Genomic DNA, 109,820 nt, shown 5'->3' with positions numbered 1-109,820 from the left:
ATGAATGCTCTTGGTGGGAATCACTTATCCCTAGTTTTTTCAGAGTGTGCGCAAAAATTTCTTCAAAAGTTTTTTGATTATTCTCCAGAATGACGTTCATGATTTGTGTAATTAAGAAAAATAAAACACCTCTATTGTTATTGCCTAACGCCTTATTAAACCTTTTTAAAGAGGCTAGGTCATAACCTAATAGATGATTAAAAGATCTTGATCTTCTGATATCTTCAAATGTTGCACTTGAAGCATTTAGGCAGAATCTTGCAATGTTGCTTGCAACTTCTAAAGCAAAAAAAATGTCTTTTTTTGCTAATTTTTCTAATACCAAATGTGTACAGACAGAATATTCAGTAAGATTTTTATTATAGAAAGATTTTTCTAATTCTCTTTTTATTCTTGTCTTTTCAACAGTATAGAAATCGCTGTCTTGACCTTCAAGAAAATGCAATTTTATTTTTGTTTCTTGATATGTCGCTGAGCATTCTAGTAGGGATAAATCCGAGAATGGTGACCTGGCAATTAGATTATTTTCTGCATCATGAAAATTTGTAAAAATTACTGGGCTATCTGAAAGGTGTCCATTGATGGCAAATATTAATCCGATTGAATGTTGCTTCCGCCACTCATTTTCTTCTACATCTATTTCACCAACCTGATTATAATAATCTGGCAGTTTGATTCTCTTGAGATAGTCGAAAAATAATTTTGCATGGTAGAAATTCTTTTCTTGTCCATGTGTAGCGTAATTTACGCTATATGCGTTTTGCATTAGATTAATATGATTTAGTCCCCAAAGGGTTGAGGTGCAATCTATAAAATGTGTATATTCATGAGTTACAAGAGATAGAAGTTCTGATTTTTGATGAAAATCATTGTTCCTTAAAATTTCTTCTATTTCTTGAGATGAGTAATAATCTAAAGTAAGAATCAAATTTTGAAAATCAAAATGCCCAAGTAAATCAATATTTCTTAAAATATTTACTTTGCTTTTACGCGAAGTTATATCTTCTATCCTATTCTTTCCTGCAGTAAATATAATTTTCATTTATAAAAATCTTTTTAAAAAAGCAATTATTAATTTGAGTTTAAAGATTTTGTCAACTATTTTTTGAAATGACTTGTTTGATATTAAAAATCTATTCGAATATTGTGAAGATAGACCCTGTTCGGTCACCCTTCCTAGCCGTGCCGAGGCGCCGCAGGACGCATCGGCTTCGTGACCTGACTGGCCGCAGCTGTTTGAACGGAGCGGCACAGCCGCGCAGTGAGTTCTGCGGCCCCACCCTGGGTTCGAGTACCGCAGGTTGCCCGGAGCGCAGCGCTGGGACGCGGGTAGCGGGGCTCCCTTCTTTTGCTTCCTTTTCTTGGGAACGCAAGAAAAGGAAGTCGCCTGCCGCGCGACAAGCGGCCAGCAAAACCTCAAACAACAAACCAGCACCAAATCAGCCTCCAGCGATGATCCAGAAAGCGTCACCTGCTCACATTCCTGAAAAGAACTTTCCACTCCCACACACTGCGCATGCAGGCACGGGGTTCCAGCCTTCCACCCCTTCTGCCCGTGTCAAGGCGCGCAGAGCGCAGGGTGGGCAGATGCGCCGCAGGACGCATCGGCTTCGTCATCTGACTGGCCGCAGCTGTTTGAACGGAGCGGCATAGCCGCGCAGTGAGTTCTGCGGCCCCGACCTGGGATCGAGCACCGCAGGTTGCCCGGAGCGCAGCGCAGGGACGCGGGCAGCAGGGCGTGCTTCTTTGCTTACTTTCTTGCACAAGCAAGAAAGTAAGGCCCTGCCGGGGGCTGCCCGGCCAGCCAAAGCTAAAACAACAATAAACATCAAATGAGCACCTAGCGCTTTGTAGCAAGCGCTACATGCTCCTCTTTTCAAGCCACCCTCAAAACCCCGCCCGCCAACAGGGCACCCACCTCACAACTGGCCGAATGCTGGGCATGCATCGGTATGATATTGATAAATCCTTATCAATAAACCGTGAAAAACTTCTCTGCTTCTGCGCCCAGTGCGCTGGCTGGCGCTGGCCGGCTGCAATCCATTGATGCGCTGCGTGGCCTGGTCATGCTGTTCATGCTGCTGGACCATGTCCGCGAAACCTTCTACCTGCACCTGCAGGTGCCCGACCCGATGGTGGTGGCCGACACGCCGCCGGGCCTGTTTGTCCCGCGCATGCTGGCGCACCTGTGCGCGCCGGTGTTTGTGTTCCTGACGGGGCTGAGTGCCTACCTGTACGCCAGCCGCCATGCCGATGCCGGGCAGGCGCGGGCGGCGGCCTCGGGCTTTCTGTGGCGGCGCGGCCTGTTCCTGGTGCTGCTGGAGGTGACGGTGATCAACTTCGCCTGGACCTTCCAGTTCCCGCCGGCCAAGGTGTTCCTGCAGGTGATCTGGGCGATCGGTCTGTCCATGCTGGCGCTGTCGCTGCTGGTGTGGCTGCCGCGCCGGGCCTTGCTGGGGCTGGGCGTGGTGCTGGTGGCGGGGCACAACCTGCTGGACGGCCTGCATTTCCCCGCCGGCCACCTGCTGCATGCGCCCTGGGCCATCCTGCATGACCGGGGTTGGCTGGAGCTGGCCGGGGTGCAGCTGCGCACCTCCTACCCCGTGCTGCCCTGGGTGGGCGTGATCGCCCTGGGCTATGGCATCGGCCCCTGGTTTGGCCAGGCCTGCGATGCGGCGCGGCGCCGCCAGCTGCTGCTGGTGGCGGGGGTGGGCAGCCTGCTGGGCTTTGCGCTGCTGCGCACGCTGAATGTGTATGGCGATGCGCCCTGGCAGGCGGGGGCGACCACGCTGCACACGGTGATGGCCTGGTTCAACGTGACCAAGTACCCGCCGTCGCTGCTGTTCCTGCTGCTGACGCTGGGCGTGGGCCTGCTGCTGCTGCGCGGGTTCGAGGCGCGGGCCGGTGCCCGCTGGCTGGCACCGCTGGCCACGCTGGGGGCGGCGCCGATGTTCTTCTATGTGCTGCACCTGTATGTGCTGAAGTGCATGTACCTGGCGGCGGTGGCGGCCTGGGGCACCAACCAGGGCCAGTTGTTCGGGCTGGACCGCCTGCTGTGGCTGTGGGTGATCTCGGCCCTGCTGGCCGTGGCCCTGTACCCGGCCGTGCGCTGGTTTGCCGCGCTGAAGCAGCGCCGGCGCGACCTGACCTGGCTCAAGTACCTGTAGGCCACCGTCGGAGGGGCCAGGGCGGCACAATACCGCTTCCTTGAGAAGCCGCCCCCGCCGTCATGAACTCCTCCATGCAACGATCCACCAAGCAGCGCACCGCCATCCAGCAGGCCATGACGCAGGCCGACCGGCCGCTGGCGCCGCAGGAGGTGCTGGAGCTGGCGCAGGCCACGCTGCCGGGCCTGGGGATTGCCACGGTGTACCGCGCGCTCAAGGCCATGGCCGAGGAGGGCCTGCTGCGCGAGGTGCACCTGCCCGGGCGCAGCCCCATGTACGAGGTGGCCCACCACGGCCACCACCACCACTTCCAGTGCCGGGTCTGCGCGCGCGTGTTCGACGTGCATGCCTGCCCCGGCGATCTGGCCAGCCTGGCGCCCCCGGGCTTCGAGGTGGACAGCCACGAAATCACGCTCTACGGCCGCTGCAGCGACTGCGCAGCGCAGCCGGCCTGAGGGGGCACACCGCGTGACGATGTCCCCTGCCAGCGCGGCCTTTGTCGTCGGGATCGACCTGGGCACCAGCCACACCGTGGTCGCCAGCGTGCCCGTGCGCGGCACGGCGGCCGACATCGCCCTGTTGAACCTTCCGCAGCGCAGCGCGGCGGGTGAGGTCGTGGCCCAGCCCCTGCTGCCCTCGGTGCGCTACCAGGCCACCCCGGGTGAGCTGGGCGATGCCTGGCAGCAGCCCTGGCCGCCGCAGGGCGCCTCGGCCGCCGCACCGGCCGTCATCGGCCGCTGGGCGCGCGAGCTGGGTGCGGCCGTGCCCGGGCGGCTGGTGGCCAGCGCCAAAAGCTGGCTGTCGCACACCGGGGTGGACCGCACCGCGCCCATCCTGCCCTGGGGCGCGGGGGACGAGGTGGCCAAGGTCTCGCCACTGGCGGCCTCGGCCTCGTACCTGGCCCATGTGCGCGCTGCCTGGGACCAGGCCCACCCGCAGGCCCCGCTGGCGCAGCAAAGCGTGGTGCTGACGGTGCCCGCCTCGTTCGACGAGGGCGCGCGTGCGCTGACGCTGGAGGCCGCGCAGCTGGCCGGCCTGCCGCAGGTGCAACTGCTCGAAGAACCCAAGGCCGCCTTCCACGACTGGCTGCTGCTGCAGGGCCCGCAACTGGCCGCACAGCTGGCGGACAGCCGCCTGGTGCTGGTGGTGGACGTGGGCGGCGGCACCACCGACCTGACCCTGATCCGGGTCGAGCCTGCGCCCGAAGGCGGTTTGCCCCTGCTCACGCGCACGGCCGTGGGCGAGCACCTGATGCTGGGCGGCGACAACATGGACCTGGCCCTGGCCCACCAGCTGGAGGCCGCGTTTGCCGGCGCCGGCCAGCGCCTGCCCGCACAGCGATTTGCGCAGCTGGTGCAGCGCTGCCGCGTGGCCAAGGAACAGCTGCTGGCCGCCGGGGCGCCCGAGCAGGTGCGCATCACCCTGCTGGGCGGCGGCAGCCAGCTGCTGGCCCAGGCGCAGTCCGCCACGCTCACGCGCGCCCAGGTGCAGCAGTGGGTGGTGGAAGGCTTTCTGCCACCCGCGCCGATCGATGCGGTGCCCGCCCGGCGCCAGGGCGCGCTGCGCGGCTTTGGCCTGCCGTACCCGGCCGATGCCGCCATCAGCCGCCACCTGGCGCAGTTCCTGCGCCAGCACGCCGACGGGGCGCTGCCCGACACCGTGCTGCTCAACGGCGGCGTGTTCCACGCCCATGCCCTGGTGCAGCGGCTGACGCAGTTGCTGGACGGCTGGCGCGGCCAACCCGTGCGTGTGCTGCACAACCCGCACCCCGACTGGGCCGTGGCGCGCGGCGCAGCGGCCTATGGGCTGGGCCTGCAAGCGCCACCGCCAGCGCAGGAATCTGCATCAAATCAGCCTCTGGCGCATAGCCAGAGCGCGCCTACAGCTATCAAAACCATGCCACGCATCGGCGGTGGCTCGGCGCGCAGCTACTGGCTGCTGCTGCCGGGGGCGCCCGGCGCGGCCCCGCAGGCCCTGTGCCTGCTGCCCAAGGGCACGGAAGAGGGCGTGCGCCTGGTGCTGTCGGGCCGGCGCTTTGCGCTCAAGCTGGGCCAGGCCGTGCGCTTCAACCTGCTGGCGCACAGCCACAGCCAGCCCGTGGCGCAGGCCGGGCAGATCACCGCAGTGACCGGCGACGGCTGGGTGGAGCTGCCGCCCATCGCCACCGTGCTGCCCGCCCCCGAAGGCCGGGCCCAGGCCCAGGTGGAAGTGCAGTTGCAAGCCCGCATGACCGAGGTCGGCACGCTGGAGGTGCGCTGCCTGCGTGTGCAGGACGGCGTGGCCGACGCGGCCCAGTCCTGGCTGCTGCCCTTCAACACCCGCGGGGCGGTGGCACCATCGGAAACCATAGCGGACAGCGCAGATACAGCCAGCGCGGAAGGCCCCAAAGGCTTGCAACCCCTGGCCACGCAGCTGCCGGCCGCCGTGGCGCTGATCGACCGCATCTTTGGCACCCAGGCCCAGGACGTGAGCGCCAAGGACGTGCGCCAGCTGCGCCCGGCCTTGGAAAAGCTGCTGGGCCCGCGCGACAGCTGGGAGTTGGGCCTGCTGCGCGCCCTGTTCGACGCCCTGCTGGCGCGCGCCAAGCGCCGCCGCCGCACGGCCGACCATGAGCGCGTGTGGCTGAACCTGGCCGGCTGGTGCCTGCGCCCCGGCGTCGGCGCCGAGCTGGACGCCTGGCGCATCACCCAGGTCTGGGCCTTGTACGCCGCCGGCCTGGGCCACGCCAGGGACCCGGCCAACTGGACGGAGTGGTGGGTGTTCTGGCGCCGCGTGGCCGCGGGCCTGGACGAAGCCCAGCAGATGCAGGTGCTGGAGGCCGTGGCCGCCGCCATGCAAAAGACGGTGCAGCAGGCGACGCAGCGCAACGGTGGCAAGAGCAGCCACGGCAGCTACGACGACATGCTGCGCCTGCTGGCCGCCATGGAGGCCGTGCCCTGGCAGTACCGCCAGGAGATGGGCCAGTGGATGCTGCAGCGCCTGCAGCGTCCCGATGCCTCGCCCCAGACCTGGTGGGCCATCGGCCGCCTGGCGGCGCGGCAATCCCTGGCGGCGAATGCCCATTTGGTGATGCCGCCCGAGGCCGCGCAGGAGTTCCTGGACGCCACGCTGGCCCAGGACTGGCGCAAGCACGAAACGGCGATGTTTGCCGCGGTGCAAATGGCCCGCATGACCGGCGACCGTGCGCGCGACCTGCCCGATGCCGTGCGTGCCCAGGTGCTGGACAAGATGCGCGCCGCCGGTGCGCCCGCGCGCTGGCTGGCGCTGGTGGACAGCGTGGTGACCATGGATGCCGAGGACCAGCGGCGCAGCCTGGGCGACAGCCTGCCGCCGGGGCTGGTGCTGCTGTGAGGGCCGGCGCGGCCGGCCGGCCGCGGTGCCTAGAATCCGCAGACCACCACTGACACAACACGGGAGACACCATGGGATTGCTGGACGGCATGCTGGGCAACGCATCGAAGATCGATGCGCACAAGATCCAGGCGGAATTCGCGCAGATCCTGGCACCGGGCGAACGGGTCGAGCACGCCTACCAGCTGATCCGCGACTACTTCGTCTTCACCGACAAGCGTCTGGTGCTGGTCGACAAACAGGGCATCACCGGCAGCAAGGTCGAATACCACTCGCTGCCATACAAAAGCATCACCCATTTCAGCATTGAAACCGCCGGCACCTTCGACCTGGATGCCGAGTTGAAGATCTGGGTGTCCGGCACGGCGGCGCCGTTCCAGAAGCAGTTCAACAAGAAGCTGAGCATCTACGAAGTCCAGGCCGTGCTGGCCAGCTACGTGCTGAAGTGAGGCGGCCCGGCCCGGCCGGGCCGTGGGCTGACGGTGGCCTGTCCACCGGGGCTTGCCAGGGGGGGCCACCGGCGCTGCCGTCTCTATGATGCGGGGCAGGGCGCGGCCTCCCCGGCACAGGGGGCGCCGCGCCCACCGGTCGCGCGTGGCTGCACCCCCGCAGCGCGCGGCCGGCTTGCCCGCCACAAGCCGCAAGTCCCCCTGCTGTTTGCATTCATGGACGAACTTGGTACTGCGATGTCTTTGCACACTTTTCTTTCCCGCCGCCAGGCCGTGATGGCCACCACTGCCCTGCTGTCGCTGTCCGGCACCGCCGCCCTGGCCCAGGCCAGCTGGCCCACCAAACCCATCACCTTCGTGGTGCCCCAGGCCCCCGGCGGGGCCAACGACGTGATTGCCCGGGCCGTGGCGCACGGCCTGGGCACCAGCCTGGGCGAGCCCGTGGTGGTGGAAAACCGCCCCGGTGCCAACGGCAACCTGGGCACCGGCCAGGTGGCGCGCAGCGCGGCCGACGGCTACACCTTTCTGGTGACGGCGCAGAGCGCCTACACCATCAATCCGGCGCTCTACAGCAAGCTGCCGTTCGATCCGATCAAGGACTTCACGCCGGTGATGCAGCTGGCTGTGGCGCCGTACCTGCTGGTGGTCAACCCGAACTTTCCGGCCAAGAGCCTGGACGAGCTGGTGGCCTATGCCAAGGCCCACCCGGGCAAGGTGGAATACGCCTCGGCCGGCAACGGCACGCTGAACCACCTGCTGGGCGAGATGCTGAAGAAGCAAAAAGGCCTGAACCTGCTGCATGTGCCCTACAAGGGCGCCTCGGCCGCCGCCACCGATGTGGTGGCCGGCCAGCTGCCCATGACCTTTGGCAGCTTTCCGGGCGTGATGCCCTTCGTCACCAGCGGCAAGCTGCGCGTGCTGGGCGTGGCGGCGGACAAGCCCACCTCGCTGGCGCCCGACATTCCCGTGCTGGGCAAGGGCCTGGCGGTGACCAGCTGGTACGGGCTGTTTGCCCCGGCCGGCACGCCGCAGCCGATCGTGGACAAGCTGTACCAGGCCGTCCAGGCGGTGCTGGCCAAGCCCGAGATGGCGGAGCGCTTCAAGACCCTGGGCGCCGAGCGCGTGGACTCCAACCCGCAGAGCTTCAAGGCCATGCTGCCGGGCGAGCTGGCGCACTGGAAGCAGGTGGTCCAGGACTCGGGCGCGCACATTGATTGAAGCGCCGCCGCCAGCGGCACGCTGAGCGGCTACCATCGCGGTTTTTCCTCGCCGGCCGCTGTTCGGTCGGCCGACTGCGCCTTGCCGTGATGCCGTCCTCTGCTGCCCCTGTCTGCCCCCGCTCCCGCCTGCTCCTCACCCTCCTGGCCCTGGCCGTCATCGCCGTGGGCCTGGCCTCGCGCCGGGGCTATCTGCCCTTGCCCGTCGTGTGGGGCAACTACCCCGGCGATGCGCTCTGGGCCTGGGTGGTGCTGCTGTGCGTGGCCTGGGTGCGGCCCGCCATCGCGCCCGGGCGGCTGGTGGCGGTGTCGCTGGCCATCGCCTTCGCGGTCGAGTTGCTGCAGCTCTACCAGGCCCCCTGGATGCAGGCGTTGCGTGCCCACCCGCTGGCCTATCTGGTGCTGGGCAATGGCTTTGATCCGCTGGACCTGCTGGCCTATGTCATCGGCATTGCCGGTGCTGCGGTGGTGGATGGGGTGTGGTGGCGAACGCTCCATCGCCCACCAGGAGGGAACAATGGGCGACACCGGTGAGGGGCGCCACCGGCGCGCGTGGGTGCTGTGCGCGCTGCTGGGGATCACGGGGCTGTCCGGCGCGCAGGCGGCCGCATCGGCCTCGCAACTGCGTTGTGGCTGGTGGCAGAACCCGACCCCGGGGAATGCCTGGCTGCACGACCGCCATGGCCGCTGGACCGTGGGCAGCCAGGGGGGGGCCTAGGCCGAGGGCGACTGGCCCAGCTTCACCGAGGCGCAATGGGTGCGCACCCATGGTTTCTACGGCCATGGCTGCGCCTGTGTGCGCGTGGTGGCCGATGCGCACACCCAGCGGGTGACGCACATCCTCTCGGCCACAGCGAAACCGCTGGCTGCCTGCCGCCAGGATCGCCACCTGCGGGAGCCATCGCGGCCGGAGTGACGCGGCAGTGCCGCCGTGCGCAGGGGGCGCGGCCGGGCCGCACTGCCCGGCAACCACAGGCAGGCAGCAATGCCTAAAGGATTGCGTGCGCGGGCGGTGGTGCCCGTCGGCGGTGGCCTGGGGTCGTGGCGGTGCCCAGGTGGCCGTCGCAGTCCCGGGCCAGTTCGGTGACGGCCAGGTGGACACGGGATGTCAGTGGTGAAAAATGCCTTAAGCGCCGGTAGGTTCTGCGCTGATTGCTATGTTTTGCGGAGTTCTGGTCCGCCGGTGCAGATTGCTGAACAGCGTGCGGTAGGACAGGCGTGGCCGACCGCCACCGCGCGGGCGCAGCGCACCGGCACGGCTCCCACTCCCCGCAGGGGGCATGCGCACCACGGTGGCAGGGCAGTGTGGCAGCGGACACACAGGGCTTCCCTGGGGCGCCCCGCGGATGGCCCTGGTGCCCGCCCGGTGCGTGACAGGCTCTGCGGGCCGCAGCGGTTATCGTAGAGCCCTATCACGGTGCGCAGTCTGCGCCAGGGAGACGGGGAGGCCCAGCCAAGGACCATCGCGCGGGCGATGGCCGGCGGCGCTTTGCCGGGCCTGGGCGCGCAGGCGTGCGCACGGGGCCTGCGGGCCGTTTGCATCCACCGCCTTCGAAGGAGTTTCATGCCCACCCCCAACCTATTCAAGCGCGCCTTGCAGGCGGGCCAGCCGCAGATTGGCCTGTGGTCCACCTTGCCGTCGCCCTATGTCAGCGAGCTGCTGGCGGGCAGCGGTTTCGACTGGCTGCTGCTGGACACCGAGCACACGCCCACCGATGTGCCGCAGATGGTGCAGCAGCTGCAGGCCGTGGGCGCGGCGCAGACGCGCACCGGCTGCACGCCCACGCAGGCCGTGGTGCGCCCGGCCTGGAACGACAAGGTGATGATCAAGCGCTACCTGGACATCGGCGCGCAGACGCTGCTGCTGCCCTTTGTGCAGAACGCCGACGAGGCCCGGGCCGCGGTGCAGGCCGTGCGCTACGCCCCCGATGGCGTGCGTGGCATGGGCGGCAGCATGCGCGCCTCCAACTTCGGGCGCGATGCCGAGTACGTGCGCCGCGCGCACGAGGAAATCTGCCTGCTGGTGCAGGTGGAAACGCGCGAGGCCCTGGTCAACCTGGAGGAGATCGCCCAGGTCGACGGCGTGGACGGCGTCTTCATCGGCCCGGCGGACCTGTCGGCCAGCCTGGGCTATGCCGGGCATTCCACGCACCCGGACATGACCTTCATCATCGATGACGCACTGCAGCGCGTGCGCGGCTGCGGCAAGGCGCCAGGCATTCTGGTGACCCAGCCCGAGCGCGTGCAGACCTGCCTGCACCAGGGCGCGCTGTTCGTGGCCGTGGGCATGGACATGCTGCTGTTGCGCCAGGGCGCGGATGCGCTGGCCCAGCGCTTCAAGCCCGGCCACATCCACACGGGCGCCAGTGTTTCCATGTATTGAGGCGCGGGGCCGGCTTCCTACAATGGGCCGCGCGGTTTTGCCCCGTGGCGCAACATGGAAAACAGAAGCAGGCCGCGCTCGGATTGTTTGGCTTTGCGGTATGTTTGTGCTTCTGATCCTTGATTGGCCAGCGCAAGCAGCTATCAAAACCTTGGCGGCCTGCGCACGGTGCGGGGGCCGACTTTTCTTCTCCCAGGCTGAGTACCCACCATGTCCCCTGCTTACCCCGACACCCAGTTGCTGATTGATGGCCAGTGGCAAGACGCTGCTGGCGGCAAGAAGATTCCCGTGCACAACCCGGCCACGGGCGCCGTCATCGGCCATGTGGCCCATGCCAGCAAGGCCGATCTGGACCGCGCGCTGGCCGCCGCGGCCAAAGGCTTTGCGATCTGGAAGCACACCAGCGCCCACGACCGCCAGGCCGCGATGCGCCGCGCGGCAGCGCTGCTCAAGGAGCGCGCCGACACCATCGCCGCGCTGCTGACGCAGGAGCAGGGCAAGCCCCTGGCCGAAGCCAAGGGCGAGGTGCTGGCCGGTGTGGGCATCATCGAATGGTTTGCCGACGAGGCCCTGCGCCTGTACGGCCGCATCGTGCCCGCGCGCCGGGGCGATGTGCAGCAGCTGGTGATCAAGGAGCCCGTGGGCCCCGTGGCGGCCTTCACGCCCTGGAACTTCCCGGTCAACCAGATCGTGCGCAAGATCAGCGCCGCGCTGGCCACGGGCTGCTCCTTCCTGTGCAAGGCGCCCGAGGAAACCCCGGCCTCGCCGTCCGCGCTGTTCCAGTGCTTTGTGGACGCGGGCGTGCCCGCCGGTGTGATCGGCCTGGTGTATGGCGATCCGCACGAAATCTCCAGCTACCTGATTCCCCACCCCGTGATCCGCAAGATCACCTTCACCGGCTCCACCCCCGTGGGCAAGCAGCTGGCGGCCCTGGCCGGCGCGCACATGAAGCGCTGCACCATGGAGCTGGGCGGCCATGCCCCCGTGATCGTGGCCGAGGACGCGGACGTGGAACTGGCCGTGAAGTCCGCCGGTGCCGCCAAGCTGCGCAACGCCGGCCAGGTCTGCATCTCGCCCACGCGCTTTTTGGTGCACCAGAGCCTGCAACAGCAGTTCACCGAGCAGGTCGTGGCGTACTTTGCATCCATCAAGGTGGGCAACGGCCTGGAGGCCGACAGCAAGATGGGCCCCCTGGCCAACCCGCGCCGCGTGACCGCCATGCAGTCACTGGTGGCGAACGCCCAGGACAAGGGCGCCAAGCTGCTGATGGGCGGCCAGACGCTGGGCGATGCCGGCAACTTCTATGCCCCCACCATCCTGGCCGATGTGCCGCTGGATGCCGAGGTGTTCAACAACGAACCCTTCGGCCCCATGATCGCCATGCGCAGCTTCGATAAGCTGGAAGAGGCGATTGCCGAGGCCAACCGCCTGCCCTATGGCCTGGCGGCCTATGCCTTCACCGCCTCGCTGAAAAACGCGCACCTGTTGAGCCAGCACGTCGAGTCCGGCATGCTGTGGATCAACCAGCCGGCCGTGGCCTCGGCCGAAATGCCGTTTGGTGGTGTGAAGGACTCGGGTTATGGCTCCGAAGGTGGCACCGAGGCGCTGGAGGCCTACCTGATCCCCAAGGCCGTCTCGATCGCCATGGTCTGAGCCACGCTGCGCACCAGCCCCAAGGCCGCCCCCGGGCGGCCTTTTTTGCGCCTGCGCCGCGTGCGCGGTCACCGTGCGGTCCAGGCTGCGGCGCTGCGCGTTGAAAAGAACTTTTCAGTGCGCGCCAACCGACCAGCGCGACCGCGTGGGCACACAGCCCGGTGCTGGGCAGTCCTACACGCCGGGCGCAGCAACTGGTGCAAGATGGGGGCATGGCCGGGCACTGCCCGGCTGCAAAGGCTTTTTCCCATCACAACATGGAGGATGCGATGACCACGTTGACCCCTGGTGAATCCCAACCCGGCTTTACCGAACTGTTTGCCCAGCTGGGCCTGCCCAACGACGAGGCCAGCATCCAGCAGTTCATCCGCCAGCACCACCCCCTGGCCGATGACCTGCAGCTGCACGATGCGCCGTTCTGGAGCCCCCAGCAGGCGCAGATGCTCAAGGAGAAGATCCGCTGCGATGACGACTGGGCCATCGTGGTGGACCAGCTGAGCCTGGCCCTGCGCAAGGCGCCGGAGCTGCACAAGTAGGCGGCCCCGCGCCCGCAGCACCTCCAGGGCCGCGTTGCGGCCCTGGGGTTTTTGGCGCTGTCATCCGGGTGTCGGATGGACGGGGCAGCGCAATCCATGGGTTGGGGTGCCATCAACAAAGATGGTGGCCCCGTTCGGCGGTGTGACAACGTGCGTGCCGCGGAGCCAGGTCAAGGACCGATCAGGCCAGCCACTGCGTGAACAGCAGGCCCGCGCCCAGCAGCCAGGCAAACAGCAGGGCCGCCAGCAGCAGCGGTTTGACCCCGGCGGCCCGCACGGCCTGCACGTGGGTGGTCAGGCCCAGGGCGGCCATGGCCACGGCCAGCAGCAGGTTGTCCAGCTGCATCCCCCATTCCACCAGTGGCCGGGGCAGCACGCCCAGCGAGTGGATGCCGGCCACCACCACAAAGCCCAGCGCAAACCAGGGCAGGCGGATGCCGCCCAGGCCACCGGCCTGCGCCGCGCCGTCCCGGCGGTCCTCGCGGGCCTGCCACAGCGCCAGCAGCAGCAGGAAGGGCGCCAGCATCATCACCCGCACCATCTTGGCGATCACAGCGGTGCTGGTGGCCTCGGGGCTGATGGCCGCGCCCGCCGCCACCACCTGGGCCACCTCGTGCACGGTGGCGCCCACGTACAGGCCGTAGCGCTGCGTGTCCATGGCGATCCAGCCGTGGTCGGCGTTCCACTGGTACAGCGCCGGGTACAGGAACATGCCCACGGTGCCGAACACCACCACGGTGGCGATGGCCACGGCCACATCCTGGGCGCGGCCCTTGGCCACCGGGGCCGTGGCCAGCACGGCCGCTGCGCCGCAGATGGAGCTGCCCGCACCGATCAGCAGGCTGGTGCGCCGGTCCAGGCCCAGCAGGCGCTGGCCCAGCAGGCAGGCCAGGCCGAAGGTGCTGGCCAGCACCAGGGCATCCAGCGCAATGCCGCTCCAGCCGACCTGGGCGATGTCCTGGAAGGTCAGGCGCAGGCCGTACAGCACGATGCCGGCGCGCAGCAACTGCTGTTTGGCCAGGCCCACGCCGGGGCCGCTGGCGGCGGCCAGGCGCGGGTAGACGGTATTGCCTAGCAGCAGGCCCAGCACGATGGCCAGGGTGAGGGCGCTGAGCCCGTGCGCGGCCGCCCAGGGCTGGGCTGCCAGCCCCAGGGCCAGCAGGGCGATGGCGGTGCTCAGCAGCAGGCCGGGGGCGGTGCCGCGCAGCCACTGCAGGGGGGTATCGAGGGAGAAGGAGGAAGGTAGCGTGTTCATGACCGGGCTGGCGCAGGGGACAGTGGCGCCGAGCTGGGGATCACTTTAGATAGTTTGGTTATATTTGTATAACGAATAGTTTTTCTTGAATCTATCTGCCAAACAGGTTGAAGAAGGGATGCCCCAGCATGTTGCACCTGACCTTGCGCCAACTCGACATCTTCAGCGCCGTGGCCCGCCACGGCTCGACAGTGGCGGCTGCGGAGGCCGTGGGCCTGTCGCAGTCGGCGACCAGTGCCGCGCTGCAGCAGCTGGAAACCGGGTTGGGCGTGCAGCTGTTCGAGCGCGTGGGGCGGCACCTGGTGCTCAACGATGCCGGGCGTGCCCTGCTGCCGCAGGCGCAGTCGCTGCTGGAGCAGGCGCGCGGCATTGAGCAGGCGTTTGGCCCGCACGGCCCGGGCCTGCCGGTGCGCCTGCGCGTGGCGGCCAGCACCACGGTGGGCAGTTATGTGCTGCCCAGCGTGCTGGCGGCGCTGGCGCGCAGCCACCCGCACATCAGCGTGGATGTGCGCATCGGCAACACGCGCGAGGTGGCGCAGGCCGTGGAGGCGCTGGAGGTGGACGTGGGCCTGATCGAGGGCAGCAGCCACTGGGCGGGCCTGGCGGTGCAGCGCTGGATGCAGGACGAACTGGTGATCGTTGCGGCGCCGCAGGACCCGCTGTGCCAGGCCGCGCGCGACAAGCCCCTGGGCGTGGCCGTGCTGCGCCAGGCGCGCTGGCTGCTGCGCGAAGAGGGCTCGGGCACGCGCGAAATGGTCGAGCACGCGCTGCTGCCGCGCCTGCAGCAGCTGCCGGCGGCGGCGGTGCTGGGCAGCTCGGAGGCGATTGCCCGCTGCGTGGCCCAGGGCCTGGGCATCAGCTGCCTGCCGCGGGTGCTGGTGCAGGCCATGCTGGACGATGGCAGCCTGGTGGTGCTGCCCACGGCCTTGCCGCGCATGGAGCGGCATTTCTCCATCGTGCAGCGCGCGGGCAAGCATGCCTCGCCCGCGCTGCAGGCCTTCACCCAGGCCTGCGCCGCGCATGCGCGGGCGCTGCAGCCCTGACGGCCCATCTTTCAAAAGCGCAGCGGCTGGCGCTTGAGTGCATTGGCTTTCAAGGTGATTTCAATCTGAAAACACCGCCCAATCTGCGCCACCAGCTCTCTTTTTTTACTTCAATGGAATCGGCGTGCTACGCGGCACGGGCACGGCGGTGATGCTGTTCTGCGGCGAGCCTTCGATCACGCGGTCCGAGTAGGTCATGTAGACCAGGGTGTTGCGCGTGCTGTCCACCATGCGCACCACGCGCAGGCGCTTGAACAGCAGCGAGGTGCGCTCGGTGAACACCTCTTCCTGCTGGCGCAGCGGCGCCGGGATGCTGATGGTGCCTGTGGCATGGCAGCTGATGGAGGCTTCCGAGCGGTCCTCGGCCAGGCCCAGGCCGCCCTTGATGCCGCCGGTCTTGGCCCGCGACACGTAGCAGGTCACGCCCGGTACCTTGGGGTCGTCGTAGGCGTCGACCACGATCTTGTGGTCCGGGCCCAGCAGCTTGAACACCGTGTCCACGGAGCCGATGGTTTGCGCCTCGGCCAGCGCCTGCCCGCAGCCCAGCAGCAGGGCGCAGGCCATCCAGAGTCGTTGAGTTTTCGGTTGCATGGCTGCAAGCATACGGGCTGCGGGCCTGCAGGGGGCGCCGGCATGCACGACCTGCCAGGGGTGTCTTGTATACAAGCGGCCGCATGCGCTGCGCCGGCGCGCGACAATGCCGTCCCTTTGGCATGCGCGTGCCCCCGTTCCTGGTGCCGGCAGCGCTCGGCCTGCCGTCTGCAGGCCGCTTTGGACCCGTGATCTTCCATGTCTTCTTCCTCGATGGCGCCGCCCTCCGTGCTGGCTGCGCCCGCTTTGCTATTGATGGCCGTGGCCTGCGGCCTGTGTGCCGGTGGCAACTACTACAACCAGGCCTTGCTGCATTCGATTGCGCTGCACTTCGGCGTGGACCAGGCCGCCGCCGGCCTGTCGGTGACCGTGGCGCAGGTGGCCTATGCCGTGGGCCTGCTGTGCATCACCCCGCTGGGTGACAAGCTGGAGCGCCGCCGCATGGCCGTGGTGCTGATGCTGCTGGCCGCCGTGGGCCATGCCCTGGTGGGCTGGTCCGGCAGCTTTGCCATGTTCATGCTGGGCACGCTGGTGGCCGGCCTGTTCTCGGTCGCGGCCCAGGTGCTGGTGCCCATGGCGGCGGCGCTGGCCGCGCCCGGGCATGCGGGGCGCAATGTGGGCCTGGTGCTCAGCGGCCTGCTGGTGGGCATCTTGCTGTCGCGCAGCGTGGCCGGTGGCCTGTCCACCCTGGGCGGCTGGAGCCTGGTGTACCAGGTCACGGCCGTGGTCATGGCCGTGATGGCGCTGTGCATGCGCCGCGTGCTGCCCACCTCGCGCCACCCCCAGCCCCTGCCGTATGCGCAGGTGCTGGCCTCGATGGGGCACCTGCTGCGCACCCAGCCGGCGCTGCGCCAGCGCACCCTCGCCAGTGCGCTGGCCTTTGCCGCGGTCAGCGTGATGTTTGCCACCATGGCCCTGGTGCTGTCCAGCGCGCCCCTGCAGCTCAGCGATGCGCAGATCGGCCTGGTCGGCCTGGCGGGCGTGACCGGTGCCTTGATTGCCAACCTGGCGGGCAGCTGGGCCGACCAGGGCAAAAGCCATGTGCTGCTGCGCCTGGGCGCGGCGCTGCTGCTGCTGTCCTGGCTGCCGCTGTGGTGGGGGCAGGCCAGCGTGGCCTGGTTTGTGGTGGGTGTGCTGCTGATGGACCTGGGCCTGCAGGCCATCAACGTGACCAACCAGTCCAGCGTGGCCAGCCTGCTGCCCGAGGCCCGCAGCCGCATGAATGCGGTCTACATGACCGGCTATTTCGCCGGCGCCTCGGCCGGCTCGGCCCTGGGCGTGTGGGCCTGGAACCTGGCCGGCTGGCAGGGCGCTTGCAGCGTGGGCGCCGGGCTGGCCGCCCTGGCGGGCCTCAGCGTCTGGCGTGGTGTGCGTTGGAGCCAGCGCCAGGCACTGGGTCAGACCCAGGCCGCCTGAGGGCTGCAGCGGCCCGCACGACTGGCCCCAGGGCCGCTGCGGTCAAGCGTGAGCGTGTCGGGTGGTCATGGGGCCTGGACCAGGTTGGGCACTGCCACGGCCACGTGCTCGATCCGGTTGCGCCCATGGTGCTTGGCGGCGTACAGCTGCTGGTCGACCGCATGCAGGAAGTCGGTGTGCAGGGCCGCTTCGTCGGGCACCACCGTGCCCGCACCGATGCTGACGGTCACGCGCCGGCTGAACGGTGACAGCGCGTGCACGATGGCCTTTTTCTCGATCAGGCGCTGGCAGCGCTCGGCCACCTTGTGCGCGGCGTCGGCGTCGGCGCCGGGCAGCAGCACGACAAACTCCTCACCGCCGTAGCGCGCCACCAGGTCCCGTGGGCCGTCCAGGGCCAGGCTCAGCGTCTGGGCGATATCGATCAGGCAGGCATCGCCCTGGATGTGGCCATACAGGTCGTTGTACTGCTTGAAGAAGTCCACGTCGAAGAGCAGCACGGACAAGGGCTGCTGCTCGCGCTGCGCCTGCTCCCAGGCCGCTTCGAAGTGGGCGTCGAAGCTGCGGCGGTTGGCGATGTTGGTCAAGCCGTCCTTGAAGGACAGAACCTCCAGCTCCTTTTGCAGGCTCAGCAGCTTTTCCTCGGTCTTCTTGCGTTCGCTGATGTCGAACATGAAGCCGATCAGGGCCTCCACCTCGCCCTGGGGGTTGCGCACCACATGCACCACGTCGCGGATCCAGACATAGCCGTTGTCCTTCGTCAGCGCCCGGTAGTCTGCCTCGTGGTCCACCCCGCACTGGGACTGGGAGACGCAGAAATTCACCACGCGTTCACGGTCTTCTGGGTGCATGCGCATAGCCCAGTCCTCCACGCTCACCCAGCTGTCGACGCTCCAGCCCAGCAGGGCCTCGATCTGCGGGCCGATGTAGCTGAACTTCATCGAGGCCCAGTCGATCTTCCAGGGAATCGCCTGGGTCGACTCCAGCAGGGTCTTGTAGACGCCGTCATCGTTCTCGAAATTACCCACCTTGGACATATTCATTTCCTCTCCGGATCACCGCGGCGCCGTGTTTGTACCGTGAAGCAAGTTGTGTGTGAATGTAGAGCATCTCGGCCGGTACGCAACGGTTTGTAAGCGCTTGTCCGCTGAACGGTTGCTGTTGATGGGTATGGTTGGAGGCCAAAAAAATGGCTCCTCAAAGAGGAGCCATGCGCAGGCGATGCCGCGTGCAGATCAGGCTTTAGTCGCTTCTTGCACATGCTTGCGCAGGTGTTCGAGCGACTCCTCCACTTGGTCCACCAGCACCAGACACAGATCGCCCGGTTGCAGGCGGCTCAGTGCATGGTCGATGGCGATGAACTCACCGTGGATATCGGTGCTGTAGCTGGTGCGCGTGGCGCCTTCCAAGCCCTTTTTCAGCAAGGCAATCACTTCACCGTCTTCGCGGCCACGCTGGCAGGCGTCTTGGTAGAGGATGACATCGTCAAACGCAGCGCCCAGAATGCGGGTTTGCTCAATGATGTCCTGGTCACGGCGGTCACCGGCACCGCTGATGACCACGCTGCGGCGCTTGGCGGGGATGGCAGATACGGCCTGTGTCAGCGCGCGGATGGCATCGGGGTTGTGACCGTAGTCGGCCACGATGGTCGCGCCCTTGTAATCCATCACATTGAAACGGCCGGGGGCGTTGGCACTGTCGTTGTGGAAGCTGGCGAGGCCGCGGCGGATGGTGTCCCAGGGCAGGTCGGCGGCCCAGGCGGCACCGATGGAGGCCATGGCGTTGTCGACCTGGAAGCCAATCGTGCCGTTGCGCGTCAGCGGAATCTCAGCCAGCGCAATGCTTTCTTTGAATGCCCCTTCGGCGCAGACGATGTGCTCGCCTTCCACGTACACCACACGGTTGCCCTGGGCACGGTGTGTGGCCATGATGGGGTGGTGGCGGTCGGCGCCAAAGTAGATCACCTTGCCCAGGCAGACGTTGGCCATGGGCGCCACGTGCGGGTCGATGGCGTTCAGTACGGCATAGCCGTTGGGGGCCACGTTCTGCACGATGACGCGCTTGAGCAGCATCACGTCGTCCACGGTGGTGATGAAGTTCATGCCCAGGTGGTCGCCTTCGCCCACGTTGGTGACCACGGCCACCTGGCAGCGGTCAAAGCCCAGGCCTTCGCGCAGGATGCCGCCGCGCGCGCATTCCAGGATGGCGGCGTCGACTTCGGGGTGGGCCAGCACGTTGCGCGCGCTCTTGGGGCCGGAGCAGTCGCCGCTGTCGATCTGGCGGCCGTTGACGTACACCCCGTCGGTGTTGGTCATGCCCACGCGCAGGCCTTGCGTGGCGAAGATGTGCGAGATCAGGCGCGTGGTCGTGGTCTTGCCGTTGGTGCCGGTGACGGCGACCACGGGGATGCGGCCATCCTCGCCGGGGCCGAACAGCAGGTCGACCATGGGGACGCCGACATTGCGCGGCTTGCCGAACGAGGGCGCCAGGTGCATGCGCAGGCCGGGGGCGGCGTTGACCTCGACGATGCCGCCGTTCTGCTCTTCCAGCGGCTTGAGCATGGTTTCGCAGACCACGTCCACGCCGCAGATGTGCAGGCCCACGCAGGCCGCGGCCTCGATGGCGCGGGCGGCGATCTCGGGGTGCACGTCATCGGTCACGTCGGTGGCGCTGCCACCGGTGGACAGGTTGGCGTTGTTGCGCAGCACCACACGCTGGCCCTGGGCGGGGATGGAGTCGGGGCTCAGTCCTTCGGCGGCGATGCGGCCCAGGGCGATGTCGTCCAGGCGGATCTTGGTCAGCGCCGTGCCGTGGCCGGAGCCGCGGCGGGGGTCCAGGTTGACGAGGTCCACCAGCTCGCGGATGGTGTGCTCACCATCGCCCAGCACCTGGGGCGGGTCGCGGCGGGCGGCCGCCACCAGTTGGTTGCCGACCACCAGCAGGCGGAAGTCGTGACCGGGCAGAAAGCGTTCGACCATGACCACGGTGCCGAACTCCATGGACGTGGCATACGCCCTTTCCAGCTGCTCGCGGGTGGTGATGTTGACCGTCACGCCCTTGCCCTGGTTGCCGTCCTGGGGCTTGACCACCACGGGCAGGCCCACTTCCAGCGCCACGGCCCAGGCGTCGTCCACGTCCTTGACGGGGCGGCCCATGGGCACGGGCACGCCGGCGGCGTGCAGCAGGCGCTTGGTCAGGTCCTTGTCCTGGGCGATGGTCTCGGCCACGGAGCTGGTCTGGTCGACTTCGGCGGCCTGGAACTTGCGGGCCTTGGAGCCCCAGCCCAGCTGCACCAGGCTGCCGGCCGTGAGGCGGCGGAAGGGAATGCCACGCGCCAGGGCCGCATTGACCAGCGAGCCGGTCGAGGGGCCGACGCGTTCGTCCTCGTCCAGCTCCTGCAGTGCATGGATGGCGGCCTTGGCGTCGAAGGCGGTATCGTTCAGCGCGGCCTGGATCAGTTCCTCGGCCAGCGCCATGGCGCGCTTGCCCACGGCTTCCTCGGTGTACTCGACCACCACCTGGAAGGTGCCGGTCTCCACCGTGGCGTGGGTGCGGCTGAAGGTGACCTGGCAGCCGGCCTGGGCCTGCAGGGCCAGGCCGGCGGCTTCCAGCACGTGGGCCAGGGACAGGGTGTTGTCGATGCCCTGGGCTTGCAGGCTGCCGATGGCCGGGAAGCGGGCGCGCAGCTTGTCTTCGAAGCCGGCGATGCGGGTGAAGTCGGCTTCGTCGGGCGTGCAGTGCACGACGCATTCGATAGCGGTGTTGCGGCTCCAGAGGTTGGGGCCACGCAGGGCGCGGGTGCGGGAAATTTCCATGGTCTGTCTTTCCGCTAAATTTGGGTTAAATTGGCATTCAACGTAGATCTAGCAAGCGCTGTTAGCTATCTTTTTAATTACAGAGACTGGTAGTCGAAGGTCTTGATGCCGGCGGCGATCAGATCGGGCGTGATGTCCAGCGCCCAGGCCGTGGCGATCGCGGCCAGCAGGGCCGGGGTGTCGGGCTCGAAGCCGTTGACGGGGCGCAGCACCTCCAGGGTGCCCAGCACGCGTTCGGAGGTGCCGTGCACCAGCACGACATCGTGGCCGTTGAGCACCACGGCGCGGCCACCGCCTTCGCGGTGGGTGACGATCAGGGGGTGCTTGGGGTCCTGGGTGTAGAACAGCACCTGGCCGTCGCACAGGCGGGCCAAGTCGGCGGCTGGGGCGTCGTCGGCATTCAGCACGCCGGCGCCATGGCTCAGCACCACGTCGATCTGGGTGCGCAGCACGCGGGTCATCTGGTCGGCTTCGAGCACGTCGTGGTCGGCCAGGCCTTCAAAACCGTCCAGGTCCGTGACTACGCCGACCTGGCAGCGGTCATAGGCCAGGCCTTCTTCGAGGATGGAGCGTGCCGTGGTCTGGATGACCGCGGCTTCGGCCAGGCGGTTGACCAGCAGGCGGTGCGCGGCATGCCAATTGGTGTTGTCGCCCTTTTGCGTCAGGCGACCTTCCAGGAAGGTGCCTTCGCTGCTGGCCACGCCGGTGCGCTTGCCCGACAGCTGCAGCAGCCAGCCCACCAGGCGGGCGATGAAGGCGTTGTGGCGCGTACCGGCAATCCCGACCACGGGAATGCGGGCGGCCTGGCCTTCGGTGTCACCGTCGGTGGCGGGGAACAGGTGCTCCACGATGGCCTGGCCCACCGGGCGGGACACGCCCACGCTGGGCTTGAGGTGCATCAGCAGGCCGGGGCCGCCGTTGACCTCCAGGATGGCACCACCCTGGGTGTGCAGCGGCTGGCGGATGTCCTGGCAGACCAGGTCCACGCCGGCAATGTCCAGGCCCACGACCTTGGCGGACAGGGCCGCCATGTAGGCGACGTCGGGATGCACCTCATCGGTGCAGTCCACGGTGACCACCTTGGCGCGCGGGTTGTTGCGGCCTTCAGGGTACTCGCCGCGCGAGGCAGCCACGACCTTGTCACCCACCACCAGCAGGCGGTGCACATGGCCGGGGATGTGGCGCTCGACCATCACGTAGCGGGTCAGCTTGCGTGCCTCGTCGTAGGCGGCGCGCACTTCGGCTTCGGTCGTGAGGTTCACGCCCACGCCCTGGCCCTTGTTGGAGTTGTAGGGCTTGACCGTCACGGGCAGGCCCATGTAGTCGGCCTCTTCCCAGGCGTGGTCGGCGGACTTCACCAGCTCCCAGTCGGGCACGGGCACGCCGCAGGCCTTGAGCAGTTGCTTGCTCAGGTCCTTGTCTTCGGCGATGCCGAAGCCGATGGCGCTGGTCTTGTCGGTCTCGGTGCTCCAGATGCGGCGCTGTGCGGCGCCATAGCCCAGTTGCACGAGGTTGCCGTCGTTCAGGCGGATGAAGGGGATGCGGCGCGTTGCGGCCGCATTCACGATGCTGGCGGTGCTGGGGCCGAGGTAGCGGTTCTCGATCTCGGCCTTGATGGCCTGCACGGCGGCGGGCACGTCGAAGGGCTGGTTGTTGATCGCGGCCATGATCAGGCCGTGGCCCTGGCGCAGGGCCACGTGGGCCACCGATTCCTCGGGGCAGCGGAACACCATGCGGTAGACGCCGTGCTGCGAGACGCTGCGCGTCTGGCCGAACTCGGCCGGCATGCCGGCCATGTTCAGCAGCTCGATGATGGTGTGCTCCAGCACATGGCCGCACCAGGTGCCTTCGGTCAGGCGCTCCAGGAAGCCGCCCCGGTGGCCGACGCCGCAGTGGTGCTCGATCAGGCCGGGCAGCCAGGTCGTCAGGCGTTCGGTGAAGCCTTCGATCTTGTTGGAGGGGTAATCTTCAAGTTCACCAAGGTCCAGCCACACTTCAAGCACTGGACGGTATGTCCAGACGCTGGGGCCACGCAGGTAGGTGGTACGAAGCAGTTGGATGTCTTTGAATGTCGCCATGGATGTCAGCGTTGGTGTGGAGGCTGGGGTCAAAGGCCACAGTCTGAAAAAGAGAGGACCATCGTGTGCGGGAGGCAAAACCGGGGCTGCGTGTCAGCCAAACTCGCTCTTGCTGCGTTGAAAGGTGCAGCTCCTACTCGGAGACCACGTGTTCTTGCAGAGAATACGCTATGTCCCACCCCTTTGGCAGCTTGGCCAACGCAGGGTTCTAACGATTCAACATGCAACATCACCATCCTGTAGACGCTTCCAGTGTCTTCAATGACCCTTTGGGGGCTGAATTGCGGGCGCAGCTCGCACCCCATGAGAACGTCCAAGCCGCACTGTCGGTTGACTTGACGGTGTCGCTGCGCTTTGCGCAGGGGCTGCTGGTGCTGACGGATCAGCAGATTGTCGGCAAGAGCGCGGACGGCGACTGGCAGCGCTGGCCGCTGACGGCCGACCTGACGCTGCGCTTCATCGACCACGCCGGTGTGGGCACACTGGAGCTGCACAACCCCCAGCAACGCCTGGCCCTGTGGCGCTTCACCCTGGGCCAGCAGGCCCAGGCGCTGCGCTTTCTGCAGCGCTTCGAGCAATTCCGCGAAGCCCTGGCGGCTGGTGACATCCGCCAGGCCCTGGTGCCGGTCGAGGAAAACCGCTGCCCCGTGTGCAGCGAAATCCTGCCCCCGGACAGCGACGAGTGCCCGGCCTGTGCCCGCCAGGCGGGTCCCAAGGCCTCGACCTGGGTGTTGCTGCGCATCGGCCGTTTCGCCAAGCCCTACCAGGGGCTGCTGATCTGGGGCTTCGTGCTGACCCTGCTGTCGACAGCGGCCACGCTGGTGCCGCCGTACCTGACCATCCCCATCATGGATGACATCCTCATCCCCTACCAGAAAAGCGGTCAGCCGATTGATCCCTACCTGGTGGCGCTGTACCTGGGCGGCCTGCTGCTGTCGGCCCTGCTGGCCTGGGGCCTGGGCTGGGCGCGCACCTGGGTGATGGCCAAGGTGTCGGAACGGATTGGTGCCGACATGCGCACCACCACCTATGCCCACATGATGAAGCAATCGCTGGAGTATTTCGGCGGCAAGCGCACCGGGGACCTGATGAGCCGCATCAGCGCCGACACGGACCGCATCAACATGTTCCTGTCGCTGTACGCGCTGGATTTCGTGACCGATGTGATCATGATCCTGATGACGGCCGTCATCCTGGCGTCCATCAACCCCTGGCTGGCCCTGGTGACACTGGTGCCGCTGCCCTTCATCGCCTGGTTGATCCAGAAGGTGCGCGGACGCCTGAGCGTGGGCTTTGACCGCATCAGCCGGGTCTGGGCCGATGTGACCAACGTGCTGTCGGACACCATTCCCGGCGTGCGCGTGGTCAAGGCCTTTGCCCAGGAAGAGCGCGAGATCGAGCGTTTCCGCCTGGCGAACGTGCACAACCTGGAAGCCAACGACCGCGTGAACAAGGTCTGGTCACTGTTCTCCCCGACCGTGGGGCTGATGACGGAAATCGGCCTGCTGGTGGTCTGGGGCTTTGGCATATGGCTGGTGGCCCAGGACCAGATCACCGTGGGTGTGCTGTCGGCCTTCATCGCCTACATCGGGCGCTTCTACGTGCGCCTGGACTCGATGAGCCGGATTGTGAACATCACGCAAAAGGCCGCCGCGGGTGCCAAGCGCATCTTCGACGTGCTGGACCAGGTCAGCAGCGTGCCCGAACCGGTCAACCCCGTGCCCCTGCCGCAGCCTGTGCAGGGCCGCATCAGCATGCATGACATCGGTTTCCGCTATGGCAGCCGTCAGGTCATCCGCAGCCTGAACCTGGACATCCAGCCGGGCGAGATGATCGGTCTGGTGGGCCACAGTGGCTCGGGTAAGAGCACCCTGGTCAACCTGATCAACCGTTTCTACGACGTGACCGAGGGCAGCATCCAGCTTGACGGCATCGACATCCGCCGCTTAGCGGTGTCCGACTACCGCAGCCAGATCGGCCTGGTGCTGCAGGAGCCCTTCCTGTTTTTCGGCACGGTGGCGGAGAACATCGCCTACGGCAAACCCCATGCCACGCGCGCCGAGATCGTGGCCGCGGCCCGCGCCGCCCATGCGCACGAGTTCATCCTGCGCCTGCCGCACGGCTATGACTCGGTCGTGGGCGAGCGTGGCCAGGGCCTGTCGGGTGGCGAACGTCAGCGCATCAGCATTGCGCGCGCCCTGCTGATCAACCCGCGCCTGCTGATCCTGGACGAGGCCACCTCGGCCGTGGACACCGAAACCGAAAAGGAAATCCAGAAAGCCCTGGACAACCTGGTGCAGGGCCGCACCACGATCGCGATCGCCCACCGTCTGTCGACGCTGCGCAAGGCCAGCCGCCTGGTGGTCATGGACCGCGGCGAGATCGTCGAAGTCGGCCCGCACGAGGAGCTGATGGCGGCCAAGGGGGCCTACTGGCGTCTGTATGAGGCCCAGGCGCGCCGCGCCGAGGAAGATGCCCAGGCCGCAGGCCTGGTGGTGACACAACAGGAGAGTGCCCGATGAGCCCCGAAATCCGTCTGGAGCGCAACCGCCATGGGCGGCTGTGCGTGCAACTGGCCGACGGCACCCGGCACGACACGGTGACCCCGGTGCGGGCCTTCCCCCTGGAGGCTCCGCTGGAAGCGATTTCCCTGGTGGGCCCGGATGGCAAAGAGGTCTGCTGGATCGAGCACCTGGACCACCTGCCGGCCGAACAGCGCGCACTGCTGGAGGAAGACTTTGCCGTGCGCGAGTTCGTGCCCGTGGTGCAGCGCATCGAGGCCATCGATGCCATCTCCGTGCCCAGCGTCTGGACGGTGATGACCGACAAGGGGCGCACCACACTGACGTTGCGGGCCGAAGAAGACATCCGCAAGCTCAAGGACCAGCACCAGTTGCTGATCGCCAGCCGGGACGGCGTGCAGTACCTGATTCCTGACGCCCGCCAGCTGGACCGGCAGTCGCACAAATTCCTGGAGCTGTTCCTGTAACGGCGGTGGCGACCAACGGTTCCGACGAGCGGCAGTCAAAAAGTTGAAAAATTTCCTAAATTTTCACCACAAGCTGCCGATAGAACAGTCGGAACCTGTTTTTGTCGCCGCTTTTATTCCGTGAATCGAGGGCCTCGCCATGTCAATACCACCTGTAGAACGTACTCCCATCCAGTGGACCAACACCCAGGGTGCCAATCTGTACTCCACAGGTGCGTCGGGACCGGCGGCGGTGCGCCCCGTGCACGCGGTGAATGCCGTGGAGTCCGCGGACAAGCTGGGTGAGGGCGTGACCGTCACCATCAAGAGTCCGGAAAAGCCCTCGGACAAGAGCCTGGAAGACCGCGACTGGACCGAGGTGCAGGAGAAGAAGGTGAAGGAAGAAGAGCAGGAGCCGCCCAAGGAGCCCATCTACAAGCAGCTGATCGAGCACATCCAGTCGATGTGGCGCGCCAGCGCGATGGCGGTGGAAGCGGCCCAGGAAGCGCAGAAGACCGACCAGCAGGAACGCAACATGCTGCAGGTGCGCACCGAGCCACTGACCTACGCCGAGCCCAAGGTCAAGCGCACCGGCGGTCTGTAAGCACCCCGGTGCCCATCCCATCAGAGCCACCGTCAGGTGGCTTTTTCATGGGCGCGCTGCTCAGGGTGTGGCGTTGGCGATGCCGCTGCGCACATGGCCCGCCGGCACATGGGCGCTGGCCGACTGGACATGGCCGGTCTGGTCGTCGAAGAAGAAGTCCGGTGCGAATTCGCGCAGGAACTCCCCCTTGGGCAGGCCGCCGAGGAACATGGCCTCATCCACTTCGATCTGCCAGTCCATCAGCGTACGGATGGCGCGCTCGTGCGCGGGCGCGCTGCGGGCCGTGACCAGGGCCGTGCGCAGGCGCATGCCGCCGGTCTCGCCACCCTGGGCGGCCTGCTGCAGGCGGTGCAAGGCCGCCAGCAGGGGCTTGAAGGGGCCGTCGGGCAGGGGTTGCGCCACGTGCTCGACCTCGTGGCGCAGGAAGGCATCCAGCCCCTCGGCCTGGTAGACGCGCTCGGCCTCGTCCGAGAACAGCACCGCATCGCCGTCGAAGGCGATGCGCACTTCCTGCGGGTGGGCGCTGCTGGCGCCGGCCGATTCCGTCAGCACGCGGGCGGCGGGGTAGCCCAGGTTCAGCGCCTGGGTCACATCGGCCGCGTTGGCCGACAGAAACAGGTGGGCGCCCAGCGGGCGCAGGTAGCCGAACGGGTCGCGCCCCTGCGTGAACACACCGCGCTGGATGCTGTCCAGCCCATGGGCCTTGGCGCTGCGGAACACGCGCATGCCGCTGACCGGGTCGTTGCGCGACAGCACCACCACCTCGACACGTTGCCGGTCGCCCTGGTTGAAGGCCAGCAGCTTGCGCACCAGGGGCAGGGCCACGCCCGGCGGCGCGGGCAGGTCCAGCCGCTCGCGCTGCAACTGCTGGTAGGCGCCCGGGTCCTGGTTGAAGACCTGGTTCTCCTCTTCAAAGTTGAACAGGGCGCGCGAGGAGATGGCAACAACCAGTTGGTCGTGGAGGCTGACGGCCATGTGGGATCAGTCGGTGGAGGCAGGCATGGCCACCATGGTAGCGGGGAATGCCCGGCGCAGGCCGGCGCGCCGCCCCAGGGCCGGGCCTCAGGCCGTGGGCAGCTCGGCCTCGTTGAGCGCGAGGGCGCGCAAGGATGCCGGGCGGTCCAGCAGCGGCAGGCTGTAGGCGCTGAACTCGGGCAGCGGCGGCAGCAGCTTCATCGTGTGCCCCCAGCGCAGGTAGCTGACCATCAGCAGGTCGGCCGCCGTGAACTGGTCGCCGCACAGGTAGCGCCGGCCGGCCACGGCCTGGCGCAGTGTTTCCACCACGTCCTCCAGGCGCCCGTAGCCGGCCATGGAGGCGTGCTCGGGCGTCTGGTCGGTCAGGTAGCCCAGGTGCTGTGCGGTCAGCGCGGCATCGGCAGGCCCGGCCAGGTAGAACATCCAGCGGTAATAGCTGCCGCGCAGCGCGCTGCCCGGGGCGGGTGCCAGTTGCTGCTCGGGAAACAGCTCGGCCAGGTAGGCCACGATGGCGGCCGTTTCGGTGATGACGGTGTTGCCGTGCAGCAGCGTGGGCACCTTGCCCATGGGGTTGAGGGCCAGATAGCCGGGTGACTTCATGTCGGCACCAAATTCCAGCCGCGTCAGGGCATAGCGGGCGCCGCATTCCTCCAGCATCCAGCGCACCATGGCGGCGCGCGAGTGGGGGTGGAAGAACAGGTGCAGGGCAGGGGCGTGAGGGGTCATGACAGAGGGGGCAACACATGGCAACAGCGCCATGGCCGCGACTGTAGGCAGGCCTGCTGACAGTTTCTGTCAGCAGTGCATCGCGGCCGTGGGGGCATGGATGGCACTGCCATGGGCACCGGGTGGCCGCTGCGTCGAACAGCGCCGGGGGCATCTGCCTGGGCCGTGTCAGCTGCGGTCGGTGCGGCTGCACAGCTGGCGCGACCAGCGCTCGATCAGGTGGGCACGGGGTTCCGGGTAGCGCTCGGACAGGGCCGTGACCGAGCGCACACGGTCGGCGCGGAAGTGCCGGAAATCCTGGCGCAGCTCGCACCAGGCGGCCAGCACGCGGTGGCGGTCAAAGAAGGCCATGGCAAACGGCCAGATGCAGCGTTCGCTGGGCTGGCCCTTTTCATCGCGGTAGTGCAGCACGATCTTGCGCTGGTGACGGATGGCGTGGCGCAGCGGCGTCTGCCAGGGCTCGGTCGGGGCGTCGGCCCGGTCCATGGCGGGCACCAGCAGCCCGCTGGTGTCCACCTCGATGCGCAGCTCCAGCGGCAAGGCGCTGCGCACGCGGTCCAGCGCGGTCTGGGCGGCCTGGGCCAGTGCGGGGTCGGCCTGCTGGCTGGCCCAGCGTGCGCCCAGCAGCAGGGCCTCCAGCTCATCCGGGGTGAACATCAGCGGCGGCAGCACAAAGCCCGGGCGCATCTCGTAGCCCATGCCGGGTTCGCCGGTAATCGCCGCGCCCTGTTCGCGCAGCGTGGCAATGTCGCGGTACAGGGTGCGCAGGCTGATGCCCAGCGCCTGGGCCAGGGCTGGCCCGGTCCGGTCTGTGGCTGGCGCTGGCTGCGCGCGGCGCAGCTGCTCCAGCAGCTGCAGCAGGCGGGCGGAGCGGCTCATGGCGGGGCGCTGAGGGGGCGTCAGCCCGCCAGGGCCTGGGCGCTGATTTCCAGGCTGCGCAGGCGCAGCGCGGGGTCGTGGATGTCGGTGACCAGGATCAGCTCGTCCGCCTCGGTGCTCTGCTGGATCTGTGCAAAGCCCTGGCGCACGGTCTCGGGGCCGCCGACCACGGCCAGCGCCAGAAAGTCCTGGATGGCTGCCTGCTCGCGCGGGCCCAGCTGCTGCAGGAAGCCTTCGACTGGCAGGGGCAGCTTGCCGCGCTGGCCGGTCAGGATGCCCAGCACGCGCTGCTGCGTGCTGGTGGCCAGGAACTGCGCCTCGGCATCGGTGGGGGCGGCCACCACGGGCACGCCGACCATGACATAGGGCTTGTCCAGCACGGCGGAGGGGCGGAACAGCTGGCGGTACAGCCCGATCGCCTGGTGCAGGAAGCGCGGTGCAAAGTGCGAGGCGAAGGCGTAGGGCAGGCCCTTCATGGCGGCCAGCTGGGCGGAATACAGGCTGGAGCCCAGCAGCCAGATGGGAATGTGGGTGTCGCTGCCGGGGGTGGCGCTGATGCGCGCGTTCGGGTCGGCGGGGCCCAGCAGGCGCTGCAGCTCGGCCACGTCGCGCGGGAAGTCCTCCTCGGTCTCGACACGGTCCCGGCGCAGGGCGCGCATGGTGGCGCCGTCCGTGCCGGGGGCGCGGCCCAGTCCCAGGTCGATGCGGCCGGGGTACAGCTCGGCCAGGGTGCCAAAGGCTTCGGCCACGACCAGCGGCGGGTGGTTGGGCAGCATGATGCCGCCCGAGCCAACGCGGATGCGTGTGGTCTGGCCGGCAATGTGGCCGATCAGTACCGCCGTGGCCGAGCTGGCAATGCCCGGCATGTTGTGGTGCTCGGCCAGCCAGTAACGGGCAAAGCCCAGGGCCTCGGCCTTTTGTGCGGTCTGCACGGCAATGTCCAGCGCCTGGCGCACCGTGCCGCCTTCGCGCACGGGCACCAGGTCCAGCATGGACAGGCGTGGTGTCTTGAAATGCATGGGGAACTCCACTCTTCAAACCGAAGCGTTCAGCGCAGGCTGCAGGCGGATTTCAGATGAAAAACCATCGGGAAGCCGCAAAAAACCAGCGCTGTCAGCTCACTTTTTGCTGTCTTTGCGCAGGGCCACGGCATTCTTGCTGATGATGGCCACGGCCACGGCCCAGACGATGGCGACCACGGCGATGCCCCAGTGCTGCTCGCCCATTTCCATGGCGATGATGGTCAGCGGCAGGGCAATCAGCGCACCCAGTCGGATGAAGCGCTGCAGCGTGAAGCTGCTGAGCCGCTGCTTGTACAGCTGCAGGCCCACCACGCTGGCCACAGCCAGCACGCTGATGTAGAGGAAGACATCGCCACCGTAGGGGGTGGCCCAGGTACGCAGGGATTCAAACATGCGTTCATTGTGCAGCTTGCGCATGACCCCGGCGCCGGCAGGTTATGCGGCACCGGCTGCCGCCCTAGCGGCTACGGGTGCGCCGTTGCTGCGCCTGGTCGTCGTCCGACGGTAGGGCCTGTGGCGTCGTGCCTGGTCCACCGCCGGCGTCAGTCTCCCTGACCGCGGCGCGTGCGTGGGCGTGCTTGCCAGAAGGTGAAGGCCTCCTGGTGCACGTCGATGTCGATCTCGGCCACGCGCTGCTGCATCTGGGCCTGGGCGTCGGCTACGCCCTGGTTGTAGGCCAGCGGGGCGATCTCTGCCAGGAAGAACTTCAGCAGGCCGGCGGCGGCGACGTTGCCGATGGGCTCGTCCATGTGTTCGCGGAAATAGCGTTCGATGGAGGCCACGGCCTGCTGCTGCGTGGTGTCGGGCAAGGTGATCGGCATGGGCTGGACAGGGTTCAGGGTTGCAGGGTCCGCACGGTGGTGGCCATGCCGGCCAGCGGCAGGCGCAGCCACTCGCCGAAGGCGGGGGCGGGCAGGGTCCAGTCCTGGGCGCGGGGTTGGGCATGGCCGTATTGCAGCAGCCACTGCACGCAGCGGATCACGCCGGCGTGCGTGACCCAGACCACGTCGCGCTGGCCGTACCGGCTGTCCTGCGCCCAGCTGTGCCGCAAGGCGCGGGACACACGCTGCAGCATGGTGGCCAGGCTTTCGCCACCGCCGGGGGCGGTGTGGTACAGGTCCTGGCCCCAGGCGTCCAGCTCGGAGCGGGCGATGGCGCTCCAGGCCTGGCCTTCCCAGCGGCCGAAATGCATTTCCTGCAGGCGCGCATCGGGCACCAAAAGCGCCTCCGGCGCTTGCAGGGCGTGGGCCAGCTGCTCACACCTTTGCAGGGGCGAATGGCGCACGACGGCCTGCCGCGGCAGCGCCGCCCCCGCGCGCAGGGCCGCCTGCAGGGTGTGCTGCGGGTCGGCCGGCACGTCCAGCTGGCCGTAGCAGACGCCGGGGGCAATCAGCGGTTGGGCGTGGCGCAGCAGCCAGAGGGCGGGGGCGGCCATGGCTCAGAGCACGTACTGGGCCAGCAACAGGCCCGCGACCAGGTACATGGCCAGTTCGCACAGCTGCTGGGTGGCGCCCAGGCAGTCGCCCGTCATGCCGCCCAGGCGGCGCTGGAAGCGCCAGCCCAGGTAGGCGGTGACGACGGTCCCCGTCAGCAGCAGGGCTAGCACGGTGGCCTGGCCCAGGTAGACGTACACCGCCGCCAGCGCCGGCAGGCACCACAGCAGCCCGGTCAGCACGCCGCCCCAGCCCAGCGGGCTGCCGGCGATGTGCAGGGTTTTGGAGGCGTCCGGCTTGCTGACATGCGCCAGGGTGCGCATCAGCACCAGCGGCGCGGCGCGCGACAGCACGTGCACGCCGCACAGCAGCAGGGCCGCGGCGGCCACGTCGATCTGCACCAGCAAGGCCACGAACACCACCTTGGCCAGCAGGCCCAGGCACAGCGCCATGGCGCCATAGGCGCCCAAGCGCGAATCCTTCATCACTTCCAGCGCCCGCTCGGCGGGCAGGTGGCCGCCCAGGCCATCGGCCACATCGGCCAGCCCGTCTTCGTGGAAACCGCCCGTCACGCACAGCGTGGCCGCCGTGCTGAGCACCGCCGCCACCCACGGCAGCATGGGGTGCGTGGCTAGGGCGTGATGGCAGGCCAGCACCACGGCGGCGGCGACTAGGCCGATCAGCCAGCCCACGCCGGGCAGGTGGCCGGCACTGGCGCGCTGCAGGGCCGGGCTCCAGCCCACCCAGGCCGCCAGGCGGCCGGTCACGGGGATGCGGCTGAAGAACTGGAGGGCCAGCAGGAAGTGGCGCAGAGGCTGCATGAGTGGTATGAAAAGTAGAGCTGCTGGCGCTTGTTGCATCAGCGCCAAGTGCCAAAAACATGCCAAATCCGCAGGCGGTGCCGGCGGGCTGCGGCCTGCGGTGCCGTGCGCCGGCGGGCAGGGCGGTGGTTGCACCACCGGAGCCCGCCACGCCCGGGGCGCGTTACTTCAGGAACAGCTGGTAGGCCGGGTTGTCGGTTTCCTCCACCCAGGGGTAGCCCAGCTGCTTGAGGAAGGCGTCGAACTTCTTGCTGTCCTTGGCCGGCACCTGCATGCCGACCAGGATGCGGCCATAGTCCGCGCCCTGGTTGCGGTAGTGGAACAGCGAGATGTTCCAGGTCGGCGCCATCAGGCTCAGGAACTTGAACAGGGCGCCGGGCCGCTCGGGGAAGACGAAGCGCAGCAGGCGCTCGTCCTGCGCCAGGGGCGAATGGCCGCCCACCATGTGGCGCAGGTGTTCCTTGGCCATTTCGTCGAAGGTCAGGTCCAGCGCCTCGAAACCGTGCTTGTGGAAGTTCTTGGTGATCTTCTCCGACTCACCCTTGGTCGGCGTGGTCAGGCCGACGAAGACATGGGCCTTGTTCTGGTGGCTGATGCGGTAGTTGAACTCGGTCACGCTGCGTGGGCCGCCGGGCAGCTTGCCCACCACCTCGCAAAAGCGCTTGAAGCTGCCGCGCTCCTCGGGGATGGTCACGGCGAACAGGGCTTCGCGCTCCTCGCCCACCTCGGCGCGCTCGGCCACGAAGCGCAGGCGGTCGAAGTTCATGTTGGCACCGCACAGGATGGCGGCGTAGGTCTCTCCCTTGGTCTTGTGCTTGGCCACGTACTGCTTGATGGCGGCCACGGCCAGGGCGCCCGACGGCTCGACGATGGAGCGTGTGTCGACAAAGATGTCCTTGATGGCGGCGCAGACGGCGTCGGTGTCGACCACCACATAGTCGTCCACCAGGTCCTTGGCGATGCGGAAGGTCTCTTCGCCCACCAGCTTCACGGCCGTGCCGTCGGCAAACAGGCCCACGTCGGGCAGCTCCACGCGTTCGCCGGACTGCACGGACTGCAGCATGGCATTGGAGTCCTTGGTGTGCACGCCGATGACCTTGATCTCGGGGCGCACGGCCTTGATGTAGTTGGCCACGCCGCTGATCAGACCGCCGCCGCCAATCGCCACGAACACCGCATCCAGGCGCGGGCTGCCCAGCTTTTGCAGCTGGCTGAGCATTTCCATGGCGATGGTGCCCTGGCCGGCGATCACGTCCGGATCGTCAAACGGGTGCACAAAGGTCAGGCCTTCGGTCTTTTGCAGCTTGACGGCGTGCTTGTAGGCGTCGGAGTAGCTGTCGCCGGCCAGCACCACCTCGCCGCCCAGGGCCTGGACGGCATCGATCTTGACCTGGGGTGTGGTCGTGGGCATCACGATCACCGAGCGGCAGCCCAGTTTCTTGGCCCCCAGGGCCACGCCCTGGGCGTGGTTGCCGGCCGACGCGCAGATCACGCCGCGCTGCAGCTGCTCGGGCGACAGGTTGGCCATCTTGTTGTAGGCGCCCCGCAGCTTGAAGCTGAACACGGGCTGCTGGTCCTCGCGCTTCAGCAGCACCTTGTTGTGCAGGCGGCGGCTGAGGTTCTTGGCGGGCTCCAGGTCCGACTCCACGGCCACGTCGTAGACACGGGCCGTCAGGATCTTGGTCAGGTAGTCAAAGGGGGTGAGGTGCTTGGTAGTGGTCATATGCGGCAAACCAGGTCTGGCGCGGGCATGAGTGCCGGGCCATTCCAAGGGGGTCCATCATAGGCATTCACCCTGGAGCACGTCATGGCGGAGCTGGATGACAGGCATCGCCAGGCAAAAAAAAGCCCCAAACCGAGAGGCTTGGGGCTGAATCCACCGTTAGAGGAGGTGGAGGAGACAACTGGTGCGCTACAGTAGACCACGCCACTGTGGGCATCGCGGGTGAAAACCTCGGCGATCCAACGCATGGCGCGCATTGTAGCCTGGATAATGCTGCGTTGCAACAAGATTTCAGGGTTTTCTGAACATTCAGGTTTGTGTGCTGCAATTCTGTTGGGCGGAACACCCCACTCAATGACTGCGTGAAGCAAGGAGAAAATGAACATGGAATGCACAGTCAGCTGGACCGGCGCGGCAGGAACCCGCTCGGGCATGGGCTTTATCGCGGAAACCGGCAGCGGCCACGTGCTGGCCATGGATGGTGCGCCCGATGAGCGCACCCCGGCCAATGGCGGGCAGAACCTGGCGCCGCGCCCGATGGAGGCCCTGCTGGCCGGTACCGGCGGTTGCACGGCCTACGACGTGGTGCTGATCCTCAAGCGCGGCCGGCACGACGTGCGCGGCTGCTCCGTCAAGCTGCAGGCCGAGCGGGCCGAGCTGGAGCCCAAGGTGTTCACCAAAATCAATATGCACTTCACCGTGACCGGCAAGGCCTTGCCCGCTGCCGCCGTGGAGCGCGCGATCGCCATGAGCCACGAGAAGTACTGCTCGGCCAGCATCATGCTGGGCAAAACCGCGGAGATCACCACCAGCTTTGAGGTGCTGGAAGCCTGAAGGCGTTGCACGCGCTGAATGACGATAAAAAGCGCTAAGTTGGCGCTTTTTTTGTTGCATCGTCGGTGTATTGGGTTGGTGTCAGTGACGAATTGATTCCGGTGGGGTGGTGCAGTTCGGGCGAGACGGGTCCCCGCGCTGCATCGAAAAAGTGCATGTGGTCATGCTTCGATGCGGCATCGATGTGAGCGCAAGCTTTCTGGTGGTGATTGGCTGTCTTGCGTACTCAGAGAAAAGTGTCGCGAGCGTTTGAGCCAAGTGACATTGCGAGGTCACCCGCACCCTCGCTCATTTTGTTGCTGATGAGCAACAAAACCAAGCAAAAATGGCACCCAAGAGGGGATTTGCTTTGCGCAAGGGGTTCCAGTCTGGTGCAATAAGCCCAACTTCCCCACCAGGAGGTTGGCGCGCCCCGCAGTGTCTGATGCGTATCAAAAGACGCAACAAAGAACAGACGCCAAGCTGCGTACGTGCCCTCTACAAACCTTGGAGTAAATCGATATGAAGAAATCTCTGATCGCCCTGGCCGCAGTTGCTGCTTCCGGCGCCGCTTTCGCTCAATCTTCCGTGACCGTGTTCGGTGTGGTTGACGAAGCTGTGTCTTATGTGAGCGGCCAAGATAACTGGTCTGGTCTGAATTCCGGCGCTAACCAAACCAGCCGTCTGGGCTTCCGCGGCGTGGAAGACCTGGGTGGCGGCCTGAAGGCTAACTTCTGGCTGGAAGCTGGCATCTTGGCTGATGAAGGCAGTGGTGGTTCCGGTTACGAAGGTGCTAAGGCTACTGACGGCTTGGCATTCAAGCGTCGTTCAACCTTGGGCCTGGAAGGCGGCTTCGGTGAAGTGCGTATGGGTCGTGATCTGACCGAAGCTTGGAAGGCCACCAGCCGTTACGACGTGTTCGGTCAAGTAGGTTATGGCGTGTCCCGTCTGTGGGCCGATGCTAAGGTGGGTTCGGTCGCTACGACCAACCAACGCGTTAGCAACATGATCACTTACGTGTCGCCTAACTTTAGCGGCTTCAAGGCTGCTGTGAACTACGGTTTCGGTGAGCAAGACTCCAACCGTACCAGCCGCTACTTCGGTGGTGGCCTGACATATGACAACGGTCCTCTGAGCATCGGTCTGTCGGGCGAGCGTCAGAACAACAAGGGCTACGTTGCTGCGATTACTACTCCGGCTCCTGTTGCCGCTGTGTATGGTCGTGATGTGACTGCTTGGGCTTTGGGCGCTTCTTACAACTTTGGCGTTGTTAAGCTTGCTGGTGCTTACCGCGATTCCAAGGCCAAGGCTGAGAATGGCAACAAGGACAAGATGAAGGGCTACTACATCGGTCTGTCCGCTCCCGTGGGCGCAGCTGGTGAAGTGAAGGCTTCTTACAACCGTTCCGAAGCGACTTTGTTTGGTGCCAACAAGCTGAAGGCTGACCAGTTCGCCCTGGGTTATGTGCACAACTTGTCTAAGCGCACAGCTGTGTACGGTACCTACGCTTATATCAAGAACAAGAACGATAACGGCGCAAACCTGGGCTTGGCTCTGCAGTCTGGCGTTGCTCTGAAAGACAACGGTTCGCAGCACGGTCTGCAAGTTGGTGTTCGCCACGCTTTCTAATTTGAAGCTGAGCTAGCCTCAGTTTTGTTTAGATAAAAAAGCCAGCCTTCGGGCTGGCTTTTTGCGTTGTCGCTGCCCTGTAGCACGGGAAAACGAGTGTGGTTTCCACGCGAAAACAAAAATTAGAACGCCTGTGCTTTTCTAGAATGAATTTGCATCCTGAATCGAACAATTCACTTCAAGGAGACAAACAGATGCAAAAGAAAATCTTGGCTGCAGCCGTGGCTGCTTTGTGCGGTGTAGCTACCACGGCAATGGCGCAGCAGACAGGTGCCAGCAAGGTGGAGCTGTGGGGGATTGTGGATGCAGCGGTTCGCCACACCACCAACGAGGGGACTGGCAAAAGTGGGCTGACCAAAATGGTAGGTGGCGGCATGTCGCAAAGCCGCTGGGGCATCAAGGTGGAAGAAGATCTGGGGGGTGGCACCAAAGCCCTGGTTGAGCTGGAGCATCGTTTCAATACCGACACCGGCGACAAGGACGCCACAGCGCCCTTTTTCCAATTGGCTTATGTTGGCCTGCAAGGTCCTTATGGTCGCCTGACCATGGGGCGTCAGTGGAACGTGTTGTTTGATGTAGTGACTTCAACGTACGCATCGTTCCCTTATTCCCCCTACATGGACGCTTACAAGCCAGAGTTGGGCATGGCGATGGGCGCACGGACCAGCAATCAACTGAAATACTTGATCGCTACACCTGACCGCAAGTGGGTGGGTGCCTTGCAGTATTCGTTTGGTGAAAATAACGACACCAAAGATCTGGAGGCCGGATTTCCAGCTAATCAGGCGGCTTTGCCGGGCCTGATTCAGCAACGGACTTTGGCAACATTGTCCGGGGGAGCGGTCAAAACGATGGGTGGCTACCTGCGCTATTCCGCGGATGGTTTGGCGCTGGGTGGCGGCTATCTGCGCACCGAATTGCCTGGTAGCACCAAGGTGGATGCCTGGACGCTGGGGGGCTCTTACCGCACTGGTCCTTGGTACTTCAATGCGGGCTATGGTCTGAACAAGGCGAAATTCGACACGCCCAATTCTCCCCTGTCCCCAGTGAATGTCCGGAATGCGGTGGATCGTGCACTGCTGAATGCCTACTGGTCGGGCCAAACCAATGGCGGCTTCCAGTCGGGTGATGCGGACAAGCGACAGTTGTTCAAGGTGGGGTTCGGTTACCAGATCACGCCGCAGCTGAACTTGGGCATGCACTATTTCCGCGGTAAGCAGACCGGTTCCGTGTCGGGCAACTTCAACAGCACGGCCAACTTCCTGGTGGCTGCAGCCGACTATGCCTTCAGCAAGCGCACGGATGCGTACCTGGCGATCGACCGCACCAGCATCAGCGGTGGACAGGGGACGGTGCTGGACAATACCAGCGGCGCCCGCAGCCGCACCGGCTTTACCGTGGGCCTGCGCCATCGCTTCTGATGGTCTGAGGCTTGCATCCGAAACCGGCAGCCATGCCGGTTTTTTTGTGCCTGCCAAGGTCTGAGGGTAGCGTCGACGGATTGGTAATCAGCTATGAAAAACAAAGCTGTAGGCGATCGTGCAGCCTTGAATTCAAAGTTTTTTATTTTTGAAAGTAATGAATTGCAGGTGCAGCATGCACATCTTTTTGGGGCAAGCCGCAACCACTTCAGATGCCATAGCGCTTTTGTTGCAACTGGTTCTGCAGGTTTTGCAGGTTGTGCGCCAGGCCGTCTCCCATTTTCAAGGCCACGGCCGTTGCCAGAATGTCGATGATCAGCAGGTGCAGCAGGCGCGAGGCCATGGGGCTGTAGAGATCGGAGCCTTCCAGGTTGTCGGCCGCCAGCAGGATGTGGCTGGAGTCCGACAGCGGGGTGTGGCTGGAGGTGATGGCGATGACGGTGGCGCCCTGGTGGCGGGCAATGTGGGCCACGTCCACCAGCTCTCGCGTGCGTCCGGAGTTGGAGATGACGATCAGGCAGTCGCCGGGGCGCAGCATGGTGGCGCCCATGGTCTGGATGTGGGTGTCGCTGGTGGCCTGGCTGCTGATGCCGAGGCGAAAGAACTTGTGTTGTGCGTCCTGGGCCACCACGCCGGAGTTGCCTACGCCGTAAATCTCCAGGCGCTGCTTGCGCTGCCAGGTGCTGCTGATGGCGTTCACCGCCTGTTCGATGGCGGCGGGGTTGGCGGCGTTGCGGTACTGCAGGAAGGCGGCGACGGAGTTGTCGATCACCTTGACCAGGACATCGGAGGTCTTGTCGTCCACATCCACGCTGCGGTGCACAAAGGGCACGCCTTCGGCGACATTGCCGGCCAGCTTGAGCTTGAAATCCGCCAGCCCGTCATAGCCCATGCTGCGGCAAAAGCGCACCACCGTGGGTTTGCTGACATGGGCCCGCTCCGCCAGTTCGCGCACCGGCAAACGTGCAAAGCGGTGGGGGTCTTCCAGCACCAATTTCCCGACCCGCTGCTCCGCAGGTGCGAGCGAAGGCAAAGAGGCAGAAATCCGGTCCAGCATGCAAACAGTCCTTGTGTGGTGGTGCGCCGTGCACCAAAGGCTGCGATTTTCCGCCACTTGCAACAAACCATCGTGCCTTGGGTCATTGTGACAGGCGGATGTCTGTGAGGCCGGCACTACACTTGGGGTTTGGCGATGCGTTCCACCGTACGAACACCAGGAAAACAGCAGAGACAAGATGAACCAGCTCGAACAACTGAAGCAGTACACCACCGTGGTGGCGGATACCGGCAACTTTCAACAATTGGCGCAGTTCCGCCCCCGGGACGCCACCACCAATCCGTCGCTGATATTGAAGGCGGTCCAGCAGCCCGCGTACCAGCCGTTGCTGGCCGAGACCGTGCAGCGCTTTCCCCAGGCCGACCTGGCGGAGGTGATCGACCGGTTGCTGGTGCGTTTTGGCTGTGAAATCCTGTCGGTGGTGCCCGGCCGTGTCTCCACCGAGGTGGACGCGCGCTTGTCCTTCGACACGGCGGCCACGGTGGTGCGTGCGGAACGGCTGATTGATCTGTACCAGGCGGCCGGGGTGCACATTGACCGGGTGCTGATCAAGATTGCGGCCACTTGGGAAGGGATCGAGGCGGCGCGCCAGCTGGAGCTGCGCGGCATCCACACCAACCTGACCTTGTTGTTTTCCAAGGTCCAGGCCATTGCCTGCGGGCAGGCCAAGGTGCAATTGATTTCGCCTTTTGTGGGGCGCATCTATGACTGGTACAAGAAGCAGGCCGGAGCGCAGTGGGATGAGGCGGCAATGGCCGGCGCGAACGATCCCGGGGTGCGCTCCGTGCGTGCCATCTATGACTATTACAAGCACTTTGGCATTGCCACCGAAGTCATGGGCGCCAGCTTTCGCAATACCGGGCAGATTGTGGCGCTGGCCGGCTGTGACCTGCTGACGATTGCCCCGGAGCTGCTGGAGCAACTGAGCCAGAGCACGGCGCCGGTCGCGCGGGCACTGGATGCGCAGCAGGCACGGCACGCCGAGCTGCAACCCGTGCACTACGACGAAGCCGGTTTTCGCTATGCACTCAACGAAGACGCCATGGCCACGGAAAAGCTGGCCGAAGGCATTCGTGCCTTTGCCGTCGACACCGCCAAACTGGAGCAACTGATCCGCGCGCACTGAGCGCGGCGAACATGACCCCGCCCAGTGGAGATGGGCAGTGGAGACGGGGCGCGAAGCCGCAGGCAGTACTTCCGTACGACCAGGCATCGCGACGACGTATCCAGGCTTGTGTTGGCAGCTCAACGTATCACATTCACACACCGGGCCTCACCAGGCCCGGTCACCGGAAACCTCATTCATGCATTCAGCCGTTATCAGTGGCACGGGTTTGTTTCAGCCCCCCTACACCATCACCAATGCGGAGCTGGTCGAGGCCTTCAATCGCTACGTGGACCTGGACAATGCCCGCCACGCCGCAGACATCGAGTCCGGCGCACGTGCACCGCTGCAGCACTCCAGCGTCGAGTTCATCGAGAAGGCCTCCGGCATTCAGCGCCGCTATGTGATGGAGAAATCCGGTGTGCTCGACCCCCAGCGCATGCACCCGCGCTTTGCGGAGCGTACCGACGATCAGCTCTCGCTGATGGCCGAGATCGCGGTGGATGCCGCGCGCCAGGCCTTGCAGCAGGCCGGAAAAACCGGGGCCGATGTCGACATGGTGCTGTGCGCAGCGTCGAACATGCAGCGCGCCTATCCTGCGATGGCGATCGAGATCCAGCATGCCCTGGGCGCGGGAGGCTACGGCTTCGACATGAACGTGGCCTGCTCGTCCGCCACCTTTGCCCTGGAGCAGGCGGTCAATGCCGTGCGCAGTGGCAGCGCGCGCTGTGTGCTGGTGGTCAATCCCGAGATCACCTCGGCCCACCTGGAGTGGAAGGACCGCGACTGTCACTTCATCTTTGGCGACGTGTGCACGGCCATCGTCATCGAGCGTGCCGACACGGCCACCGCGGCCGATGTCTGGGAGGTGCAGGGCACACGCCTGGCGACCCAGTTCTCCAACAACATCCGCAACAATTTCGGGTTCATGAACCGCAGCGAAGACAGCGATCCGCAAGCACGCGACAAGACGTTCCGGCAGGAGGGGCGCAAAGTCTTCAAGGAAGTGGTGCCGATTGCGGCGGCGCACATCGAGGCCCATCTGGCGCAGCTGGGCCATGACCCTGCGGGCGTGCGCCGCTTCTGGCTGCACCAGGCCAATCTGGGCATGAACCAGCTGGTGCTGAAAAAGCTGGTGGGCGAAGCCAGTGAAGATCGCGCACCCCTGATCCTGAACGAATTTGCCAACACGGCGTCGGCCGGCTCCATCATCGCCTTCCACCAGCACCGCCAGGATCTGGTGGCGGGCGACCTGGGGGTGATCTGTTCATTTGGTGCCGGCTATTCGGTGGGCAGCGTGGTGGTGCGCAAGCGTTGATGAGCTATGTCGGTGATGTGTAATCAGACGCCACAGTGGGCGCAACTTCAACAGCATGCAGACCGTGAGGGCCGCAACCTGGACCTGCGCCAGGCCTTTGCGCACCACCCGGAGCGCTTGAGCCAGCTCAGTCAGCAGGCGCCGTATGTGTTTGCCGACTTGTCCAAGAATCTGTGGCAGCCCCAGACGGAGCAATTGTTGGCCGATCTGGCGCACAGCTGTGGCGTGACCGAGCAGCGCGATGCCATGCTGTCGGGGGCGCCCATCAATGCGAGCGAGCAGCGCGCGGTCATGCACTGGCTGCTGCGCACGCCGCAGGATGGGGGGCTGCTGCACGACCATCCCGTGGTGCAGCAGTGGGGCGGTGGCATGGTGCAGGCCCTGGCGCAGGTGCACCAGACCTTGGAGGCCATGCTGGACCTGGCCGAGCAGGTGCGGGCCGATGCGCGCATCACCGACGTCGTCAACATCGGGATCGGTGGCTCGCACCTGGGCCCGGAAGTGGTGGTGCAAGCGCTGGAGGACTGGGGCGATGCGGGCACCCAGTTCCACTTTGTCTCGAACGTCGACGGCCATGAACTGGGCCATGTGCTGCGCCGTGTCCGGCCCGAGAGCACGCTGTTCCTGATCGCTTCCAAATCCTTCACCACGGCCGAAACCATGCTGAACGCGCGTTCCGCGCGGGCATGGTTTCTGGCGCATGGCGGCAGTGCCGATGCGGATGCCGCCTGCAGCATCGACCGTCACTTTGTGGCGCTGACGACGAATGTCCAGGCCGCGGCCGAGTTCGGCATCAGCCGCACGCTGGGCTTCTGGGACTGGGTGGGCGGGCGCTTTTCGTTGTGGTCGGCGATTGGGCTGCCGATTGCGATGGCCATCGGCGCGGCGCAGTTCCGCCAACTGCTGCAGGGCGCACACGCCATGGATGCCCATTTCTTCAGCGCGGCCCCGGCGGTCAATCTGCCGATGCGCCTGGGCTTGCTGGATGTGTGGAACCGTGATTTCCTGGGCTTTGGCAGCCGCTGCATCGCCCCCTACAGCCATGGCTTGCGCCGCTTGACGGCCTACCTGCAGCAGTTGGAGATGGAAAGCAACGGCAAGCGCATCACGCGCGATGGCCAGGTGCTGGAGGTGCCCACGGCCCCCGTGGTCTGGGGCGAGCCCGGCACCAACGGCCAGCACGCCTTCTTCCAGATGCTGCACCAGGGCCAGGACACGATCCCGGTGGAATTCATCGCCTTGCGCGATGGTGGCAAGTACCTGGGGGCCCACCACCAAAGCCTGGTGATCAACGCAATTGCCCAGGCCCAGGCCCTGATGTTGGGGCGCCAGGGCGAAGGGGTGGAGCGTGATTGCCCGGGCAATCGCCCCAGCACCTTCTTGCTGCTGCAGGCGCTGGACCCCACGTCGCTGGGGGCCTTGATTGCGCTGTACGAGCACCGAGTGTTTGTGGCGGGTGCGGTCTGGGGCATCAACAGCTTTGACCAGTGGGGGGTGGAGCTGGGCAAAAAGCTGGCGCAGGAGCTGCGTGCCCGCCAGCAGAGCCACGACTGGGCCGGGGTGGACCCCTCCACCTTGGCGCTGATGCAGCGGCTGGCTGAATCGCCCACGCATGGCGATTAATGAAGCGCAGCACACACCGGCCTCGGTGCGACGTTGTTGCGCCTGGGCGGTCCTGGTGGACGGCCTGCGGTGCCACGACTTGTGTTGCCAGCCTTGCTGTGGGTGATTGGGCTGTGCTGGCGTGCTAAAAGCAGAGCACCCAGCGCTTGCTGAGTAATCGCTAGAAGGTCATTTGGCTCAAAATTTCAAGGCATAAAAAAAGGCCGCGCAAGCGGCCTTTTTTGTATGCAACCCCAGCGGTATCAGGCTGGGGTCGGCTGCCGGGCAATTACATGCCCATGCCGCCCATGCCACCCATGCCACCCATGTCGGGCATGGCGGGTGCGCCTTCAGCCTTGGGGGCTTCGGCAATCATGCACTCGGTGGTCAGCAGCAGGGAAGCCACGGACGCGGCGTTCTGCAGGGCAGTGCGGGTCACCTTGGTGGGGTCCAGGATGCCCATTTCCAGCATGTCGCCGTAGGTGTCGTTGGCAGCGTTGAAGCCGAAGTTGCCTTGGCCCTTCAACACTTCGTTCACCACCACCGAAGGCTCGCCACCGGCGTTGGCCACGATTTCACGCAGAGGCGCTTCCACGGCAGCCAGTACCAGCTTGATACCGGCGTCTTGCTCCACGTTACCGGTGGCCAGGGCGCCCACGGCTTGCTTGGCGCGCAGCAGGGCCACGCCACCACCGGCCACGATGCCTTCTTCCACGGCAGCGCGGGTGGCGTGCAGGGCGTCTTCCACGCGGGCCTTCTTTTCCTTCATTTCGACTTCGGTGGCAGCGCCCACCTTGATCACGGCCACACCGCCGGCCAGCTTGGCCACGCGTTCTTGCAGCTTTTCGCGGTCGTAGTCGGACGTGGCTTCTTCGATCTGGATGCGGATTTGCTTCACGCGGGCTTCGATTTCGTCAGCCTGGCCAGCACCGTCGATGATGGTGGTGTTTTCCTTGCCGATTTCGACGCGGGCAGCCTGGCCCAGGTCTTCCAGGGTCACCTTGTCCAGGGTCAGGCCCACTTCTTCAGCGATGACCTTGCCGCCGGTCAGGATGGCGATGTCTTCCAGCATGGCCTTGCGGCGGTCGCCGAAGCCAGGGGCCTTCACAGCCACCACCTTCAACACGCCACGGATGGTATTCACCACCAGGGTTGCCAGGGCTTCGCCTTCGACGTCTTCGGCAATGATCAGCAGGGGACGGCCGGCCTTGGCGACTTGCTCCAGCGTGGGCAGCAGGTCACGGATGTTGCTGATCTTCTTGTCGAACAGCAGCACGAAGGGGTTGTCCAGAATCGCGGCTTGCTTTTCGGGGTTGTTGATAAAGTAGGGCGACAGGTAGCCGCGGTCGAATTGCATGCCTTCCACGACATCCAGTTCGTTGGCCAGGCTCTTACCTTCTTCCACGGTGATCACGCCTTCCTTGCCGACCTTGTCCATGGCCTGGGCGATGATTTCGCCCACGTCGGAGTCAGAGTTGGCGGAAATGGTGCCGACTTGGGCGATTTCCTTGGAGGTGGTGGTGGCCTTGGATTGCTTCTTCAGCTCTTCCACCAGGGCGGCGACAGCCTTGTCGATGCCGCGCTTCAGGTCCATGGGGTTCAGGCCAGCGGCCACGTACTTGGAGCCTTCGCGCACGATGGCTTGGGCCAGCACGGTGGCGGTGGTGGTGCCGTCACCGGCGATGTCGTTGGTCTTGGAGGCCACTTCCTTCACGAGCTGGGCGCCCATGTTCTGCAGCTTGTCCTTCAGTTCCACTTCCTTGGCCACGGACACACCGTCCTTGGTCACGGTGGGGGCGCCGAAGGAGCGCTCCAGCACCACGTTGCGGCCCTTGGGGCCCAGTGTCACCTTGACCGCGTTGGCCAGGATGTTCACGCCTTCCACCATGCGAGCACGTGCTTCGCCACCAAATACTACGTCTTTAGCTGCCATTTTTGGCTCCTACAAATCTGGTTCAAATTGGCTGCTAGCCCTTGTACATCAAGCGCTAACAGCTATGAAATTTCAAAGTTCTGAAGAGGATCGCGCTGCGATTTACTTTTCAACGACCGCAAACAGGTCGTCTTCCTTCATCACCAGCAGTTCGTTGCCGTCAACCTTCACGGTCTGGCCGGAGTACTTGCCGAACAGCACGCGGTCGCCCACCTTCACGTTCAGAGCGATTTGCTCGCCCTTGTCGTTGCGCTTGCCGGGGCCGACGGCCAGCACTTCGCCTTGGTCAGGCTTTTCGGCGGCGTTGTCAGGGATAAAGATGCCCGAAGCGGTCTTGGTTTCGTTTTCCAGGCGCTTGACGATCACGCGGTCGTGCAGAGGACGCAGGTTCATAACATCTCCTAGGTATCAATCAACAAGGTTGAAGAGGTCCGCCACGCTGTCGCAACTGGGCAGAGTGGCTTGATAAAGCTGTGGAACGGTGCTGTTAGCACTCAACCCCATCGAGTGCTAATAATAAGGGAAAAATTTTGGCTTTCAAGGGGTGGGTGTTCCTCGCTGACGCCACGCAATCTCTGTGCAGAGGGACGCTGGACCCTATGGCGAGGTTGGATTCCAAGAAAATTCTTTGCAAAACAACGACTTGAGAGTTTTTGCGCGGTGCACCCCTTGCCGCGGGCCGAGGTTTCGGAGCGCGGTGCGTCAACGGCTGATGGCGATGGGTTGGGTCCACTGCGCCAGGACCGGCAAGCCGGGGCGGGCGATCACATCGGCCAGCGTGTAGCAATCCAGGTGCTGCCAAAACGCCTTCAGCGCCCCATTCAGGATGCAGGTCAGCGCACAGCCGCCGGTCAGCCGGCAGTGGTTGTTGGGGCCCAGACATTCGACGAGGTTGAAGTCGGGTTCTATGCTGCGCACCACCGCCCCCAGCGGGATTTCCTGGGGGGATTTGCTCAGGTGCAATCCGCCGTTTTTCCCGCGCACGGTGGTGATCCACCCTTGTTGCGCCAGCAATTGGGACACTTTCATCAAGTGGGCCTGCGAGATATCGAAGGCTTTTGCAATTTCGCTGATGGTACACAGGCGCTCGCTGTGGGCGCCGGTGTAGATCAGGACCCGCAGCGCATAGTCGGTGAGTGTGGTCAGGCGCATCTTAGTGAGACCGGCGTTGGAGGGGGACGGGTTTTCCGGGGCGCTGGTCGGCACGTGGGCGCACCAGCATCGGAAGGAAGCGCCATAAGTAAACGGCAAATGCCAAGACCCAGCATGCGGCGCTGGCATGCAGCCAGGGCACGGGGTGGGTGCTGGCGCCCAGGGCCACCAGGCGCAAGACAACGGCGCAGAACACCAGTCCATAGCTGCACACCATGCTGCGGTCGGCGACCAGGGGGCGCCCGGTGTGACCCAGGGCCGTGCGCGTGATCATGCCGATGATGAGGGCGCCAAATCCGGCCATGCCGAGCAGGTGGACCGGCCAGGACATGCGTGCCGTCCAGCCCAGGGCGTAGGCGGCTGCGGCCCACAGGCCCAGTCCCAGCCCGGCATAGCCCAGGTAGAGGATCCAGAGCAATGGCGTGCGCAGCACGGCCCAGGGCTTCCAGGCCATCACGTGCCAAAGGGTGAGCAGCCCGGCCGCAGCGAAAAGCGGGGCGGCCCATGGACCCGGACCGAATTGCCACACCAGGATGCCGCAAGCGGCCAATCCCGCCTGCCATTGACCGCTGCGCGTGTGCCGCGACACGGTGAGTTGCGGGAGTGCCCGCGTGGCAAAAAATGGAATCACCCGCCTGGCAATCAGCAAGGCAATGGCGGCCATGCACAGCATGCCCGTGAAGAAATAGTGCATTACTACGCTGTAGCCGAGCTGGTGCCAGCAGGCGAAGAGGTACGCCGCGTTGGCGCTACCTATGCCGAGCAGCAGCGGAACCAGGAGGTAGTTGTGTCGGCTCTGGCGTGCGAGCAGGCAGCGGCCTATCGCCAGTGCTGCCATGGCGATGAACAGCAGGTCGGCGGTGCTTGCCACCGCAAAGGCGACGGCACCGGGCCAAAGAAAGCCCAGGCGTGCGGTGGCCCAGAGCAGCATCAGTGCGCCCAGTGCACGGCCTTGCAAGGGATTTATGCCGGTCCAGTTGCTGGTGGCGGTCAGTAGAAAACCCACCGTGATGGCCGCAATGCATCCCCAGAACATTTCATGGGCGTGCCAGAAGACCCCGGCCACCACGCCCTGCAGCAGCGAGGGGGCAAACACCCAGAGCGATACCGCCACCATGGCCCAGAGGGCGCCACACAGGTACAGCGGCCGAAACCCCAGTTCCAGAAAGGCCGCTAGGGATGGGCGCTGCGGCGGTTCCGGCGTGGACGGTTCCTGGATTTTCAGAAGGCTAGTCATTGCAGTTTTTTCAATAAATACAAAACCTGCATCAAGGGTAGATGTTTCTGAATATTTCTGTTTGAAATGATTGTTTTTATTTGATTTAAATCAATCTTTTAATTGTTTGATTGATGTATGAATTGCTGTGGATATTGTGGTTATTGATGGAGATTTTCGAATGGAGCGGATGGTCGCCGTGTTTTTAAATGGTTGAAGGCAAGGTTTGAATATCGATTTGATGCGCATCAATTGAATGTTTGATCAATGTCTTTACAATCGGTGCAAGTGTTCATGGCTGTGCGGGTTGGGGTGGATTGAAGATCTTGCCAAGCCTCCGTAGCCTGCACAGTCATCCAGAAAGGTGGCACATGCTTGAGAAAAAGAATCCCACGACGCGCAAAGAAGAATTGCGCAGTTTCGCTTTCCTGACGGTGGTGATGGCGCCGGTGTTGGCCGGTTTGATCATTGTCGGCTACGGCTTCCTGGTCTGGATCTTCCAGATGTTTGCGGGTCCTCCGCATGCCTGAAGCCCCGCATTCGATGGCCGATGAGCTGCACATTGCCAGCTTGGTGGTCCATGTCCTGCCGCAGGCGCTAGATCCCGTTGGGCAGGCGCTGACCACGATGGGGCCTGTCCAAGTGCATGGCACCCATCCAGACGGCAAGCTGGTAGTCACCCTGGAAGGGCCCAGCGCCGACTTCATCCTGGATCAGGTGGCGCACATTCGGTTGATCGATGGCGTACTGAACGTCTCTCTGGTGTACCAGCACGCAGAACCCCGGCAATTACTTAACGAGGGAGTCTCCCATGACTAGCACCCGTCGCGATTTCGTTCGTCAAACTGCCGCTGCTGCCGCGGGCGCTGTGGCAGGCATTCCCATCCACGCCATCTCCCAGGAGGGTGCGCAAGCAGGTGGCAGCGCGCCCATGAAATGGTCCAAGGCGCCCTGCCGCTTCTGTGGCACCGGCTGCGGCGTGATGGTGGCCGTCAAGGACAACCGGGTGGTGGCGACCCAAGGCGATCCCCAGGCCGAAGTGAATCGGGGCCTCAACTGTGTCAAGGGCTACTTCCTGTCGAAGATCATGTATGGCGAGGACCGCCTGACACGGCCGCTGCTGCGCATGAAAAATGGCAAATACGCCAAGGACGGGGAATTCCAGCACGTGTCATGGGACACCGCGTTCGACGTGATGGCCCAGCAATTCAAGAAGGCGCTCAAGGAAAAGGGGCCGTCCGGCGTGGGCATGTTCGGCTCGGGCCAGTGGACGGTCTGGGAAGGCTATGCCGCGTCCAAGCTGTTCAAGGCCGGCTTCCGCTCCAACAACATCGATCCGAATGCGCGCCACTGCATGGCCTCGGCGGTGGCAGGCTTCATGCGCACCTTCGGCATGGACGAGCCCATGGGCTGCTACGACGACATCGAAGCCACGGACACCTTTGTGCTCTGGGGTTCGAACATGGCGGAAATGCACCCTGTGCTCTGGACGCGTGTGACGGATCGCCGGTTGAGTGCACCGAATGTCAAGGTGGCCGTGTTGTCCACCTTTGAACATCGCTCGTACGAACTGGCAGACATTGAGCTGACCTTCAAGCCGCAGACCGACCTGGCGATCCTGAACTACATTGCCAACCACATCATCACCACGGGGCGTGTGAACCAGGAGTTCGTGGCCAAGCACTGCAACTTCAAGTTGGGCAATCCGGACATCGGTTATGGCTTGCGCCCCGAGCATCCCTTGCAGAAAGCCGCCAAGAATGCGGCAGACCCAGGGGGGGCCAAGCCCATGACGTATGAGGAGTACGCCAAGTTCGTCTCCACCTACACCCTGGAGTACACCACCAAGCTGACGGGCGTTCCGGCCAACCGGCTCAAGGAACTGGCAGAGCTGTACGCAGATCCCAAGCGCAAAGTGGTGTCCTTCTGGACCATGGGCTTTAACCAACATACGCGCGGTGTATGGGCCAACAACCTTGTCTACAACATCCACCTGCTGACTGGCAAGATTTCCACCCCGGGTAACAGCCCGTTTTCTCTGACCGGACAGCCGTCGGCTTGCGGCACAGCGCGCGAAGTGGGCACCTTCTCACATCGTTTGCCTGCCGACATGGTGGTGACCAACCCCGAGCACCGCAAGACAGCCGAAAAGATCTGGAAACTACCTGAAGGCACCATTCCCGCAAAGCCTGGCTATCACGCGGTGCAGCAACACCGTATGCTGAAGGATGGCAAGCTCAATGCCTACTGGGTCATGGTGACCAACAACATGCAGGCGTCCGCCAATTTGGTGCAAGAAGGCTATCCGGGCTACCGCAACCCAGATAACTTTATTGTGGTTTCCGATGCCTACCCCACGGTCACTGCCACATCCGCAGACTTGATCTTGCCCACAGCCATGTGGGTGGAAAAAGAAGGGGCTTACGGCAACGCCGAGCGCCGCACGCACTTCTGGCACCAATTGGTCAAGGCCCCCGGGGATGCGCGCTCAGACTTGTGGCAGCTGATGGAGTTTGCCAAGCGCTTCAAGATCGAAGAAGTGTGGCCCGAAGAACTCTTGGCCAAGGCACCCCAATACCGTGGCAAAACCATGTTTGATGTGCTGTTCCGCAACGGACAAGTCGACAAGTTCCCCGTTTCCGATATTGAGGCAGGGTACGACAACCACGAAGCCGAGCTTTTCGGCTTCTACCCCCAAAAGGGCTTGTTCGAGGAATACGCCACATTCGGACGCGGTCACGCTCACGATTTGGCCCCCTTCGACGTGTACCACCAAGTTCGCGGCCTGCGCTGGCCGGTGGTCAATGGGCAAGAAACCAAATGGCGTTACCGCGAAGGTGCTGATCCCTACGTCAAAGCAGGCCGTGGTTTTGAGTTCTACGGATACAAGGACGGCAAGGCCATCATCTTTGGCCTGCCTTATGAGCCTGCCGCAGAAGCGCCCGATCAAGAGTATCCGTTCTGGCTCTCCACAGGCCGTGTACTAGAGCACTGGCACTCTGGCTCCATGACCCGCCGGGTGCCTGAGCTGCACCGTGCCGTGCCCAATGCGCTGTGCTACATGCACCCAGAGGATGCCAAGGCACTGGGACTGCGCCGTGGAAGCGAGGTCGAGATCGCATCGCGCCGAGGCTCAATTCGCTCCCGGGTTGAAACCCGTGGGCGCAACAAGCCACCACGCGGCCTAGTCTATGTGCCATGGTTTGATGCCAGCCAGTTGATCAACAAAGTGACGCTGGATGCCACCGACCCTATCTCGCTGCAAACCGACTTCAAAAAGTGTGCCGTGAGGCTGACCAAGGTCTGAGGACAAGCAGAGGAGCACCCCATGAAACGCATACAGAAACTGGGCATGGCACTGATGCTGTGTATCGGTGTGGTCACCGCGACCGGCATGGCCTCCGCCGAGCCCTTGTACGACAAGGCCCGCGGCACGGCACCCTTGCTGGAAACCACCAAGCCACCGGTGTTGGGCAACCCCATCAACGATGATGTGCGCCGCACGCGCAACTACGCGCAGCAGCCGCCCGTGATTCCGCACCGCATCGATGGCTACCAGGTCGACAAGAACTTCAATAAGTGCATGGACTGCCATTCGCGCACCAAGGCGGAAGTCTCTCAGGCGATCCCGGTCTCCATCACCCACTACCAGGACCGCGATGGCAATACCCTGGCGCAGATCTCGACCCGGCGCTACTTTTGCGTGCAGTGCCATGTGGGGCAGGACAATGCGACGCCTTTCGTAAGAAATACATTCCAGGATGTGGATAGCCTGCTCCTGAAAGCATTGCAAAATCCTGCGAACGCATCCAAGAAACCATGAACTGGGGCACAAGCATGCTGCAATTACTCAAGCGCTACTGGGCCGTCATACGGCGCCCCAGCGTCCACTTCAGCCTTGGGTTTCTGACGATTGGCGGGTTCATTGCGGGCATCCTGTTCTGGGGGGCTTTCAATACCGCGATGGAAGTCACGAACACCGAGAAGTTCTGTACGGGTTGCCATGAAATGCGCGACAACGTCTTCGCCGAACTGAAGAGCACCATCCACTACACCAACCGCTCTGGTGTGCGTGCGATCTGCTCGGACTGCCACGTGCCACACAACTGGACCGACAAGATGGCCCGCAAAATGCAGGCCTCGAAAGAAGTCTGGGGCAAGATTTTTGGCACGATCGATACGCCGGAAAAATTTGAGGCCAAGCGCTTGGAGTTGGCACAGCACGAGTGGACACGCTTGAAAGCCAATGACTCCTTGGAATGCAGAAACTGCCACAACTACGACTCTATGGACTTCACCCGCCAGAGCCAACGCGCGCAGAACATGCATTCCACCTACCTGGCCAACAAGGAAAAAACCTGCATCGATTGCCACAAGGGGATTGCCCACCAGCTGCCACACATCCCTCCGGGCGTGGGCCCCAGTGACAGCCCGGGTCAGGTGGTGCCAGCCCCTGTCGCCATGGCCAAGCCCTGATCGCATGGTGTCTGCGGAGCATGCGCCACGGAGCCTGGACGTTGCTGGCTTTGGCTGCCTCCGCAATGGCCGTGTGCTGTTGCGCCAGATCGATTTCAGCCTGCAGGCCGGCCAGGTGCTGCAGCTCAAGGGCAGCAATGGCGCTGGCAAGAGCACCTTGCTGCGCAGTCTGGCCGGGTTGATGCCCTGGCGTGCCGGGGCGCTGGCATGGTGCGGTCAGCGGGTCATCGCATCCAGCCCCGCGTTCCAGCGGCAGCTGTCGTACCTGGGGCACCAGTGCGGCATGAGCGATGCCCTCAGTGGGATCGAGAACCTGCGTTTCGCACTCCAGATGCAGGCCGTGCCCTGGTCCGGTGAACGCGCGGCCCAGGTGCTGCGCGCACTGGATGTCCTGGATGTGGCTTCGCGCCCTTTTGGTCGCTTGTCCCAGGGGCAGCGACGGAGGGTGGCGATTGCCCGGGTCCTGCTCAGTGAACGCCCGCTGTGGTTGCTCGACGAGCCAGACAATGCGCTGGACGCACAGGGCAGCGCATTGCTGGTGCAACTGCTGTCGGCACACGCCCAGGCGGGTGGGCTGGCGATGGTGGTCAGCCATCGCGGTCTGCTGGTGCCTGGCGTGCCGGCCCTGGTATTGGACTTGAGTGCCCCCTCTGCGGCTCCGGCGCAGCAGGAGGCGCCATGCTGAGGGCGGTGGTGGTGCGCGAGCTGCGTCTGGCCGTCCGCCGGCCGGCCGATGCCCTGAGTGGTCTGGCGTTTTTCCTCATGGTGGGCAGCCTGTTTCCGCTGGCTTTGGGGCCGGACAGCGTCTTGCTCCGGCAGATCGCGCCTGGCGTTGTCTGGGTGGCGGCCTTACTGGCGGTCTTGCTGGGCCAGCACCGGCTGTTCGAGGGGGACCATGCAGACGGTTCGCTGGAGCAGTGGTTGCTGGCCCCTGCACCTTTGCCGCTCCTGGTGGGGGTGAAGGTGGGGGCGCAATGGCTGGTGGGCACGCTGCCGCTGCTCCTGGCCACGCCGCTGCTGGGCTGGCAATATGGCTTGGGCGAGGAGGTGATGGGGGTGCTGCTGCTGTCACTGGCCTTGGGCACGCCCAGCCTGTGTGTGCTGGCGGCCCTGGGGGCTGCGCTGACCTTGGGCTTGCGCGGTGCTTTGCTGCTGGTGCTGGTCGTGCTGCCGCTGAGCGTGCCGATCCTGATCTTTGGCAGCCATGCCGTGACCCAGTCCTTGCTGGGGCTGCCTGCGGCCCCCGCGTTGAATTTGCTCGGTGCCTGTTTGTGCCTGGCGCTGCTGGCCGGCCCCTGGACGATTGCGGCGGCGTTGAGGCTGGCGCTGGAATGATATGAACCCTTCCCCTGTTGCTTCTTCTCCTCGGTCGCCGCGTGCTCTGGCCGCAGGCTTTCGCTGGCGCCAACTGGCCTCCCCGCCGGTGTTTGACCACTGGGCACAACGCTTGTGGCCGTGGCTGGCCGTGCTGGCGCTGGCGTTGACTGTGGCCGGGCTGTGGGTGGGTTTTTTCGTAGCCCCCACCGACCACCAGCAGGGCGAGGTCTATCGCATCATCTTTTTGCATGTGCCTGCGGCCTGGATGTCGATGTTCATTTATGTGGTGGCGGCGGTGCACGCGGGGCTGGGCCTGGTCTACCGCACCCGCCTGTCACCACTGCTGGCGCGCGCCTTGGCACCCACCGGGGCCCTGTTCACCGTGATCGCGCTGTGGACCGGTGCGGCCTGGGGCAAGCCCACCTGGGGCGCATGGTGGGTGTGGGACGCGCGGCTGACCTCGGAGCTGATCCTACTGTTTCTGTACCTGGGTTACCTGGGGGTGGCCTCGGCCATCGAAGACCCCGAGCGCGCCGACGCGGCCGGTGCCATCGTGCTGCTGGCGGGCGTGGTGAATGTGCCCATCATCTATTTCTCGGTGCAGTGGTGGAGCACCCTGCACCAGGGGGCCACGATCCGCATGGATGCGGCCCCCAGCATGACCCACACCATGCTGGCGGGCATGCTGCTGATGACCCTGGCGTGCTGGGCCTATACGCTGGCCGTGTGCTTGCTGCGCACGCGCTGCCTGATTCGAGAACGTGCCGCAGAGGAGCAACTGTGATGGCGACCCATGGTTTTTACATCGCGCTGGCCTATGGTGTCAGCGCAGCGCTCCTGCTGCTTGAAATCCTGGCGTTGCTGTGGCGCTGGCGTCGGCTGCGGCAGGGCCCCGCACTGCGCGACCCTGAGGGAGATGCTGCATGAAACCCCGTCGAAAGCGCCTGCTGTGGGTGCTGGCCGGTGTGGCCCTGGTGGGGCTGGCCGTCACCCTGGTGCTGCGCGCACTGGATGCGAATGTCATGTTTTTCTACAGCCCCAGCCAGATCCACGCGGGCGAAGCGCCGCAGGGGGCGGCCTTTCGCATCGGTGGTCTGGTGGAGGTTGGCTCGCTGCAGCGCTCCGCCGATGGCCTGCAGGTGCAGTTCATGGTGACCGACGAGGTGCAGCGCGTGCCGGTGCGCTACCAGGGCCTGTTACCCGACCTGTTTCGCGAAGGCAAGGGGGTGGTCGCATCCGGCAAGCTGCAGGCGAACGGTGTGTTCGAGGCCTCCGAGGTACTGGCCAAGCACGATGAGAACTACATGCCCCCGGAAGCGGCCAAGGCACTGGAAGATGCCGCACGGACATCAAGGGGGCAGCCATGATGGCGGAGCTGGGGGTGTTTGCGCTGGTGCTGGCGCTGATCGTGGCGCTGGTGCAGGCCACGCTGCCGTTGCTGGGTGCCCAGTGGGGGATCGCCGCCTGGGTGCGCCTGGCGCGGCCCGCCGCCGCCCTGCAGTGCCTGCTGTCGCTGCTGGCGGCGGGTGTGCTGTTCTGGTGCTTTGGCACGCAGGACTATTCCGTGCTGTACGTCGCGGCCAACTCGCACAGCGATTTGCCCATGATCTACAAGCTGACGGCCTTCTGGGGCGGGCATGAGGGCTCCATGCTGCTGTGGCAGGTGCTGCTGGCCTGCTGGAGCGTGGCGGTCGCCTGGCGCAGCCGCGCATTGCCGGCCGATTTCGTGGCGCGCGTGCTGGCGGTGCTGGGCTGGGTCAGCGTCGGGTTTCTGCTGTTCGTGCTGTTTTTGTCCAACCCGTTCCTGCGCCTGGTGCCGGCCGCGCTGGAGGGCAAGGACCTGAATCCCTTGCTGCAGGACCCGGGCATGGTCTTTCACCCTCCACTGCTGTACATGGGCTATGTGGGTTTTGTGGTGCCCTTCGCGTTTGCGCTGGCGGCCCTGATTTCGGGCGAGCTGGGCGCTGCCTGGGCGCGGTGGTCGCGGTCCTGGACGCTGGCCGCCTGGGGCTTTCTGACACTGGGCATCCTGCTGGGCAGCGCCTGGGCGTATTACGTGCTGGGCTGGGGGGGCTGGTGGTTCTGGGACCCGGTGGAAAACGCCTCCTTCATGCCCTGGCTGGTGGGCACGGCCTTGCTGCACTCGCTGATCGTGACAGACCAGCGCGGCGCATTCCGCAGCTGGTCAGCATTGCTGGCGATCTGCGCGTTTTCGCTGTGCCTGCTGGGTACGTTCCTGGTGCGTTCCGGGGTGCTGACCTCGGTCCACGCGTTTGCGGTTGATCCGGGGCGCGGCCTGTTCATCCTGTGCTTCATCGTGGCGGTGGTGGGCGTGTCGCTGTGGCTGTACGCCTGGCGGGCGCCAGAGCTGGGCACCGGGGGCGGGCAGTTCGCCTTGCTGTCGCGCGAAACCCTGCTGCTGGTGAACAACGTGCTGTTCTGCGCCGCGGCCCTGGCTGTGTTGATCGGCACGCTGTACCCTCTGGCACTGGATGTGCTGCGCAACGAAAAGATTTCGGTCGGTCCACCGTATTTTGAAGCGGTCTTTCTGCCGCTGGTCCTGCCGGCGCTGGCCTTGATGGGTTGCGGCACGGTGGCCCGCTGGAAGCAGGGCTCGGGCCGCGAGCTGTGGCAGCGGCTGCGCGCGGCCCTGGTGCTGACCGGGGTGGGCGTGGCCGTGCTGGGCCTGGCCCAGGTCGGGTCCATCACACCCGTGACCTTGCTGGGGGTGGCCTTGGGCCTGTGGTGCTTGCTGAGCACGCTGGCGCATGCCGTCCAGCGCCTGCTGCCTGCGGTGCGGCAGGGTGGAGGCTGGCAGCGCGTGGCCCGTCAGCCCTGGGGCTGGTGGGGCACGGTGATGGCGCATGCCGGTGTGGGTGTGTTCGTGATGGCCGTGAGCCTGGCCAACGGGCTGGAGACCAAGCGCGAAACCCATGTGGCTCAGGGCCAGAGCGTGGAGGCCGGCCATTACCGCTTTACCCTGGTGGGGCTGTCCTCGGTGGAGGGGCCCAACTACGATGCCCAGCGCGCCCACTTTCGCGTCAGCGATGGGTACCAGAGCTGGGACATGTACCCCGAAAAACGTGCCTACCGGGTGCAGACCATGGGGCTGAGCCAGGCGGCCATCGACAGCCGCTGGACGCGCGATGTGTTCATCGCACTGGGCGAACCGCTGGATGAGACCGGGCAGGCCTGGACCGTGCGCCTGCAGGTCAAACCCTGGATGGAGTGGATCTGGATGGGGACTTTCATGATGGCACTGGGGGCGGGCTTGAGCCTGCTGGACAAGCGTTTTCGCACCGGGCGCCAGCGCGTGCCACGTGCCGCGCGCAGCGCCGTGGCGCACAAGGTGGCGTGATGCGTTTTGTCATTCCTTTGGCAGTTTTTCTGGGGCTGGCGGTCATGCTGGGCCTGGGCTTGCAACGTGATCCACGGGCGCTGGAATCGGCCCTTTTGCAACAGCCGGTGCCGGTCTTCGACCTGCCGGTGCTGCAGGGGCCGGAAGGCGCCCGGCTGACGCCCCAGGCGCTGCAGGGCCAGGTCTGGCTGCTGAACGTCTGGGCCTCCTGGTGCGCACCCTGCCGCCAGGAGCTGCCGATCCTGGTGGAGATGTCGCGCAAGGACGGTGTGGCCATCTATGGCCTGAACTACAAGGACCAGCCCGCCAAGGCCCAGGCTCTGCTGCGCGTGGCCGGCAACCCGTATGTGGCTTCTGCGGTGGATGCCGATGGCCGGGTCGGCATGGACTTTGGCATCCATGCCGTGCCGGAAACCTTTGTGATCGATGCCCAGGGCCGGGTCCGCTACCGCCACCTGGGGCCGGTGACGCCCGAGGTGTGGAACGACAAACTGATGCCTGTGGTGAGGGCCGTGCAATGAAACCCTGGTCCCTGGCGCTGTGCGCTGCCCTGTTGAGCCCCGGTGTCTTCGCTGCGCAAGACTTGGAACTGGAGGCGCGCGAGGCGGCCCTGGCCGCCCGGCTGCGCTGCGTGGTCTGCCAGAACCAGACCGTGGCCGAATCCCAGGCGCCGATTGCCAAGGACATGCGCAAAGAAATTGCGGTGCAGCTGGCGCAGGGCCGCAGCGATGCCGAGGTGGTGGCCTTCTTCGAGCAGCGGTATGGCAGTTTTGTGCGCTATGCACCGCCGTGGAAGCCTTCGACCTGGGTGCTGTGGTGTGCCCCGTTTGTGGTGCTGCTGGGCGGCTTGCTGCTGCTGTGGCGCACGCTGCGCCGGCGCCACCAGAGCGTGACCCGCCCGGGATTGAGCCCGCAGGAGCGGGCACGGGCCCAGGCGTGGCTGGAGAACCGCCAGGACACACCGACACCGGAGGACCGTCCATGAGCGATATGGTGGGATTGTGGCTGGGGGCGCTGGCCTTGGTGCTGCTGTGCCTGGCGGTGCTGCTGCCCAGCCTGCTGCGGGATGCGGCCCAGCCGGTGACCGGCAGCGATGACGCCCTGCGGGCGCTGTACCAGGCCCAGCTGCAGGAGCTGGCGCGGGAGCACCGCGCCGGCAACCTCGATGCGGCCGATCTGGCCCAGGCCGAGGACGAGTTGCAGCGCCGCCTGCTGCAGGAGCTGGCGCAGCGCGCGCAGCCCCGGGCCTGGCGGCAACGGCCGTGGCTGCCACGCGCCAGCGCCCTGGTGCTGGCCGTGCTGTTGCCCGTGGCAGCATGGGGGCTGTATGTGCAGGTGGGCGATCCGCAGGCTGCGGCCCGCCTGGCCCAAGCGGATGCCATGGGCCACAGTGCGGGCCAGGCGCAGGTCGAGGCCATGGTGGCCGGCCTGGCGCAGCGCTTGCAGGCGCAGCCCGACAACCTGCCGGGGTGGGTGATGCTGGCACGCTCCTATGAAACCCTGGAGCGCTATGCCGATGCCGCCCAGGCCTACCAGGGCGCACTGCAGACGGCGCAAGCCCAGGGCCTGGAAGCCACGGAGCAGGCGCGCCTGTGGGCGGACCTGGCAGACGCCCAGGCCTCCGCGCAGCAGGGGCGCCTGGACGGTGCGGCGGGCGCCGCGATCACCCAGGCGCTGCGCCTGGACGCGCAGCAACCCAAGGCGCTGGCGCTGGCCGGTGCGGCGGCCTTGCAGGCGGGCAATCCGCGGGCCGCGCGCGACCACTGGCAGGCGCTGCTGGCCTTGCTGGAGCCTGGCTCCGACGTGGCACTGCAGGTGCAGGATGATCTGGTGAAGCTGGAGCTGCTGCTGCGCGAGCCGGCGGCCGCACCGGCGCAGCCCTCCGCGCGCTAGGCGCCAGGCGAGACCGGGCGACCGGGCCGCGCAGGTGGCCCGGTGCTGGGCTTCAGGCAGCGGGGGAGACGGCCAGCGCGTGCAGGGCCGGCCCGGTCAGGCGGTAGCGAATCCACTCCGACTGGGGCTTGGCGTCCAGGCTGTCGTAGAAGGCGATGGACGGGGCATTCCAGTCCAGCACGCTCCATTCAAAGCGGCCGCAGTCCTGCTCCACGGCGATGCGGGCCAGGTGCTGCAGCAAGGCCTTGCCGGCACCCTTACCGCGCTGCTCGGGCGAGACGTACAAGTCCTCCAGGTACAGGCCATGCTGGCCTTGCCAGGTGGAATAGTTGAAGAAGTACACGGCAAAGCCCACGGGCGTGTCGCCGTCCAGGCAGATCAGGCCGAACACCTTGGGGTTGGCGCCAAACAGCGTGCGGTGCACGTGGGCGGGCGTGGCCAGCACTTCGTGCTCGGCCTTTTCGTAGATGGCCAGCTCGCGCACAAAGTGCAGGATCAGGTCGGTGTCGTCGATGGTGGCGGGGCGGATGGTCAGCGGGGCGGTCATGGGGAGCGGTTCCAGGGGCATCAGGGCAGGGCGGGCACGGGGCCGGCGCCAAAGCGTTCAAAACAGCGGCGCAGCACGTGGAAGTGGTCTTCGAACATCTGCGCCTCCAGGCCGGCCAGGGCCTGCAGGGGCACCCAGCGCGCGGCGGCCGCGTCGTCGCCGGCTTGCACGGCGGGCAGGATGGTGCCCGGCAGGTGGCAGACAAACACGTGGGTGATGGTGCGCCCGCGCAGGCTGCGGTCCGGGTGGTCGAACACTTCCACGCCCTGCAGGGCGGATTGCAGCGCGGCCGCGGTCAGCGGCAGGGCGGTTTCTTCGGCCAGCTCGCGCAGGCAGGACTGCCACAGGGTGTCGCGTGGCTCGACAAAGCCGCCGGGCAGGGCCCACAAGCCCTGGCCGGGGGCGTGGCCGCGCTGGATCAGCAGCACATGGCCGTGGCACAGCAGCAGCCCGTCGACGGTGACAAACACCGGCGGATACGGGGCGGCCGCCCAGGCGGCGCGGTAGCCGCTGAGCATGCGCCATTCGGCGCGCAGGGCGGCGTAGTCGGGGCTGGCCTGCCAGGCCTGCAGCCAGTCGGCCACGGCAGGGGGCAGCAGGGTGCCCAGCTGCTGCGCCACGGCAGCCTGCGGCTGTTCGTCCAGGTTCCAGTAGCAGGCGCGGATGGGGGTGGCGTCAAAGTTGCCCTGGCGCGGCAGGCTGAGCAGCTCCCAGCCCGGGAAGCGCGCCAGGTAATGGCTGCTGTCGTCCTTGAAGTGGCCGACCAGGGCCACGCGCGCGCCGGGGGGCACCTGGGTGTGCACGGCGGCCATCACCGCCTGCACCCAGCGCGGCTCGTCGTAGTAGTCGCGCACGGGCACGCAGCGCACGCGGGCGGCATCGGCGGGCGGCAGGCTCTCGCGGATCAGGGCTTCGCGCTCTGGCCAGGTGAAGGGGTTCTTGGGGCTGCGCGCCTGCCAGGCGCTGCCCAGCACGACGACCACCTGCTGCGCCACCGCCAGGGCCTGCTGTAGCAGGGCCAGGTGGCCAAGGTGCAAGGGCTGGAAGCGGCCGATGAGGACGGCGGTGTGGGGCGGGGGAGCAGCGTGGGGCATGGTGAAAAGCATAGCTGCTGGCGTTCGTCCTTGCAGCTTTTCAGATGTTTTTGTGTCTGAAGTGGCCTGGTGGCAAGCGCTGGAAGCTATGGTTTTTAGGTGGTTGCGGTTTCGGGGTCGGCAATGTCGAACACTTGGCGCAGGTAGGCCAGGTAGGTCTCATCGTCGCACAGGGTCTTGCCGGGGGTGTCGGAAATCTTGGCCACGGGCTGGCCGTTGGCGCGCACCAGCTTCATGACGATGTTCAGCGGCTGCAGGCCCAGGTCGTTGGTCAGGTTGGTGCCGATGCCGAAGCCCAGCTGGATGTGCGGCGCAAAGTGGCGCCACAGGGCCAGGGCCTTGTCCAGGTTCAGTCCGTCCGAGAACACCAGCCGCTTGGTGTGCGGGTTGATGCGCAGTTCGCGGTAGTGGGCGATCGCCTGCTCGCCCCAGGCAAACGGGTCGCCGGAGTCGTGGCGCAGGCCGTCGAACAGCTTGGCGAAGTACAGGTCAAAGTCTTCGAGGAAGGCGCGCATGCCCACGGTGTCGGTCAGCGCGATGCCCAAGTCGCCGCGGTACTCCTGCACCCAGTCTTCCAGCGCGGACTTCTGGAAGTCGCGCAGGCGCACGCCCAGGGACTGGTAGCTCTGCATGTATTCGTGGGCCATGGTGCCCAGCGGCGCGATGCCCAGTTGCTTGGCCAGCAGCACGCTGGAGGTGCCCTTGAACCACTGCGCGGCCTGCGCCGTCAGCGTGGCCACCACCTCGTGCTGCCAGGCGGCGGAAAAGCGCCGGCGCAGGCCGAAGTCCGACAGCTCGAAGGGGTGGGCCAGCACCGGGCCGCTGGCCAGGGTCTGCAGTTGGTCGATCTTGGCCTGCAGGCGCCGGCGGCCTTCGGCCAGGGTGTCGGGCTGGGCCAGGCGGCGGAAGTACAGCTCGTTGACGATGGCCAGCACATGGATCTCGAAGCCCATGACATGCACCTGGGGGCCGTGGGCCTCGATGGACAGGCCGCCTTCGGGCGTGGCCTGCACGCGGATGAAGTCGCGCTGGAACTGGAACAGCCGCAGAAAGTCGACGAAGTCGCTCTTGATGTAGCGCAGCTGGCCCAGGTATTCCAGCTCGTCCTTGGCAAAGCGCAGGCTGCACAGGTGGTCCAGCTCGGCGTTCACGTCGTCGATCAGCTCGGCCAGCGGGTAGGCCGTGGCATTGCGGCAGGCAAAGCGGTATTCGGCCTGGGTTTGCGGGTGGCGGTGCAGCATCGCCTGCCACATGGTGAATTTGTAGAGGTCGGTGTCCAGCAGGCTGGGGACGATGGGCATGGCAGGCGTGGGCAAAAGAAGTTACAGGCGCAGGGTGGCGGTGGTGTGCAGCTGCACGCCGGCGGTCTGCATGCGCTGCAGGAAGTCGGCGTGCTGCGCGGCAAAGCCGTGCACGGGGCTCATGCAGTCGGTCAGCAGCACGACGCGTGGGGCAAAGCCGGGGGGCGCGGCCTCCAGCAGGTGCTCGACCGTGGCGCGCACGCAATGGCTGCTGGCCTCGCCCGCCACCACCAGGCGCTGGGCTTGCAACAGCGTGCCCAGCAGCGCGTGGTTCAGACAGCTGTCCGGGACCTGCGGATCGGGCACCTCGGCCGCCAGGGCGCTGTAGTGCTCGGTCCAGGGATGGCTGCCTTTGAACACGTGTGTCACCGCGCGCTGGCGGGTCACCTGCCAGTCGCGGCAGGCGGCCTGCACCTCGGCATGCACGCCGTGGCCCCAGGTGCCGATCTCGCAGTGCACGGGCCAGACCATCAGGGTGTAGCGCCCGCGTGCTTCCAGGGCATCCAGGTAGGCCAGGGCGCGCGCCAGGTGGGCCGGCGTGCGCGGCGCATAGGCCCCGGCGCGCACCTGCGCCGCTGTGATGGCGGTGAAGGCGGGCACGGCGGACCCGTCGGCGTGCTGCCAGAAAGCCGGGTGCGCGATGTCGAACACCTGGTGTGCATCCAGGGTCACGGTGATGTGGTCCACGGCCTGCATCTGCGCGCGCAGCCAGCTGGCCAGGCGTTGCATGTCGGCATGGGCGCCGGGCACGGGCAGGCTGGGCTGCAGGGCCGTGCCGTCCAGCGTGGGGCACAGCGCCGCTGGCAGATCGCAGAAGTCGTTTTGCGGATCGATGAGCAGCAGTTGGGTGGCAAGGGTCATGGCGTCGGGAGGGCGCGGGTGCGCCGTGCGCAAAGGGTGAAGTGTAGAAGCTCCTGCCACGCACGGGACGGAACGCCGGCTGGGGGGCAGGCGCGGTTGGCGGTCACGTGCGCGTGGGTGCCACCAGGGCGTAAAAAAGCCCGCACAGGGGCGGGCTGGTGGGGGCACTGGGCGTGCTGGCTTCAGGCCAGCGGCAACGCGCGCAGCTGGGCGGCCTTGTCGGTGCGCGGGGCTTGGTTCACATCGCTGGCGCGATATGCACTTCGCCCACGAACCGCTTCCGCCTTGTCCGCGCGGCGGTTTGAACTACTTCAAACCCGCTGCAGCGCGCAGCAGGGCAGCCTTGTCGGTGCGCTCCCAGGTGAACTCGGGTTCTTCGCGGCCGAAGTGGCCGTAGGCGGCGGTCTTGCTGTAGATGGGGCGCAGCAAATCCAGCATCTGGATGATGCCCTTGGGGCGCAGGTCGAAGTGTTCGGCCACCAGCCTGGAGATCTGGTCGTCAGGGATCACGCCTGTGCCTTCGGTGTACACGGTGATGTTCATGGGGCGGGCCACGCCGATGGCGTAGGCCACCTGCACCTGGCACTGGCGCGCCAGACCGGCGGCCACCACGTTCTTGGCCACGTAGCGCGCGGCGTAGGCGGCCGAGCGGTCCACCTTGGAGGGGTCCTTGCCCGAGAAGGCGCCGCCGCCGTGGGGGCAGGCACCACCGTAGGTGTCGACGATGATCTTGCGACCGGTCAGGCCGCAGTCACCCTGGGGGCCGCCGATGACAAAGCGGCCGGTGGGGTTGATCAGGTACTTGGTGTCCTGCAGCCATTCCTTGGGCAGCACGGGCTTGATGATTTCCTCGATGATGGCTTCGGTGAACGAGGCCTTCATCTTGGTGGCGGTCTCCGACTGGTCGGGGCTGTGCTGGGTGGACAGCACCACGGTGTCAATGCTGTGGGGCTTGCCGTCCACGTAACGCATGGTCACCTGGCTCTTGGCGTCGGGGCGCAGGAAGGGCAGGCGGCCATCCTTGCGCAGCTGGGCCTGGCGTTCCATCAGGCGGTGCGCGTAGTAGATGGGCGCGGGCATCAGCTCGGGCGTTTCGTCGCAGGCATAGCCGAACATCAGGCCCTGGTCGCCGGCACCGATGTTCAGTTCGTCGTCGCTGGCCTTGTCCACGCCCTGGGCGATGTCCTGGCTTTGCTTGTCGTAGGCGACGAGCACGGCGCAGCCCTTGTAGTCGATGCCGTAGTCGGTGTTGTCGTAGCCGATGCGCTTGATGGTGTCGCGCGCCACCTGGATGTAGTCCACGTTGGCGCCGGTGGTGATTTCACCGGCCAATACCACCAGACCGGTGTTGGTCAGCGTCTCGGCAGCCACGCGGCTGTGGGGGTCTTGGGTGAAAATTGCGTCCAGGATCGCATCGGAAATCTGGTCCGCCACCTTGTCTGGGTGGCCTTCAGAGACCGATTCCGAGGTGAAGAGAAAGTCGTTCGCCATTGAATAAACTCCTGTCTTGGCAATTGCGTTGCCTCGGCTGACAGAAGTCGGGCGAACGCTTTAGCAGTCTTTTTTTACGTCGCCCTGCAAGTTGCTCTGTTAACTCGGCGACAGCCGCACATTGTACATGTCAACGCTTTTTCGTTTCCTCTCTGTGGTGCCTTTGCCCCTGGTGCACGCACTGGGTGCGTGCCTGGGCTGGCTGGCCTGGGCTTGCTCGCCCACCTACCGGCGCCGTTTTGCCGCCAACAGCCAGCAGGCCGGCTACCGCTTCGCCCAGGTGCGGGCCGCGGTTGGCCATGCCGGGCGCATGGTGACGGAGCTGCCCCGGCTTTGGCTGCGCGACACAGCAGTCAACGCCGTGCATGGTGCCGAGGTGGTGGAGCAGGCCTGGGCGCGCGGCAAGGGCATCCTGTTCCTGACCCCGCACCTGGGCTGCTTCGAGCTGTCGGTGCAGGGCGCGGCGCGGCAATGGTCGGCGCAGCATGGGCCGATCACCATCCTCTACCGCCCCGCCAAGCAGGCCTGGCTGGCCGAGATGATGCTGACTGCGCGCAACCGCAGCGGCGTGCAGGCCGTGCCCACCACGCTGGCGGGCGTACGCCAGATGATCAAGGCGCTGCGCAAGGGCGCGGCCGTGGGCCTGCTGCCCGACCAGGTGCCCCCCAGCGGGCAGGGCCAGTGGGCGCCGTTTTTTGGCCAGGACGCCTACACCATGACGCTGGCGGCCCGGCTGGCGCTGCAGACCGGCGCCACCGTGGTGCTGGCGCGCTGCGAACGACTGCCGGCCGGCCGTGGCTACGAGCTGTTTTTCGAAGCCCTGCCCATGCCGCTGTCCGACCAACTGGAGCAGGCCGTGGTGCAGATCAACCAGGCCATGGAGCACACCATCCGCCAGTGCCCCACACAGTACCTGTGGGGGTATGGCCGCTACAAGCAGCCACGGCAGGAAGCGCCGGCGGCGGAATCTGCCACCGAAGGCGGTGCCGCATGAGCTGGAGTCGACTGGGCGTGGGCCTGATGCACGGGCTGGCCAAGCTGCCATTGCCGGTGTTGCGCGGTATCGGTTGGGTGCTGGGGCGCCTGTTGTTCATCCTGGCTGCGCCGCGCCGCAAGGTGGCATTGCGCAACCTGGCGCTGTGCTTTCCTGAAGCGACGCCAGCGCAGCGCAAGGCCTGGGCGCGCGAGAGTTTTGTGGTGTTCTGCCAGACCTTTCTGGACCGCAGCTGGCTGTGGTTCGGCTCCGAAGCGCTGGTGCGCCGGCGCGTCAAGCTGGTGGGGGCCACGTACGAGCTGGAGGGAGATACACCCACCATCGTGTTTGCCCCGCATTTCTACAGCATGGATGCCGGCGGGCTGGCCCTGCCGCTGAACACCGAGCGCGAATTCACTTCGATCTTTGCGACCAATCCCGATCCGGTGCTGGATGCCTGGTTCATGGCCGGGCGCCAGCGCTTCGGCAATGTGCGCATGTTGAACCGTGCCGACGGGGTCAAGCCCATCATTTCCACGCTGCGCAAGGGCGGCCTGCTGTACCTGCTGCCGGACATGGACTATGGCCGCAATGACTCGGTGTTCGTGCCCTTCTTCCAGGTGCCCGAAACCGCCACCATCCCCTCGCTGTCGCGCTTTGCCCGCCTGGGCAAGGCCAAGGTCGTGGCCTTGTACAACCGTATGACGCCCGAGGGCTATGTGGCCGAGCTGTCGCCGGCCTGGGAGCACTTCCCCACCGACGACCATGTGGCCGATACCGCGCGCATGAACCGCGAACTGGAGGCCGCCATCCGCACCATGGTGCCGCAGTACTACTGGGTGCACAAACGCTTCAAGACGCGGCCCGAGGGCCAGCCGTCCCTGTATCAGTAATCCAGAGGTAAATCGGCCTCTGACGCAGGCGTGGCAAGCGCAGGTAGCTCTCTTTTTAGAAGAGCTTCGTGCAGCAGCTGGTGCAGGCTGCGGATCACCCGCTCGGGGTGCTCATGCACCAGCCAGTGGCTGGCGCCGGGCACACGATCCACGGACAGCTGGGGCACCCACGCCTCCAGGCCGTCCAGCAACTCTGGCAGCAGTGCAGCATCGTCCATGCCCCACAGGATGTGGGTGGCCACCGGCGTGTGCAGCAGCGCATCGGGCAGCGGTTGCAGGTCGTCGCTGGCGCCGCGCGGTGGCACCAGCGGGCTGGCTGCATAGTAGCGGCAGGCGGCCGCCAGGCACTGCGGCCAGTGGGCCAGGTAGCGCGCCTGCCATTCCGGCGTGAGCCAGGCGGGCAGGTCCCCGGCGGGCGTGCGGAAAAAGTCCCACAGGCGCCGTGCCCCGTCCGCCAGCAACAGCGGTGCCGCATCGGGACGGCGCAGAAAATGCATGTACTGGCTGGCGGCCTGCTGGGCCGGGTTGTGCTGCAGCTCGCGCACAAAGGCCCCAGGGTGGGGGGCGTTGATGATCAGCAGCTGTTGCAGCAACTGGGGTTGCTGGATGGCCAGGTTCCAGGCCAGCGCGCCCCCCCAGTCGTGCGCCACCACACAGGCCGCCGGCTGCCCCGGACTTTCCAGGGCGATCAGCGCTGCCAGGTCCTGGACCAGCGCCTTGGGTTTGTAGGCCTCCACGGCCTCTGGCTGGCTGGAGCCGCCATAGCCGCGCAGGTTGGGCGCCAGGCAACGCCAGCGGTCGGCAAACGGTGCCATCACCCCTTCCCAGATGAAGGCGCCTTCCGGGAATCCGTGCAAAAACAGCAACAGGGGTTTGCCTGGGGTTCCGCAGGCCAGGCAGTCCAGCGTGATGCCGTGTGGCAGCTGGTGGCGGATGGGCTCAAGCATGGTGCCTCCTTGGTGGTGAAGCTGTCATGCTGGACCAAGGACGCGGGCGCGTCCATGCGTTATTGCGCGGGGGTGTCCGGCGTGGTGGGGGTGTCCGCGGGGGCGGCCGATTCCGGTGCGGCAGGGGCTGGCGTCGCGGGCTTCAGGCCGTCGGGATGGCACCAGTGCCACAGCAACTGGGCCACATCGTCCACGCCCTGCTTTTTCAGGGCCGAGAACATGCGCACCTCGCCGCCGCCGGCGTTGAGCTTGGTGATGGACAGGATCTTGGCCTGCTCGGAGCGGGTCAGCTTATCGGCCTTGGTCAGCAGCACCAGGAACTTCAGGCCCTGTTCCACGCGGGGGCGGATGGCGTCGAGCAGGGCTTCGTCCAGCTCCGTCAGGCCCAGTCGGGGATCGCACAGCAGCACCACGGCGCTCAGGCTTTCGCGCTGCATCAGGTAGTTCAGCATCACCCGCTGCCAGCGCTCCTTGTCCGAGCGCGATACTGCGGCATAGCCATAGCCGGGCAGGTCGGCCAGCACGGCGTCGGTGACGCCTTGCTTGCCCAGCGCAAACAAATTGATGTGCTGCGTGCGCCCGGGTTTCTTGGAGGCAAACGCCAGCTGTTTCTGCTGCGTCAGGGTATTGATGGACGTGGATTTGCCGGCGTTGGAGCGGCCGACAAACGCAATTTCGGGCACGTCCACCGGGGGCAGATGATGCAGCTGGGCTGCCGTGGTCAGAAAACGCGCCGTGTGCATCCAGCCCATGGCGAGCTTGGGGTCAATCGGAGCAGAAGTTTGACACGAAGCAAATTCGGAAGAGTTGGTCGTCATGGGGGTGTATCAAGCGTAAGGGCGTCATTGTAGAATCAGGCAGTTTTGCGCACATAACCAGACCCACAATATGAAGTTGCTCGCCTCTTTGCTGACGGCTGCCGCATTGGCAGCACCCGCTCTCCCGGCCTTCGCGGCGGGCGAAACACCGGCCAAGGCCGACCTGGTGAAAGGTCAAGCCAGCTATGAAGCTGTCTGCGCAGCTTGCCACGGTGCGGATGGCAATTCGACCATTGTCGTCAATCCCAAATTGGCACAACAGCATCCGGAGTATTTGCGCAAGCAGTTGCACGACTTCAAGAGCGACAAGCGCGCCGACCCCGTGATGAAGGGCTTCGCCAGCATGCTGTCCGACGAAGAGATGAACAACATCACCGCCTGGTTGGCCAAGCAGCCCGCCAAGACCGGCTTCGCCACGGACAAGGAACTGGTGGTGCTGGGCGAGCGCATCTACCGCGGTGGTGTGCCAGATCGCAAGATCGCCGCCTGCGTCAGCTGCCACAGCCCCAACGGCGCCGGCATTCCCGGCCAGTACCCCCGTCTGTCGGGCCAGCATGCCGACTACACGATCAAGCAGCTGAACACCTTCCGTGACGGCTCGCGCGCCAACAACCTGCAGATGAAGGATGTCGCTGCCAAGCTGAACGATCGCGAGATCAAGGCGGTGGCGGACTATATTGCAGGCTTGCGCTAAATCAAGCTTTCCGCAATAACACGCGGGAACTTACCGCCCATAACAAACCCCAACCAAGGCGGGTCCATCCAGAGTGTGATGGTCCCGCCTTTTGCTTTCGGGCCCAGTGTCTTCTCCCATGTCTGATCCTTCTTCCGGCCAGTCCTTTGAGCCCGAATCACCGCAGCGCCTGCGTGCCTTGCTGGAGCTTCTGGCGTCCATGCGGTTCGCCATCGCCCTGTTGACCATCATCTGCATCGCCTCGGTGATCGGCACGGTGCTCAAGCAGCACGAGCCCAGCGTCAACTATGTCAACCAGTTCGGCCCCTTCTGGGCCGAGCTGTTTCTGGCGCTCAAGCTGAATGCGGTCTACAGCGCCTGGTGGTTCCTGCTGATCCTGGCCTTCCTGGTGATCAGCACCAGCCTGTGCCTGCTGCGCCATACGCCCAAGTACCTGGCGGATTTGCGCAACTACAAGGAAAACATCCGCGAGCAAAGCCTCAAGGCCTTCCACCACAAGGCCGAGGCCGCCTTGGGCGAGGCCCCGCAGGCCGCAGCGCAGCGCATCGGCGGCATCCTGGCGCGCAGCGGCTGGAAAGTGAAGCTGCAGGAGCGCGAGACACCCGCCGGCAAGGGCTACATGCTGGCGGCCAAGGCGGGCGCGGCCAACAAGCTGGGCTACATCGCGGCCCATGCGGCGATCGTGCTGATCTGTATCGGCGGTTTGCTGGACGGCGACCTGATCGTGCGGGCCCAGATGTGGCTGGGCGGCAAGACGCCGTACACCGGGGGCGGCCGCATTTCCGATGTGCCGCCCGAGCACCGCTTGTCGCTGCGCAACCCGACTTTCCGCGGCAATCTGATGGTGGCCGAGGGCACGCAGGCGGGCACGGCCATCCTGAACCAGTCGGACGGCGTGCTGCTGCAGGAGCTGCCCTTCTCCGTGGAGCTGAAGAAATTCATCGTCGAGTACTACGACACCGGCATGCCCAAGCTGTTTGCCAGCGAGGTGGTGATCCACGACCGCGAAACCGGCGAGCAGCTGCCGCAGCGCATCGAGGTGAACCACCCGGCCAGCTACAAGGGCATCGAGATCTACCAGTCCAGCTTTGACGACGGGGGATCGCGCGTCAAGCTGCGCGCCGTGCCGTTTGCGCCCGGCAGCGAGGCGTTCGAGGTCGAGGGCCACATCGGCACCAGCACCCAGCTGATGCGCGCCGGCTCCCACCGCCCCGAGGATGTGCTGACCCTGGAGTTCACCGAGCTGCGCACCATCAATGTCGAGAACTTCACCGACAAGAAAGCCTCCAGTGCTGCCGTGGACGTGCGCAAGGTGGACCTGCGCAGCTCCATCGAAGCGCGGCTGGGCGGTGGTCACAAGACGGTGACCGACAAGGAGCTGCGCAACATCGGCCCCAGCATCGGCTACAAGCTGCGCGATGCCTCGGGCCAGGCCCGCGAGTACCAGAACTACATGAGCCCGGTGGACTTTGGCGACGGCGTGCCCATGTTCCTGCTGGGCGTGCGTGAGAACCCGTCCGAGAGCTTCCGTTACCTGCGCGTGCCGGCCGACGAGCAGGGCAGCATGCAGGGCTTCCTGCGCATGCGTGCGGCCCTGAACGATCCCGTGCTGCGCGAGGAGGCGGTGCGCCGCTACGCCGCCCAGGCAGTGCCCAAGGACCGCCCCGACCTGCGCGACGCGCTGGCCCAGTCGGCCCTGCGGGCCGTGAACCTGTTCGCCGGCAGCGGCACGCGCCTGGACAAGCCCGATGGCGGCCTGCAGGCGATTGCCCAGTTCATGGAAGCCAACGTGCCTGAGGCCGAGCGCGAGCGCGCCAGCGAGGTGCTGATCCGCATCCTGAATGGCGTGCTGTTCGACCTGGCCCAGCTCAGCCGCGAAAAGGCCGGCCTGCCGGTGATGCAGCCCAGCGATCAGACCCTGGCCTTCATGACGCAATCGGTGTTCTCGCTCAGCGATGCGCAATTCTTCCCGGCACCCATGGCCTTCATGCTGGAAGACTTCACCCAGGTGCAGGCCAGCGTGTTCCAGGTCGCGCGTGCGCCCGGCAAGAACATCGTCTACCTGGGCTGCCTGTTCCTGATCATCGGGGTGTTTGCCATGCTGTATGTGCGCGACCGGCGCCTGTGGGTCTGGATCAGCCCACAGGGCGAGGCGGCGCGTGCCACCATGGCCTTGTCATCGAATCGCAAGATCATGGACACTGACCGCGAATTCGAGAATTTGACCGAGAAGCTGCTGACAGCCCCGGCTGCAGCGCCATCCTCCACGGAGCGTTCTGTATGAGTCGTACTGCTACAGCCACCATCACCTTGAACGAAGGGTTTTTCGTTCGCCGCAACTGGTTCGACTGGTTGTTTGCCGTCCTGCTGGTCGCCGGTGGCCTGTTCGCCTTCCAGCATTACCACCTCGCGATGGATGTGTATGAAAAGGGCATCCTGATCGGCGCCGTCCCCGGCCTGATCTGGCTGGGCTGGTTCTGGCGGCCGCTGGCCAAGCTGATGCTGTCCGTGGCGGCCCTGTCGCTGCTGGCCATCTGGCTGTACCAGGGCCCCGATGGAGAGGCTCTGCTGGCGCGTTCGGACCAGGTGTTCGGCCTCAAGTACTTCCTGTCCAGTCAGTCCGCCATCCTGTGGATGAGCATGCTGTGCTTCATGGCCACGGTGTTCTACTGGATCAGCCTGTTTGCCAAGGGCGAGCGCGATGCGTTTGGCGCCATCGGCAGCCGCATCACCTGGGTGGCGGTCACGCTGGCCCTGGTCGGCACCATGGTGCGCTGGTTCGAGAGCCACCTGATCGGCCCCGGCATCGGCCACATCCCGGTCAGCAACCTGTACGAAGTGTTCGTCATGTTCATCTGGATGACGGCGCTGTTCTACCTGTACTACGAAACCCAGTACCAGACCCGGGCCCTGGGCAGCTTTGTGATGCTGGTGGTCAGCGCGGCCGTGGGCTTTTTGCTCTGGTACACCGTGGTGCGCGAGGCGCACGAGATCCAGCCCCTGGTGCCGGCGCTGCAAAGCTGGTGGATGAAGGTCCACGTGCCGGCCAACTTCATCGGCTACGGCACCTTCGCGATTGCCGCCATGGTGGCCTTTGCCTACCTGATCAAGCAGCAGGCCCAGGAAACCAAGTGGTACAAGCTGGCCCCGCTGTGGCTGCTGGGCGTGGCGCTGTGCTTCGAGCCGTTGGCCTTCCGCCAGAGCCAGGCCACGGGCAGCAGCTACTGGCTGGTGTACTTCGGTATTTCGGCCCTGATCGTGGCCGGCATCCTGATGGCACGCAAGACGATTGCCACCCGCCTGCCCAGCTTCGAAATCCTGGACGATGTGATGTACAAGTCCATCGCCGTGGGCTTTGCCTTCTTCACCATCGCCACGGTGCTGGGCGCGCTGTGGGCGGCCGAGGCCTGGGGCGGCTATTGGAGCTGGGACCCCAAGGAGACCTGGGCGCTGATCGTCTGGCTGAACTACGCCGCCTGGCTGCACATGCGCATGATGAAGGGCCTGCGCGGCACCGTGTCGGCCTGGTGGGCGCTGGTGGGTCTGGCCATCACCACCTTTGCCTTCCTCGGGGTGAACATGTTCCTGTCGGGCCTGCACAGTTACGGCGAGCTGTGAGCTTGAACGTACTCAAAAAAAAGGAGCGCCTGGGCGCTCCTTTTTTTATAAGTTCACGTCAGGGGCGGCGCTGCCCCAGGGCCTCTTTGATCTTCTGGTCGGTCTTGTACTGGCTCAGCGCGTACACGGCCCAGATGGCGGCCGGCACCCAGCCGATCAGGGTGATCTGCAGGATCAGGCAGAGCACCCCGGCAAAAGGGCGGCCGATGGTGAAGAACACGGAAAAAGGCAGAAGCAGGGCAAGCAGCAGTCGCATGGGTGGGAAGCGCAAGGCGCAGACAACAAAGGGAGAGGCTGGGCGCGGCCCGGCTTCACCGGGCTGCGTCGTCCCAGTCTAACCCGACGCGTGCGGCCTGCATGCAGGCGTACAACTGGGTGCCGCCGTGGTTGGCACCGGGCCAGACCTGGAAGTGGCTGCGCACGCGCGGCAGCCGCTCCAGCGCCTGCGACAGATCGGCCGCAGTGGCCAGGCCGTGCTGCTGCGCCCGCGCCTGGGCCTGGCGTGCGGAGGCCTCACGTTCCGGGTTGGGCGCGCGGCCGGGGTCGCGCCGGCCGGCCAGCTCTTCGCCGCCCTGGCTGAGGTAGACCTGCAGCTCACTAGGCAGGGCGCTGGCCCCCGCCTGTTGGCGGCGCAGGAACTGCGCGGCCTCCTCCAGCACGGTGCCGTTGCCCCACCACAGCGATGGGCTGGCGGCCACATAGCGCTGGAACAGGGCGGTGCGCGTGAACAGCGCATGCAGGGTGAACAGCCCGCCGTAGGAATGGCCCACCAGCGTCTGCCGCTGGGGGTGCAGCGGCCACGCGGCCCGCAGGCGCGGCTGCAGCTGCTGCGCCATCCAGTCCAGCAACTGGTCGGCCCCGCCCTGCGCGCGCCCCTGGCTGTCGGGGGCCACGCCGTCGTAGGGCAGGGTGTAGTCATAGGTGCGGGCCGCGCGGTCGTGCACCTCGGCGCTGCCGGGGGGCAGCGCATGGCCCAGGCCCACCACGAGGGCGCCCGGGCCCCGCAGCTCGGGGCCGCGCGCGCCGCGGTTGTGCACCAGCTGGGCCAGCAGCGGGAACATCAGATTGCCGTCCAGCACATAGACCACCGGCCAGCCCGCCGCCGGCGCGGGGCCCTGGGGCACGTAGACCATCACCCGGTGCTGGCGCGGCGTGGGGCTGCCGGGCAGGGCCGGCGCGGGCAAGTCCATGTACCGAAACCCGGGCATGTGCCAGGGCTGGCCCCAGGCCGCTGCATCACCCGCAGTGGGTACGGGGATGGCCGGTGTGGTGCAGCCCACCAGGCCCAGGCTGGGCACGGCGAGGGCGCTGGCCAGCCACTGGCGGCGGGCGGTGTCGGGCGATGAAGGGGGGGAGCAGGCAGGCATGGCAACGCAATCGGGCAAGGGGACACAGCGACCGAGTGTAAATGAGATTGATTCTCAAAATATGCGGTGCGGGGACGATGGCCCGTGCCGGCCCGCGGGCGCCTGCAGGCATACTGGCAGGCTTGTGATGAAGGAGATTTCACCGATGACCACGTTCACCCTGAGCAGCCCCGACATTCCCACCGGCGGCACGATTGCGCCCGCGTTCGAGTCCGACATGTTCGGCTGCGGCGGCAGCAACCAGTCCCCCGTGCTGCAGTGGAGCGGCGCCCCCGCCGGCACGCAGAGCTTTGCCGTGACGGTGTACGACCCTGATGCGCCCACGGGCTCGGGCTGGTGGCACTGGATGGTGGTGGACCTGCCCGCCAGCGTCACCGCGCTGCCCGCCAATGCCGGCGAGAAAGGCGGTGCCAACCTGCCCGCCGGCGCGCGCCAGATGCGCAACGACTACGGCCTCTGGGCCTGGGGCGGCATGTGCCCACCGCCCGGCGACAAGCCGCACCGCTACATCTTCACGGTGCACGCGCTGTCCGTGGCTAAGCTGGACATGCCGGACGACGCCACCACGGCCATCGGCGGCTTCATGATCCACGCCCACACGCTGGCCACGGCCTCGTTCACCGCGACCTACGGCCGCCCGGCCTGAGGGTGGCCGCGTCCGCCCGTCTGCCTTGCAGGAGCGGGTGCTGGCGGCGGTAAAAAAAACATAGCTGCTTGCGCAGGTAATGCAAGGTTTTCAGGTGATAAAAAACCTGAAAACCAGCAAAATTCAGCGCAGGCAGCTATTTTTTTGTATGTACCCGGGTGCCGCTCAGCTGGCGCTGAAGCCCAGGAACTGGCGCAGCTCGGGCGTTTGCGGGGCGCCGAACAAGGTCTCGGGCGCGCCCACTTCGTGCACCTTGCCCTGGTGCATGAAGACCACCTTGTCGCTGACCTTGCGCGCAAAGCTCATCTCGTGCGTCACCATGATCAGGGTCATGCCCTGCTCGGCCAGGCTTTCCACCACGCTCAGCACCTCGCCCACCAGCTCCGGGTCCAGGGCCGAGGTGACTTCGTCGCACAGCAGGATCTCGGGGTCCATGGCCAGGGCACGGGCAATCGCCACGCGCTGCTGCTGGCCACCCGAGAGCTGGTCGGGCATGGCGTCGAACTTCTCGGCCAGGCCCACGCGCTCCAGCAGGCGCTGGGCGTTGGCGCGGACCACGTCCTGCGGCTGGCGCATGACCAGCGAGGGCGCCAGCATCACGTTGCGCCCCACGCTCAGGTGCGGGAACAGGTTGAAGCTCTGGAAGATCATGCCCACGTTCTTGCACAGCTCGCGCAGGGCTTGGGGCTGGTCGGCCTGCAGGGGCTGGCCGTGCACGGTCAGCTGGCCTTCCTGAAAGCTTTCCAGACCGTTGATGCAGCGCAGCAGCGTGCTCTTGCCCGAGCCGCTCTTGCCGATGATGGAGACCACCTCGCCGCGGTCGATGTGCAGGTCCACGCCCTTGAGCACTTCGTTGCTGCCATAGCGCTTGCGCAGGCCGCGGATGTCGACCAGGGGGACGGTGGTGGGGGTGGTGGCGGAGGTCATAAGCAGTTTCGTATCAGTTGTTCATGGAGATCGCACCGCATGGAACTGGCGCGGCCAAGGTCAGAGACAGCCAGCAAGGGCCGCCCCGCGGAGCAGGCTTTGTCCCCCTTCCAAGGGGACAAAGCGCAGCCGCACAGGCGGTCATGCTTTCGGGCGCAGGCGGCGCTCCAGGCGCTGGCTCCACAGCGACAGGGGGAAGCACAGCGCAAAGTACAGGCCGGCCACGCAGCCGTAGACCAGGAAGGGCTCGAAGGTGGCGTTGGCGATCAGCTGGCCGGCCTTGGTGATCTCGATGAAGCCGATCACGCTGGTCAGCGCCGTGCCCTTGATGATCTGCACCATGAAGCCCGCCGTGGGGGCGATCCCCAGGCGCAGGGCCTGGGGCAGGATGACGTGGCGCAGCTGCTCGGTGAAGCCCAACGCCAGGCTGGCCGAGGCCTCCCACTGGCCCTTGGGCACGGACTCGACGCAGCCGCGCCAGATGTCGCACAGGTAGGCGGCCGCGTACAGGCTCAGGCACACGCAGGCCGCCAGCATGGGCGAGGTGTCGATGCCCAGCAGCGCCAGGCCGAAGTAGGTCAGGAAGATCTGCATCAGCAGCGGCGTGCCCTGGAAGATCTGCACATAGGCGGCGACCAGGCGCACGGCGCCGGGCCACTGGGACAGGCGCAGCACCAGCAGGCCCAGGCCCAGCAGGCCGCCGCAGACAAAGGCAATGACGGACAGGGACACGGTCCAGCGCAGCGCCAGCAGCAGTTGGTAGGCAATGTCCCAGAAAGTGAATTCAACCATGGTGTTTCCTTGCGGTCAGGCGCGGCGCTGGCCAAAGACGAAGCGGGGACCCAGCCAGTTCAGCGTCTGGCGCAGCAGCACGGCCAGCAGCAGGTAGCTGAGGGTGACCACGATGTAGCTTTCAAAGCTGCGGAAGGTGCGGCTGGAGATCAGGTTGGCGGCGTAGGAGATTTCTTCGGTCGAGATCTGGCTGCACACGGCCGAGCCCAGCATCACGATGATCATCTGCCCCGTCAGCGCCGGCCAGACGCGGCCCAGCGAGGGCGGCAGCACCACACGGATGAAGATCTGCCAGCGGTTCAGCGCCAGGCACTGCGCGGCCTCGATCTGGCCGCGCGGCGTGGCCTCGATGCCGGCGCGCACCTGCTCGCAGGCATAGGCGCCCAGGTTCAGCGTCATCGCCAGAATGCTGGCCGTCTCGGGCGACATGCGCAGGCCCAGCGAGGGCAGGCCGAAGAACAGGAAGAACAGCTGGATGATGAAGGGCGTGTTGCGAAACACTTCCACATAGCTGGCCACCACGGTGCGCAGCAGGGGGCCGCCATGCAGGCGCGCCCAGGCACAGGCCACGCCCAGCAGCATGCCCAGCGGCAGGGCGATGCCGGTGAGCACGACGGTCAGCACCAGCCCCTTCAGCAGCATGGGCCAGTTGGCCAGCACGGGCAAGAAATCCATTTCCATGGGGACAGTCCAAATTCAGGAGAAAGCAAAAAACCGCTGCCTGCCTGTGTCACCCGTGGCAGGGCCGTGAAACAGGCGAGGGCCAGACCAGGGCAGCCGAGCCAGGGCCGCCCCGCAGCGAGGGCTGCGTCCCCCTGCCCGCAACGCGCAGCGGTGCGAGAGTGGGGGTAAGGCAGGCAGCGCCACAGGGGGGTGTGGCAAGATCAATCCGGCAGGTTGCCCATGTCGCGGCCCAGCCACTTTTGCGAGTAGCTGTTCAGCGTGCCGTCCTTCTTGGCGGTGCGCAGGATCTCGTTGACCTTGTTCAGCAGGGCGGTCTCGCCCTTGCGCACGCCCACGTAGTTGGGCGAGTCCTTGATCAGCAGCTTGTATTCGGCCTGCACCTTGGGGTTCTTTTGCAGCGCGGCGGCGGCCACGGCGGCGCCCACGGCCACGAACTGGGTCTGCTGCGACATGAAGGCCGCCATGGTGGCGTTGTCGTCCTCGAAGCGCTGGATCTTCAGGCTCTTGGGCGCCAGCTGCACCAGGGCGTCGTCCTGGATGGTGCCGCGCGTCACGGCCAGGGTCTTGTCGGCCAGGTCGTCGAAGCTCTTGAGGGCGATGTTCTTGGGGCCGAAGACGGCCTGGAAGAAGGGTGCGTACGAGGTGGTGAAGTCAATGACCTTCTCGCGCTCGGCGTTCTTGCCTAGCGAGGACACGATCAGGTCCACCTTCTTGGACTGCAGGTAGGGGATGCGGTTGGGCGTGCTGACCGGCACCAGCTCGGCCTTCACGCCCAGCTTGTCGGCGATCAGCTGGGCCGTGGCCACGTCCACGCCCGTGGGCTTGAAGTCCGGGCCCATGAAGCCATAGGGTGGGTAGTCGGTGGGAATGCCCAGGGCAATGGACTTCTTGTCCAGCACGCGCTGGAGCGAAGTGTCTTCCTGCGCCCAGGCGCCGCAGGACAGGCCCAGGGTGGTGGCCGCGATGGCGGCAGCGGTGAAAGCACGGCGATGCAGAGACATGAGTCGGATCTCCCAGGATCAGAGTGAAAGGGTGACCGAGGCTTTGCATATTGCGTGCCAGGCTGTGAAACAAATATTTCTGTATACAAATTGGCGCAGGGCCTGCGTTGCATTGCTGCGGTGGCCCTGGGGCCGGCAGTGCAGGCCATCGCTCCTTGGCAGATAGGCACTTTTTTTGCGTAATGGAGGCCGTAGGGATGAAACATGGGTGCCAAAGTTTCTTAGTTCTGGCGCTTTTGTTTCTGTTTGGTGAGGCGCTGCACGCTTTTGGATGGCGCGCCCCAAGATGGATATGGAGACCCCCGATGCCCGATGTTTTGACCGCGTCTGCACTGGAAGCGCGCATTCGCCACTGTTACGAACAGCTGACCGAGGCCGAGCGCAAGCTGGCCGATGTGGTGCTGCTGCGCCAGCGCGAGCTGCTGGGCTATTCCGCCACCGAGCTGGCGAACCTGGCCGGCATTTCCAAGTCCACGGCGGCGCGTTTCTTTCGCAGCCTGGGCTATGAGGACTTCGGCGCGTTCCGCCAGGCCGTGCGCGAGCTGCAGGCCCAGCAGTCGCCACTGGCGCGCATGGAGCCCTCACGGCGCAGGGACAGCCTGGCCGTGCAGTTCCAGGGCCATCTGCGCAACGACGCGCTGCGCCTGCAGCAGTGGGCCGAGGCCCTGCCCGACAACCACCTGGAAGCCGCGCTGGCCTTGCTGCACAAGGCGCGCAAGGTCTGGGTCGTGGGCTACCGCCACAGCCATGTGACCGCCTTCTACGCCCAGGCCCTGCTGGCCCAGGTGCGCGGCGAGGTGTTCAGCCTCAACGATGTGGCCGGGCGCGAAGCCGACCTGCTGGCCTGCGCCAGCGACCGCGACGTGGTGCTGGCCGTGGACTTCCGCCGCCGCAGCACGCGCCTGCGGCACACGCTGGCGGCCGCGCGCAGCAGCGGCGCCCAGGTGCTGGTGCTGACCGATGCGCCGGTCTCGGCCCTGGCCATGCAATCCCAGGTGGTGCTGCGCTGCGGCGCGGAGCACCAGCAAGGCCTGTTCGACTCTTATGTCTGCGCCGTCAGCGTGGTGAATTTCCTGGCGGCCTCGCTGGCCCAGATGCAGCGCACCCCCACCCACGCCCGCCTGCAGCGCATCGAGCGCCTGCACGTGGCCCTCGATGACCTGGAGCCCCAGATGTGAGGGGCACGTCCCCGCACCCCCCGTTTTTCCTGCCTGCCGAGAAAGAAGCACCCATGACCCACCCCTCGCCCCTGCCCGCACTGCCCGTGGCCTGTTTTGCTAACCCCGGGGCCAACCGCATGACGCCCTACGGCGCACGCCGCAGCGACATCCTCGGGGCCGATGCCCTGGCCCAGGCGCAGCACGAACTGTCGCAGTGGCCGGGCTATGCCGCCACGCCGCTGCACAGCCTGCCCGCGCTGGCCCAGGCCCTGGGTGTGGGCGCCGTGCACTACAAGGACGAAGGCAGCCGCTTTGGCCTGGGCAGCTTCAAGGCCCTGGGCGGGGCCTATGCCGTGGCCCGCCTGCTGTGCCGCGAGCTGGGCGCCCGCCTGGGCCGCACGCTGTCCACCCAGGACCTGCGCACGCCCGAGCTGCGTGCCCTGTGCGCCGGCATCACCGTCACCTGCGCCACCGACGGCAACCACGGCCGCTCCGTGGCCTGGGGCGCGCAGCAGTTCGGCTGCGCCTGCGTGATCTACATCCACGCCACCGTCAGCGAAGGCCGCCGGCAGGCGATTGCCCAGTACGGCGCCGAGGTGGTGCGCACCGCCGGCAACTACGACGATGCCGTGCGCCAGGCCGACCACGATGCCCAGGCACACGGTCGCTTCGTGATCTCCGACACCTCCTACCCCGGCTACATGGATGTGCCGCGCGACGTGATGCAGGGCTACCAGCTGATGGTGGAAGAGGCCGTTCAGCAGCTGCCGCAGCGCCCCACGCACGTGTTCGTGCAGGCCGGCGTGGGCGGCCTGGCCGCCGCCGTGTGCGGCTACTTCTGGGAGCGGGACGCGGGCGACCGGCCCTGCTTCGTGGTGGTCGAGCCCGACAAGGCCGACTGCCTGGCGCAAAGCGCCCAGGCGCGCCAGCTCACGGCCGTGACCGGCGATATCGACACGCTGATGGCCGGACTTGCCTGTGGCGAGGTCTCACACCTGGCCTGGGAGATCCTGGACAAGGGCACGGACGCGTTCTGCGTCATCCCCGACGCCGCCGCCGTGGCCGCCATGCGCCTGCTGGCCCACCCCCTGGGGCAGGATCCCATCCTCGTGGCCGGTGAATCGGCCGTGGCCGGTGTGGCCGCGGCCATCGCCGCCAGCCAGGATGCGGCGGCGCGCACCACCCTGGGGCTGAACGCCGACAGCCGGATCCTGTTCTTCGGCTCCGAATCCGCCACCGACCCCGTGCTGTACGCGCAGCTGGTGGGCGAGAGCGCCGCCAGCGTGGCAGCCCGCGCCGCCGACCAGGCCACCACGGCCGCCACCCGGGGCGCGGCATGAATCCACAGTCCCTGAAGATCGATGGCGCGCGCCTGCTGCAACGCTTGCGCGATTTGGGCCGCTTTGGCGCACTGGAGGGCGGCGGCACCAACCGCCTGGCCCTGAGCGATGCCGACCGGGCAGCGCGCGACTGGACTGTGGCGCAGATGCAGGCCCTGGACATGGCGGTGTCGGTCGACGCGATCGGCAACGTGGTCGCCACCTATGCCGGGACCGAGGCGCTGCCGCCGGTGATGACCGGCAGCCACATCGACACCGTGCGCACCGGCGGCCTGTACGACGGCAACTACGGCGTGATGGCCGGCCTGGAGGTGGTGGCCACGCTGCGCGATGCTGGCCTGCGGCCGCGGCGGCCCATCCAGGTGGCCTTCTTCACCAACGAGGAAGGCGCCCGCTTCCAGCCCGACATGCTGGGCAGCTTGGTGCTGGTCGGCGGCATGCCGCTGCAGGAGGCCCTGGTCGTGCCCGCCGTGGACAACGGCGCCCGCCTGGGCGATGAGCTGCAGCGCATCGGCTATGCCGGCAGCGCCCCCGTGGGCCGGCCCGTGGTGGACAGCTTTGTGGAGCTGCACATCGAGCAGGGCCCGGTGCTGGAGCAGCAGGCCACCGCCATCGGGGTGGTCGAGGGCGTGCAGGGCATTTGCTGGATGGAGTTCACGTTTGACGGCACCAGCAACCATGCGGGCACCACGCCCATGGCGCTGCGCCACGACGCCGGCGAGTGCGCCATGCGCACGGCGGTGTTTGTGGCCGAGCTGGTGGCGCGCTACGGTGGCCGCCAGCTGGGCACGGTGGGGGCTTTGCAGATCAGGCCCAACCTGATCAACGTCATCCCCAACCAGGCGGTGATGACCGTGGACCTGCGCAACACCGACGGCCAGCGCCTGCGCAACGCCCAGGCCGAGGTGCTGGCCTTTGCCCGGGCCATGGCCCTGCGCAGCGGCGTGCAGTTCCAGCACCGCCAACTGGCCGACTTTGCCCCCGTGGCCTTCGATGCGGACCTGGTGGCCAGCGTGGAGCGGCATGCGCGGGCCCAGGGCCTGTCCACGTTGCGCATGCCCAGCGGCGCCGGCCACGATGCCCAGATGCTGGCCCGGGTCTGCCCCACGGCCATGGTGTTCGTGCCCTCGGCCGGCGGGCTGTCGCACAACGTGCGCGAGCACACCGCGCCCGAACAGCTGGAGCAGGGTGCGAATGTGCTGCTGCAGGTGCTGCTGGAGCGGGCGGGGCGGTGAGAGCCCCCCCCCTGCGGCGCTGCGCGCCTTGCCCCCGCTCTCGCGCCGCAGCGCGTTGCGGGCAGGGGGACGCTGCCCTCGCTGCGGGGCAGCCCTGGCTCGGCGGCCCTGGTGTGGGCTGCGCCAAGCGCACAGGGTGGCGGTGGCGCCAGATCGAATTGCAATATGAATGAAATTGGCCGCCAGCCCTTGTTCTAAGAGCGCTGGCAGCTATGGTTTTGAAAGAGAGAATGCTATGACCCGTATCGTCAATGTCGCCCTGGGCCAGTTGGGCCCGGTGCAGAAGGCCGACTCCCGCGCCAGCGTGGTGCGCCGCCTGTGCGCCATGATGCGCGAGGCCCACAGCCTGGGGGCGGATGTCATCGTCTACCCCGAGCTGGCGCTGACCACCTTCTTTCCGCGCTGGTACATCGAGGATGTGGCCGAGCTGCACCGCTACTACGAGCGCAGCATGCCGAATGCCGACACGCAGCCGCTGTTCGACCTGGCGCGCACCCTGGGCATCGGCTTTTACCTGGGCTACGCCGAGCTGGCCGAAGAGGGTGCGGCCCTGGTGCAGTACAACACCGCCATCCTGGTGGACCGCACGGGTTCAATAGTGGGCAAGTACCGCAAGATCCATGTGCCCGGCCATTTCGAGCACGAGCCCTGGCGCCAGTTTCAGCATCTGGAAAAGCGCTATTTCACACCTGGCAAGTCCTTCGATGTGTACCAGGCCTTTGGCGGCACCGTGGGCATGGCGCTGTGCAACGACCGCCGCTGGGCCGAGAGCTACCGCGTGATGGCGCTGCAGGGGGCGGAGATGATCTTCATCGGCTACAACACGCCGGTGCACAACGCCCCCGCGCCGCAGCACGACGACCTGTCGCTGTTCCACAACCAGCTGTCCGTGCAGGCCGGGGCCTACCAGAACGGCTGCTGGGTGGCCAGTGTGGCCAAGGGCGGGGTGGAAGAGGGCGTGGACAGCATTGCCGGCAGCCTGCTGGTGGCGCCCAGCGGCGAGGTGGTGGCACGCTGCGTGTCCAAGGGCGACGAGGTGGTGCTGGGCCGGGCCGACCTGGATTTCTGCGCCGTCTACAAGCGCACCACCTTCAACTTCGACCTGCACCGCCACCCCGAGTGCTATGGCCTGATCACGCAGAAGAAGGGGGAAACCCTGGCGGCCGACGGCACGCCGTGGTCGGCCAGCCACTAAAAGCAGAGCGCTTGGCGCCCGTCCTGCGGTCGTTTCTGGCCCCAAAGGCCTGAAACATCGGCGCGGGGTGGGCGCGCTTGGTTTCTTTTTTGTTGTTTTTAGCTCACAAATTCATCGCGGCTGGTGTGCTGCAGGTGGCTGACATCGCCCCAGCCGACCAGGGTCAGGCCCTCGGGCGTCCACAGCAGGCGGTTGATGGCGGCATTGCCCAGCTCCCAGGCGCGCGGGGCCTGCAGGTCCTGGCGCGTGGCCAGGCGGTAGAGGATGTCCATCACGCCGCCGTGTGCCACCAGTGCGATCTGCCCGCCCAGATGCTGGGCCGCCAGGCGGTCCACGGTGTGCTGGATGCGCCCACGCAGCATGTGCAGCGACTCGCCCCCGCCATCGGGCACGAATTCGGGGTCGCGCTTGCGCCAGCGCCGCGCGTGCTCGGGCGCGCTGGCCTCGATGTCGTGGAAGGTGCGGCCCTCGAAGCTGCCAAAGCAGCGCTCGCGCAGCCCGGTGTCGGGCTGCACCGGGCAGCCCGTGGCCTGGCCCAGCGCCTGGGCGGTCACCAGGGCGCGCTGCAGGTCGCTGCTGTAGATGGCGTCAAAGTGCTCGTCGGCCAGCGCAGCACCGGCACGCTGGGCCTGCCACAGGCCCATGTCGTTCAGGGGAATGTCCAGATGCCCCTGGATACGGGCATCGACATTCCAGGAAGTTTCGCCATGGCGGATGGCAACGATACGGGTAGCGTGCATGCGGCAAACGGGCGGGTTGGCGCCCAGAGTCAAAACAGAGCGTGCGACCACCGCGGAAGTGGTCACCCCCCATTGTCCGGCATTCGCGCATACCTTGCCTGGGGCTGACACACAAGGATTTTTGCGTGAAGGCACAGAAATGCATGAGCTTATTGCGTGGCGTTGGGTGTGCTTCGATATAAAGATGAGCGCATAACAACACAAGCGACAGACGGTATGCACCGCAACAGGAGCATTTCTTGCTTGCTAGGCCTAACCCTAGCGCCGCTCCCGGGCGGCCCGTGGCATACCGTCAACCTTTCACCTTCTTATGGAGACGAAGATGATTTTGAAGACTCTGGGCACCGCCATGCTGGCCGCCGGCCTGCTGACCTCCGCCGCACTGGCACAGGCCGAGACCGTGCGCTGGGCCCGATCGGCCGACGTGACCACCCTGGACCCCCATGTGTTCAACACGGGCACCAACTTCGTGTTGATGCACCAGATGTATGAAACCCTGCTGAACCGCACCAAGGACGGCAAGCTGCAGCCGCTGCTGGCCACCGAGTGGAAGATGCTGGCGAACGACCCCACGGTCTGGGAATTCAAGATCCGTCCCAATGTGAAGTTCCACGACGGCAAGCCGCTGGCGGCCAAGGACGTGGTGTTCTCGCTGAACCGTGCCAAGGGGCCCAACGCCCAGGTCAAGTCGCTGCTGGCCTCGGTGGACAGCATCACCGCTGTGGACAACCTGACGGTGCATGTCAAGACCAAGGGCCCGAACCTGATTTTCCCGAACAACCTGACCAACATCTTCATCATGAATGAGGAGTGGGCCAAGGCCAACGGCGCGCTGGAAACCCAGGACGCCACCAGCAAGACCGAAAACGGCGCCACGCGCGCCGTCAACGGCACGGGCGCCTTCGTGCTGACCACGCGCGAAGTGGACAGCCGCACGGTGATGAAGCAAAACCCCAACTACTGGGGCAAGGGCCAGTTCCCGTTGCAGGTGACCGAGCTGGTGTACCTGCCCATCAAGTCGCCCGCCACCCGCGTGGCTGCGCTGCTGTCGGGTGAGGTGGACTTCGCCCAGGACATCCCTGCGCAAGACGTGGCCCGTCTGAAGCAAGATGCCAAGCTGCGCATCAATGAAGGCCCTGAAAACCGCTCCATCTTCCTGGGCCTGAATGTGGGCTCGCCCGAGCTGAAGTCCAGCAATGTCAAGGGCAAGAACCCCCTGGCTGACCCCAAGGTGCGCCAGGCGATGGAGCTGGCGATTGACCGCGACGCCATCAAGCGCTCAGTCATGCGCGGCCTGTCCAACCCCTCGGGCGTGATGGCGCCTCCGTTCGTTAACGGCTACGACAAGGCCATGGCGGCCTACCCCAAGGCCGACGTGAACAAGGCCAAGGCGCTGCTGAAGGAAGCGGGCTACCCCGAAGGCTTCACCATCACCCTGCACACCCCCAACGACCGCTACGTGAACGACGAAGCCATCAGCACCGCGATTGCCGGCTTCCTGGGTCGCGTGGGCATCAAGACCGAAGTGTCCTCGCGCCCTATCGCGCAGCACAGCGTGTCCATCGTCAATGCCGACAGCGACTTCTACCTGTACGGCTGGGGCGTGCCGACCTATGACTCGGCCTACATCTTCGACTTCCTGGTCGCCACGCGCGGCAAGGAAGGCCGCGGCGCGCAGAACGCCACGCACTACAGCAATCCTGATCTGGACGCCAAGATCATCTCGCTGTCCTCGGAAAGCGATGTAGCCAAGCGCAACGCCACGATCAAGGACATCTGGAAGGTGGTGCAGAAGGACCGCTTCTACATCCCGCTGCATGACCAGGTCATCCACTTCGCCTCGGTCAAGTCCATCGACGTTCCTGTGCACCCCGACAACGTGCTGCACTTCAAGGACGTGAAGATCAACAAGAACGCGAAGTAAAACCATGCTGGTCCATCTGCTGCGCAGACTGGGCCAGTCAGTTTTGGTACTGCTGGCCGTCTCGCTTATTTCCTTCATGGTGTTCCGCCACATCGGCGACCCCACCATCAGCTTGTTGGGCGAAGACGCCACGCTGGAAGAACGCACAGCCCTGGTCGAAGAGCTGGGCTTCAACAAATCCGTCCCCATGCAATACCTGTCCTATGTGGGCAAGGTGGTGCAGGGGGATCTGGGGATCTCGTACCGCTTGAAGCGCCCCGTGGCCGACGTGATTGCCGAACGTCTGCCCGCCACGCTGGAGCTGGCCATGACCGCCGCCGTGCTGGCGCTGGTGATTGGCGTGGTGCTGGGTGTCTATACCGCGATCCGCAAGGATGGGTGGCTCAGCCGCTCCATCATGACGGTGTCGCTGGTAGGTGTGTCGCTTCCGACCTTTTTGATTGGTATTGGTCTGATTTATCTGTTCGCCGTCGAATTGCGCTGGCTGCCGTCCTTCGGGCGGGGCGAGACCGTCAAGATCGGCGGTTGGGAAACCGGTTTCCTCACGGCCTCGGGCTGGGCGGCGCTCATCATGCCGGCCATCACGCTGGGCTTCTACAACATGACGCTGATCATGCGGCTGGTGCGTGCCGAGATGCTGGAGGTGCTGCGCTCCGACTACATCCGCTTCGGCCGTGCGCGCGGCCTGCATGAGAAAAGCCTGTACTTCGGCCATGCGCTGCGCAACACGCTGATCCCTGTGATCACGATTGCCGGCCTGCAGATCGGCTCGCTGATCGCCTTTGCCATCGTCACGGAAACCGTGTTCCAGTGGCCGGGCGTGGGCCTGTTGTTCATCTCCTCGGTGCAGGGTGTGGACGTGCCGCTGATTGCCGCCTATCTGATGTTCATCGCGCTGCTGTACGTGGTGATCAACCTGTTCGTGGACTTTTTGTATGTGCTGGTGGACCCCCGCCTGCGAAAGAAATAAGGGGGCTGCAATGACCGAATCTCTCAAACCCGTGCCGGCCCCGACCGGCTGGAAGGCCAGCGACTCGCCCGTCAAGCGCGCCTTTGCCCGCTCGCGCCTGGTGCAAGTGGCCACCGGCGTGCTGGCCCTGCTGGTGCTGGCCACTATCTGTGCGCCGCTGCTGGCGTTGCACAACCCCTTCGATCCGGGCAGCCTGGACCTGATGGACGCCTTCACCCCGCCCTGGAGCCAGGGCATGGGCGAGATGTTCTATCCCCTGGGGGCGGACGACCAGGGCCGTGACGTGTACTCGGCCATCCTGTATGGCCTGCGCATGTCCGTGTTCGTGGGCGTGTCGGCCGTGGCGCTGTCGCTGATCATCGGTGTGCCGCTGGGCCTGATCGCCGGCTATGCCGGTGGCTGGTTCGACACCCTGCTGATGCGCATCGCCGATGTGCAGCTGACCTTCCCGGTCATCCTGGTAGCGCTGCTGATCTTCGGCATCGCGCGCGGCCTGCTGCCCGAGGGCTACCGCGACGACATGGCCGTGTTCGTGATCATCATCGCCATCGGCCTGTCCGACTGGGTGCAGTACGCGCGCACCGTGCGCGGCGCCGTGATGGTGGAAAAGCAGAAGGACTATGTGCTGGCCGCCCAGCTCATCGGCCGCAGCAAGACCGCCATCCTCACCAAGCACATCCTGCCCAACATGCTGGCGCCCATCCTGGTGATTGCCACCATCAGCTTTGCGCACGCCATCGTGGCCGAGTCCACGCTGTCCTACCTCGGTGTCGGCCTGCCGCCCACCGCGCCCTCGCTGGGCACGCTGATCCGCATCGGCCAGAGCTTTTTGTTCTCCGGTGAATGGTGGATCCTGCTGTTCCCCTCGCTGGTGCTGCTGGCCCTGGCCCTGTCCGTGAACCTGGTCGGCGACTGGCTGCGCGACGCCCTGAACCCCAAGCTGCAATGAACATGACCCCAGACACACACCAACCCGTGCCTGCCGGTGATGTCACCGGCACCCCCGTGCTGCGCGTGCGCAACCTCAGCGTCACCTTCGACACCTACAAGGGCCCCGTGCACGTGTTGCACGACGTCTCCTTCGACATCTTCCCCGGCGAAATCCTGGGCGTGGTCGGTGAATCCGGCGCCGGCAAGTCCATGACCGGCTCGGCCGTCACCGGCCTGATCGAGGCCCCGGGCCGCATCTCCGGTGGCACGGTGGAGCTGCAGGGCCTGCGCATCGACCACCTGCAGGGCGAAGACCTGCGCCGCATCCGCGGCAAGCGCATCGGCACCATCTTCCAGGACCCGCTGACCAGCCTGAACCCGGTCTACACCGTGGGCGACCACCTGGTCGAAACCATCCGCACCCACCTGCCGGTGACTGAGAAGGAAGCCGAAGCCCGCGCCCTGGCGCTGCTGGAAGAGGTGGAAATCCCGCATGCCAAGGAGCGCATGGCGCAGTACCCGCACCAGTTCTCGGGCGGCATGCGCCAGCGCGTGGCCATCGCCCTGGCGCTGTGCGCCGAGCCCGAGCTGATCATTGCCGACGAGCCCACCACGGCGCTCGACGTGTCGGTGCAGGCACAGATCATTGCCCTGCTGCGCCGCGTGTGCAAGGAGCGCGGCGCCGCCGCCATGCTGATCACGCACGACATGGGCGTGATCGCCGAGACGGCCGACCGCGTCATGGTCATGTACCACGGCCGGGTGCTGGAAACCGGGCCCGTGCGCCAGGTGCTGGACGCCCCGCGCGACCCCTACACCCAGGTGCTGATGGCCGCCATCCCCAGCGTGCACCAGCGCGTGGAACGCCTGCCCGTGCCCGAAGTGGGCGGTGGCCCGGTCGCCAAGGCCGTGCCCTGGGTGCCAAAAACCATAGCTGCTGACGCAGATGGGGCGAGCGAAAAGCCGCTGTTGGAGGTCAAAGACCTGTGCAAGGACTATGACCTGTCAGCCGGCTGGCTGGCCCGCCTGCTGGCGCGCGAGGAGAAGAAAATCCTCAAGGCGGCCGACCACGTCAGCTTCCACATCCGCAAAGGCACGACCTTCGGTCTGGTGGGCGAATCCGGCTCCGGCAAATCCACGGTGGCACGCATGGTGGCCGGGCTGACCCCGCCCACCAGTGGCCAGATCCTGTTCGACGGCGTGGACAAATGGAGCCCCGCGGCCAACACCGTGGCCATGCGCCGGCGCTTCCAGATGATCTTCCAGGACCCGTACGCCAGCCTGAACCCGCGCTGGACGGTGGAGCAGCTGATTGCCGAGCCGCTGGTGGTGCTGGGCCTGACCTCGGGCCCAGCCGAGACGGCCGAGCGCGTGCAGGAAGCCCTGCGCCGCGTGCGCATGAAGCCCGACGACGCCAAGAAGTACCCGCACCAGTTCTCGGGCGGCCAACGCCAGCGCATCGCCGTGGCGCGCGCCCTGGCCAGCAAGCCGGAGTTCATCATCTGTGACGAACCCACCTCGGCCCTGGACGTGTCCGTGCAGGCCCAGGTGCTGAACCTGATGCGCGACCTGCAGGACGAATTCGGCCTGACCTATCTGCTGATCAGCCACAACCTGGCCGTGATCCGCCACATGTGCGACGACATCGGTGTCATGCAGCGCGGCAAGCTGGTGGAAGTGGGCGATGCGCAGGTGGTGCTGGACGATCCGCAGCATGCCTATACCAAGGACTTGATGGCGGCGATTCCGGATATCGCGCACGTGCACTGAACGTGGGGCGGCTTTTAGAAAGCTGCTTTCACAACTTGATTTGGATGAGAAGGCTCACGGCTTCGGCTGTGGGCCTTTCTTGTTTTGTAGATGTTTTTGGGCTCTAGCGCTTATCTGGTAAGCGCTGGTAGCTATGTTTTTTGTTGTGCTTCTTGGTTTGGCGTTTGTGGCGTGTTTGTTTGCAGAGGCCGCTTATCGCGCGGCGGCGACCGGCCTCGAAAAGCAATCCAAAAGCAGAAGTCAAAAAAAGCACACCCACAAAAAAGGCTTGAAACCATGTCCAACGGTTTCAAGCCTTTAAAGCCTCTAGCGCTAATGCAGAAAGCGCTACCAGCTATGCTTTTAGATCAAGCAGCCTCCGCCACCGCGGGCACCGGCTTGGCCCGCCGCGCCTGGGCCGTCAAGGCGCAGCCCATGGAGGCGGTCATGATCAGTGCAATCGCCACGCACTGCGTGAAGCTCAGCACCTCGCCCAACAACACCAGGGCCAGGAGCGCGGCCACGGCGGGCTCCATGCTGGTCATGGTGCCGAAGACGTGTTTGGGCAGGTGCTTGAGGGCGAACAACTCCAGCGAGATCGGGATGGCGCAGGAGATCAGGGCCACGCCCAGGCCGGTCAGCAGCACGCTGGGCGACAGCAGGGCCGCACCGGCATGGGCCACGCCGACGGGCACCACCACCAGGGCGGCCACCGCCGCACCGAGGGGGGCGGTGATGCTGATGGGCAGGTGACCCACGCGCTTACCAAAGACGATGTAGGAGGCCCAGCAAATCGCGCCGAACGCGGCGTAGGCGATGCCGGCGGGGTCGAGCGTGTTCACGTCGTGGCCCAGGGGCAGCAGCAGGCCCAGGCCCAGCACGGCCAGGGCGATCCACCCATAGTCCAGCGGCCGGCGCGATGACCAGACGGCGACGGACAGGGGGCCGGCAAATTGGATCGCCACGGCAACGCCGAACGGCAGGGTGCGCAGCGACAGGTAGAACGACAGGCACATGACGCCCAGCGTGGCGCCGTACAGCGCGATGGAGCGCAGATCGTGGCGTGCGATGGGGGCCCGCCAGGGGCGCCAGAACAGCAGCATCAGCGCGGCGGCAAAGCCGAGTCGCAGCGCCGTCGTGCCCTGCGCATCGATCTCTGGGAACAGGCTGTGCTTGGCCCAGGAGGTGCCGGTGCACAAAAAGGCGATGGAGCCCAGGATGGCCAGGATGGGAAGCAAAAAGGTGGGGCGCTGCGCAGACATAGGGCGTGAATGTAGCGCTTGGCGGGATACCGTGGTGCGCGTGCGGCGGCAGGCGCAGGGCGGGCCGTGGTGCAGACGATCTACGGGACCGTCAAAGGCGTGTGGGTGGTACCCGGGCTTGCCGCTGGTGGGCATGGCCGCCCGGTCTCTATGGCCTGCAGTGGAGCCGGCATGTGGGCCTGGGCGCACGTGCGGCGGGTGGGCTGCCGGTCAACAGGGTCACCCCAAGAGCTGGGGTGCGTGCTGTATCAGGTGTTTTGGCTGTCTAGCTCTTATAGGTTCAGCGCGAACTGCTCTAATTTTTGAAGGTTGCACGTAGGCCAACCCCGTGTGGTGCAAGGGCTTGACCTTCCCATCATGGCAAGCCTTAGTCTGGCGCCATTGCATTTTGACCAGGAGTTTTTGCCATGCAATTTCACATCGACAGCATGACCTGCGGCGGCTGCGCCCGCAGCGTGACCAAGGCGATCCAATCCGTGGATGCGGCCGCGCAGGTGACAGTGGACATCCCCACCCACATGGTGCAGGTGCAGACCACGGCCCCGCAGGCCGCGGTGGTGGCGGCGCTGGAAGAGGCGGGCTACCCCGCGCAGGTGCAGTAAGCGCGCTGCGCCACCCCGTGGGGGTTGGCGGCAGCGCCTGACCCACGCCACGCGCGTCCCAAAGGCCATGGCACATGCCATGGCCTTTTTTGTGGGGCGTTGCGGTGATGGGCGGTGGTTAGCGGGCGGGCGGGCAGCAGGTGGCTGGGGCCGGGGCCGTACCATCGTCCGCGCCGGGGGCGGAGAGGTCGGCCGTTTCCAGCCCTTGCAGGATGGGGCAGTCGGGCCGTTCATCGCCCGCGCAGCAGGCGGTCAGCGCCTGCAGGGTGTCGGACATCTGCTGCAGCTCCTGGATGCGCCGCTGCAGGTCCTGGATGTGCTGCAGCGCCACGCGCTTCACGTCCGCGCTTTTGCGGCTGCGGTCCCGCCACAGGTCCAGCAGGTCGTGAATCTCCGCCACCGCAAACCCCAGATCGCGTGCGCGGCGGATGAACCGCAGCATGTGCACATCCGACCCGCTGTACGCGCGGTAGCCGGACTCGGTGCGGTGGATGGGCGGAATCAGCCCCACCGATTCGTAATAGCGAATCATCTTGGCCGACACGCCCGAGGCCTTGGCCGCTTCTCCGATGTTCATGGGCTCTCTCCGAAAATTTTCACAGTGCACCGATGGTTGGGAACATGTGGCGCAGCGCTGGCACTACGGCAGACCTGCCGCAGCGCTGCTGCGCGACAGGTCTGCATCCATCCCCTGACGCGCCGTGGATGTTTGAGCGGCGCGCTGGTACAGCGCACAGCGAGTTTCGCGGCGGGTAGGCCCAAGCGCATCTTTGGTGACCTTCTGGGCGCACCCAGAAAATCACTCGGCCGCCGGGACGAACTCCCGGCCTCTGCCGTCAAAGACGGGATGGTCGCCATCGATCAGGCCGCAGCTTCTGCCATCGGCGCCTTAAAGCTGCGCAAGCGCAAGGCATTGCCCAGCACAAACACACTCGACAGCGCCATGGCTCCGGCCGCAAAAATCGGTGACAGCAGGACACCATACGCGGGATAGAGCGCGCCGGCGGCCACGGGGATCAGCGCCGTGTTGTAGGCAAAGGCCCAGAACAGGTTCTGCCGGATGTTGCCCATGGTGGCCTTGGACAGCGCAATCGCATTCGGCACGCCCTGCAGGCTGCCGGACATCAGCACCACGTCGGCGGCTTCCACGGCCACGTCGGTGCCGGTGCCAATCGCGATGCCGACATCGGCGGCGGCCAGTGCGGGGGCGTCGTTGATGCCATCGCCGACAAAGGCGACATGGCCGTGCGTGGCCTGCAGCTGCTGCAGCGTGGTGACCTTGCCTTCGGGCAGCACCTCGGCCACCACTTCGTCAATGCCCAGGCGCGCGGCAATCGCCTGCGCGGTGCGGGCGTTGTCGCCGGTGATCATGATGACCTTCAGCCCCAGGGCATGCAGGGCGGCAATGGCGCCGGGCGTGCTGGGCTTGATGGGGTCGGCCACGGCGATGATGGCGGCCAGTTGCCCGTCGACCGCCACGTACAGCGGCGACTTGCCTTCGCTGCCCAGGCGCGCCGCCGTGGGGGCGAAGCGCGCCACGTCCAGCCCCAGGGCGTGCATGAAGCGGTCGGCACCGACCTCCACGCGCTGGCCCAGGGCCGTGGCGCGCACGCCCATGCCGGTGATGGAGGCAAAGTCGCTGAGGGCGGGCACGGTCAGTTGCTCGTGCTCGGCGGCTTGCACGATGGCGCGGGCAATCGGGTGCTCGGAGCGCGATTCGGCGGCTGCGGTCAGCGCCAGCACCTGGGCGCGGTCAAAGCCCTCGGCCACTTCCAGGTCGGTCAGTGCGGGGTGGCCTTCGGTCAGGGTGCCGGTCTTGTCCACGGCCACGGCCTGGGTGTGCTTCAGCAGCTGCAGCGCCTCGCCCTGGCGGAACAGCACGCCCAGCTCGGCGCCCCGCCCGGTGCCCACCATGATGGAGGTGGGGGTGGCCAGGCCCATGGCGCAGGGGCAGGCGATGATGAGCACGGCCACGGCATTGACCAGCGCAAAGCTCAGCGCCGGCGTGGGGCCGAACACCAGCCACACCAGGAAGGTGAGCACGGCGGCGGCCATCACGGCGGGCACGAACCACAGCGTGACCTTGTCCACCACGGCCTGGATGGGCAGCTTGCCGCTCTGGGCCTGCTCCACCAGCCGGATGATCTGGGCCAGCACGCTGGCACTGCCCACGGCCGTGGCGCGCAGGGTGAAGGCCCCGGTCTGGTTGACGGTGCCGCCCACCACGCGGTCATCGATGGTCTTTGCCACGGGCACGGGCTCGCCGGTGATCATGGATTCGTCCACATAGCTCTGGCCGTCCAGCACCGTGCCGTCCACGGGCACGCGCTCGCCGGGGCGCACCTGGATGAGGTCGCCGGTCTGCACGTCGGCCGCCAGCAGCTCCACCCACTGCCCGTCGCGTTGCACGCGTGCCGTCTGCGGCTGCAGGCCGATGAGCCGCTGGATGGCCTGCGAGGTGCGGCCCTTGGCGCGGGCCTCCAGCATGCGGCCCAGCAGGATCAGCGCGACGATGACGGCGGCGGCTTCGAAGTACACATTCACCGTTCCGGCCGGCAGCAGGCTGGGCAGGAAGGTGGCGACCACGGAATAGCTGAATGCCGCCAGCGTACCCACGGCGACCAGGGAATTCATGTCCGGCCCGCCGCGCAGCAGGGCGGGCAGGCCCTTGGTGTAAAAGCGCCGCCCGGGAATCAAAAGCACCAGCGCGGTCAGCACACACTGCAGGTACCAGCTGTTTTGCAGACCGATGGTGCCCGCCACCCAGTGGTGCATGCCGGGGATCAGGTGCGAGCCCATCTCCAGCACAAACACCGGCAGTGCCAGCACCGTGGCCAGGGTGAAGTCGCGCTGCAGCGCGGCGTATTCTGCTTCCTTGTGTGCAGCCTGGGCCTCGGCTTGCGCCCGCGCGGCCTGGGTGTCGATGGGTTGGCCGGGGTAGCCGGCCTTGTCCAGCGCGGCCAGCAGGGCCTCCAGCGTGGCGCTGCCTTGGACCGTGGCGCGCTCGGTGGCCAGGTTCACCTGGGCCGCGGTCACGCCGGGCACTTTTTGCAGGGCCCGCTCCACCCGGCCGACGCAGCTGGCACAGGTCATGCCTTCCACGGCCAGCTCGACGGTCTGGCTGGGCACCTCGTAGCCGGCTTTTTCAATTGCTTGCACCACGGCGGCCGTGTCCAGCGGACCGGCAGGCTGGATGTGGATGCGCTCGGTGGCCAGGTTGACACTGACCTCGGCCACGCCGGGCACCTGGCGCACGGCCTTTTCGACCCGGCCCACGCAGCTGGCACAGCTCATGCCATGCACGGGCAGGCTGAGGGCCGCCGCCGCGGCGGCGGGGTGGGCGTGGGGCGTGGATGGTAGGGTGGACATACGCAGAACCTGTGGTGCTAGAAGGAATAGGGTGCAGCGTAATCCTTGACATCATGGGAAGGTCAAGCGCAGGGGCATGGTGTCGTCGCCGGACAGCAAAAAGGCTTGCACACTGTGCAAGCCTTTTGACCTTCCAGCGCTTGTAGCGTAAGCGCGGGCAGCTATGGTTTTGGTGGCTAAAGCAAGGATTTGGCGTTGTCCAGCACCAGGTCGCAGGCCTTTTCCTTGAGGTCGCCCTGGAGCTTGTCCATGCTGAAACTCTGGCCGTTGCTGCCGGTGATCATGCCGCCCAGCCCCTGGAGGTAGCCTGGGTCCTTGGGTGCCGGCTGCTGGGGTGTCACGCCCAGCTTGCCCAGCAGCTGGGTTTTGACCTGCTCTGCCTTGTTGGGGTTCAGGTAGTTGTTCTTCATGCAGTAGGTGATGACACCCGCCGCGTTGCCGGCCGTGCCGGAGGCCGGGACGCCCAGCGAAGACAGCATGCCGCTGGAAGCGGCGCCACTGTGGCCCAGCAGGCCACCCAGGGCCGAGGTGTTGCTGTTGTCGCTGGCCGCGGTGCTGCCACCGCCCAGCGAGGACGCCTGCTGGCGCAGCGTGTCGCCCCAGTTGGCGGCGTGGGCGCCCAGGGAGAGGCCGCTGGCAGCGGCACAGAGCAGGGTGGAAGCGATCCAGCGTGTCATGGCAGATTCCTCAATCGGGTGAAAGGGCCGCACCCAGGCGAGCGCGGTCCGGGATGGTGTCAGCGGGTGGCGCCTGCCGCGGCGGGGGCGGCTGCTGGCGTGGTCGTGGTGGCGGATGGGGCGGGCTTGGCCTGTAGCGTGGTGCGGACCTGGCGCGTGCCGGCAGGAGGATTCGGGAAATCGGTCAGCGCAGCATCGAACAGCACGTTCCAGATCACCTGGTCGTCCATGCGCACCTCGTCGTATTCGGCCGAGGTTTCGTAGACGATCTGCTGGGTCTGCTGATCGCGCAGCACCAGCTTGACGGCGCGGTAGTAGACCATGGGGGGCGTGTCCATCATCCAGTTCATGCCCAGGCCGCCGCCCCAGCGGCCACCGTAGGCCATGCCCCAGCCAAAGCGTGGGCCGTAGAACCAGTCGTCATACGCCGGGTGGTAGGCCCGGCCCTGCGATGCCGTGGCTCCGACCTGGACCACCAGGCGTGCCAGCTCGGGGCGCGGGTCGCGCGTCAGGCCCACGCGGCGCAGGGCCTGCTCGGCCGCGGCCTCGACCCGGGCAAAGCTCTGCTGCTGGGTCTGAGAGGGCAGCAGCTCCAGCCGGTAGGTGGCGGGCAGTTGCACGCCACCCATGCTGGCATAGGTCTGCACGCTGCTAGTGATCTGGCGCGGGCCGCTGGCGCAGCCAGCCAGCACAGCGGCGCTGGCCAGCACGGCAACCAGGGCCCAGCGGCGGGAAGTGGAGGGAAGGCGGTGTGGCTGCATGGACGCTCCTTGGTCGGTAGCTGGGACAACGTTCCTGCCCACCATTGTGCTGACAAGCACGGGCCGGGGGAACCAGGGGTCTGAAGATGGCCGTTGGAACTGCCTTGACCGCCACAAGTTCCTGCGGCTGCAACCGGGGCGGGGCCCGGCGCCCACAAAAAAGCCCCGCACAGGGCGGGGCGGCATGCCGGCGCAGGCGTGGCTTAGCCGATCTGCACCACCTGCACGCCACCGGGCAGTGTGGGGGTGGTGGGCAGCTCTTCGTGGTCGAAGGCCATGTCGCCATTCGGGTCGGCCACGCCGGTGGCCTGAGCGTCCTTGAAGTTGTGCAGCGCGGGATCCATCATGTGCGTGGTCACGATGTTGCCCATGGCGCGGAACATGCTCTCGATGCGGCCGGGGAACTTCTTGTCCCACTCGCGCAGCATGTCGCCCACGGCCACGCGCTGCAGGCCGTCCTGGCTGCCGCAGAGGTTGCAGGGAATGATGGGGAAGTTCTGGTACTGGGCCCAGCGCGTGGTGTCCTTTTCGGGCACGTAGCACAGCGGGCGGATGACCACGTGCTTGCCGTCGTCGCTGACCAGCTTGGGCGGCATGCCCTTCATGCGGCCACCGTAGAACATGTTCAGCATCAGCGTCTGCACGATGTCGTCGCGGTGGTGGCCCAGGGCCACCTTGGTGCAGCCCAGGCGGTCGGCCACCGAGTACAGAATGGCCCGGCGCAGGCGCGAGCACAGGCCGCAGGTGGTCTTGCCCTCGGGGATCACGCGCTTGACGACGCTGTAGGTGTCCTGGGTTTCGATGTGGTAGTCCACGCCGATCGACTGGAAGTACTCGGGCAGGATGTGGTCGGGGAAGCCGGGCTGCTTCTGGTCCAGGTTCACGGCCACGATCTCGAACTTCACGGGCGCACGCTTTTGCAGCTTGCGCAGGATGTCCAGCAGGGTGTAGCTGTCCTTGCCGCCGGACATGCAGACCATGATCTTGTCGCCGTCCTCGATCATGTTGAAGTCCATGATCGCGCGGCCCACTTCACGGCACAGGCGCTTTTCCAGCTTGATCTGCTCGCGTTCGATCTTGATCTTGCCGGGCTTGGTTTCGGCGGCGGTCTCGCCTTGCGCAGCTGCCTCGGCGGCTTCGTCGGCGATCCAGGGGTTTTCAGTCACAGCATTCATGTGCGGCACGTGGATGGAGGGTGTTGTCAGCGTAGGTGGGCGCCGCAGATGGGTGTGCAGCTTGTTCCCAAAGCGTGCATTGTCGGGCCAACCGAATGGTCATGTCCGGGCTTGGAAAATTTTTGCCCCCCGTCCCTGGCCGGGCGAAGACCTGTGCAGCCGGAGCCGAATATTTTTCTTTTTTGATGATTCGTGATTTTTTTATTTTCTTTTGATGGTGGTTTTGAATAAATGCATCAAAAAGTAAGAATAAATGCACAAGCCCATCGGAATAATCACTACATATTTCAAATAATCCTGAAACAGATAAATATCTGTAATGCGATTGATTTTGATTTGCCTGTTATTTATTGAATGACTGGGTTTCTTTCTATGTATTTGTGCTGACGCAAAAAAATGTTTTTTTGCGAGACAATTGACAACAGTGATAGGGCTGATTGCTCAATATTTTTCGAGTGAATGGATTTGCTTGATTAATTTTTTGGCAATCCATCGAGAAATAAGGGGTTGGTTTTTCAACGGGTCTTGAGAAGACAAATTACATGCACAAGTCAAATGGTTTTACGTTGATCGAGTTGATGATTACGGTGGCTGTCGTTGGGATCTTGGCTGCAGTTGCTTACCCTTCCTATGCGGACTACATCCGCAAAGGCAAGCGCGCCACCGCACAGGCTGCACTCATGGAGTTGGCATCGAAGCAGCAAACCTATTTGCTTGAGCGTAGGGTGTACTCCAACGACTTGACAGATCAAGGGCTGAGATTCAATGTGCCCAAGGAGATAAAGAACGACTACACCTTCAGTGCTACCAAGGCTGATGGCTCGCCGCCCACATTTACGGTCACGGCCACACCATCCGCCGCGCTGCAGGCCAAGGGCGAGCAAGTTCTAACGATTGATCAGATTGGCACAAAAAGCCCTGCCAATACCGCCGGCTACTGGGGCAACTGATGCGCCGAACCGCAGTGCTTTGTCACTTACGCACAAATGTGCAGCAACTGAATCAGCGTGGTTTCACCGTGATTGAGTTGATGACGGTTGTCGTCATTGTGACCGTGCTGGTGACCATAGCTGCCCCGTCCTTCACGAAAATGATCGCCCAACAGCGCTTGCGTGATGCCACATCGGCGCTGACCGAATCTTTGTGGCTGGCTCGCAGTGAAGCCGTCAAGCGCGACACACCCGTTGGGTTCGCGTTCACCAGCGTTGGAGCGGGTTGGCAGGTCACTATCTCCGCAGCCAATACGATGATCCAGGCGCAGGATCCCATTCCCTCCATCAGCTCTGCAAAAGGCGCTTATACCTTCAACTCCTTCGGTCGCCTGACTAGCGGTGTGGGCAAACTGGAGATAACACATGCCGGCACCGGCCTCAAACGCTGTTTGTCGGTCACGACGGCTGGAAGAGTGAACACCAAGGACGGCGCATGCTGACCATTTCAATCGTTCGTCGCACACCTGCAGACTGCACAGGTGCCCGTGAGTACGGCTTCATCATGATTGAGGTTTTGGTCACCCTCGTCATCCTGTTGATTGGGCTGCTGGGGGTGTTTGGCATGCAGATCAAAGCCTCCAAGGTCGAGCTGGAGTCGTACCAGCGTGCCCAGGCCATTTCCCTGGTACGAGACATGGCCAACAAGCTGGCCCAATCCAGAGAGCAGATTGCAGACTATCTGACTGATGACGCGAGCTCCACGGATGGCAAGCTGTATGTTGGTGTCATGGCTTCAGGAGTCACCGATCCGTGCCTTGTGACGGCGACCGCTGCCAAGACCGAGCTGTGCAAGTGGGGCCAGCTGCTCAAGGGCTCTGCAGCTCAGGAAGGAACTAATGCGGTTGGTGCAATGATCGGTGCCCGCGGCTGCCTCATTCGGGTGGAACCAGCGCAATTGGGCGCAGTGGCGGACATCTTTGTTGTCGTGGTTTGGCAAGGTCTGGTCCCCAGCAACGATCCGTTGCCAGATGCCTTGACCGGTCAGAAAAATTGCGCCAGTGGCATTGACTTCGGTTCCGGGTTACGTCGTGGTATTTCCCTGCGCGTCATGATTCCCGACCTCAAGAAAGACACCTGAAATGCATTCACGCACACCTACCGGCGCTGCACTGCAACAAGGTCTGACCTTGATTGAGTTGATGATAGGCATGGTGCTTGGCCTGTTGCTGGTCATTGTCATGAGTGCGCTATTTGTCAGCAGCAGCACTTCCCGTAGAGAAGTCCAGCTCAGTGCCGACGTCATTGAAAACGGGCGTTATAGCGTTGACGTTTTGAGCCAGGAACTGGCACAGGCAGGATTTTATGGGACCTTGGCCACGACCAGTGGCTCAGGCTCATTCAATGACATGTGCTCCACCGCCGTGCTGGATGTTTCGGAAAATGACTGGCGCCATAGCTTGGAGATCCATGCGATGGGGCTCAACAACGACGACACCAATCCAGACTGTCTGAAAACTCGTAAGGTGGGCACCGATGCCATCTTTATTCAACGCGCTAGCACATGTCGACTAGGCGAAACAGGTTGTGCGGCCGAGGCCGCGGATCAAGCTTATCTTCAAGTGTCTTCCTGTGGCACAGAATACGCTAACAATTCGTTTGTGGTGGACGTCGGGTTGGCCGGGACATTCATACTCAAGGACAAAGATTGCTCTGCTGTTTCCACCGAGCGGCGGCGACTGATTCGGCGAATTTACTTCATCAATACCAGCGACGAGCTGCAGTCCATGGACATTACGCCTGCTGGCGCACAGACGCCTGTTACCTTGGTGGAGGGCATCGAGCAAATGCAGATCGCATACGCTATCGACGACGACCTCGATGGGTCGGTGGACAGCTATCGTTACGATACTCCTGCCAGTCCTCCCCCCTCCGCCACTGACTGGCCTAATGTCGTGGGTATCAAGTTGTGGTTGTTGGCGAAATCTACGGACACCAGTCGAAACGCGGCAGCAGCGATGACATTCATCATGGGCGATTGCACATTCACTACCGCCAATGGTCAGTGCAACGCCTCGCCCGGCACAAGCCCCACCACGCCGCAGTTCAAGCGCAGCGTCTATCAAACCTCTATTACCTTTACCTCGCCCAAAATGCGGAGGGAGTAAAAGTCATGAAGCTGCTTCACTCTCCTTGTTCTGCCTTCAATCCCGCCAGTCAGCGTGGTGCTACGCTGATAGTTGGAATGATCATGCTGCTCATGATGACCTTGATAGCGGCGGGCATCATTCGCCTAACCACCCGCCACACACAGGTGGTCAACAACGAACAATTTCAGACAGAAGCGGCTTCTGCTGCCAACTATGCGTTGGACATGGTGCTGACCACGCCTGCCAGCACCTGGGACGCCAATTACACCGGTGGCACTGGCAAGATCATGTATGTGAATCTGGGCACCACGAATTCTGTCGATGCACAAGACAGCTCGGCGGTGGCTGTCACGGTGAAAAACATGACCTGCAAGCGTCGGCGCGTGATTAAGAACGGTGAGCTCATCAAAACAAAAACTGAAACTGAAACTGATGCTGACGGCAACACAATAGAAAGAAAAATGAAATACATTGCCGCGGCAGATGCATCTTGTTTTGGCGGCGGCGGCTCACCGATGACTATCGTTGACACGTCTACTGTGTCACCAAGTGACGATTCGTTTTGCACCAATGTGCTCTACGAGATGGAAGCCTCGGTTCCAAGCGCTTCTGTGGTCACTGCCTCGACTACGGTACTCCAAGGTGTGGAAGTGCAGCGCGGTATTGATGAGATGGTGAATTGCAACTAAGCATCACGCAGGGCCATTGAATTTTTGGAGATTCCCATGAGAAATATTCTTCTGAATGCGGCGTCGGCAGCGCTGTCTCTGTGCCTGCTACTGCCTGGCCTGGCCCGAAGCGAGGACATTGATATTTATGCCGGTGTGGATAGCAGCGGTGGCAAACCCAATGTTCTGTTCTTTCTAGACAACACGTCTAATTGGGCAGCCAACAATCAAGCCTGGAGCAAGGCGGGTGTCACCGCCAAGTGCAAAGCCATCACAGATGAGACCAAGCAAACTACCTGCCTCGGGTACGTGACGCAAATCTTTGGCGATTCCACCAGTCTAGTCCAGGGGCAAGTGCAACTACGCGCACTCAAACTCGTGCTCAATCAACTGGTATGCGCAACGGGAGCAAAGCTCAGCATCAACGCTGGTCTCATGATGTTCAATAGTCAGGGCGCTATTGACTCCAATAGCATCGTCGGCGGACTCATCCGCCGCCGGATTGCACCGCTGGATTCTAGTTATTGCGCAACATTTGTCGGCGATCTTGACACCATTGACTCGAAGGTCACCGCGAACGACTTTAAGGTTTCGTCATCTGCCGCTTACGGCGATGCGCTGTTTGAAGCTTTCAAATATTTTGGCGGCTGGACCAATCCCGCAGGCGCAGCAACGGCAACCGCAGGCGGTCCCACCGGAGCAACGGGATTTGGCCCTGTACGCTATTCAAATCCCAGTTCGCTGGAAGATCCGTTGGCCTTTACGGATGCTTCCAAAACCACTTACAAAAGCCCGCTGAGCGATGCAAATGTCTGTGGCAACAATTACATCATCTTGATCGGAAACACATGGCCCAATCAGGAGTACGAAACCGATCAAAACGGTTCACCACCCAAGAACCTAAACCTAAATACGCGTCTGAAAGATACCGTCGGTCCTCAGATTTATCCTGTGCCCCTGCCCAATAGCGATAAAAGCGATGTCCGGTTTGCAGACGAGTGGGCTAGGTTTCTCTACAAAACAGATGTCAGTCCCATAGATGGGCAGCAAAACGTCAAGATGTTTACTGTTGACGTTTACAACAGCAAACAAGAAACAAAACAAAGCGCTTTGCTGAAATCCATGGCCGACCAATCCGGCCCAGGTGGCTATTTTTCGGTCGGCGGTGACCTGTACGGCTTAATTCAGGCATTTACCGACATCCTGACCCAGATTGCTTCGGTGGACAGTGTGTTTGCCTCGGCCTCGCTGCCTGTGAGCGTGAATGCCCAGGGCACTTTCCTCAACCAAGTATTCATGGGCGTTTTCCGTCCGGATGCGAATGCCCAGCAGCGCTGGATGGGTAACCTCAAGCAATACAAATTTGCGCTGAGCGATAACTCCCTGAGTTTGGTGGATGCCGATGGCAAGCAAGCGGTGGATTCACAAAACACTGGTTTTCTGATGCCCTGTGCGCGTAGCTTTTGGACTACTGATAGCAATAGCTATTGGCAAACTATTACCGGCTTTAACCAAGACTCGGGCTGCACCACCAGTGGCAAGCCTTGGTCTGATAGTCCCGATGGGCCTTTGGTGGAGCGTGGGGGGGCTGCCCAGCGGCTTAGAGCCCTTGGATATAGCACGCGCAATCTTAAAACCTGCGCTGCTACAGGGTGCAGCAACCCTTTGACTGAATTTAGCTCCACGAATGTCACCATCAGCACTACGGATGGCACCCCTCCAGCCACTGCAGTCAACTGGGCTAGAGGGCAGAACACTGGTGACGGTTCCATCCAGGCTTCTTCTGGCACTATTACTTATACTGACTATGGATTGGGGAGTTCGGTGACCCGTCCAACTGTGCACGGAGCGGTGATTCACTCTCGCCCTCTGGCCGTCAACTACGGCACCAGCAGTAGCAATGATGTGGTGGTCTTCTATGGAGCAGATGATGGCACCTTGCGCGCCGTCAATGGTAATCAGGGAGGCACCGATGGCAATGAGCTGTGGGCCTTCATTGCACCGGAGCATTGGAACAAGCTGGATCGCGTGCGCACCAACAGCCCGCTGGTAAGCTATCCTAATGTCTCTCCCACACTGTCGCCTCCCCCAGCGCCTAAGAGCTACTTCTTTGATGGATCGATTGGTGGGTACCAGGAGCGCAGCAGCACGGGTGTGAGCAAGCTCTGGATTTATCCCACGATGCGGCGTGGAGGCTCCTCGGTATACGCTTTCAATGTCACCAACAAACCTTCCAGCACATCGCAGCCTAGCTTCATGTGGCGCTTCAGCGATGCCGATGACGTCCGCATGGGACAAAGTTGGTCTACGCCGACCATTATTCGCGTCAAAGGCTATGCCCAACCGCTTGTGATATTTGGGGCAGGGTACGACGCATGTGAAGACAGTGAAGACCCAGGCACTGCGTGCGCCACCATCGCCAAAGGCAAGGGCATAGTGGTGGCAGATGCCGAAAGTGGAAAGAGCAGCAATTTTCGCTTCATTGGCACCACGAATGGGCTGGACGACAGTGCTGGGCGCTTCGTGGCCGACATCGCGTCTGCGGACATCAACGGCGATGGATATGTGGACGTGTTCTATGCCGTGGATACGCGCGGCAATGTCTGGCGCATCAACACCAGTAATCCTGCAACCTTTGTGGGCTATGCCAGTGTGAATGACTGGAAGGTGGTGAAGATTGCAACAGTGAGCCAATGGGGGGAAAGCCTGACAGAGCGACGCAAGTTTATGTACGCGCCCAGTCTTGTGGTTTTGGGAACACAAATCACCGTACTGGTAGGCACTGGCGACCGTGAAAAACCCAGCGCTAACTCGAATGCAGCCCAAGTTTTGAACCGTTTCTATGGCATACGTGATGATGTCACCGTGGTGGATCAAAACAGCATTAACGTTGGTATTGGTTACGGCCTAGGTGCGACTGCACCCAGCCTCACCGGCTTCAAGGATGTGACCGGTGCAAGCTCTCTGGACCCCACGGTCATGGCTAGCTACAAGGGGTGGTTTTTGAACCTGTCGTCGACCACCACGCCTTACGAGCAGGTTGTGACCACGCCCGTCACTCTGGCAGGTGTGACCTACTTCAATACTTACCGTGCCAAGAGCATAGCTGCAAATATGTGCCGCAATCTCGGAACAGGCTATGCCTATCAGGTAGATTTCCAAACAGGTACTGCGCCTGGGGATAAATCCCTCACAACGCCATTCTTGACCGAAGGCATCCCTCCATCGCCCGTAGGGGGGCTGGTCGAGGTCGATGGCAAGAAGGTTCCTTTTCTTATCGGTGGTCCCGGAGCTACCCCTATCACACCGAGTAAGATTACCCCCAAGGTCAAGCCGGATCGGCATCCCAACTATCGCTATCGTCGGATCGATAACTGAACCATGCTAGGACATCCTTGAGCTTGTTTATGTCGAGGTGTCTTCAGCCAGCATCCGTTTGAGCGTAGCGTTCTTGGACTCGAGTTCGTGCAGGCGCTTTGCGTCTGTGTCCTGGATGCTCCCTACTTGGGTCGCTACTTGTAAAACGGGGCGTCGCTGAAGCCGCCTTGCCGACACAGTGCATTGACCGGCACTCTAGTCTAGGGGCAGTCAGGGTTTGTGAGCATCTCGTACACGGACAGCAATGGTTACAAAGTGGACAAAAAGAAGGAATTCCTGATCGGTGCACCGAACGCCAAAGGCTCGGGCATCGAGACCAGCAACACCCCCTCCACCATCAACGTGCCGCGCAAGCGCCGCTACTGGTTCGAGGAATCGGCCCGCTGAAGGCGCGCTGAGGGCCTGCCGGGGGCAGGCCCTGGCCTCACCACTGCCCGGCTTCCAGGCGGATGGCCACTTCGCAGTCGTCGAAGATTGCCAGCTTGGCCACCGTCACGCGCACGCCGCGCACGCCGGGCAAGGTCAGCAGGTTCTGCGCCAGCAGGCCGGTCAGGCGCTCCAGCAGGTCGGTGTGGCCCGCCGTGCAGGTGGCGATGATGGCCTCGCGCGCCAGCCGGTAGTCCAGCACCTCGGCAATGTCATCCCGCGCCGGCAGCAGGGGCTGCGTTCCCAGGTTCAGTTCGGCATCCACCCGGATCGGCTGGGCGGCCGTGCGCTCGTGGTCCAGGATGCCCAGGTGCGCGTTCAGGCGCAGCCCGGTGAGGAAGATCGTGCGTTGGCCGGTGGCAGCAGAGGACATGGTGCAGCAGGTGCCGCCCCGGCTGGCGTGCAGCCGCGGACAGCGTGGTGGTGAATCGAGGGGACGGGGGTGTCCATCGTCGCCCTGGACTGGTGTCGCATGCAGCTTGTGCGCCCGGGCTTTCGACTGCGACGACAATGCAGGGGTGATGACAGAACCCGCAATTTTAATGAGCGCCTTGCGTTCGCACATCGATCAGGCGATTGCCGAGGCCGGTGGCTGGCTGGGCTTTGACCGTTTCATGGCCCTGGCCCTGTACACCCCGGGGCTGGGCTATTACGCCAACGACACCGCCAAGTTCGGGGCCATGCCCGATTCCGGCAGCGATTTCGTGACCGCCCCCGAGCTGTCCCCCGTGTTTGGCCAACTGCTGGCCGCGCAGGTGGCCGAGGCCCTGGCCGCCACCGGCACGCGCGAGGTGTGGGAGTTCGGTGCCGGCACGGGCGCCCTGGCTCTGCAGGCGCTGGATGAACTGCAGCGCCTGGGCGTGGCCATCGAGCGCTACACCATCGTCGACCTGTCCGGCACGCTGCGTGCGCGCCAGCAGGCGCGCCTGGCGGCCCATGCGCCGACGGTGGTCTGGGCCGATGCCCTGCCTGCGCGGATGCAGGGCGTGGTGATCGGCAACGAGGTGCTGGATGCCATGCCCGTGCAGTTGCTGGCCCGTGTCGGCGGCGTGTGGCACGAGCGCGGCGTGGCACTGCAAGGCGAGGCCCTGGTCTGGGCCGACCGCCCCACCGACCTGCGCCCCCCGCTGGAGGTGGAGGGCGAGCACGATTACGAGACCGAAATCCACGCCCAGGGCGAGGCCTTCATCCGCACCCTGGGCGAGCGCCTGGAGCGCGGTGCCGCCTTCTTCATCGACTATGGTTTTGGCGAGTCGGAGTACTACCACCCGCAGCGCCACATGGGCACCACGGTCTGCCACTACCAGCACCAGGTGGACAGCGATCCGCTGGACAAGATCGGCCTCAAGGACATCACGGCCCACGTCAACTTCACCGGCACCGCCGTGGCGGCGCAGGAGGCCGGCCTGGAAGTGCTGGGCTACACCACCCAGGCGCATTTCCTCATCAACTGCGGGTTGCAGCAAAAACTGGAGCAGCTGACGCAGATCCAGCGCGTGCCCGCGCTCAAATTGATGATGGAGCATGAGATGGGCGAGCTGTTCAAGGTCATCGGCCTGTGCAAGGGCGTCGAGCCCTGGAACGCCCTGGGCTTTGTCCAGGGTGATCGCACCCACCGGCTCTGAGCCCCGCACCGGACGCTGCACATGATTCGCTGGATGCTGCTGATCTTTGTCCTGCTGGTGCTGCTCAACAGCGCCACCGGGGTGATCCGCAAGGTCGGCTTGGGCCGCCTGCCCGGGGACTTCACCTTCCGCCTGCTCGGGCGCGAGGTTTTCCTGCCCTGCGCCAGTGCCGTGCTGGTGACGGTGCTGCTGTTCAGCACCATCAAATTGCTGGCCTGGTTGTTCTGAAAAAGTGAGCTGCTGGCGCAGGCTGCGTCAGCGAAAAGCCGCTTTTTGTTCAAGCACCGCCCGGCCGAGGGACGTGCCTGACCGACTTGCAAAAGGCGGGCCCACCACCATGTGCAGGCTTTGAGAGTTCCTGGAGCCGCCATGACCACGCCCGAAGCCCTGCACATCGTCTGTCCCCACTGCCACAAGACCAACCGCGTGGCGGCCCAGCACCTGGGCCATGCCCCCGACTGCGGCAGCTGTCACCAGCAGCTGTTCACGGGGGAGCCCGTGGCGCTGGACGCCGACAGTTTTGCCAAGCACGTGGGACGCAGCCACATCCCGGTGGTGGTGGACTTCTGGGCGCCCTGGTGCGGTCCCTGCCGCATGATGGCGCCGGCCTTTGCCCAGGCCGCCCAGCAGCTGTCGCCCCAGGTGCGGCTGGTCAAGCTGGACACCGAGGCCCACTCCCAGGTGGCCGCACCCTACAACGTGCGCAGCATTCCCACCATGATCGTGTTCCAGAACGGCGTGGAAAAGGCCCGCATCTCCGGTGCCTTGCCTGCCGGCGAGATCGTGCGCTGGGTGCGCTCGGTGGTGGGCTGAGCGCCGCTCAGCAGCGCAGGTCTCGCAACGGGATGCGGGCTTGGTAGAGCGCTAGCTCGGCCTGGCCTTTTTGGTCGGCGCGGGCCTGCGCAACCTGGGCTTCCAGGCTGGGTAAGCGCAGGTCCAGCCATTCGCAGTGCAGCTTGTCGGTGGCGCTGAGTCGCATTCTGCGTCGGTCGACGGCCAGTGCTTCCGGTGACTTGCCGGTGATCGGACGTAGGGCTTCGGCAATTTGGCGATGGGTGATCTCGCGTTGCACATCGGGGTGGCGTTGTACTTTGCCGGTGGAGCGGTTGAGTCCTTGCGTCGGTGTGGTGTCGATCACCTGGGCACCGAGACAGGGTTCGTGGGAATAGCTGGTTTTGCCGTGGATGTCACAGCGGTAGACCTGCTGCGCCTGTACGTGGCAGGCGACCAGGCCCCACAGCGCCGCCATGGCGAGAGGTGTTGAACGCATGCACCGGATGGTAGGGGCTGCCTCCAGCTGACGCAGCCGCTCAGCGGGCGGGTGCTGCAGACAGCGCTTGCAAGGCCTGCACCAGCGCCTGGATGTCGGCATCGGTGGTGTGGGCGCTGACCGAGGCGCGCACCACGGCGCTCAAGTCGCGGGCCTGCATGTCCAGCGGGGTGAAGCCCATGCCGCTGGCGGCCACCTGAATGTGGCACTGCAGCAGTGCCTGCTGCACCTGGGCAGGGGTGTGGCCCTGCAGTGTGAACGGCACGATGCCGCAGTCGGCGGGGGCGGCAGCCAGGCTGTGCAGGCGCAGGCCCGGCACGTCCGCCAGGGCGCTGCGCAGTTGCCGGGCGCGCTCGGCGATGGCGGCAAAGCGCTGCGCCCAACCCTCGGCCTGGGCCGTGTCCAGCGCTGCCAGCAGGCCCAGCTTGAGGGCGACGGAGGATTCGGACTGCTCCAGCATCCGCGCATCCTGGCGCAGCACCGGGCCGGTGGGGGTGATGGGGCAGGACACATGGTCCACCGTCATGGGCTGCAGCCGGGCGGCAAAGCCCGGTTTCAGGTACACCAGCCCGGTGCCGCGCGGGCCACACAGCCATTTGCGGCCCGGGGCCGTAAGCACATCGCACTGCAGGGCCTGCACATCGACGGGGATGTGGCCCAGGGCCTGGGCCGCATCGATGATGTAGGGGATGCCATGGCGGGCGCACAGCTGGCCCAGGGCCTGGGCGTCATACACCGTGCTGCCGTTGGCCGGCACCCAGGTCAGCGCGATGAGCTGGACGCGTGCGTCCAGCCCGGCCTCCAGCGCCTCCAGGTCGATGTGGCCGTCCGCCGTGCAGGGCATGGTCTCCACCACGCAGCCGGTGCGGGCCTGCAGCTGCAGCAGCATCGCGTAGTTGCCACCCCATTCGCCCGGCGTGACCAGCACGCGGTCCCCGGCCTGCAGCGGCAGGGCGCCGACCACGGCACACCAGCCGTGGGTGTTGCCGGTGGTCAGCGCGATATCGGCCGGCTGGCAGTGCAGCAGCGCCGCAAGCTGGGCATAGAGCTGCTGCAGCTGGGGCTGGGCCTGCTGGGCGGCCACGTAGGAGCCCAGGGCCTGCTCGCGCTGCATGTAGTCGGTGACGGCCTGCAGCACGCGGTCCGGCATCAGTCCGCCGGCGGCTTGGTTGAAGTAGTGCATGGTGGGGAACAGAGGGGGCAGAGGCCCATGCTAGCGCGACCCGGCGACCCGGCGGCGCGCCAGGGGCCGGGGCCGTGCCCACAGGCGGCCAGACCCTTCGTGCATCGGCAAAGGGTTAGCAGCGCAGTGCGCGAAAACGCGCCTGGGCCTGTTCCAGCGCGGCCTGGGCGGCGGCCTTGTCGGCGGGCGCCGCACGGTGCAGCTTGCGCGCCAGCACGGGCAGCTGGGTGTCCAGGGCTGAACATTCCAGCTGGGCCGCATGGGGCAGCTGGCGCCGGCGCAAGGCAATCAACAGGTTTTCGGGCGACAGGCCCTGCATCTGGGCGGTGCCGGCGCTCACCCGCAGGGCCAGTGCACCCCCTGGCGGGGCGCCGTGCGCCACCAGGGGCTGGGCCATGGCGGCGGGCGTGGCCAGGGCCCAGACGGCCCAGGCCATCGCGTGGCCGACGCTGTGCCTTTGGCGTGGGATGGGCATGGCAGGCTGCACGGTGATGTCAAACCGCCCGCAGCTGGGCCAGCTCGGCATCGGTGAACACGCGCGAGCGGGTCAGGAAGGCCTTGCCCTCGGGACCTTCCAGCGACAGGGTGCCGCCGCCATGGCCGTCGATCACGTCGATGATGAGCTGGGTGTGTTGCCAGTACTCGAACTGCGAGGCGCTCATGTAGAACGGCAGGCCGCCGATCTCGCCCAGCTTTACATCGCCGGGGCCGATGGTCAGCTCGCCCTCGATGTAGCAGTTGGCAGCGCTGTTGTCGCAGCAGCCCCCGGATTGGTGAAAGAACAGCCGGGGGCCGTACTTGGTGCGCAGCACGTCGATCAGCTCCAGCGTGGCGGGCGTTGCAATGACGCGATCGACCATGGGGTGCTCCTGGTAAAAAAAGATAGCGCTATGCGAAGGCTGGATAAGAGCGGTCAGGCGATTTCATTCAAATCCTGCAGCGCCTGCAGTACCTGCCTCCACCGGGTGGAGCGTGCCGCCGGCCCACCGTGGGCCCTAGGGCCATGGCGGTGTGGCGGCCAAGGGGCGGTGGCATGGTGCGCGTTCCAGGTCCGGTTGAGAGTGGCTCACACGACCCAGGGTCGAGACGAGACATGAAGCCGCAGACAGTACGCCCGGTACGGCAAGGCGGAACCTCGATGTACCGAGGGTCATGTGAGCTGCTCTTAGAAGAAGCCCAGCTTGTGCTCGGAGTAGGACACCAGCAGGTTCTTGGTCTGCTGGTAGTGGTCCAGCATCTGCTTGTGGTTCTCACGCCCGATGCCCGACTCCTTGTAGCCCCCGAACGCCGCGTGCGCGGGGTAGTGGTGGTAGCAGTTGGTCCACACGCGCCCGGCCTTGATGGCGCGGCCCATGCGGTAGGCCACGTTGCCGTTGCGGCTCCAGACGCCGGCGCCCAGGCCATAGAGCGTGTCATTCGCCAGCGCCAGGGCTTCTTCCTCAGTCTTGAAGGTGGTCACGGCCAGCACGGGGCCGAAGATCTCCTCCTGGAAGATGCGCATCTTGTTGTGGCCCTTGAAGATGGTGGGCTGCACGTAGTAGCCGCCGGACAGGGCGCCGCCCAGCTGGGCCTGGGCGCCGCCGATCAGCACCTCGGCGCCTTCCTGCCGGCCCAGGTCCAGGTAGGACAGGATCTTGGTCAGCTGCTCCTTGCTGGCCTGGGCGCCCATCATGCTGCTGGGGTCCAGCGGGTCGGCGTGCTTGATGGCCGCCACGCGCTGGAGCACGCGTTCCATGAACTTCTCGTAGATCGACTCCTGGATCAGCGCGCGGCTGGGGCAGGTGCAGACCTCGCCCTGGTTGAAGGCGAACAGCACCAGGCCTTCGATGGCCTTGTCGAGGAAGCTGTCGTCCTTGTCCATCACGTCGGCAAAGAAGATGTTGGGCGACTTGCCACCCAGCTCCAGCGTGGCCGGGATCAGGCTGTTGGCTGCCGCCTGGGCGATCACGCGGCCGGTGCTGGTGGAGCCGGTGAAAGCGATCTTGGCAATGCGCTTGCTTTGCGCCAGCGGCATGCCGGCCTCGCGGCCGAAGCCGTTGACGATGTTCAGCACGCC

At 65.1% G+C, this 109,820-nt stretch carries 106 protein-coding genes and 1 pseudogene (2 of these 107 running past the window's edge); 61 read left to right on the top strand and 46 right to left on the bottom strand.

The window, feature by feature from the left end; all coding sequences use genetic code 11:
• Positions 1 to 1,042, bottom strand: partial view of a hypothetical protein gene (locus KAQ61_RS14360; protein ID WP_210929617.1) — the 5' portion only. Its footprint begins 290 nt before the window's first position; only the first 1,042 of its 1,332 coding nucleotides appear in the window; it begins with the start codon at positions 1,040 to 1,042; the stop codon falls past the left edge of the window.
• 940 nt (positions 1,043 to 1,982) lie between these two features.
• Between KAQ61_RS14360 and KAQ61_RS14355 the strand changes: the two genes are divergently transcribed.
• From KAQ61_RS14355 to KAQ61_RS14310, 10 genes and pseudogenes are all read left to right on the top strand, one after another.
• Complete coding sequence (locus KAQ61_RS14355; RefSeq protein WP_276514446.1) at positions 1,983 to 3,167, top strand: acetyltransferase domain-containing protein; 1,185 nt, start codon at positions 1,983 to 1,985, stop codon at positions 3,165 to 3,167.
• A gap of 74 nt (positions 3,168 to 3,241) precedes the next feature.
• On the top strand, positions 3,242 to 3,622 hold the full coding sequence (locus tag KAQ61_RS14350) for a Fur family transcriptional regulator (RefSeq protein WP_042414945.1): 381 nt from the start codon (positions 3,242 to 3,244) through the stop codon (positions 3,620 to 3,622).
• A 19-nt stretch (positions 3,623 to 3,641) separates the two neighbouring features.
• On the top strand, positions 3,642 to 6,518 hold the full coding sequence (locus KAQ61_RS14345; RefSeq protein WP_210931928.1) for an Hsp70 family protein: 2,877 nt from the start codon (positions 3,642 to 3,644) through the stop codon (positions 6,516 to 6,518).
• Positions 6,519 to 6,589: 71 nt separating this feature from the next.
• A complete protein-coding gene (locus KAQ61_RS14340) occupies positions 6,590 to 6,967 on the top strand; it encodes a PH domain-containing protein (RefSeq protein WP_042414832.1) in 378 nt (125 codons plus the stop codon).
• Between the two features lie 276 nt (positions 6,968 to 7,243).
• Positions 7,244 to 8,185 (top strand): Bug family tripartite tricarboxylate transporter substrate binding protein, encoded by a 942-nt coding sequence (locus tag KAQ61_RS14335; protein WP_420839415.1) that lies wholly within the window; start codon positions 7,244 to 7,246, stop codon positions 8,183 to 8,185.
• Positions 8,186 to 8,274: 89 nt separating this feature from the next.
• Positions 8,275 to 8,718, top strand: coding sequence for a ribosomal maturation YjgA family protein (locus KAQ61_RS14330; protein ID WP_210929615.1), 444 nt, complete (start codon positions 8,275 to 8,277; stop codon positions 8,716 to 8,718).
• Positions 8,624 to 9,100: pseudogene (locus KAQ61_RS14325) on the top strand (DUF4087 domain-containing protein). Before KAQ61_RS14330 ends, KAQ61_RS14325 begins: the two are co-directional and overlap by 95 nt.
• A gap of 648 nt (positions 9,101 to 9,748) precedes the next feature.
• Complete coding sequence (locus KAQ61_RS14320) at positions 9,749 to 10,567, top strand: aldolase/citrate lyase family protein (protein ID WP_183302163.1); 819 nt, start codon at positions 9,749 to 9,751, stop codon at positions 10,565 to 10,567.
• A 210-nt stretch (positions 10,568 to 10,777) separates the two neighbouring features.
• Entirely contained in the window at positions 10,778 to 12,220 is a 1,443-nt protein-coding gene (locus KAQ61_RS14315; RefSeq protein WP_210929614.1) for an NAD-dependent succinate-semialdehyde dehydrogenase, read from the top strand.
• Between the two features lie 269 nt (positions 12,221 to 12,489).
• A complete protein-coding gene (locus KAQ61_RS14310; RefSeq protein ID WP_154164371.1) occupies positions 12,490 to 12,756 on the top strand; it encodes a DUF2789 family protein in 267 nt (88 codons plus the stop codon).
• Between the two features lie 181 nt (positions 12,757 to 12,937).
• Here the strand turns inward: KAQ61_RS14310 and KAQ61_RS14305 are convergent, their stop codons facing one another.
• Positions 12,938 to 14,011 (bottom strand): YeiH family putative sulfate export transporter, encoded by a 1,074-nt coding sequence (locus KAQ61_RS14305; RefSeq protein ID WP_210929613.1) that lies wholly within the window; start codon positions 14,009 to 14,011, stop codon positions 12,938 to 12,940.
• A gap of 128 nt (positions 14,012 to 14,139) precedes the next feature.
• Between KAQ61_RS14305 and KAQ61_RS14300 the strand changes: the two genes are divergently transcribed.
• Positions 14,140 to 15,054, top strand: coding sequence for a LysR family transcriptional regulator (locus KAQ61_RS14300; protein WP_042414814.1), 915 nt, complete (start codon positions 14,140 to 14,142; stop codon positions 15,052 to 15,054).
• Between the two features lie 105 nt (positions 15,055 to 15,159).
• On the opposite strand, the gene KAQ61_RS14295 is transcribed toward KAQ61_RS14300, so the two are convergent.
• Positions 15,160 to 15,618, bottom strand: a complete 459-nt coding sequence (locus KAQ61_RS14295) for a CreA family protein (RefSeq protein WP_244983094.1) — start codon at positions 15,616 to 15,618, stop codon at positions 15,160 to 15,162.
• Positions 15,619 to 15,843: 225 nt separating this feature from the next.
• Here KAQ61_RS14295 and KAQ61_RS14290 point away from each other — a divergent pair, with 225 nt between their 5' ends.
• Entirely contained in the window at positions 15,844 to 17,061 is a 1,218-nt protein-coding gene (locus KAQ61_RS14290; protein ID WP_210929611.1) for an MFS transporter, read from the top strand.
• A gap of 65 nt (positions 17,062 to 17,126) precedes the next feature.
• Here KAQ61_RS14290 and KAQ61_RS14285 read toward each other — a convergent pair whose 3' ends face one another.
• The 3 genes from KAQ61_RS14285 to KAQ61_RS14275 form a co-directional block, all read right to left on the bottom strand.
• On the bottom strand, positions 17,127 to 18,095 hold the full coding sequence (locus KAQ61_RS14285; protein ID WP_210929610.1) for a GGDEF domain-containing protein: 969 nt from the start codon (positions 18,093 to 18,095) through the stop codon (positions 17,127 to 17,129).
• A gap of 198 nt (positions 18,096 to 18,293) precedes the next feature.
• Positions 18,294 to 20,873 carry a cyanophycin synthetase gene (gene cphA / locus KAQ61_RS14280; protein ID WP_210929609.1) on the bottom strand — a complete coding sequence of 860 codons (2,580 nt, stop codon included), beginning with the start codon at positions 20,871 to 20,873 and terminating at the stop codon, positions 18,294 to 18,296.
• Between the two features lie 77 nt (positions 20,874 to 20,950).
• A complete protein-coding gene (locus KAQ61_RS14275) occupies positions 20,951 to 22,951 on the bottom strand; it encodes a cyanophycin synthetase family protein (RefSeq protein WP_045266039.1) in 2,001 nt (666 codons plus the stop codon).
• Positions 22,952 to 23,172: 221 nt separating this feature from the next.
• On the opposite strand from KAQ61_RS14275, the gene KAQ61_RS14270 reads away from it, so the two are divergent.
• From KAQ61_RS14270 to KAQ61_RS14260, 3 genes are all read left to right on the top strand, one after another.
• Positions 23,173 to 25,473, top strand: coding sequence for a cyanophycin metabolism-associated ABC transporter (locus KAQ61_RS14270; RefSeq protein ID WP_183302154.1), 2,301 nt, complete (start codon positions 23,173 to 23,175; stop codon positions 25,471 to 25,473).
• On the top strand, positions 25,470 to 25,940 hold the full coding sequence (locus tag KAQ61_RS14265) for a cyanophycin metabolism-associated DUF1854 family protein (RefSeq protein ID WP_210929608.1): 471 nt from the start codon (positions 25,470 to 25,472) through the stop codon (positions 25,938 to 25,940). Before KAQ61_RS14270 ends, KAQ61_RS14265 begins: the two co-directional genes overlap by 4 nt.
• A 139-nt stretch (positions 25,941 to 26,079) precedes the next feature.
• Positions 26,080 to 26,523: a hypothetical protein gene (locus KAQ61_RS14260; RefSeq protein ID WP_042414790.1), complete on the top strand. Its 444-nt coding sequence runs from the start codon at positions 26,080 to 26,082 to the stop codon at positions 26,521 to 26,523.
• 60 nt (positions 26,524 to 26,583) lie between these two features.
• On the opposite strand, the gene KAQ61_RS14255 is transcribed toward KAQ61_RS14260, so the two are convergent.
• From KAQ61_RS14255 to ilvA, 9 genes are all read right to left on the bottom strand, one after another.
• Positions 26,584 to 27,498, bottom strand: a complete 915-nt coding sequence (locus tag KAQ61_RS14255; RefSeq protein WP_210929607.1) for a 5'-nucleotidase — start codon at positions 27,496 to 27,498, stop codon at positions 26,584 to 26,586.
• Positions 27,499 to 27,585: 87 nt separating this feature from the next.
• Complete coding sequence (locus KAQ61_RS14250; RefSeq protein ID WP_210929606.1) at positions 27,586 to 28,224, bottom strand: glutathione S-transferase family protein; 639 nt, start codon at positions 28,222 to 28,224, stop codon at positions 27,586 to 27,588.
• Between the two features lie 168 nt (positions 28,225 to 28,392).
• Entirely contained in the window at positions 28,393 to 29,103 is a 711-nt protein-coding gene (locus tag KAQ61_RS14245; RefSeq protein WP_210929605.1) for a helix-turn-helix transcriptional regulator, read from the bottom strand.
• A 20-nt stretch (positions 29,104 to 29,123) separates the two neighbouring features.
• Complete coding sequence (locus KAQ61_RS14240; protein WP_210929604.1) at positions 29,124 to 30,122, bottom strand: LLM class flavin-dependent oxidoreductase; 999 nt, start codon at positions 30,120 to 30,122, stop codon at positions 29,124 to 29,126.
• 99 nt (positions 30,123 to 30,221) lie between these two features.
• Complete coding sequence (locus KAQ61_RS14235; RefSeq protein ID WP_045267674.1) at positions 30,222 to 30,518, bottom strand: hypothetical protein; 297 nt, start codon at positions 30,516 to 30,518, stop codon at positions 30,222 to 30,224.
• A gap of 149 nt (positions 30,519 to 30,667) precedes the next feature.
• Positions 30,668 to 30,946, bottom strand: coding sequence for a DUF2164 domain-containing protein (locus KAQ61_RS14230; RefSeq protein WP_043381647.1), 279 nt, complete (start codon positions 30,944 to 30,946; stop codon positions 30,668 to 30,670).
• Between the two features lie 14 nt (positions 30,947 to 30,960).
• Positions 30,961 to 31,560, bottom strand: a complete 600-nt coding sequence (locus tag KAQ61_RS14225; RefSeq protein ID WP_210929603.1) for a histidine phosphatase family protein — start codon at positions 31,558 to 31,560, stop codon at positions 30,961 to 30,963.
• A 3-nt stretch (positions 31,561 to 31,563) separates the two neighbouring features.
• The gene (locus KAQ61_RS14220; RefSeq protein WP_210929602.1) at positions 31,564 to 32,379 is read right to left on the bottom strand and encodes an adenosylcobinamide-GDP ribazoletransferase; all 816 of its coding nucleotides are present in this window, start codon (positions 32,377 to 32,379) and stop codon (positions 31,564 to 31,566) included.
• Positions 32,380 to 32,542: 163 nt separating this feature from the next.
• On the bottom strand, positions 32,543 to 34,102 hold the full coding sequence (gene ilvA / locus KAQ61_RS14215; RefSeq protein WP_042414771.1) for a threonine ammonia-lyase, biosynthetic: 1,560 nt from the start codon (positions 34,100 to 34,102) through the stop codon (positions 32,543 to 32,545).
• A 384-nt stretch (positions 34,103 to 34,486) separates the two neighbouring features.
• Between ilvA and KAQ61_RS14210 the strand changes: the two genes are divergently transcribed.
• The 3 genes from KAQ61_RS14210 to KAQ61_RS14200 all read left to right on the top strand — a co-directional run bounded on the left by KAQ61_RS14210 (position 34,487) and on the right by KAQ61_RS14200 (position 37,965).
• Positions 34,487 to 34,936 carry an OsmC family protein gene (locus KAQ61_RS14210; RefSeq protein ID WP_210929601.1) on the top strand — a complete coding sequence of 150 codons (450 nt, stop codon included), beginning with the start codon at positions 34,487 to 34,489 and terminating at the stop codon, positions 34,934 to 34,936.
• A gap of 501 nt (positions 34,937 to 35,437) precedes the next feature.
• Complete coding sequence (locus tag KAQ61_RS14205; protein WP_210929600.1) at positions 35,438 to 36,544, top strand: porin; 1,107 nt, start codon at positions 35,438 to 35,440, stop codon at positions 36,542 to 36,544.
• 194 nt (positions 36,545 to 36,738) lie between these two features.
• Positions 36,739 to 37,965, top strand: a complete 1,227-nt coding sequence (locus tag KAQ61_RS14200; protein ID WP_210929599.1) for a porin — start codon at positions 36,739 to 36,741, stop codon at positions 37,963 to 37,965.
• A gap of 208 nt (positions 37,966 to 38,173) precedes the next feature.
• Here KAQ61_RS14200 and KAQ61_RS14195 read toward each other — a convergent pair whose 3' ends face one another.
• Positions 38,174 to 39,022 (bottom strand): MurR/RpiR family transcriptional regulator, encoded by an 849-nt coding sequence (locus KAQ61_RS14195; protein WP_183302142.1) that lies wholly within the window; start codon positions 39,020 to 39,022, stop codon positions 38,174 to 38,176.
• Between the two features lie 178 nt (positions 39,023 to 39,200).
• Here KAQ61_RS14195 and tal point away from each other — a divergent pair, with 178 nt between their 5' ends.
• The 3 genes from tal to pgi all read left to right on the top strand — a co-directional run bounded on the left by tal (position 39,201) and on the right by pgi (position 43,068).
• On the top strand, positions 39,201 to 40,148 hold the full coding sequence (tal, locus tag KAQ61_RS14190; protein ID WP_210929598.1) for a transaldolase: 948 nt from the start codon (positions 39,201 to 39,203) through the stop codon (positions 40,146 to 40,148).
• 178 nt (positions 40,149 to 40,326) lie between these two features.
• Entirely contained in the window at positions 40,327 to 41,445 is a 1,119-nt protein-coding gene (locus tag KAQ61_RS14185; protein WP_210929597.1) for a beta-ketoacyl-ACP synthase III, read from the top strand.
• 15 nt (positions 41,446 to 41,460) lie between these two features.
• Positions 41,461 to 43,068, top strand: coding sequence for a glucose-6-phosphate isomerase (pgi, locus tag KAQ61_RS14180; protein ID WP_420839333.1), 1,608 nt, complete (start codon positions 41,461 to 41,463; stop codon positions 43,066 to 43,068).
• A gap of 268 nt (positions 43,069 to 43,336) precedes the next feature.
• On the opposite strand, the gene groL is transcribed toward pgi, so the two are convergent.
• From groL to KAQ61_RS14160, 4 genes are all read right to left on the bottom strand, one after another.
• Positions 43,337 to 44,980: a chaperonin GroEL gene (gene groL, locus KAQ61_RS14175; protein WP_042414742.1), complete on the bottom strand. Its 1,644-nt coding sequence runs from the start codon at positions 44,978 to 44,980 to the stop codon at positions 43,337 to 43,339.
• Between the two features lie 102 nt (positions 44,981 to 45,082).
• The gene (gene groES / locus KAQ61_RS14170; RefSeq protein ID WP_210929595.1) at positions 45,083 to 45,373 is read right to left on the bottom strand and encodes a co-chaperone GroES; all 291 of its coding nucleotides are present in this window, start codon (positions 45,371 to 45,373) and stop codon (positions 45,083 to 45,085) included.
• 309 nt (positions 45,374 to 45,682) lie between these two features.
• Positions 45,683 to 46,132 (bottom strand): RrF2 family transcriptional regulator, encoded by a 450-nt coding sequence (locus KAQ61_RS14165; protein WP_042414737.1) that lies wholly within the window; start codon positions 46,130 to 46,132, stop codon positions 45,683 to 45,685.
• 1 nt (position 46,133) lies between these two features.
• A complete protein-coding gene (locus KAQ61_RS14160) occupies positions 46,134 to 47,369 on the bottom strand; it encodes an NnrS family protein (RefSeq protein ID WP_210929594.1) in 1,236 nt (411 codons plus the stop codon).
• A 350-nt stretch (positions 47,370 to 47,719) separates the two neighbouring features.
• On the opposite strand from KAQ61_RS14160, the gene napE reads away from it, so the two are divergent.
• The 14 genes from napE to ccmI are packed head-to-tail and all read left to right on the top strand — an operon-like array spanning position 47,720 to position 58,392.
• Complete coding sequence (napE, locus tag KAQ61_RS14155) at positions 47,720 to 47,878, top strand: periplasmic nitrate reductase, NapE protein (RefSeq protein WP_210929593.1); 159 nt, start codon at positions 47,720 to 47,722, stop codon at positions 47,876 to 47,878.
• Positions 47,879 to 47,891: 13 nt separating this feature from the next.
• Positions 47,892 to 48,167, top strand: coding sequence for a chaperone NapD (locus tag KAQ61_RS14150; RefSeq protein ID WP_042414728.1), 276 nt, complete (start codon positions 47,892 to 47,894; stop codon positions 48,165 to 48,167).
• Positions 48,160 to 50,655, top strand: coding sequence for a periplasmic nitrate reductase subunit alpha (gene napA / locus KAQ61_RS14145; RefSeq protein ID WP_045266056.1), 2,496 nt, complete (start codon positions 48,160 to 48,162; stop codon positions 50,653 to 50,655). The genes KAQ61_RS14150 and napA overlap by 8 nt, the downstream gene beginning before the upstream one ends.
• Before the next feature lie 21 nt (positions 50,656 to 50,676).
• Positions 50,677 to 51,171 carry a nitrate reductase cytochrome c-type subunit gene (locus KAQ61_RS14140; RefSeq protein WP_042414722.1) on the top strand — a complete coding sequence of 165 codons (495 nt, stop codon included), beginning with the start codon at positions 50,677 to 50,679 and terminating at the stop codon, positions 51,169 to 51,171.
• A 14-nt stretch (positions 51,172 to 51,185) separates the two neighbouring features.
• Complete coding sequence (locus tag KAQ61_RS14135) at positions 51,186 to 51,824, top strand: cytochrome c3 family protein (protein WP_045267675.1); 639 nt, start codon at positions 51,186 to 51,188, stop codon at positions 51,822 to 51,824.
• Between the two features lie 4 nt (positions 51,825 to 51,828).
• Positions 51,829 to 52,509, top strand: coding sequence for a cytochrome c biogenesis heme-transporting ATPase CcmA (gene ccmA, locus KAQ61_RS14130; RefSeq protein ID WP_210929592.1), 681 nt, complete (start codon positions 51,829 to 51,831; stop codon positions 52,507 to 52,509).
• Positions 52,503 to 53,159: a heme exporter protein CcmB gene (ccmB, locus tag KAQ61_RS14125; RefSeq protein WP_042414716.1), complete on the top strand. Its 657-nt coding sequence runs from the start codon at positions 52,503 to 52,505 to the stop codon at positions 53,157 to 53,159. Before ccmA ends, ccmB begins: the two co-directional genes overlap by 7 nt.
• A gap of 1 nt (position 53,160) precedes the next feature.
• The gene (gene ccmC / locus KAQ61_RS14120; RefSeq protein WP_210929591.1) at positions 53,161 to 53,925 is read left to right on the top strand and encodes a heme ABC transporter permease CcmC; all 765 of its coding nucleotides are present in this window, start codon (positions 53,161 to 53,163) and stop codon (positions 53,923 to 53,925) included.
• Positions 53,925 to 54,068, top strand: a complete 144-nt coding sequence (gene ccmD, locus KAQ61_RS14115; RefSeq protein WP_070356664.1) for a heme exporter protein CcmD — start codon at positions 53,925 to 53,927, stop codon at positions 54,066 to 54,068. The genes ccmC and ccmD overlap by 1 nt, the downstream gene beginning before the upstream one ends.
• On the top strand, positions 54,065 to 54,508 hold the full coding sequence (gene ccmE, locus KAQ61_RS14110; RefSeq protein WP_042414714.1) for a cytochrome c maturation protein CcmE: 444 nt from the start codon (positions 54,065 to 54,067) through the stop codon (positions 54,506 to 54,508). The genes ccmD and ccmE overlap by 4 nt, the downstream gene beginning before the upstream one ends.
• Positions 54,505 to 56,499 (top strand): heme lyase CcmF/NrfE family subunit, encoded by a 1,995-nt coding sequence (locus KAQ61_RS14105; RefSeq protein ID WP_210929590.1) that lies wholly within the window; start codon positions 54,505 to 54,507, stop codon positions 56,497 to 56,499. The genes ccmE and KAQ61_RS14105 overlap by 4 nt, the downstream gene beginning before the upstream one ends.
• Positions 56,499 to 57,020 carry a DsbE family thiol:disulfide interchange protein gene (locus KAQ61_RS14100; protein WP_043383209.1) on the top strand — a complete coding sequence of 174 codons (522 nt, stop codon included), beginning with the start codon at positions 56,499 to 56,501 and terminating at the stop codon, positions 57,018 to 57,020. The genes KAQ61_RS14105 and KAQ61_RS14100 overlap by 1 nt, the downstream gene beginning before the upstream one ends.
• On the top strand, positions 57,017 to 57,484 hold the full coding sequence (locus KAQ61_RS14095; protein ID WP_210929589.1) for a cytochrome c-type biogenesis protein: 468 nt from the start codon (positions 57,017 to 57,019) through the stop codon (positions 57,482 to 57,484). The genes KAQ61_RS14100 and KAQ61_RS14095 overlap by 4 nt, the downstream gene beginning before the upstream one ends.
• Positions 57,481 to 58,392: a c-type cytochrome biogenesis protein CcmI gene (ccmI, locus tag KAQ61_RS14090; RefSeq protein ID WP_210929588.1), complete on the top strand. Its 912-nt coding sequence runs from the start codon at positions 57,481 to 57,483 to the stop codon at positions 58,390 to 58,392. The genes KAQ61_RS14095 and ccmI overlap by 4 nt, the downstream gene beginning before the upstream one ends.
• Before the next feature lie 52 nt (positions 58,393 to 58,444).
• On the opposite strand, the gene KAQ61_RS14085 is transcribed toward ccmI, so the two are convergent.
• From KAQ61_RS14085 to metK, 5 genes are all read right to left on the bottom strand, one after another.
• Positions 58,445 to 58,939, bottom strand: coding sequence for a GNAT family N-acetyltransferase (locus KAQ61_RS14085; protein ID WP_210929587.1), 495 nt, complete (start codon positions 58,937 to 58,939; stop codon positions 58,445 to 58,447).
• A gap of 20 nt (positions 58,940 to 58,959) precedes the next feature.
• Complete coding sequence (locus tag KAQ61_RS14080; RefSeq protein WP_244982904.1) at positions 58,960 to 60,033, bottom strand: NUDIX domain-containing protein; 1,074 nt, start codon at positions 60,031 to 60,033, stop codon at positions 58,960 to 58,962.
• 95 nt (positions 60,034 to 60,128) lie between these two features.
• Positions 60,129 to 61,334, bottom strand: coding sequence for a nicotinate phosphoribosyltransferase (pncB, locus tag KAQ61_RS14075; RefSeq protein WP_210929585.1), 1,206 nt, complete (start codon positions 61,332 to 61,334; stop codon positions 60,129 to 60,131).
• A gap of 21 nt (positions 61,335 to 61,355) precedes the next feature.
• The gene (locus KAQ61_RS14070) at positions 61,356 to 62,195 is read right to left on the bottom strand and encodes a cysteine hydrolase family protein (RefSeq protein WP_210929584.1); all 840 of its coding nucleotides are present in this window, start codon (positions 62,193 to 62,195) and stop codon (positions 61,356 to 61,358) included.
• A 306-nt stretch (positions 62,196 to 62,501) separates the two neighbouring features.
• Positions 62,502 to 63,686, bottom strand: coding sequence for a methionine adenosyltransferase (gene metK, locus KAQ61_RS14065; RefSeq protein ID WP_210929583.1), 1,185 nt, complete (start codon positions 63,684 to 63,686; stop codon positions 62,502 to 62,504).
• Positions 63,687 to 63,813: 127 nt separating this feature from the next.
• Here metK and KAQ61_RS14060 point away from each other — a divergent pair, with 127 nt between their 5' ends.
• A complete protein-coding gene (locus tag KAQ61_RS14060) occupies positions 63,814 to 64,680 on the top strand; it encodes a lysophospholipid acyltransferase family protein (protein ID WP_210929582.1) in 867 nt (288 codons plus the stop codon).
• A complete protein-coding gene (locus KAQ61_RS14055) occupies positions 64,677 to 65,552 on the top strand; it encodes a lysophospholipid acyltransferase family protein (protein WP_210929581.1) in 876 nt (291 codons plus the stop codon). Before KAQ61_RS14060 ends, KAQ61_RS14055 begins: the two co-directional genes overlap by 4 nt.
• Here KAQ61_RS14055 and KAQ61_RS14050 read toward each other — a convergent pair.
• Both KAQ61_RS14050 and yihA read right to left on the bottom strand, forming a co-directional pair.
• The gene (locus KAQ61_RS14050) at positions 65,546 to 66,499 is read right to left on the bottom strand and encodes an alpha/beta fold hydrolase (protein WP_210929580.1); all 954 of its coding nucleotides are present in this window, start codon (positions 66,497 to 66,499) and stop codon (positions 65,546 to 65,548) included. The genes KAQ61_RS14055 and KAQ61_RS14050 overlap by 7 nt on opposite strands.
• Positions 66,500 to 66,558: 59 nt before the next feature.
• The gene (gene yihA, locus KAQ61_RS14045) at positions 66,559 to 67,317 is read right to left on the bottom strand and encodes a ribosome biogenesis GTP-binding protein YihA/YsxC (protein WP_210929579.1); all 759 of its coding nucleotides are present in this window, start codon (positions 67,315 to 67,317) and stop codon (positions 66,559 to 66,561) included.
• A 70-nt stretch (positions 67,318 to 67,387) separates the two neighbouring features.
• On the opposite strand from yihA, the gene KAQ61_RS14040 reads away from it, so the two are divergent.
• The 3 genes from KAQ61_RS14040 to ccsB all read left to right on the top strand — a co-directional run bounded on the left by KAQ61_RS14040 (position 67,388) and on the right by ccsB (position 71,629).
• On the top strand, positions 67,388 to 68,011 hold the full coding sequence (locus KAQ61_RS14040) for a c-type cytochrome (RefSeq protein WP_042414687.1): 624 nt from the start codon (positions 67,388 to 67,390) through the stop codon (positions 68,009 to 68,011).
• 118 nt (positions 68,012 to 68,129) lie between these two features.
• The gene (locus KAQ61_RS14035) at positions 68,130 to 70,295 is read left to right on the top strand and encodes a cytochrome c biogenesis protein ResB (protein ID WP_051519487.1); all 2,166 of its coding nucleotides are present in this window, start codon (positions 68,130 to 68,132) and stop codon (positions 70,293 to 70,295) included.
• On the top strand, positions 70,292 to 71,629 hold the full coding sequence (ccsB, locus tag KAQ61_RS14030; RefSeq protein ID WP_210929578.1) for a c-type cytochrome biogenesis protein CcsB: 1,338 nt from the start codon (positions 70,292 to 70,294) through the stop codon (positions 71,627 to 71,629). The genes KAQ61_RS14035 and ccsB overlap by 4 nt, the downstream gene beginning before the upstream one ends.
• A 58-nt stretch (positions 71,630 to 71,687) precedes the next feature.
• Here the strand turns inward: ccsB and KAQ61_RS14025 are convergent, their stop codons facing one another.
• On the bottom strand, positions 71,688 to 71,885 hold the full coding sequence (locus tag KAQ61_RS14025; protein WP_042414682.1) for a YqaE/Pmp3 family membrane protein: 198 nt from the start codon (positions 71,883 to 71,885) through the stop codon (positions 71,688 to 71,690).
• Positions 71,886 to 71,940: 55 nt separating this feature from the next.
• Positions 71,941 to 72,996: an alpha/beta hydrolase gene (locus KAQ61_RS14020; RefSeq protein WP_210929577.1), complete on the bottom strand. Its 1,056-nt coding sequence runs from the start codon at positions 72,994 to 72,996 to the stop codon at positions 71,941 to 71,943.
• Positions 72,997 to 73,141: 145 nt separating this feature from the next.
• Between KAQ61_RS14020 and KAQ61_RS14015 the strand changes: the two genes are divergently transcribed.
• Entirely contained in the window at positions 73,142 to 73,642 is a 501-nt protein-coding gene (locus tag KAQ61_RS14015; protein ID WP_210929576.1) for a YbhB/YbcL family Raf kinase inhibitor-like protein, read from the top strand.
• A 165-nt stretch (positions 73,643 to 73,807) separates the two neighbouring features.
• On the opposite strand, the gene KAQ61_RS14010 is transcribed toward KAQ61_RS14015, so the two are convergent.
• From KAQ61_RS14010 to KAQ61_RS13995, 4 genes are all read right to left on the bottom strand, one after another.
• Complete coding sequence (locus KAQ61_RS14010; RefSeq protein ID WP_210929575.1) at positions 73,808 to 74,569, bottom strand: amino acid ABC transporter ATP-binding protein; 762 nt, start codon at positions 74,567 to 74,569, stop codon at positions 73,808 to 73,810.
• Between the two features lie 141 nt (positions 74,570 to 74,710).
• Positions 74,711 to 75,361, bottom strand: a complete 651-nt coding sequence (locus KAQ61_RS14005) for an amino acid ABC transporter permease (RefSeq protein ID WP_210929574.1) — start codon at positions 75,359 to 75,361, stop codon at positions 74,711 to 74,713.
• A gap of 15 nt (positions 75,362 to 75,376) precedes the next feature.
• The gene (locus KAQ61_RS14000) at positions 75,377 to 76,042 is read right to left on the bottom strand and encodes an amino acid ABC transporter permease (RefSeq protein ID WP_210929573.1); all 666 of its coding nucleotides are present in this window, start codon (positions 76,040 to 76,042) and stop codon (positions 75,377 to 75,379) included.
• A gap of 203 nt (positions 76,043 to 76,245) precedes the next feature.
• A complete protein-coding gene (locus tag KAQ61_RS13995; protein WP_210929572.1) occupies positions 76,246 to 77,046 on the bottom strand; it encodes a transporter substrate-binding domain-containing protein in 801 nt (266 codons plus the stop codon).
• A 305-nt stretch (positions 77,047 to 77,351) separates the two neighbouring features.
• On the opposite strand from KAQ61_RS13995, the gene KAQ61_RS13990 reads away from it, so the two are divergent.
• From KAQ61_RS13990 to KAQ61_RS13975, 4 genes are all read left to right on the top strand, one after another.
• Positions 77,352 to 78,224, top strand: coding sequence for a MurR/RpiR family transcriptional regulator (locus tag KAQ61_RS13990; protein ID WP_042414666.1), 873 nt, complete (start codon positions 77,352 to 77,354; stop codon positions 78,222 to 78,224).
• Between the two features lie 53 nt (positions 78,225 to 78,277).
• Positions 78,278 to 79,546: a diaminopropionate ammonia-lyase gene (locus tag KAQ61_RS13985; protein WP_210929571.1), complete on the top strand. Its 1,269-nt coding sequence runs from the start codon at positions 78,278 to 78,280 to the stop codon at positions 79,544 to 79,546.
• Positions 79,543 to 80,781: a Zn-dependent hydrolase gene (locus KAQ61_RS13980; RefSeq protein ID WP_210929570.1), complete on the top strand. Its 1,239-nt coding sequence runs from the start codon at positions 79,543 to 79,545 to the stop codon at positions 80,779 to 80,781. The genes KAQ61_RS13985 and KAQ61_RS13980 overlap by 4 nt, the downstream gene beginning before the upstream one ends.
• 235 nt (positions 80,782 to 81,016) lie before the next feature.
• Positions 81,017 to 81,976 (top strand): N-carbamoyl-D-amino-acid hydrolase, encoded by a 960-nt coding sequence (locus tag KAQ61_RS13975; RefSeq protein ID WP_210929569.1) that lies wholly within the window; start codon positions 81,017 to 81,019, stop codon positions 81,974 to 81,976.
• Between the two features lie 98 nt (positions 81,977 to 82,074).
• Here the strand turns inward: KAQ61_RS13975 and KAQ61_RS13970 are convergent, their stop codons facing one another.
• A complete protein-coding gene (locus KAQ61_RS13970; RefSeq protein ID WP_043383178.1) occupies positions 82,075 to 82,716 on the bottom strand; it encodes a histidine phosphatase family protein in 642 nt (213 codons plus the stop codon).
• Positions 82,717 to 83,038: 322 nt separating this feature from the next.
• Here KAQ61_RS13970 and KAQ61_RS13965 point away from each other — a divergent pair, with 322 nt between their 5' ends.
• From KAQ61_RS13965 to KAQ61_RS13945, 5 genes are all read left to right on the top strand, one after another.
• Entirely contained in the window at positions 83,039 to 84,640 is a 1,602-nt protein-coding gene (locus KAQ61_RS13965) for an ABC transporter substrate-binding protein (RefSeq protein WP_210929568.1), read from the top strand.
• A 4-nt stretch (positions 84,641 to 84,644) separates the two neighbouring features.
• Entirely contained in the window at positions 84,645 to 85,610 is a 966-nt protein-coding gene (locus tag KAQ61_RS13960) for an ABC transporter permease (RefSeq protein WP_042414653.1), read from the top strand.
• Positions 85,611 to 85,620: 10 nt separating this feature from the next.
• Positions 85,621 to 86,559, top strand: a complete 939-nt coding sequence (locus tag KAQ61_RS13955; protein ID WP_043383174.1) for an ABC transporter permease — start codon at positions 85,621 to 85,623, stop codon at positions 86,557 to 86,559.
• 2 nt (positions 86,560 to 86,561) lie between these two features.
• Positions 86,562 to 88,310 carry an ABC transporter ATP-binding protein gene (locus KAQ61_RS13950; RefSeq protein ID WP_420839330.1) on the top strand — a complete coding sequence of 583 codons (1,749 nt, stop codon included), beginning with the start codon at positions 86,562 to 86,564 and terminating at the stop codon, positions 88,308 to 88,310.
• Between the two features lie 133 nt (positions 88,311 to 88,443).
• Positions 88,444 to 88,611 (top strand): hypothetical protein, encoded by a 168-nt coding sequence (locus KAQ61_RS13945; RefSeq protein WP_210929566.1) that lies wholly within the window; start codon positions 88,444 to 88,446, stop codon positions 88,609 to 88,611.
• A 46-nt stretch (positions 88,612 to 88,657) separates the two neighbouring features.
• Here KAQ61_RS13945 and KAQ61_RS13940 read toward each other — a convergent pair whose 3' ends face one another.
• Entirely contained in the window at positions 88,658 to 89,551 is an 894-nt protein-coding gene (locus tag KAQ61_RS13940) for an EamA family transporter (protein ID WP_210929565.1), read from the bottom strand.
• Positions 89,552 to 89,958: 407 nt separating this feature from the next.
• On the opposite strand from KAQ61_RS13940, the gene KAQ61_RS13935 reads away from it, so the two are divergent.
• Positions 89,959 to 90,153 (top strand): heavy-metal-associated domain-containing protein, encoded by a 195-nt coding sequence (locus tag KAQ61_RS13935; RefSeq protein ID WP_210929564.1) that lies wholly within the window; start codon positions 89,959 to 89,961, stop codon positions 90,151 to 90,153.
• Between the two features lie 118 nt (positions 90,154 to 90,271).
• On the opposite strand, the gene cueR is transcribed toward KAQ61_RS13935, so the two are convergent.
• From cueR to ttcA, 5 genes are all read right to left on the bottom strand, one after another.
• Positions 90,272 to 90,730 (bottom strand): Cu(I)-responsive transcriptional regulator, encoded by a 459-nt coding sequence (cueR, locus tag KAQ61_RS13930; RefSeq protein WP_210929563.1) that lies wholly within the window; start codon positions 90,728 to 90,730, stop codon positions 90,272 to 90,274.
• Positions 90,731 to 91,014: 284 nt separating this feature from the next.
• Entirely contained in the window at positions 91,015 to 93,522 is a 2,508-nt protein-coding gene (locus KAQ61_RS13925; protein WP_210929562.1) for a heavy metal translocating P-type ATPase, read from the bottom strand.
• A gap of 176 nt (positions 93,523 to 93,698) precedes the next feature.
• Positions 93,699 to 94,199, bottom strand: coding sequence for a YjjA family protein (locus tag KAQ61_RS13920; protein ID WP_210929561.1), 501 nt, complete (start codon positions 94,197 to 94,199; stop codon positions 93,699 to 93,701).
• 59 nt (positions 94,200 to 94,258) lie between these two features.
• Positions 94,259 to 94,960 (bottom strand): DUF4136 domain-containing protein, encoded by a 702-nt coding sequence (locus KAQ61_RS13915; RefSeq protein WP_210929560.1) that lies wholly within the window; start codon positions 94,958 to 94,960, stop codon positions 94,259 to 94,261.
• A 203-nt stretch (positions 94,961 to 95,163) separates the two neighbouring features.
• Positions 95,164 to 96,135, bottom strand: coding sequence for a tRNA 2-thiocytidine(32) synthetase TtcA (gene ttcA, locus KAQ61_RS13910; RefSeq protein WP_042420284.1), 972 nt, complete (start codon positions 96,133 to 96,135; stop codon positions 95,164 to 95,166).
• Positions 96,136 to 96,677: 542 nt separating this feature from the next.
• Between ttcA and KAQ61_RS13905 the strand changes: the two genes are divergently transcribed.
• The 7 genes from KAQ61_RS13905 (at position 96,678) to KAQ61_RS13875 (ending at position 103,647) form a co-directional block, all read left to right on the top strand.
• Entirely contained in the window at positions 96,678 to 97,085 is a 408-nt protein-coding gene (locus KAQ61_RS13905) for a type IV pilin protein (protein ID WP_210929559.1), read from the top strand.
• Between the two features lie 38 nt (positions 97,086 to 97,123).
• On the top strand, positions 97,124 to 97,567 hold the full coding sequence (locus KAQ61_RS13900; RefSeq protein ID WP_210929558.1) for a GspH/FimT family pseudopilin: 444 nt from the start codon (positions 97,124 to 97,126) through the stop codon (positions 97,565 to 97,567).
• On the top strand, positions 97,561 to 98,205 hold the full coding sequence (gene pilV / locus KAQ61_RS13895) for a type IV pilus modification protein PilV (RefSeq protein ID WP_210929557.1): 645 nt from the start codon (positions 97,561 to 97,563) through the stop codon (positions 98,203 to 98,205). The genes KAQ61_RS13900 and pilV overlap by 7 nt, the downstream gene beginning before the upstream one ends.
• 1 nt (position 98,206) lies before the next feature.
• Positions 98,207 to 99,232 carry a PilW family protein gene (locus KAQ61_RS13890; RefSeq protein ID WP_210929556.1) on the top strand — a complete coding sequence of 342 codons (1,026 nt, stop codon included), beginning with the start codon at positions 98,207 to 98,209 and terminating at the stop codon, positions 99,230 to 99,232.
• A 5-nt stretch (positions 99,233 to 99,237) separates the two neighbouring features.
• Complete coding sequence (locus KAQ61_RS13885; RefSeq protein WP_210929555.1) at positions 99,238 to 99,903, top strand: pilus assembly PilX family protein; 666 nt, start codon at positions 99,238 to 99,240, stop codon at positions 99,901 to 99,903.
• Between the two features lie 36 nt (positions 99,904 to 99,939).
• On the top strand, positions 99,940 to 103,260 hold the full coding sequence (locus KAQ61_RS13880) for a pilus assembly protein (RefSeq protein ID WP_210929554.1): 3,321 nt from the start codon (positions 99,940 to 99,942) through the stop codon (positions 103,258 to 103,260).
• 219 nt (positions 103,261 to 103,479) lie between these two features.
• Positions 103,480 to 103,647, top strand: a complete 168-nt coding sequence (locus tag KAQ61_RS13875; RefSeq protein WP_210929553.1) for a hypothetical protein — start codon at positions 103,480 to 103,482, stop codon at positions 103,645 to 103,647.
• A gap of 37 nt (positions 103,648 to 103,684) precedes the next feature.
• Here KAQ61_RS13875 and KAQ61_RS13870 read toward each other — a convergent pair whose 3' ends face one another.
• The gene (locus KAQ61_RS13870; RefSeq protein ID WP_210929552.1) at positions 103,685 to 104,059 is read right to left on the bottom strand and encodes a dihydroneopterin aldolase; all 375 of its coding nucleotides are present in this window, start codon (positions 104,057 to 104,059) and stop codon (positions 103,685 to 103,687) included.
• A gap of 241 nt (positions 104,060 to 104,300) precedes the next feature.
• Here KAQ61_RS13870 and KAQ61_RS13865 point away from each other — a divergent pair, with 241 nt between their 5' ends.
• The 3 genes from KAQ61_RS13865 to trxC all read left to right on the top strand — a co-directional run bounded on the left by KAQ61_RS13865 (position 104,301) and on the right by trxC (position 106,124).
• Positions 104,301 to 105,311: a class I SAM-dependent methyltransferase gene (locus tag KAQ61_RS13865; protein WP_244983091.1), complete on the top strand. Its 1,011-nt coding sequence runs from the start codon at positions 104,301 to 104,303 to the stop codon at positions 105,309 to 105,311.
• 21 nt (positions 105,312 to 105,332) lie between these two features.
• Positions 105,333 to 105,539, top strand: coding sequence for a DUF2905 family protein (locus KAQ61_RS13860; protein WP_042417995.1), 207 nt, complete (start codon positions 105,333 to 105,335; stop codon positions 105,537 to 105,539).
• A gap of 141 nt (positions 105,540 to 105,680) precedes the next feature.
• Positions 105,681 to 106,124, top strand: coding sequence for a thioredoxin TrxC (gene trxC, locus KAQ61_RS13855; RefSeq protein WP_210929550.1), 444 nt, complete (start codon positions 105,681 to 105,683; stop codon positions 106,122 to 106,124).
• Between the two features lie 7 nt (positions 106,125 to 106,131).
• On the opposite strand, the gene KAQ61_RS13850 is transcribed toward trxC, so the two are convergent.
• The 5 genes from KAQ61_RS13850 to exaC all read right to left on the bottom strand — a co-directional run.
• Positions 106,132 to 106,581, bottom strand: a complete 450-nt coding sequence (locus KAQ61_RS13850; protein ID WP_210929549.1) for a DUF4124 domain-containing protein — start codon at positions 106,579 to 106,581, stop codon at positions 106,132 to 106,134.
• Between the two features lie 40 nt (positions 106,582 to 106,621).
• Positions 106,622 to 107,764 carry an aminotransferase class V-fold PLP-dependent enzyme gene (locus KAQ61_RS13845; protein ID WP_210929548.1) on the bottom strand — a complete coding sequence of 381 codons (1,143 nt, stop codon included), beginning with the start codon at positions 107,762 to 107,764 and terminating at the stop codon, positions 106,622 to 106,624.
• Between the two features lie 115 nt (positions 107,765 to 107,879).
• A complete protein-coding gene (locus KAQ61_RS13840) occupies positions 107,880 to 108,239 on the bottom strand; it encodes a hypothetical protein (RefSeq protein WP_210929547.1) in 360 nt (119 codons plus the stop codon).
• Between the two features lie 19 nt (positions 108,240 to 108,258).
• Positions 108,259 to 108,624 (bottom strand): DUF779 domain-containing protein, encoded by a 366-nt coding sequence (locus KAQ61_RS13835; RefSeq protein ID WP_183302830.1) that lies wholly within the window; start codon positions 108,622 to 108,624, stop codon positions 108,259 to 108,261.
• A gap of 305 nt (positions 108,625 to 108,929) precedes the next feature.
• Positions 108,930 to 109,820: the 3' portion of an acetaldehyde dehydrogenase ExaC gene (gene exaC / locus KAQ61_RS13830; protein ID WP_043383123.1), read on the bottom strand. 630 nt of this gene lie beyond the right edge of the window; the window shows 891 of its 1,521 coding nt (coding positions 631-1,521); the start codon falls outside the window, past its right edge; the stop codon is at positions 108,930 to 108,932.

Source organism: Comamonas aquatica (assembly GCF_018064205.1).
In the GTDB taxonomy this organism is placed as follows: Bacteria; Pseudomonadota; Gammaproteobacteria; order Burkholderiales; family Burkholderiaceae_C; genus Comamonas; species Comamonas aquatica.
The sequence above is the reverse complement of the archived record's forward strand: the minus strand, read 5'-3'. Positions and strand labels throughout refer to the sequence as shown.

What these genes read in the sequence shown, in the direction of transcription:
- KAQ61_RS14350 (WP_042414945.1), top strand. Translation starts at nt 3,242, where the DNA reads ATGCAACGATCCACCAAGCAGCGCACCGCCATCCAGCAGGCCATGACG.
- KAQ61_RS14345 (WP_210931928.1), top strand. Translation starts at nt 3,642, where the DNA reads ATGTCCCCTGCCAGCGCGGCCTTTGTCGTCGGGATCGACCTGGGCACC.
- KAQ61_RS14340 (WP_042414832.1), top strand. Translation starts at nt 6,590, where the DNA reads ATGGGATTGCTGGACGGCATGCTGGGCAACGCATCGAAGATCGATGCG.
- KAQ61_RS14335 (WP_420839415.1), top strand. Translation starts at nt 7,244, where the DNA reads ATGGCCACCACTGCCCTGCTGTCGCTGTCCGGCACCGCCGCCCTGGCC.
- KAQ61_RS14330 (WP_210929615.1), top strand. Translation starts at nt 8,275, where the DNA reads ATGCCGTCCTCTGCTGCCCCTGTCTGCCCCCGCTCCCGCCTGCTCCTC.
- KAQ61_RS14320 (WP_183302163.1), top strand. Translation starts at nt 9,749, where the DNA reads ATGCCCACCCCCAACCTATTCAAGCGCGCCTTGCAGGCGGGCCAGCCG.
- KAQ61_RS14315 (WP_210929614.1), top strand. Translation starts at nt 10,778, where the DNA reads ATGTCCCCTGCTTACCCCGACACCCAGTTGCTGATTGATGGCCAGTGG.
- KAQ61_RS14310 (WP_154164371.1), top strand. Translation starts at nt 12,490, where the DNA reads ATGACCACGTTGACCCCTGGTGAATCCCAACCCGGCTTTACCGAACTG.
- KAQ61_RS14305 (WP_210929613.1), bottom strand. Translation starts at nt 14,011, where the DNA reads ATGAACACGCTACCTTCCTCCTTCTCCCTCGATACCCCCCTGCAGTGG.
- KAQ61_RS14300 (WP_042414814.1), top strand. Translation starts at nt 14,140, where the DNA reads ATGTTGCACCTGACCTTGCGCCAACTCGACATCTTCAGCGCCGTGGCC.
- KAQ61_RS14295 (WP_244983094.1), bottom strand. Translation starts at nt 15,618, where the DNA reads ATGGCCTGCGCCCTGCTGCTGGGCTGCGGGCAGGCGCTGGCCGAGGCG.
- KAQ61_RS14290 (WP_210929611.1), top strand. Translation starts at nt 15,844, where the DNA reads ATGTCTTCTTCCTCGATGGCGCCGCCCTCCGTGCTGGCTGCGCCCGCT.
- KAQ61_RS14285 (WP_210929610.1), bottom strand. Translation starts at nt 18,095, where the DNA reads ATGTCCAAGGTGGGTAATTTCGAGAACGATGACGGCGTCTACAAGACC.
- cphA (WP_210929609.1), bottom strand. Translation starts at nt 20,873, where the DNA reads ATGGAAATTTCCCGCACCCGCGCCCTGCGTGGCCCCAACCTCTGGAGC.
- KAQ61_RS14275 (WP_045266039.1), bottom strand. Translation starts at nt 22,951, where the DNA reads ATGGCGACATTCAAAGACATCCAACTGCTTCGTACCACCTACCTGCGT.
- KAQ61_RS14270 (WP_183302154.1), top strand. Translation starts at nt 23,173, where the DNA reads ATGCAACATCACCATCCTGTAGACGCTTCCAGTGTCTTCAATGACCCT.
- KAQ61_RS14265 (WP_210929608.1), top strand. Translation starts at nt 25,470, where the DNA reads ATGAGCCCCGAAATCCGTCTGGAGCGCAACCGCCATGGGCGGCTGTGC.
- KAQ61_RS14260 (WP_042414790.1), top strand. Translation starts at nt 26,080, where the DNA reads ATGTCAATACCACCTGTAGAACGTACTCCCATCCAGTGGACCAACACC.
- KAQ61_RS14255 (WP_210929607.1), bottom strand. Translation starts at nt 27,498, where the DNA reads ATGGCCGTCAGCCTCCACGACCAACTGGTTGTTGCCATCTCCTCGCGC.
- KAQ61_RS14250 (WP_210929606.1), bottom strand. Translation starts at nt 28,224, where the DNA reads ATGACCCCTCACGCCCCTGCCCTGCACCTGTTCTTCCACCCCCACTCG.
- KAQ61_RS14245 (WP_210929605.1), bottom strand. Translation starts at nt 29,103, where the DNA reads ATGAGCCGCTCCGCCCGCCTGCTGCAGCTGCTGGAGCAGCTGCGCCGC.
- KAQ61_RS14240 (WP_210929604.1), bottom strand. Translation starts at nt 30,122, where the DNA reads ATGCATTTCAAGACACCACGCCTGTCCATGCTGGACCTGGTGCCCGTG.
- KAQ61_RS14235 (WP_045267674.1), bottom strand. Translation starts at nt 30,518, where the DNA reads ATGTTTGAATCCCTGCGTACCTGGGCCACCCCCTACGGTGGCGATGTC.
- KAQ61_RS14230 (WP_043381647.1), bottom strand. Translation starts at nt 30,946, where the DNA reads ATGCCGATCACCTTGCCCGACACCACGCAGCAGCAGGCCGTGGCCTCC.
- KAQ61_RS14225 (WP_210929603.1), bottom strand. Translation starts at nt 31,560, where the DNA reads ATGGCCGCCCCCGCCCTCTGGCTGCTGCGCCACGCCCAACCGCTGATT.
- KAQ61_RS14220 (WP_210929602.1), bottom strand. Translation starts at nt 32,379, where the DNA reads ATGCAGCCTCTGCGCCACTTCCTGCTGGCCCTCCAGTTCTTCAGCCGC.
- ilvA (WP_042414771.1), bottom strand. Translation starts at nt 34,102, where the DNA reads ATGACCACTACCAAGCACCTCACCCCCTTTGACTACCTGACCAAGATC.
- KAQ61_RS14210 (WP_210929601.1), top strand. Translation starts at nt 34,487, where the DNA reads ATGGAATGCACAGTCAGCTGGACCGGCGCGGCAGGAACCCGCTCGGGC.
- KAQ61_RS14205 (WP_210929600.1), top strand. Translation starts at nt 35,438, where the DNA reads ATGAAGAAATCTCTGATCGCCCTGGCCGCAGTTGCTGCTTCCGGCGCC.
- KAQ61_RS14200 (WP_210929599.1), top strand. Translation starts at nt 36,739, where the DNA reads ATGCAAAAGAAAATCTTGGCTGCAGCCGTGGCTGCTTTGTGCGGTGTA.
- KAQ61_RS14195 (WP_183302142.1), bottom strand. Translation starts at nt 39,022, where the DNA reads ATGCTGGACCGGATTTCTGCCTCTTTGCCTTCGCTCGCACCTGCGGAG.
- tal (WP_210929598.1), top strand. Translation starts at nt 39,201, where the DNA reads ATGAACCAGCTCGAACAACTGAAGCAGTACACCACCGTGGTGGCGGAT.
- KAQ61_RS14185 (WP_210929597.1), top strand. Translation starts at nt 40,327, where the DNA reads ATGCATTCAGCCGTTATCAGTGGCACGGGTTTGTTTCAGCCCCCCTAC.
- pgi (WP_420839333.1), top strand. Translation starts at nt 41,461, where the DNA reads ATGTGTAATCAGACGCCACAGTGGGCGCAACTTCAACAGCATGCAGAC.
- groL (WP_042414742.1), bottom strand. Translation starts at nt 44,980, where the DNA reads ATGGCAGCTAAAGACGTAGTATTTGGTGGCGAAGCACGTGCTCGCATG.
- groES (WP_210929595.1), bottom strand. Translation starts at nt 45,373, where the DNA reads ATGAACCTGCGTCCTCTGCACGACCGCGTGATCGTCAAGCGCCTGGAA.
- KAQ61_RS14165 (WP_042414737.1), bottom strand. Translation starts at nt 46,132, where the DNA reads ATGCGCCTGACCACACTCACCGACTATGCGCTGCGGGTCCTGATCTAC.
- KAQ61_RS14160 (WP_210929594.1), bottom strand. Translation starts at nt 47,369, where the DNA reads ATGACTAGCCTTCTGAAAATCCAGGAACCGTCCACGCCGGAACCGCCG.
- napE (WP_210929593.1), top strand. Translation starts at nt 47,720, where the DNA reads ATGCTTGAGAAAAAGAATCCCACGACGCGCAAAGAAGAATTGCGCAGT.
- KAQ61_RS14150 (WP_042414728.1), top strand. Translation starts at nt 47,892, where the DNA reads ATGGCCGATGAGCTGCACATTGCCAGCTTGGTGGTCCATGTCCTGCCG.
- napA (WP_045266056.1), top strand. Translation starts at nt 48,160, where the DNA reads ATGACTAGCACCCGTCGCGATTTCGTTCGTCAAACTGCCGCTGCTGCC.
- KAQ61_RS14140 (WP_042414722.1), top strand. Translation starts at nt 50,677, where the DNA reads ATGAAACGCATACAGAAACTGGGCATGGCACTGATGCTGTGTATCGGT.
- KAQ61_RS14135 (WP_045267675.1), top strand. Translation starts at nt 51,186, where the DNA reads ATGCTGCAATTACTCAAGCGCTACTGGGCCGTCATACGGCGCCCCAGC.
- ccmA (WP_210929592.1), top strand. Translation starts at nt 51,829, where the DNA reads ATGGTGTCTGCGGAGCATGCGCCACGGAGCCTGGACGTTGCTGGCTTT.
- ccmB (WP_042414716.1), top strand. Translation starts at nt 52,503, where the DNA reads ATGCTGAGGGCGGTGGTGGTGCGCGAGCTGCGTCTGGCCGTCCGCCGG.
- ccmC (WP_210929591.1), top strand. Translation starts at nt 53,161, where the DNA reads ATGAACCCTTCCCCTGTTGCTTCTTCTCCTCGGTCGCCGCGTGCTCTG.
- ccmD (WP_070356664.1), top strand. Translation starts at nt 53,925, where the DNA reads ATGGCGACCCATGGTTTTTACATCGCGCTGGCCTATGGTGTCAGCGCA.
- ccmE (WP_042414714.1), top strand. Translation starts at nt 54,065, where the DNA reads ATGAAACCCCGTCGAAAGCGCCTGCTGTGGGTGCTGGCCGGTGTGGCC.
- KAQ61_RS14105 (WP_210929590.1), top strand. Translation starts at nt 54,505, where the DNA reads ATGATGGCGGAGCTGGGGGTGTTTGCGCTGGTGCTGGCGCTGATCGTG.
- KAQ61_RS14100 (WP_043383209.1), top strand. Translation starts at nt 56,499, where the DNA reads ATGCGTTTTGTCATTCCTTTGGCAGTTTTTCTGGGGCTGGCGGTCATG.
- KAQ61_RS14095 (WP_210929589.1), top strand. Translation starts at nt 57,017, where the DNA reads ATGAAACCCTGGTCCCTGGCGCTGTGCGCTGCCCTGTTGAGCCCCGGT.
- ccmI (WP_210929588.1), top strand. Translation starts at nt 57,481, where the DNA reads ATGAGCGATATGGTGGGATTGTGGCTGGGGGCGCTGGCCTTGGTGCTG.
- KAQ61_RS14085 (WP_210929587.1), bottom strand. Translation starts at nt 58,939, where the DNA reads ATGACCGCCCCGCTGACCATCCGCCCCGCCACCATCGACGACACCGAC.
- KAQ61_RS14080 (WP_244982904.1), bottom strand. Translation starts at nt 60,033, where the DNA reads ATGCCCCACGCTGCTCCCCCGCCCCACACCGCCGTCCTCATCGGCCGC.
- pncB (WP_210929585.1), bottom strand. Translation starts at nt 61,334, where the DNA reads ATGCCCATCGTCCCCAGCCTGCTGGACACCGACCTCTACAAATTCACC.
- KAQ61_RS14070 (WP_210929584.1), bottom strand. Translation starts at nt 62,195, where the DNA reads ATGACCCTTGCCACCCAACTGCTGCTCATCGATCCGCAAAACGACTTC.
- metK (WP_210929583.1), bottom strand. Translation starts at nt 63,686, where the DNA reads ATGGCGAACGACTTTCTCTTCACCTCGGAATCGGTCTCTGAAGGCCAC.
- KAQ61_RS14060 (WP_210929582.1), top strand. Translation starts at nt 63,814, where the DNA reads ATGTCAACGCTTTTTCGTTTCCTCTCTGTGGTGCCTTTGCCCCTGGTG.
- KAQ61_RS14055 (WP_210929581.1), top strand. Translation starts at nt 64,677, where the DNA reads ATGAGCTGGAGTCGACTGGGCGTGGGCCTGATGCACGGGCTGGCCAAG.
- KAQ61_RS14050 (WP_210929580.1), bottom strand. Translation starts at nt 66,499, where the DNA reads ATGCTTGAGCCCATCCGCCACCAGCTGCCACACGGCATCACGCTGGAC.
- yihA (WP_210929579.1), bottom strand. Translation starts at nt 67,317, where the DNA reads ATGACGACCAACTCTTCCGAATTTGCTTCGTGTCAAACTTCTGCTCCG.
- KAQ61_RS14040 (WP_042414687.1), top strand. Translation starts at nt 67,388, where the DNA reads ATGAAGTTGCTCGCCTCTTTGCTGACGGCTGCCGCATTGGCAGCACCC.
- KAQ61_RS14035 (WP_051519487.1), top strand. Translation starts at nt 68,130, where the DNA reads ATGTCTGATCCTTCTTCCGGCCAGTCCTTTGAGCCCGAATCACCGCAG.
- ccsB (WP_210929578.1), top strand. Translation starts at nt 70,292, where the DNA reads ATGAGTCGTACTGCTACAGCCACCATCACCTTGAACGAAGGGTTTTTC.
- KAQ61_RS14025 (WP_042414682.1), bottom strand. Translation starts at nt 71,885, where the DNA reads ATGCGACTGCTGCTTGCCCTGCTTCTGCCTTTTTCCGTGTTCTTCACC.
- KAQ61_RS14020 (WP_210929577.1), bottom strand. Translation starts at nt 72,996, where the DNA reads ATGCCTGCCTGCTCCCCCCCTTCATCGCCCGACACCGCCCGCCGCCAG.
- KAQ61_RS14015 (WP_210929576.1), top strand. Translation starts at nt 73,142, where the DNA reads ATGACCACGTTCACCCTGAGCAGCCCCGACATTCCCACCGGCGGCACG.
- KAQ61_RS14010 (WP_210929575.1), bottom strand. Translation starts at nt 74,569, where the DNA reads ATGACCTCCGCCACCACCCCCACCACCGTCCCCCTGGTCGACATCCGC.
- KAQ61_RS14005 (WP_210929574.1), bottom strand. Translation starts at nt 75,361, where the DNA reads ATGGTTGAATTCACTTTCTGGGACATTGCCTACCAACTGCTGCTGGCG.
- KAQ61_RS14000 (WP_210929573.1), bottom strand. Translation starts at nt 76,042, where the DNA reads ATGGAAATGGATTTCTTGCCCGTGCTGGCCAACTGGCCCATGCTGCTG.
- KAQ61_RS13995 (WP_210929572.1), bottom strand. Translation starts at nt 77,046, where the DNA reads ATGTCTCTGCATCGCCGTGCTTTCACCGCTGCCGCCATCGCGGCCACC.
- KAQ61_RS13990 (WP_042414666.1), top strand. Translation starts at nt 77,352, where the DNA reads ATGCCCGATGTTTTGACCGCGTCTGCACTGGAAGCGCGCATTCGCCAC.
- KAQ61_RS13985 (WP_210929571.1), top strand. Translation starts at nt 78,278, where the DNA reads ATGACCCACCCCTCGCCCCTGCCCGCACTGCCCGTGGCCTGTTTTGCT.
- KAQ61_RS13980 (WP_210929570.1), top strand. Translation starts at nt 79,543, where the DNA reads ATGAATCCACAGTCCCTGAAGATCGATGGCGCGCGCCTGCTGCAACGC.
- KAQ61_RS13975 (WP_210929569.1), top strand. Translation starts at nt 81,017, where the DNA reads ATGACCCGTATCGTCAATGTCGCCCTGGGCCAGTTGGGCCCGGTGCAG.
- KAQ61_RS13970 (WP_043383178.1), bottom strand. Translation starts at nt 82,716, where the DNA reads ATGCACGCTACCCGTATCGTTGCCATCCGCCATGGCGAAACTTCCTGG.
- KAQ61_RS13965 (WP_210929568.1), top strand. Translation starts at nt 83,039, where the DNA reads ATGATTTTGAAGACTCTGGGCACCGCCATGCTGGCCGCCGGCCTGCTG.
- KAQ61_RS13960 (WP_042414653.1), top strand. Translation starts at nt 84,645, where the DNA reads ATGCTGGTCCATCTGCTGCGCAGACTGGGCCAGTCAGTTTTGGTACTG.
- KAQ61_RS13955 (WP_043383174.1), top strand. Translation starts at nt 85,621, where the DNA reads ATGACCGAATCTCTCAAACCCGTGCCGGCCCCGACCGGCTGGAAGGCC.
- KAQ61_RS13950 (WP_420839330.1), top strand. Translation starts at nt 86,562, where the DNA reads ATGACCCCAGACACACACCAACCCGTGCCTGCCGGTGATGTCACCGGC.
- KAQ61_RS13945 (WP_210929566.1), top strand. Translation starts at nt 88,444, where the DNA reads ATGTTTTTTGTTGTGCTTCTTGGTTTGGCGTTTGTGGCGTGTTTGTTT.
- KAQ61_RS13940 (WP_210929565.1), bottom strand. Translation starts at nt 89,551, where the DNA reads ATGTCTGCGCAGCGCCCCACCTTTTTGCTTCCCATCCTGGCCATCCTG.
- KAQ61_RS13935 (WP_210929564.1), top strand. Translation starts at nt 89,959, where the DNA reads ATGCAATTTCACATCGACAGCATGACCTGCGGCGGCTGCGCCCGCAGC.
- cueR (WP_210929563.1), bottom strand. Translation starts at nt 90,730, where the DNA reads ATGAACATCGGAGAAGCGGCCAAGGCCTCGGGCGTGTCGGCCAAGATG.
- KAQ61_RS13925 (WP_210929562.1), bottom strand. Translation starts at nt 93,522, where the DNA reads ATGTCCACCCTACCATCCACGCCCCACGCCCACCCCGCCGCCGCGGCG.
- KAQ61_RS13920 (WP_210929561.1), bottom strand. Translation starts at nt 94,199, where the DNA reads ATGACACGCTGGATCGCTTCCACCCTGCTCTGTGCCGCTGCCAGCGGC.
- KAQ61_RS13915 (WP_210929560.1), bottom strand. Translation starts at nt 94,960, where the DNA reads ATGCAGCCACACCGCCTTCCCTCCACTTCCCGCCGCTGGGCCCTGGTT.
- ttcA (WP_042420284.1), bottom strand. Translation starts at nt 96,135, where the DNA reads ATGAATGCTGTGACTGAAAACCCCTGGATCGCCGACGAAGCCGCCGAG.
- KAQ61_RS13905 (WP_210929559.1), top strand. Translation starts at nt 96,678, where the DNA reads ATGCACAAGTCAAATGGTTTTACGTTGATCGAGTTGATGATTACGGTG.
- pilV (WP_210929557.1), top strand. Translation starts at nt 97,561, where the DNA reads ATGCTGACCATTTCAATCGTTCGTCGCACACCTGCAGACTGCACAGGT.
- KAQ61_RS13890 (WP_210929556.1), top strand. Translation starts at nt 98,207, where the DNA reads ATGCATTCACGCACACCTACCGGCGCTGCACTGCAACAAGGTCTGACC.
- KAQ61_RS13885 (WP_210929555.1), top strand. Translation starts at nt 99,238, where the DNA reads ATGAAGCTGCTTCACTCTCCTTGTTCTGCCTTCAATCCCGCCAGTCAG.
- KAQ61_RS13880 (WP_210929554.1), top strand. Translation starts at nt 99,940, where the DNA reads ATGAGAAATATTCTTCTGAATGCGGCGTCGGCAGCGCTGTCTCTGTGC.
- KAQ61_RS13870 (WP_210929552.1), bottom strand. Translation starts at nt 104,059, where the DNA reads ATGTCCTCTGCTGCCACCGGCCAACGCACGATCTTCCTCACCGGGCTG.
- KAQ61_RS13865 (WP_244983091.1), top strand. Translation starts at nt 104,301, where the DNA reads ATGGCCCTGGCCCTGTACACCCCGGGGCTGGGCTATTACGCCAACGAC.
- KAQ61_RS13860 (WP_042417995.1), top strand. Translation starts at nt 105,333, where the DNA reads ATGATTCGCTGGATGCTGCTGATCTTTGTCCTGCTGGTGCTGCTCAAC.
- trxC (WP_210929550.1), top strand. Translation starts at nt 105,681, where the DNA reads ATGACCACGCCCGAAGCCCTGCACATCGTCTGTCCCCACTGCCACAAG.
- KAQ61_RS13850 (WP_210929549.1), bottom strand. Translation starts at nt 106,581, where the DNA reads ATGCGTTCAACACCTCTCGCCATGGCGGCGCTGTGGGGCCTGGTCGCC.
- KAQ61_RS13845 (WP_210929548.1), bottom strand. Translation starts at nt 107,764, where the DNA reads ATGCACTACTTCAACCAAGCCGCCGGCGGACTGATGCCGGACCGCGTG.
- KAQ61_RS13840 (WP_210929547.1), bottom strand. Translation starts at nt 108,239, where the DNA reads ATGCCCATCCCACGCCAAAGGCACAGCGTCGGCCACGCGATGGCCTGG.
- KAQ61_RS13835 (WP_183302830.1), bottom strand. Translation starts at nt 108,624, where the DNA reads ATGGTCGATCGCGTCATTGCAACGCCCGCCACGCTGGAGCTGATCGAC.